This is a genomic window from Pseudomonas sp. KH_040, from assembly GCF_057839305.1.
Genome location: NZ_CM174487.1, coordinates 4,412,950 through 4,528,292, shown reverse-complemented (window position 1 = coordinate 4,528,292; position 115,343 = coordinate 4,412,950). Strand labels below are relative to the sequence as shown.

89 protein-coding genes and 6 pseudogenes (1 of these 95 running past the window's edge) are annotated in these 115,343 nt (G+C 60.2%); 49 read left to right on the top strand and 46 right to left on the bottom strand.

The window, feature by feature from the left end; genetic code table 11:
* The 4 genes and pseudogenes from AC3IUF_RS20105 to AC3IUF_RS20090 form a co-directional block, all read left to right on the top strand.
* Positions 1-644, top strand: a pseudogene (locus tag AC3IUF_RS20105) (methyl-accepting chemotaxis protein) (its annotated part extends 631 nt beyond the left edge of the window); the annotation flags it as partial.
* The gene (locus tag AC3IUF_RS20100) at positions 630-1,502 is read left to right on the top strand and encodes a methyl-accepting chemotaxis protein (protein ID WP_489281682.1); all 873 of its coding nucleotides are present in this window, start codon (positions 630-632) and stop codon (positions 1,500-1,502) included. The pseudogene AC3IUF_RS20105 and the gene AC3IUF_RS20100, both read left to right, overlap by 15 nt.
* Positions 1,503-1,646: 144 nt before the next feature.
* On the top strand, positions 1,647-2,426 hold the full coding sequence (rimA, locus tag AC3IUF_RS20095; RefSeq protein ID WP_007915534.1) for a S6 modification regulatory phosphodiesterase RimA: 780 nt from the start codon (positions 1,647-1,649) through the stop codon (positions 2,424-2,426).
* Positions 2,427-2,600: 174 nt separating this feature from the next.
* The gene (locus tag AC3IUF_RS20090; RefSeq protein WP_489279109.1) at positions 2,601-2,813 is read left to right on the top strand and encodes a hypothetical protein; all 213 of its coding nucleotides are present in this window, start codon (positions 2,601-2,603) and stop codon (positions 2,811-2,813) included.
* Positions 2,814-2,816: 3 nt separating this feature from the next.
* Here AC3IUF_RS20090 and AC3IUF_RS20085 read toward each other — a convergent pair whose 3' ends face one another.
* From AC3IUF_RS20085 to AC3IUF_RS20060, 6 genes are read right to left on the bottom strand one after another with little or no spacing between them, the layout of a single operon-like run.
* Entirely contained in the window at positions 2,817-3,608 is a 792-nt protein-coding gene (locus AC3IUF_RS20085) for a transporter substrate-binding domain-containing protein (protein ID WP_489279107.1), read from the bottom strand.
* Between the two features lie 59 nt (positions 3,609-3,667).
* Complete coding sequence (gene copD / locus AC3IUF_RS20080; protein WP_489279105.1) at positions 3,668-4,537, bottom strand: copper homeostasis membrane protein CopD; 870 nt, start codon at positions 4,535-4,537, stop codon at positions 3,668-3,670.
* A 3-nt stretch (positions 4,538-4,540) separates the two neighbouring features.
* Entirely contained in the window at positions 4,541-4,915 is a 375-nt protein-coding gene (copC, locus tag AC3IUF_RS20075) for a copper homeostasis periplasmic binding protein CopC (RefSeq protein WP_007915538.1), read from the bottom strand.
* A 31-nt stretch (positions 4,916-4,946) separates the two neighbouring features.
* Positions 4,947-5,816, bottom strand: coding sequence for a copper resistance protein B (locus AC3IUF_RS20070; RefSeq protein WP_489279103.1), 870 nt, complete (start codon positions 5,814-5,816; stop codon positions 4,947-4,949).
* Positions 5,817-5,827: 11 nt separating this feature from the next.
* The gene (locus AC3IUF_RS20065) at positions 5,828-7,525 is read right to left on the bottom strand and encodes a copper resistance system multicopper oxidase (protein ID WP_489279101.1); all 1,698 of its coding nucleotides are present in this window, start codon (positions 7,523-7,525) and stop codon (positions 5,828-5,830) included.
* A 53-nt stretch (positions 7,526-7,578) separates the two neighbouring features.
* Positions 7,579-8,259, bottom strand: coding sequence for an FMN-dependent NADH-azoreductase (locus AC3IUF_RS20060; protein ID WP_007915550.1), 681 nt, complete (start codon positions 8,257-8,259; stop codon positions 7,579-7,581).
* 102 nt (positions 8,260-8,361) lie between these two features.
* Here AC3IUF_RS20060 and AC3IUF_RS20055 point away from each other — a divergent pair, with 102 nt between their 5' ends.
* Positions 8,362-9,216, top strand: coding sequence for a LysR family transcriptional regulator (locus AC3IUF_RS20055; RefSeq protein WP_489279099.1), 855 nt, complete (start codon positions 8,362-8,364; stop codon positions 9,214-9,216).
* Positions 9,217-9,222: 6 nt separating this feature from the next.
* On the opposite strand, the gene AC3IUF_RS20050 is transcribed toward AC3IUF_RS20055, so the two are convergent.
* The gene (locus AC3IUF_RS20050; protein WP_007915553.1) at positions 9,223-9,693 is read right to left on the bottom strand and encodes a hypothetical protein; all 471 of its coding nucleotides are present in this window, start codon (positions 9,691-9,693) and stop codon (positions 9,223-9,225) included.
* Between the two features lie 165 nt (positions 9,694-9,858).
* On the opposite strand from AC3IUF_RS20050, the gene AC3IUF_RS20045 reads away from it, so the two are divergent.
* From AC3IUF_RS20045 to AC3IUF_RS20030, 4 genes and pseudogenes are all read left to right on the top strand, one after another.
* Positions 9,859-10,524: a ribonuclease T2 gene (locus AC3IUF_RS20045; protein ID WP_489279098.1), complete on the top strand. Its 666-nt coding sequence runs from the start codon at positions 9,859-9,861 to the stop codon at positions 10,522-10,524.
* 135 nt (positions 10,525-10,659) lie between these two features.
* Positions 10,660-10,833 (top strand): annotated as a pseudogene (locus AC3IUF_RS20040) (PAAR domain-containing protein); the annotation flags it as partial.
* 80 nt (positions 10,834-10,913) lie between these two features.
* The gene (locus AC3IUF_RS20035; RefSeq protein ID WP_489279096.1) at positions 10,914-11,219 is read left to right on the top strand and encodes a hypothetical protein; all 306 of its coding nucleotides are present in this window, start codon (positions 10,914-10,916) and stop codon (positions 11,217-11,219) included.
* Complete coding sequence (locus tag AC3IUF_RS20030) at positions 11,219-11,740, top strand: hypothetical protein (protein WP_007915560.1); 522 nt, start codon at positions 11,219-11,221, stop codon at positions 11,738-11,740. Before AC3IUF_RS20035 ends, AC3IUF_RS20030 begins: the two co-directional genes overlap by 1 nt.
* Positions 11,741-11,757: 17 nt before the next feature.
* Here the strand turns inward: AC3IUF_RS20030 and AC3IUF_RS20025 are convergent, their stop codons facing one another.
* Positions 11,758-12,615: a LysR substrate-binding domain-containing protein gene (locus AC3IUF_RS20025; protein ID WP_489279094.1), complete on the bottom strand. Its 858-nt coding sequence runs from the start codon at positions 12,613-12,615 to the stop codon at positions 11,758-11,760.
* Positions 12,616-12,724: 109 nt separating this feature from the next.
* Between AC3IUF_RS20025 and AC3IUF_RS20020 the strand changes: the two genes are divergently transcribed.
* From AC3IUF_RS20020 to AC3IUF_RS20010, 3 genes and pseudogenes are all read left to right on the top strand, one after another.
* Positions 12,725-13,429: a haloacid dehalogenase type II gene (locus AC3IUF_RS20020; protein ID WP_007915562.1), complete on the top strand. Its 705-nt coding sequence runs from the start codon at positions 12,725-12,727 to the stop codon at positions 13,427-13,429.
* A 12-nt stretch (positions 13,430-13,441) separates the two neighbouring features.
* Positions 13,442-14,215 carry an aldolase gene (locus tag AC3IUF_RS20015; protein ID WP_489279093.1) on the top strand — a complete coding sequence of 258 codons (774 nt, stop codon included), beginning with the start codon at positions 13,442-13,444 and terminating at the stop codon, positions 14,213-14,215.
* A gap of 177 nt (positions 14,216-14,392) precedes the next feature.
* Positions 14,393-15,964: pseudogene (locus AC3IUF_RS20010) on the top strand (sensor domain-containing diguanylate cyclase).
* Positions 15,965-16,188: 224 nt separating this feature from the next.
* Here AC3IUF_RS20010 and AC3IUF_RS20005 read toward each other — a convergent pair.
* A complete protein-coding gene (locus AC3IUF_RS20005) occupies positions 16,189-16,488 on the bottom strand; it encodes a hypothetical protein (RefSeq protein WP_007915566.1) in 300 nt (99 codons plus the stop codon).
* 185 nt (positions 16,489-16,673) lie between these two features.
* Between AC3IUF_RS20005 and AC3IUF_RS20000 the strand changes: the two genes are divergently transcribed.
* On the top strand, positions 16,674-17,114 hold the full coding sequence (locus AC3IUF_RS20000) for a carboxymuconolactone decarboxylase family protein (protein WP_489279091.1): 441 nt from the start codon (positions 16,674-16,676) through the stop codon (positions 17,112-17,114).
* Positions 17,115-17,161: 47 nt separating this feature from the next.
* On the opposite strand, the gene AC3IUF_RS19995 is transcribed toward AC3IUF_RS20000, so the two are convergent.
* From AC3IUF_RS19995 to AC3IUF_RS19985, 3 genes are all read right to left on the bottom strand, one after another.
* Positions 17,162-18,754 (bottom strand): DHA2 family efflux MFS transporter permease subunit, encoded by a 1,593-nt coding sequence (locus AC3IUF_RS19995; RefSeq protein WP_489279090.1) that lies wholly within the window; start codon positions 18,752-18,754, stop codon positions 17,162-17,164.
* Positions 18,751-19,860 carry an HlyD family secretion protein gene (locus tag AC3IUF_RS19990; RefSeq protein ID WP_414893301.1) on the bottom strand — a complete coding sequence of 370 codons (1,110 nt, stop codon included), beginning with the start codon at positions 19,858-19,860 and terminating at the stop codon, positions 18,751-18,753. The genes AC3IUF_RS19995 and AC3IUF_RS19990 overlap by 4 nt, the downstream gene beginning before the upstream one ends.
* Before the next feature lie 96 nt (positions 19,861-19,956).
* A complete protein-coding gene (locus AC3IUF_RS19985) occupies positions 19,957-20,721 on the bottom strand; it encodes an AraC family transcriptional regulator (protein WP_095114251.1) in 765 nt (254 codons plus the stop codon).
* A gap of 98 nt (positions 20,722-20,819) precedes the next feature.
* On the opposite strand from AC3IUF_RS19985, the gene AC3IUF_RS19980 reads away from it, so the two are divergent.
* The 7 genes from AC3IUF_RS19980 to AC3IUF_RS19950 all read left to right on the top strand — a co-directional run bounded on the left by AC3IUF_RS19980 (position 20,820) and on the right by AC3IUF_RS19950 (position 33,087).
* The gene (locus AC3IUF_RS19980; protein ID WP_489279088.1) at positions 20,820-21,953 is read left to right on the top strand and encodes an MFS transporter; all 1,134 of its coding nucleotides are present in this window, start codon (positions 20,820-20,822) and stop codon (positions 21,951-21,953) included.
* A 108-nt stretch (positions 21,954-22,061) separates the two neighbouring features.
* Positions 22,062-23,789 (top strand): ShlB/FhaC/HecB family hemolysin secretion/activation protein, encoded by a 1,728-nt coding sequence (locus AC3IUF_RS19975; RefSeq protein ID WP_489279087.1) that lies wholly within the window; start codon positions 22,062-22,064, stop codon positions 23,787-23,789.
* Between the two features lie 97 nt (positions 23,790-23,886).
* On the top strand, positions 23,887-28,356 hold the full coding sequence (locus tag AC3IUF_RS19970) for a hemagglutinin repeat-containing protein (RefSeq protein WP_489279085.1): 4,470 nt from the start codon (positions 23,887-23,889) through the stop codon (positions 28,354-28,356).
* 208 nt (positions 28,357-28,564) lie between these two features.
* Complete coding sequence (locus AC3IUF_RS19965) at positions 28,565-28,942, top strand: c-type cytochrome (RefSeq protein ID WP_489279084.1); 378 nt, start codon at positions 28,565-28,567, stop codon at positions 28,940-28,942.
* 104 nt (positions 28,943-29,046) lie between these two features.
* Positions 29,047-29,538: a sigma-70 family RNA polymerase sigma factor gene (locus tag AC3IUF_RS19960; RefSeq protein ID WP_007915577.1), complete on the top strand. Its 492-nt coding sequence runs from the start codon at positions 29,047-29,049 to the stop codon at positions 29,536-29,538.
* Between the two features lie 40 nt (positions 29,539-29,578).
* On the top strand, positions 29,579-30,562 hold the full coding sequence (locus AC3IUF_RS19955; protein WP_489279082.1) for a FecR family protein: 984 nt from the start codon (positions 29,579-29,581) through the stop codon (positions 30,560-30,562).
* A 98-nt stretch (positions 30,563-30,660) separates the two neighbouring features.
* Complete coding sequence (locus tag AC3IUF_RS19950) at positions 30,661-33,087, top strand: TonB-dependent siderophore receptor (RefSeq protein ID WP_489279081.1); 2,427 nt, start codon at positions 30,661-30,663, stop codon at positions 33,085-33,087.
* A 55-nt stretch (positions 33,088-33,142) separates the two neighbouring features.
* Here AC3IUF_RS19950 and AC3IUF_RS19945 read toward each other — a convergent pair whose 3' ends face one another.
* Together AC3IUF_RS19945 and AC3IUF_RS19940 are read right to left on the bottom strand one after the other, a co-directional pair.
* Entirely contained in the window at positions 33,143-34,651 is a 1,509-nt protein-coding gene (locus AC3IUF_RS19945; RefSeq protein WP_489279079.1) for a trypsin-like serine peptidase, read from the bottom strand.
* A gap of 93 nt (positions 34,652-34,744) precedes the next feature.
* Entirely contained in the window at positions 34,745-35,896 is a 1,152-nt protein-coding gene (locus tag AC3IUF_RS19940; protein WP_489279077.1) for an MFS transporter, read from the bottom strand.
* A 236-nt stretch (positions 35,897-36,132) separates the two neighbouring features.
* Between AC3IUF_RS19940 and AC3IUF_RS19935 the strand changes: the two genes are divergently transcribed.
* Positions 36,133-37,113, top strand: a complete 981-nt coding sequence (locus AC3IUF_RS19935; RefSeq protein WP_414915730.1) for a diaminopimelate epimerase — start codon at positions 36,133-36,135, stop codon at positions 37,111-37,113.
* Between the two features lie 252 nt (positions 37,114-37,365).
* Here the strand turns inward: AC3IUF_RS19935 and codA are convergent, their stop codons facing one another.
* The 5 genes from codA to AC3IUF_RS19910 form a co-directional block, all read right to left on the bottom strand.
* Positions 37,366-38,613: a cytosine deaminase gene (gene codA, locus AC3IUF_RS19930; protein ID WP_095114259.1), complete on the bottom strand. Its 1,248-nt coding sequence runs from the start codon at positions 38,611-38,613 to the stop codon at positions 37,366-37,368.
* Between the two features lie 14 nt (positions 38,614-38,627).
* The gene (gene codB, locus AC3IUF_RS19925; protein WP_489279076.1) at positions 38,628-39,899 is read right to left on the bottom strand and encodes a cytosine permease; all 1,272 of its coding nucleotides are present in this window, start codon (positions 39,897-39,899) and stop codon (positions 38,628-38,630) included.
* Positions 39,900-40,116: 217 nt separating this feature from the next.
* Entirely contained in the window at positions 40,117-40,929 is an 813-nt protein-coding gene (locus tag AC3IUF_RS19920; protein ID WP_489279074.1) for an alpha/beta fold hydrolase, read from the bottom strand.
* 142 nt (positions 40,930-41,071) lie between these two features.
* Positions 41,072-41,428, bottom strand: coding sequence for a 6-carboxytetrahydropterin synthase QueD (queD, locus tag AC3IUF_RS19915; protein ID WP_007915588.1), 357 nt, complete (start codon positions 41,426-41,428; stop codon positions 41,072-41,074).
* 85 nt (positions 41,429-41,513) lie between these two features.
* A complete protein-coding gene (locus AC3IUF_RS19910) occupies positions 41,514-42,593 on the bottom strand; it encodes a patatin-like phospholipase family protein (RefSeq protein ID WP_007915589.1) in 1,080 nt (359 codons plus the stop codon).
* Between the two features lie 192 nt (positions 42,594-42,785).
* Here AC3IUF_RS19910 and AC3IUF_RS19905 point away from each other — a divergent pair, with 192 nt between their 5' ends.
* From AC3IUF_RS19905 to AC3IUF_RS19890, 4 genes are read left to right on the top strand one after another with little or no spacing between them, the layout of a single operon-like run.
* A complete protein-coding gene (locus AC3IUF_RS19905) occupies positions 42,786-43,094 on the top strand; it encodes a PepSY domain-containing protein (RefSeq protein WP_007915590.1) in 309 nt (102 codons plus the stop codon).
* Entirely contained in the window at positions 43,094-43,405 is a 312-nt protein-coding gene (locus AC3IUF_RS19900) for a PepSY domain-containing protein (RefSeq protein ID WP_007915591.1), read from the top strand. Before AC3IUF_RS19905 ends, AC3IUF_RS19900 begins: the two co-directional genes overlap by 1 nt.
* Before the next feature lie 3 nt (positions 43,406-43,408).
* Positions 43,409-44,077, top strand: a complete 669-nt coding sequence (locus AC3IUF_RS19895; protein ID WP_007915592.1) for a response regulator transcription factor — start codon at positions 43,409-43,411, stop codon at positions 44,075-44,077.
* Positions 44,074-45,387: a sensor histidine kinase gene (locus AC3IUF_RS19890; RefSeq protein ID WP_123376975.1), complete on the top strand. Its 1,314-nt coding sequence runs from the start codon at positions 44,074-44,076 to the stop codon at positions 45,385-45,387. The genes AC3IUF_RS19895 and AC3IUF_RS19890 overlap by 4 nt, the downstream gene beginning before the upstream one ends.
* A gap of 293 nt (positions 45,388-45,680) precedes the next feature.
* On the opposite strand, the gene AC3IUF_RS19885 is transcribed toward AC3IUF_RS19890, so the two are convergent.
* Together AC3IUF_RS19885 and AC3IUF_RS19880 are read right to left on the bottom strand one after the other, a co-directional pair.
* Complete coding sequence (locus AC3IUF_RS19885; RefSeq protein WP_371857720.1) at positions 45,681-46,436, bottom strand: methyl-accepting chemotaxis protein; 756 nt, start codon at positions 46,434-46,436, stop codon at positions 45,681-45,683.
* A 102-nt stretch (positions 46,437-46,538) separates the two neighbouring features.
* A pseudogene (locus tag AC3IUF_RS19880) lies at positions 46,539-46,685 on the bottom strand (HAMP domain-containing protein); the annotation flags it as partial.
* A 1,394-nt stretch (positions 46,686-48,079) separates the two neighbouring features.
* Here AC3IUF_RS19880 and AC3IUF_RS19875 point away from each other — a divergent pair.
* The 3 genes and pseudogenes from AC3IUF_RS19875 (at position 48,080) to AC3IUF_RS19865 (ending at position 51,273) form a co-directional block, all read left to right on the top strand.
* Positions 48,080-49,396 (top strand): Na+/H+ antiporter family protein, encoded by a 1,317-nt coding sequence (locus tag AC3IUF_RS19875; protein ID WP_007920443.1) that lies wholly within the window; start codon positions 48,080-48,082, stop codon positions 49,394-49,396.
* Between the two features lie 194 nt (positions 49,397-49,590).
* Positions 49,591-50,367 (top strand): annotated as a pseudogene (locus tag AC3IUF_RS19870) (cache domain-containing protein); the annotation flags it as partial.
* A gap of 84 nt (positions 50,368-50,451) precedes the next feature.
* Positions 50,452-51,273: a methyl-accepting chemotaxis protein gene (locus AC3IUF_RS19865; RefSeq protein WP_409077500.1), complete on the top strand. Its 822-nt coding sequence runs from the start codon at positions 50,452-50,454 to the stop codon at positions 51,271-51,273.
* A 208-nt stretch (positions 51,274-51,481) separates the two neighbouring features.
* Here the strand turns inward: AC3IUF_RS19865 and AC3IUF_RS19860 are convergent, their stop codons facing one another.
* The gene (locus AC3IUF_RS19860; RefSeq protein WP_123376974.1) at positions 51,482-52,417 is read right to left on the bottom strand and encodes a LysR family transcriptional regulator; all 936 of its coding nucleotides are present in this window, start codon (positions 52,415-52,417) and stop codon (positions 51,482-51,484) included.
* A gap of 113 nt (positions 52,418-52,530) precedes the next feature.
* Here AC3IUF_RS19860 and AC3IUF_RS19855 point away from each other — a divergent pair, with 113 nt between their 5' ends.
* The gene (locus tag AC3IUF_RS19855) at positions 52,531-53,016 is read left to right on the top strand and encodes a DMT family transporter (protein WP_016987941.1); all 486 of its coding nucleotides are present in this window, start codon (positions 52,531-52,533) and stop codon (positions 53,014-53,016) included.
* Between the two features lie 3 nt (positions 53,017-53,019).
* On the top strand, positions 53,020-53,472 hold the full coding sequence (locus AC3IUF_RS19850; protein WP_007920427.1) for a DMT family transporter: 453 nt from the start codon (positions 53,020-53,022) through the stop codon (positions 53,470-53,472).
* A gap of 415 nt (positions 53,473-53,887) precedes the next feature.
* On the opposite strand, the gene AC3IUF_RS19845 is transcribed toward AC3IUF_RS19850, so the two are convergent.
* A protein-coding gene (locus AC3IUF_RS19845; protein ID WP_489278830.1) for an IS3 family transposase occupies positions 53,888-55,050 on the bottom strand; the annotation gives its coding sequence in 2 pieces (ribosomal slippage) (positions 53,888-54,795 and positions 54,795-55,050; 1,164 coding nt in all).
* A 592-nt stretch (positions 55,051-55,642) separates the two neighbouring features.
* On the opposite strand from AC3IUF_RS19845, the gene AC3IUF_RS19840 reads away from it, so the two are divergent.
* A complete protein-coding gene (locus AC3IUF_RS19840) occupies positions 55,643-55,807 on the top strand; it encodes a metallothionein (protein WP_007919030.1) in 165 nt (54 codons plus the stop codon).
* Positions 55,808-55,833: 26 nt separating this feature from the next.
* Here the strand turns inward: AC3IUF_RS19840 and AC3IUF_RS19835 are convergent, their stop codons facing one another.
* On the bottom strand, positions 55,834-56,106 hold the full coding sequence (locus AC3IUF_RS19835; RefSeq protein WP_007919028.1) for a hypothetical protein: 273 nt from the start codon (positions 56,104-56,106) through the stop codon (positions 55,834-55,836).
* 40 nt (positions 56,107-56,146) lie between these two features.
* Positions 56,147-56,374 carry a DUF6555 family protein gene (locus tag AC3IUF_RS19830; protein ID WP_007919026.1) on the bottom strand — a complete coding sequence of 76 codons (228 nt, stop codon included), beginning with the start codon at positions 56,372-56,374 and terminating at the stop codon, positions 56,147-56,149.
* A 136-nt stretch (positions 56,375-56,510) separates the two neighbouring features.
* Between AC3IUF_RS19830 and AC3IUF_RS19825 the strand changes: the two genes are divergently transcribed.
* The 3 genes from AC3IUF_RS19825 to AC3IUF_RS19815 all read left to right on the top strand — a co-directional run bounded on the left by AC3IUF_RS19825 (position 56,511) and on the right by AC3IUF_RS19815 (position 58,681).
* On the top strand, positions 56,511-57,284 hold the full coding sequence (locus AC3IUF_RS19825) for an AraC family transcriptional regulator (protein WP_447786295.1): 774 nt from the start codon (positions 56,511-56,513) through the stop codon (positions 57,282-57,284).
* 236 nt (positions 57,285-57,520) lie between these two features.
* Positions 57,521-57,694, top strand: coding sequence for a DUF1427 family protein (locus AC3IUF_RS19820; RefSeq protein ID WP_007969534.1), 174 nt, complete (start codon positions 57,521-57,523; stop codon positions 57,692-57,694).
* A gap of 30 nt (positions 57,695-57,724) precedes the next feature.
* Positions 57,725-58,681, top strand: a complete 957-nt coding sequence (locus tag AC3IUF_RS19815; protein ID WP_447786293.1) for a quinone oxidoreductase family protein — start codon at positions 57,725-57,727, stop codon at positions 58,679-58,681.
* Positions 58,682-58,819: 138 nt separating this feature from the next.
* Here the strand turns inward: AC3IUF_RS19815 and AC3IUF_RS19810 are convergent, their stop codons facing one another.
* Positions 58,820-59,842 carry a purine-nucleoside phosphorylase gene (locus AC3IUF_RS19810; RefSeq protein WP_123376972.1) on the bottom strand — a complete coding sequence of 341 codons (1,023 nt, stop codon included), beginning with the start codon at positions 59,840-59,842 and terminating at the stop codon, positions 58,820-58,822.
* A 15-nt stretch (positions 59,843-59,857) separates the two neighbouring features.
* The gene (locus AC3IUF_RS19805) at positions 59,858-60,817 is read right to left on the bottom strand and encodes a nucleoside-specific channel-forming protein Tsx (protein WP_489279070.1); all 960 of its coding nucleotides are present in this window, start codon (positions 60,815-60,817) and stop codon (positions 59,858-59,860) included.
* Between the two features lie 498 nt (positions 60,818-61,315).
* Between AC3IUF_RS19805 and AC3IUF_RS19800 the strand changes: the two genes are divergently transcribed.
* The 3 genes from AC3IUF_RS19800 to mnmH all read left to right on the top strand — a co-directional run bounded on the left by AC3IUF_RS19800 (position 61,316) and on the right by mnmH (position 74,210).
* Positions 61,316-71,839 (top strand): autotransporter-associated beta strand repeat-containing protein, encoded by a 10,524-nt coding sequence (locus AC3IUF_RS19800; RefSeq protein WP_489279068.1) that lies wholly within the window; start codon positions 61,316-61,318, stop codon positions 71,837-71,839.
* A gap of 233 nt (positions 71,840-72,072) precedes the next feature.
* The gene (gene selD / locus AC3IUF_RS19795; RefSeq protein ID WP_489279067.1) at positions 72,073-73,107 is read left to right on the top strand and encodes a selenide, water dikinase SelD; all 1,035 of its coding nucleotides are present in this window, start codon (positions 72,073-72,075) and stop codon (positions 73,105-73,107) included.
* Entirely contained in the window at positions 73,107-74,210 is a 1,104-nt protein-coding gene (gene mnmH / locus AC3IUF_RS19790) for a tRNA 2-selenouridine(34) synthase MnmH (RefSeq protein WP_489279065.1), read from the top strand. The genes selD and mnmH overlap by 1 nt, the downstream gene beginning before the upstream one ends.
* Positions 74,211-74,345: 135 nt before the next feature.
* On the opposite strand, the gene AC3IUF_RS19785 is transcribed toward mnmH, so the two are convergent.
* Positions 74,346-75,020, bottom strand: coding sequence for a hypothetical protein (locus AC3IUF_RS19785; protein ID WP_007918234.1), 675 nt, complete (start codon positions 75,018-75,020; stop codon positions 74,346-74,348).
* Between the two features lie 342 nt (positions 75,021-75,362).
* On the opposite strand from AC3IUF_RS19785, the gene AC3IUF_RS19780 reads away from it, so the two are divergent.
* Both AC3IUF_RS19780 and hemB read left to right on the top strand, forming a co-directional pair.
* Positions 75,363-76,061 carry a glutathione binding-like protein gene (locus AC3IUF_RS19780; protein ID WP_095114269.1) on the top strand — a complete coding sequence of 233 codons (699 nt, stop codon included), beginning with the start codon at positions 75,363-75,365 and terminating at the stop codon, positions 76,059-76,061.
* A gap of 193 nt (positions 76,062-76,254) precedes the next feature.
* Positions 76,255-77,229 carry a porphobilinogen synthase gene (hemB, locus tag AC3IUF_RS19775; RefSeq protein ID WP_077573606.1) on the top strand — a complete coding sequence of 325 codons (975 nt, stop codon included), beginning with the start codon at positions 76,255-76,257 and terminating at the stop codon, positions 77,227-77,229.
* A 128-nt stretch (positions 77,230-77,357) separates the two neighbouring features.
* On the opposite strand, the gene AC3IUF_RS19770 is transcribed toward hemB, so the two are convergent.
* Positions 77,358-78,893: an FAD-dependent oxidoreductase gene (locus tag AC3IUF_RS19770; protein WP_489279064.1), complete on the bottom strand. Its 1,536-nt coding sequence runs from the start codon at positions 78,891-78,893 to the stop codon at positions 77,358-77,360.
* A 659-nt stretch (positions 78,894-79,552) separates the two neighbouring features.
* Complete coding sequence (locus AC3IUF_RS19765) at positions 79,553-81,757, bottom strand: TonB-dependent receptor (protein ID WP_489279063.1); 2,205 nt, start codon at positions 81,755-81,757, stop codon at positions 79,553-79,555.
* Positions 81,758-82,024: 267 nt separating this feature from the next.
* Here AC3IUF_RS19765 and AC3IUF_RS19760 point away from each other — a divergent pair, with 267 nt between their 5' ends.
* Complete coding sequence (locus AC3IUF_RS19760) at positions 82,025-83,116, top strand: DUF1615 domain-containing protein (protein ID WP_489279061.1); 1,092 nt, start codon at positions 82,025-82,027, stop codon at positions 83,114-83,116.
* Positions 83,117-83,187: 71 nt separating this feature from the next.
* Here the strand turns inward: AC3IUF_RS19760 and AC3IUF_RS19755 are convergent, their stop codons facing one another.
* The 12 genes from AC3IUF_RS19755 to AC3IUF_RS19700 all read right to left on the bottom strand — a co-directional run bounded on the left by AC3IUF_RS19755 (position 83,188) and on the right by AC3IUF_RS19700 (position 96,470).
* Entirely contained in the window at positions 83,188-83,628 is a 441-nt protein-coding gene (locus AC3IUF_RS19755) for a phage infection protein (RefSeq protein ID WP_489279060.1), read from the bottom strand.
* 132 nt (positions 83,629-83,760) lie between these two features.
* The gene (locus AC3IUF_RS19750) at positions 83,761-84,453 is read right to left on the bottom strand and encodes an anti-sigma factor (RefSeq protein WP_489279058.1); all 693 of its coding nucleotides are present in this window, start codon (positions 84,451-84,453) and stop codon (positions 83,761-83,763) included.
* Positions 84,450-84,983 carry a sigma-70 family RNA polymerase sigma factor gene (locus AC3IUF_RS19745; RefSeq protein ID WP_007918254.1) on the bottom strand — a complete coding sequence of 178 codons (534 nt, stop codon included), beginning with the start codon at positions 84,981-84,983 and terminating at the stop codon, positions 84,450-84,452. The genes AC3IUF_RS19750 and AC3IUF_RS19745 overlap by 4 nt, the downstream gene beginning before the upstream one ends.
* 163 nt (positions 84,984-85,146) lie before the next feature.
* Positions 85,147-85,668 carry a DUF3455 domain-containing protein gene (locus tag AC3IUF_RS19740; RefSeq protein ID WP_007918256.1) on the bottom strand — a complete coding sequence of 174 codons (522 nt, stop codon included), beginning with the start codon at positions 85,666-85,668 and terminating at the stop codon, positions 85,147-85,149.
* 114 nt (positions 85,669-85,782) lie between these two features.
* A complete protein-coding gene (locus tag AC3IUF_RS19735; protein WP_489279055.1) occupies positions 85,783-87,468 on the bottom strand; it encodes an ABC transporter ATP-binding protein in 1,686 nt (561 codons plus the stop codon).
* 1 nt (position 87,469) lies between these two features.
* Complete coding sequence (locus AC3IUF_RS19730) at positions 87,470-88,492, bottom strand: ABC transporter permease (RefSeq protein WP_095114278.1); 1,023 nt, start codon at positions 88,490-88,492, stop codon at positions 87,470-87,472.
* Positions 88,492-89,556 carry a microcin C ABC transporter permease YejB gene (locus AC3IUF_RS19725; RefSeq protein WP_127929047.1) on the bottom strand — a complete coding sequence of 355 codons (1,065 nt, stop codon included), beginning with the start codon at positions 89,554-89,556 and terminating at the stop codon, positions 88,492-88,494. The genes AC3IUF_RS19730 and AC3IUF_RS19725 overlap by 1 nt, the downstream gene beginning before the upstream one ends.
* Position 89,557: 1 nt before the next feature.
* Entirely contained in the window at positions 89,558-91,423 is a 1,866-nt protein-coding gene (locus AC3IUF_RS19720; RefSeq protein ID WP_489279053.1) for an extracellular solute-binding protein, read from the bottom strand.
* Positions 91,424-91,572: 149 nt separating this feature from the next.
* Positions 91,573-94,284 carry a TonB-dependent receptor gene (locus tag AC3IUF_RS19715; protein ID WP_007918271.1) on the bottom strand — a complete coding sequence of 904 codons (2,712 nt, stop codon included), beginning with the start codon at positions 94,282-94,284 and terminating at the stop codon, positions 91,573-91,575.
* A 206-nt stretch (positions 94,285-94,490) separates the two neighbouring features.
* Positions 94,491-94,892 carry an ExbD/TolR family protein gene (locus AC3IUF_RS19710; protein ID WP_007918272.1) on the bottom strand — a complete coding sequence of 134 codons (402 nt, stop codon included), beginning with the start codon at positions 94,890-94,892 and terminating at the stop codon, positions 94,491-94,493.
* A complete protein-coding gene (locus tag AC3IUF_RS19705; protein WP_371857975.1) occupies positions 94,892-95,578 on the bottom strand; it encodes a MotA/TolQ/ExbB proton channel family protein in 687 nt (228 codons plus the stop codon). The genes AC3IUF_RS19710 and AC3IUF_RS19705 overlap by 1 nt, the downstream gene beginning before the upstream one ends.
* A 67-nt stretch (positions 95,579-95,645) precedes the next feature.
* Positions 95,646-96,470 (bottom strand): energy transducer TonB, encoded by an 825-nt coding sequence (locus tag AC3IUF_RS19700; RefSeq protein WP_489279050.1) that lies wholly within the window; start codon positions 96,468-96,470, stop codon positions 95,646-95,648.
* Positions 96,471-97,583: 1,113 nt separating this feature from the next.
* On the opposite strand from AC3IUF_RS19700, the gene AC3IUF_RS19695 reads away from it, so the two are divergent.
* The gene (locus AC3IUF_RS19695; RefSeq protein WP_007949951.1) at positions 97,584-98,207 is read left to right on the top strand and encodes a glutathione S-transferase; all 624 of its coding nucleotides are present in this window, start codon (positions 97,584-97,586) and stop codon (positions 98,205-98,207) included.
* 130 nt (positions 98,208-98,337) lie between these two features.
* Here the strand turns inward: AC3IUF_RS19695 and AC3IUF_RS19690 are convergent, their stop codons facing one another.
* Complete coding sequence (locus AC3IUF_RS19690) at positions 98,338-98,778, bottom strand: CBS domain-containing protein (protein ID WP_007918278.1); 441 nt, start codon at positions 98,776-98,778, stop codon at positions 98,338-98,340.
* A gap of 198 nt (positions 98,779-98,976) precedes the next feature.
* Between AC3IUF_RS19690 and AC3IUF_RS19685 the strand changes: the two genes are divergently transcribed.
* The gene (locus AC3IUF_RS19685) at positions 98,977-101,337 is read left to right on the top strand and encodes a DNA polymerase II (protein ID WP_489279048.1); all 2,361 of its coding nucleotides are present in this window, start codon (positions 98,977-98,979) and stop codon (positions 101,335-101,337) included.
* Here the strand turns inward: AC3IUF_RS19685 and AC3IUF_RS19680 are convergent.
* Positions 101,302-101,772, bottom strand: coding sequence for a DUF1810 domain-containing protein (locus AC3IUF_RS19680; protein WP_007918280.1), 471 nt, complete (start codon positions 101,770-101,772; stop codon positions 101,302-101,304). The two genes, AC3IUF_RS19685 and AC3IUF_RS19680, sit on opposite strands and share 36 nt — an antisense overlap.
* Before the next feature lie 25 nt (positions 101,773-101,797).
* Entirely contained in the window at positions 101,798-102,619 is an 822-nt protein-coding gene (locus AC3IUF_RS19675) for an aldo/keto reductase (protein ID WP_489279046.1), read from the bottom strand.
* A gap of 477 nt (positions 102,620-103,096) precedes the next feature.
* Between AC3IUF_RS19675 and AC3IUF_RS19670 the strand changes: the two genes are divergently transcribed.
* The 6 genes and pseudogenes from AC3IUF_RS19670 (at position 103,097) to AC3IUF_RS19645 (ending at position 112,721) form a co-directional block, all read left to right on the top strand.
* The gene (locus tag AC3IUF_RS19670; protein ID WP_007949952.1) at positions 103,097-103,612 is read left to right on the top strand and encodes an Hcp family type VI secretion system effector; all 516 of its coding nucleotides are present in this window, start codon (positions 103,097-103,099) and stop codon (positions 103,610-103,612) included.
* A 127-nt stretch (positions 103,613-103,739) separates the two neighbouring features.
* Positions 103,740-106,647 (top strand): annotated as a pseudogene (locus AC3IUF_RS19665) (type VI secretion system Vgr family protein).
* A 34-nt stretch (positions 106,648-106,681) separates the two neighbouring features.
* The gene (locus AC3IUF_RS19660) at positions 106,682-106,816 is read left to right on the top strand and encodes a hypothetical protein (RefSeq protein WP_489279045.1); all 135 of its coding nucleotides are present in this window, start codon (positions 106,682-106,684) and stop codon (positions 106,814-106,816) included.
* 119 nt (positions 106,817-106,935) lie between these two features.
* Positions 106,936-111,630 (top strand): RHS repeat-associated core domain-containing protein, encoded by a 4,695-nt coding sequence (locus AC3IUF_RS19655; RefSeq protein ID WP_489279044.1) that lies wholly within the window; start codon positions 106,936-106,938, stop codon positions 111,628-111,630.
* Positions 111,630-112,091, top strand: a complete 462-nt coding sequence (locus tag AC3IUF_RS19650) for a hypothetical protein (RefSeq protein ID WP_489279043.1) — start codon at positions 111,630-111,632, stop codon at positions 112,089-112,091. Before AC3IUF_RS19655 ends, AC3IUF_RS19650 begins: the two co-directional genes overlap by 1 nt.
* Positions 112,092-112,274: 183 nt before the next feature.
* Entirely contained in the window at positions 112,275-112,721 is a 447-nt protein-coding gene (locus AC3IUF_RS19645) for a hypothetical protein (protein WP_489279042.1), read from the top strand.
* Positions 112,722-112,938: 217 nt separating this feature from the next.
* Here AC3IUF_RS19645 and AC3IUF_RS19640 read toward each other — a convergent pair whose 3' ends face one another.
* On the bottom strand, positions 112,939-114,087 hold the full coding sequence (locus AC3IUF_RS19640; protein ID WP_007918676.1) for an aldose epimerase family protein: 1,149 nt from the start codon (positions 114,085-114,087) through the stop codon (positions 112,939-112,941).
* 344 nt (positions 114,088-114,431) lie between these two features.
* On the opposite strand from AC3IUF_RS19640, the gene AC3IUF_RS19635 reads away from it, so the two are divergent.
* A complete protein-coding gene (locus AC3IUF_RS19635; RefSeq protein ID WP_463543406.1) occupies positions 114,432-115,181 on the top strand; it encodes a hypothetical protein in 750 nt (249 codons plus the stop codon).
* Positions 115,182-115,343 lie beyond the last annotated feature (162 nt).

Here is a 115,343-nt window from a genome sequence, read left to right as displayed (position 1 = left end):
AGTACGCGCAAACTTTTGCCGGCATGCTTGAGGCCAGCACGACGAGTGCGCTGGCGTCTGCCGATGGCGAACGCATTCGGGATCTGCGCACGGTGGCCGACTTGCGCAATGGCATGACCACGTTTCGCCTGATGCTGCGTCGTTACATTGCGGTGCCCAACGACGCGAACAAAAACCTGCTGATGGAAACCATCGATACCTTTTTGAGTGATATCACCAAGGCGCGTAGCAACTTGCCGGCGGCCCTGTCGAGCCAACTGGAAGAAGCGCACGCCGGGATGCGTCGTTATCGCGAAGTATTGGTGGAAGTGGCCGGGCTGTTTGAGCAGAAGCAGAACATGCGCGAGCAGGTCGACCAGGAAAGCAAGGCGATGGACAAGATCATGAATGGCCTGATGGACACCCAGCAGCGCCTGGCGCGTGAAGATCAGCACTCAGCCTTTATTCAGATCGCCGTGTTGACCATGTTGGCGCTGGTGATCGGGCTGATTGCTTCGGTGGTCATCGCGCGCCAGATCACTGCGCCGCTGGCGCTGACGGTTGAACTGGCTCGACGGATCGCCAAGGGCGACCTCACGGTACAGGCCAAATCAAACCGCAAAGACGAGTTGGGCGATCTGCAAAATGCAATGCAGGACATGGCGCAGAACCTGAACACGCTGGTGCAAGGTATCGGCAATGGCGTCACGCAGATTTCCACTTCTGCGGAAAAACTCTCGGCCATGAGCGAGCAGACCAGCGCGGGCGTGCGTCAGCAAAAAAGCGAAGTGGATCAAGTCGCCACGGCGATGCACGAAATGGCTTCGACGGTGCAGGAAGTTGCGCGTAACACGACCGATGCGTCCGCCGCCGCGACCTTGGCCGATCAACAGGCTCGCCACGGCAGTACAGTGGTGAAGCAGGCGACTTTGCAGATCAGTGAACTCGCTGCGGCCATTGAAGCGTTGGGCGGCGCGATGAACGTGCTGTCCCAGGACAGTGAGCAGATCGGCAAAGTGATCGATGTCATCAAAGCCGTCGCCGAGCAGACCAATTTGCTCGCATTGAACGCCGCTATCGAAGCCGCGCGAGCGGGAGAGCAGGGGCGTGGGTTCGCCGTGGTCGCAGACGAAGTGCGCTCGCTGGCGCAGCGGACGCAGGACTCGACCAAGGAAATCGAAGCGCTGATCATCACCCTGCAACAAGGCGCGCAAGCGGCGTCGACACTGATGGCCTCCAGCCGCGAGCGCACCCTCGATACGGTGGTGTTGGCGCAGAAGGCCGAGCTGGCCATTACCGAGATCAATCAGTCCATCGGTACGATCCAGGAGATGAGCCTGCAGATCTCGGCCGCTGCCGAGCAGCAAAGTGCCGTGGCCGACGAAATCAATCGCAGCATCGTCAGCGTACGGGATGTGGCTGACCAGTCGGCGGTTGCCAGTGAAGAGAGTGCGGCTGCGACGATTGAGTTGGCGTCACTGGGGCAGGACTTGCAGCGAATGACTGCGCATTTCCGCACTTGATTTTTGGAACGATGAACCTGCGGCGATTTCGAATATTCAAGCGTCGCAGGGCTACCGATGGGGCGTGGTGAGCAGGTGACTCGGTTCAACAGCAGTTTTTTACCTATAGCCAAGCAAGGTTATAACCCGATATCAGGGGGTGTCATGACCGACTTTCCAGAATCATTCGCGTCTCGCGGAGGCTGCCAGGGCTGTCAGGACAAAGGCGTGCCGGACATGGATTTCGCCTTCGCTTTTCAGCCCATTGTGGATGTGCGTGATCAAACGATTTTTGCCCATGAGGCCTTGGTTCGCGGCGTGAAGGGTGAGGGCGCCTTGTCAGTTCTGGAGCAGGTGGACGATCAAAACCGTTATCGATTTGATCAACTGTGTCGAGTGCGGGCGATTTCCACGGCGGCTGAGTTAGGGATGACGCAGTACTTGTCGATCAACTTTTTGCCGAATGCCGTTTACCGCCCGCAAATGTGCATTCGCAGCACGCTGGAATCGGCGCGTGCTCACGGCTTCCCACTGGAGCGCCTGATCTTCGAGGCGGTGGAGGGCGAGCACGTTGAAAGCAATAAGCACTTGATGAATATCTTGCGTGAGTATCGTGAGTTTGGGTTCAAGACGGCGATCGACGACTTTGGCGCAGGCTATTCCGGCCTTAACTTGTTGGCGGATTTTCAGCCGGATTTGATCAAGCTGGATATGGCCCTGATCCGCGATATTCACCGTGACCGGGTTCGCCAGACCATCGTGCGTAATGTGGTGAACATGTGCAGAGAGTTGGACGTGGAGGTGATCGCCGAGGGCATAGAAGTTGCCGATGAAAGAGACTTTCTCGCCGATTGCGGCATTTACCTGATGCAGGGGTACTGGTTCGCCAGGCCTGCCTTCAAATCATTGGCGCAGATCCCGACGAGTGCATGGCTGAAGCGATGATCGCTTTCAGCTCGCGCTGATCCGCTCGATAACCTGGCTCAGCGCCGGACGTTTGTTGTGCCTTTGGCGTTGGTAATCCCCTGTCGATGAGCAAAGTTTCATCTTGCCGGGTTCGGCGCAGGCCTAGGATGTTGGCACAAGATCGTCGCTATTCATCCCGAGGGGAATCGTGCCATGCGCCTTAATGTCGTCAAAGTGCTGTTGATTACTGCAGCGGTATCGGTGTTGAGTGCCTGTTCCGGCGCGGGTGGCCTGACCACCACCAGTTGTTTCTCCAGCGACTGTCAGTCGCCGGAGGGGCGCAACGCCAATACGTTGAAGTTTGGCGGCAACAGTATTGGCAGCAGTCTCAATCAGTACAGCTCCGGCATCTTGCATGACGATTAAGGATTACTGCGCGGCAGGTACGGCAATCCACTCGCTAAGGGTGTGCTGATACTTGCCGGTGACTTTGCTCAAGTGCAGCCACTGATCGACATACAGTTTCCAGCTGATGTCATCGCGCGGCAGCAGATAAGCCTTCTCGCCATATTGCATGTACTGATGCGGATTCACCGCGCACAAGCCCGGTTTGAGTTTCTGCTGATACAGCGCTTCCGAGGCGTCGGTGATCATCACGTCGGCCTTGTTGTCGAGCAGTTGCTGGAAGATCGTCACGTTGTCGTGCAGGGCCAGTTGCGCCTTGGGCAGGAAGGCGTGAACGAAGGCTTCGTTGGTGCCGCCGGCGGGTTCGACCAGTCTTACGTCGGGCTGGTTGATCTGCTCGACCGTCTGGTACTTGCTGACATCAGCGCAGCGCACCAGCGGGATCTTGCCGTCGGTGTCGAGGGTATTGCTGAAGTAGGCTTTTTTCTGCCGTTCGAGCGTCACCGAGATGCCGCCCATGGCGATGTCGCACTTGCCGGCCTGCATGTCCGGCATCAGGGTTTTCCAGGTGGTTTGCACCCATTGCACTTTGACCCCGAGGCTGTCGGCCAGCGAACGGGCCATGGCGATGTCGATGCCTTCGAAATCGCCGTCGGGGCGTTTGAAGGTGTAGGGCTTGTAGTCGCCGGTGGTGCACACGCGCAACTGGCCCTGTTGCTGGATGCTGTCGAGGTGCGAAAGGGTTTGCTCGGCATGGGCGCCGGCGGCCAGGGTCAGCAGGCCGCAGAGGATCATCGTGCTTTTTAGTGTTGTCATTGCGATCGGGGCTTCTGATAAGGACGGTGGCCCAGTGTAGTGAAAGGCTTTCCCGGGTGTCATCCTGCTTCCGGGCTTAACGTGCCGAGCCACGCCACCAGTGCCACGATCAACAATGCGATTGCCAGTTCAACTACCACGCTGCGCCTTAGCGCATTGGCCGCGATGGCATGCTGCCCATCGCGCAACGATTGTTGCAGTGACGGGCCAAGGTGAAAGCGATTCAGCGCCGCCAACACCAGCATCCCGGCAAACAGCAGAACTTTGATCGCCAACAGCATCCCGTACGTGCCGAGCAACACGTCCTCCAGCTTCGGGCCGACGATAAACAGGTAATTCACCACACCAGTGATCGACAGCGTCAGCACGATCACCGCACCGATCCACTCAAAGCGCCGAACCGCAAACGCCAGCGAACGAATGCGAGCTTCATCGAGCGGCCCCCGCGCCATCAACACTAGCGCCAGCATCGCACCCAGCCACGCACCCGCTGCGAGCAGGTGCAGAATGTCGCTGAGAAAATGCCAGAACCGCAGTGCTCCGTCGTCCATCGCCCCGTGTCCGCTCCAGGCCAAAGAGGCGAGGGCGACAGCGCCGGCAATCGATGCGAGCCATAAACCCGGTCTGATCAACAGCACAATCAGGGCAATCATCCGCACTGCCCACGCCAGCCCGACGTCGGTTTCCAGCAGCATCATTTGCAGATGCGGCCACAGCGCCGCGAGCGCCGTTTCGCCGCTCATGGCGCGGGTCATCAGCACCAGTCCCGCCATCGACAACAGCGCCCCGATCAACGCCATCCCGCGCAGCATCGGCCGCAACCGCAGCAGCGCATCAGTGCTGTACAGCGCAAACAACGCCAGCCCGAACACCAGCAGTAAATCCACATACAACGCAAACCGCAGGACGATGTTGATCAGCTCAGCCATCGCTTACTTCACTTTGAACGTGACGTTGCCGGTGATCGGGTGCGTGTCGGAAGACACCGCGCGCCATTGGACTTGGTAGGTGCCGGCGGGCAGCGGCGCGAGCGGGGTGATCAGCATGCTTTTCGGGTCGCTGCCGGCGCTGACTTTGGCTTTCATCGGCATTGGTGAGTGGGCCATGCCGGGCATCTCGGTCATGACCAGTTTGGCGCCGGAGAATTGGGTCAGCAGGTTCTCGGAAAAGTGCAGTTCGATCTTGCCGGGCGCGGCGCCGTCGGCACCTTCGGCGGGCGTCGACGAGAGCAGTTTCGGGTGGGCTTGAGCGAGGCTGCTGAGGAGCAAGCCGCTGGCGAGTACAAGGGTGATTTTCAAGGTGCGCATGCAAGACCTCTGGGTTGTTTTCTATTGGAATTCAGAACCACATCCGCACGCCAAGCACGAGCCGCGCTTCGCTGCGATCCTCGCCTTCGTCGCGGGCGTAATCGGCGCTGTTGCCGTAGGTGCGGTTCCACGTCACGCCGATGTAAGGCGCAAATTCGCGGCGGATTTCATAGCGCAAACGCAGGCCGGCTTCAGTGTTGGCAAGGCCGGAACCGATACCGCGTTGCGCATCGTTTTTGCCGTAGACGTTGAGTTCGGCGGTGGGCTGCAGGATCAGGCGGTTGGTCAGCAGGATGTCGTAGTCACCCTCGAACCGTAGCGCGCTCTGGCCGCCTTCGCCGATGAACGCAGTGGCCTCGGCTTCGAAGTTGTAGAGCGCCATGCCCTGAACACCGAACGCGGCCCAAGTCTGCGGCGCGCCGGGTTTGAAGTCCTGACGCACGCCGCTGACCACATCCCACCACGGCGAAATCGCGTGGCCCCAGAGCGCCTGAATCTCAGCGTTTTCGGTCTTGCCGTTGCTGCGTTCACCTTCGGAGCGCAGCCATAGGCGATCGATGTCGCCGCCGATCCAGCCGGACAGATCCCAGGCCAACGCGCTGCCGTCATCGGCGTCCTGCCATTCGAGTTTGTCGGCGAGGAAGTACGTGTTGATCGCGCTGTCGTGGACTTGATGGCCGCCGGGGCTGGTGAACACGGCGGCGCGGTCGGCGTCGGTCAGTGGCGGTATCGGCGTGCGACTTTCGGTCGGGGCGGCGGGCTGCATCATGCCGTCGTCCATACTCTGCATCCCGGCATGATCCAAGCCGGACATCTGGCTGTGGTCCATGCCCGGCATGTCGTTGGCGGCTATCGCCGAGCTGCCGATCAGCAATAAAGAAAACGCTGTGAATCGAGTCATCATCGGCCCCTTCATTCTTCTACCCGCACTTCGCGGAACATGCCCGTTTCCATGTGGTACAGCAGGTGGCAGTGATAGGCCCAGCGACCGAGTGCGTCGGCGGTCACGCGGTAGGAGCGGCGGGTGCCGGGCGGCATGTCGATGGTGTGTTTGCGCACTTGGAAGTCGCCGTTTTCGTCTTCTAGATCACTCCACATGCCATGCAGGTGAATCGGGTGGGTCATCATCGTGTCGTTGACCAGCACCAGACGGATGCGCTCACCGTACTTCAGCCGCAAGGGTTCGGCGTCGGAGAATTTGATGCCGTTGAACGACCAGGCGAATTTCTCCATATGGCCGGTCAGGTGCAACTCGACCGTGCGGCTCGGATCGCGGCCATCCGGGTCTGCGAAGGTGCTGCGCAGGTCGGCGTAGGTGAGCACGCGACGGCCGTTGTTGCGCAGGCCGAGGCCGGGGTCGTTGAGTTTGGGGGCGGTGCTCATGGCTTGCATGTCGACCAGCGGGTTGTCTGTTTCGCTGTCGGGATGGGATTGCATCGGACCCATCGCCGAGTGATCCATGGCGCTCATGTCCATCGAGCCGTGATCCATGCCACCCATACCCATGTCGTCCATGGTCACCAGCGGGCGCGGATCCAGAACTGGTACGGGCGCGGATAGCCCGGCGCGAGTGGCGAGGGTGCCACGGGCAAAACCGGTTCGGTCCATGGCCTGAGCAAACAGGGTGTACGCCTCGGCGTCCGGCTCAACGATGACGTCGTAAGTCTCGGCCACGGCGATGCGCAATTCATCGACGCTGACCGGTTTGACGTGCAGGCCGTCCGCCGCGACCACGGTCATTTTCAGCCCGGGAATACGTATGTCGAAGTAGGTCATCGCCGAGCCGTTGATCAGGCGCAGGCGCAGCTTTTCGCCGGGGCGGAACAACCCGGTCCAGTTGTTATCCGGCGCGTGGCCATTCATCAGGAAGGTGTAGGTGGCGCCACTGACGTCGGCAATGTCAGTGGGGTTCATCTTCATCTGCGCCCACATCTTGCGATCGGCAACGGTGGCGCCCCAGCCTTTTTCGCTGACGTCATCGATGAAATCGCCGACGGTGCGTTTGTGCAAGTTGTAGTAGTCGGACTGTTTTTTCAGGGTCTTCATCAGGCTGGCCGGGTCTTCGTCGCTCCAGTCACTGAGCATCACCACAAACTCGCGGTCGTAGTGGAATGGCTCAGGGTCTTTGGCGTCGATCACCAGCGGGCCGTAGACGCCGGCCTGTTCCTGTAGCCCGGAATGACTGTGATACCAGTAGGTGCCGTTCTGCCGCACCTTGAATTGATAGACGTACACGCCACCCGGTTCGATGCCGTGAAAACTCAGGCCCGGTACGCCGTCCATGTTCGCCGGCAGCAGAATGCCGTGCCAGTGAATCGAGGTGCTGGCGCTGAGCCGGTTGCGCACCCGCAGCGTCACCGTGTCACCCTCGCGCCAACGCAGCAGGGGGCCGGGCAAGCTGCCGTTGATGGTCATCGCCGTGCGTGGGTTGCCGGTGAAGTTGACCGGGGTTTCGCCGATGAACAGCTCGAAGTCGCTGCCGCTCAGTTCATCCAATTGACCGGGCGCATTCAGCGCCCAGACCGGCGTGCGCCACAGGCCGAGGCCACCGAGGAGGCTGCCGGCGGCGAGGCCTTTGACGAAGGTGCGTCGTGATGGGTTGGAAGGCATGCGCTGGAAATCCCCGTGTGACTCATGACGAGGAGGCTAACCAGTGCCGGCTTTCAGTTGGCTGAGGCGGGGATTACAGATTTGTCAGCTTCAGTTTCAGCGAGATGATCGGCCAGATCCCGCGCCTGTTGTGACGCCGCGAGCCGCGACTCACGATCAATGTCTTCGCCGAGAATGGTCTTCTCGACGCGCAACTCATGCACATCGCTGATGCCGATAAAGTCGAGCCATGCCGCGACGTAGGGTTTCTGAAAGTCGAAGCGTTCGGCGGGTGTGGCCGACTGCGCCGAGAAATCCATCCCGCACGCATAGGCGCCCACGGCGATTTTGTTTTTCAGCAGACCTTGCAGGCCATGCTGCGGATCGAAGCTGAAGAGGATGTCTTTCTGCGACACCAGGTCGATGAAGTGCTTGAGTTTGTAGGGAATGCTGAAATTCCACAGCGGTACTGACAGCACAATCAGGTCGGCACGATGCAGGTGCGCGGCGAGGTGCTTGAGTTCGTCCCACGCCGATTGCTGGGCGGGTGTCAGCGGCGTACCGCTGAGGCCGGCGTACTTGGCGTTCATCGCGTCCTCGCCGAACTCCGGCAGCGGCGTGCCCCATAGATCAAGGGTTTCGACGAGGGTCTGTGGATGATGTTGCCGATAGCGATCGATAAAACTGCGCGCCACTTGCAGTGACGCGGAGCGTGTTTTGCGCGGTGAACATTCGATGTGCAGAAGGGTGGTCACGTGAAGCCTCGGCAGTCGGGGGAGAGAGTGCGAGGCATTGCAACATAGCGCGCTTCAAACTATAAATCGTTAATAAATCGACCATTGATCACGTATCTCACTATGTTTGACGCCTTGCTGCTCAAGACCTTTGTCACCGTTGTCGATGAGGACGGCTTCAGTCGTGCTGCTGAAAAACTGCATCTGACGCAGTCGGCGGTCAGCGGTCATCTGCGCCGACTCGAAGAGCAAGTCGGCAAACCGCTGCTCAAGCGCACTACCCGTTCTCAGCAACTCACCGCCGACGGCGAGCGTTTGATCGCCTATGCGCGGACGATTCTGGCGCTGAACCGCGATGCCTGGGCGCAGCTCACGCGCACGCCGTTTCAGGGGCGGGTGCGGATTGGCGTGTCCGAGGATTTTGTCGAGGCGCGGTTGTTGCGCGCGTTGCAGGATTGCGCGGCGCAGCATCCGGGTATGCAGATCGATGTGCAGGTGAACATTCCGGGAACGTTGCTGGGCCAGATGCAGCGGGGCGATCTGGAGATGGTCATCGGTTCGCTCTGTGAAACCGGCGCGTCGGGGCGTTTACTCTGGCAGGAACCGCTGGTGTGGGCGTGGGCCACCCAGCCTGTCACACACTTACCGGCGCCTTTGCCGCTGGCGCTGTTTCCCGAGCCTTGTCCCTATCGCGAGGCGGCGCTGACGCGGTTGGCTCAGGCGGGCATTTCCCAGCGCACCGCGATGCTGTGTTCGAGCACCGCCGGGTTGCGCGCGGCGGCGCTGTCCGGATTTGCCGTGGCGCCGATGCCGGCGAGTCAGGTGGGGCAGGGGTTGACCGCGCTGGGCGCGGAACAGGGCTTGCCGGATTTGCCGGATGCGCAGTTCCGCTTGTTTGTCGCGCCTCACGCTGATCCGCAGATGATCGATGCGGTGACGCAGGTGATCGTCGAATTTTGCTCCGCGCGGCGGCAGTGACGCGGTTTACAGGCCGAGACCTTCCTGCACCGCCAGCAACAGATTGTTTTCGGTCAGAGCGATGGCATCCAGCTGCTGGCCTGTTTCAATCGACTGCATCCACCAATGGCTTTCACCGTGCTCATCCACGGTACGTAGCAGATAAGTGTCTGTGGCTGACGGGTTGATCTGCACTCGCCCGGCGCCATCCTCGGTAAACCGCGCAATGGGATCGAATGTCAGGGTTTGATGATTGGCTTCGATCACCAGTTGGTCGATGGCGTAATCGTGGGATTCACCATCGGGTGACGTTTCGCAAACGTGGGTCGGATTGCGCCGAATCTTCAACCCGACCTCGGTGACCGGTTGCAGCCACGCCTCAATGCGGTGGTACAAGTCATACACCTGCGCCGGCCAGCAATCGATCTCCAGCGCGGCATCAGCATGAGTGTGCCGGGTTTGCTTGAGTTTGGCGGCGAGTTCGTCTGCTTTACTCATTTCGGATCCCTTGGTTTGATGTCTGCCTGTTAATCGTAGACCTTTCAACGGCGTACGACGTTGCCTTGCGTCATGCGCCTGCAACACAAGCGTGTCGAAATCAGCGCTGGCCAAGTCTGGTCAGGATCGAAAACCACGGACGCAGGCGTCCCAAGGAGCGGGTAGATGAAAAAGCTGTTTACAATTTTGGCAGTGATTGCGCTGACGGCCGGTAGCATCGGGTTGAGTTCGGCGCGGCAATCGCAGTCGAGCAAGGCGCAGGCGGAATCGGTGGCTGGGGTGTTCGATTACTACCTGCTGGCGTTGTCCTGGTCGCCGACCTTTTGTCTGACCCACAAAGATGACTCGCAGTGCACGGGCAAGGGCTACGGCTTTGTGTTGCACGGCTTGTGGCCACAATACGCCAAGGGTGGCTGGCCGGAATCCTGCCCGCCGCTGACCACGCTGAACGCGGCGCAAACCAGCCAGGGCCTGACGCTGTTCCCGACCAAAAAACTGCTCGACCACGAATGGTCCAAACACGGCACCTGCAGCGGCCTCGGCGCGATGGGCTATCTGGACGAAGCGGACAAAGCCGTGGCAGCGGTGAAAATCCCCGATGAGCTGCAACCGTTCAGCTCCTCGTATTACTTCGAGGCGCAGGAAATTGCCGACCTGTTCCGCAAGGCCAACCCGGGGATTCCAGCGGATGGCATCGCCGTCATTTGCAGCGGCCCGGAACTGTCGGAAGTACGCGTGTGCATGAGCAAAGATCTGCAGTTCGGCGCGTGTGGCAAGGGCGTGAAAACCCAGTGCCGCGCGGGGGATATTCGGGTGCCGCCGTCGCGCTAACCTGAGCGGTTTCCACGTATCAAAAAGGCGCCCGATCGGGCGCCTTTTTTGGTCTGGAGGTTTGAAGTACCCGGCGAACTCCCGCATGCTTGCACCCCCGAAAGGATGACCACGTTACATTGCAAGGAGCTGTTCATGAGCGGAAAACCCGCCGCCCGCGTCACCGATCCAACCGCCGGTCCATTGCCGGGACATGGCACCAATCCCATAGCCAGTGGCTCCCCGAATGTGAATTTCGACGGCTTGGCGGCTGCGCGAATGACTGACAAATCCGCCTGCGGCAGCCCGATTACCGGTGCTGTCCCGTCTATATCGTCGGCCATAGCCTCGGCGGCTGGAATGGTGCGCACCTGTCCAAAATAATGTCGGATTGGGGTTACAAGGTTCAGATGCTGATCACTCTGGATCCTGTGGGTGAAGGGGCTTTGGTGTGGCTGGGCTCAGACATTTATCGCGAACGTCCCGCGCCAGTTTCGGTTGATTGGATCAATATCAAGGCAACACCTTCCAAGAGAGAACCATCAGACGGGGTCGCGGACTTCGGGGAAAAATGGATTATCTCCTGCGGACCGTCAATTAACGTAAATGTCGACACGAATCACGCTAACGCACTGGGATTGCTAAACGCCCCAATCGCTGATGGTAAATCTGCAAGTGACTTGCTGTTTGATTCAATCATGAAGGAGTTTTCGTGATGTACAGGTTTTTCCTTTGTGTGGTTCTGGCTGTCTGTTCGGGATGTGCAAAGGACCATTTACAGCCTCCGGCAAATTTAAGTTATGTGTCCGTAGATAGGTCGAGTTCCCTTTTATATGTCATCAAATATCAATCCGATGTGGATGTTTTGAACCTGTTTGGCCGAGGCGAAAGGCAAGGGATGGCTTCGGGGACATTGAGGTGCGCGTTAGCGGATGACCACGATTTTTCTGTTGGTAAAGCTATTCAGTTTTCTGCGGTGGGGCTGGTAGATTCTGATATACGCGAAAACGGCAACTCCAAATTCTCCTTTTCGACCAGTACATTCATCACTGAAACATCCAGCGACCGAAGTACGGAGAGAGATCTGTCAGCGGCAGAACTGAACCAACTCCTCGCCAACAAACAACAAATCCCCTGCAAAGTCGTCGTCACCGCCTACGGCTACAAACCCTACTACTCAAACACCATGAACATTCCCGTCGCGGACCTGCTGCGGGAAATCAACAAACCCCAATGATAAAAACGGGGGGGGGGTCAGGCGAATCCCCCCGCATCCACCCCCAACTCCCCACGCAAAAACTCCACCAAACCACGTTGCAACCCGGTCAAAACCCCATCACGACTGACCAACGCCAATTCCGTCGGCGCCAGTTCCGGCAAATCCGTACACACCTGATGCTCAGGCAACACCGCCGACACTGGCAGCACCGACACCCCCAACCCCGAGGCCACTGCCGCTTGAATCCCGGTCAGGCTGTGACTGCCGAACGCGACACGCCAGGGGCGCTGGGCAACATCGAGCAAACGAATGGCGCGCTGCCGATACAGGCAGCCTTGCGGAAACAACGCCAACGGCAACACGCCAGTGGACGAGTCAAATTCCGCACCTTTGACCCACACCAGCCGCTCGGGCCAGGTCGCCCACGCCGGGCCGCTGTCGGGTTCGCGTTTGATCAGGGCGATGTCGATGTCGCCGGCATCCAGACGCTGGCGCAGATCGAGGCTCATGCCGCTGAGGGTTTCCAGCCGCGCTTGCGGATGGCTGCGGGTGAAGCCGGCGAGAATCAGCGCCATGCGCCGCGCGTCGAAGTCTTCCGGCATGCCGATCCGCAGGATTTCCAGATCGAGGTCGCTGGCCAATGCTTCGGTGGCTTCAGCGGACAGCGCCAGTAATCGGCGCGCGTAGTGGATCAGTAATTCGCCGTGTTCGGTGACGGCGACATTCAGCCCGGTACGGTCGCGCAGCAACAGGGCGTGGCCGACCAGCTCTTCGAGTTTGCGCACCTGCTGGCTGACTGTCGACTGAGTGCGGTGCACGCGCTCGGCGGCGCGGGTGAAGCTGCCTTCGTCAACCACGCAGACAAAGGTTTTCAGCAATTCCAGGTCCAGCATGGCGGCGCTCTCGATAGTGGATTTTCAACTGACGATTGGCTATTTATTTAATTTCACACTATCACCGGGCGCTCATAAGCTGAAGTCCTCACCACGGAGGATTCGACCAATGACACTCATCCATACCCCGCGCCCGCAATGGCTGACCTTCGATTGCTACGGCACTTTGATCCAATGGGACGAAGGCCTCAAAGCTGTGGTCGGCGAAATTCTCAGCGAGAAGGGCGAACATCAGGTCGACGCCGGGCACCTGATCGAAGTTTATGATCGCCATGAACATCGACTCGAACAAACCCCGCCGCACCGATCGTTCCGCGAACTCAGCACCCTCGGCCTGCAATTGGCCCTGGAAGAATTGGGGCTGCCCAGCCTGCCTGAAGACAGCCAGCGTCTGGCCGCCGCCATCCCGAAAATGCCGCCGTTTGCCGAGGTGATCGAAACCCTTGCGCAACTCAAGGCGATGGGCTTCAAACTGTGCATCGTCTCCAACACCGACGACGACATCATTGCCGGTAACGTCGCGCAGCTCGGCGGCCACATCGACCGGGTGATCACTGCGCAACAGGCTGGCGCCTACAAGCCGGCGCCGCGCCTGTTCGACTACGCTCATGAGCAGTTGGGCGTCAGCCGCGCAGAGGTGGTGCACATCTGCGCCAGCCCGATGCTCGACCATACGGCCGCGCGGGACATGGGCTTTCGCTGTGTATGGATCGATCGTGGCACTGGTCGCCAGATGCTGGCGGACTATCGCCCCGACGCGATCCTCAACCGCCTCGATCAAGTGTTGCCGCTGTTCAAATCCCTCGGTTGGTAACGGAGAATCGTCATGGCTCACACCCTGACTGCCAGTGCGCGGGCCGCACGCCCGACAGCGCTGAACCTCGACACAGAAGCCATCATCACCGCGCGCACTGAGCTGGCGGCGTGCTTTCAACTGGCCGCGTTGCATGGCCTGGAGGAGGGCATCTGCAATCACTTTTCGGTGATGGTGCCGGGGCACGACGATCTGTTTCTGGTCAACCCCTACGGCTATGCGTTTGCCGAAGTGACCGCGCAGAATCTGCTGGTCTGCGACTTCGACGGCAATGTGGTTGAAGGCGAAGGCTTGCCGGAAGCCACGGCGTTTTACATTCATGCGCGTCTGCACAAGCAACTGCCGCGAGTGAAAGTCGCCTTTCACACCCACATGCCTCACGCCACGGCGTTGTGCCTGCTACAAGGGCCGCCACTGTTATGGCTGGGGCAGACCGCGCTGAAGTTCTACGGGCGCATGGCGGTCGACGAGGACTACAACGGCCTGGCGCTGGACGCGTCCGAAGGCGACCGTATCGCCGGGGTCATGGGCGACGCCGACATTCTGTTCCTGAAAAATCACGGCGTGATCGTTGCCGCGCCGACCATCGCCGAAGCCTGGGACGACCTCTATTACCTGGAACGCGCCGCCCAGGTGCAACTGCTGGCGATGGCCACGCAACGGGAACTGAAGCCTGTGCCCCACGCCATTGCGCAACGGGCCTATGAGCAAATGCGCGAGGGCGATCCGCAAAGCGCGCGGACCCACCTGCACAGTGCGATGCGGCGCCTGGCCCTTCACAACTGACTAACCCTAAAGGAGCGATCGAAAATAAATCGGCGAACAGCGATCATCCAAACTCGTTGTGCGCCGATATACCTGAGCGGGACCGGGGCGTTTGCCCCGTAGATTCCGGTGGGCTACGCTCACAAACATAAGGGTTTTGCCGCTGGCGCCCTTGTCGTACCTGCCCAGGACTTGCTTTTGCCTATCCCTATTCACGATCCGCATCAGGCCCCCGGAGGCACCCTTAAACGCCTGCCGCTGCGCAAAGCGGCGGTGCTGTTTATCGTTGCGGTGGGGTTGTGCCTGTCCGGTTTGCTGTACCTGCAACTGGAGCAGTCGCGTCGTCAGGATCTGGCCGTGGCGAAAATGGCCTCGAGCAACCTGACCCGGGCGATGGCGCAGCAGGCCGAAGACACATTCCTGGCCGCCGATCTGGTGATGACCAGCCTGGTCGACTGGATTTAGGATGACGGTTACGGCGCGGCGCAAAGACCGCGCCTGCAGAAAACCTTCGCCCGGCGCGTGCAGCAACTCGATCAGCTGCACGGCATTTTTCTCTTCGACACGCAGGGCCAGTGGGTGATTACTTCATTCGCTGATCTGCCCCGTGGCAATGGCGTGGCCGATCGCGAGTACTTCAAGTTCCACCAGCAGAACGCCTCGACGCTGGCGCACATCGGCCCGGCGATTCGCAGCCGTGAGAACGGCGAGTGGATCATCCCGATTTCCAAACGCGTCGATGATCACGCGGGCAATTTTCAGGGGGTGTTGCTGGCCGGAATCAAGATGTCGTATTTCGACCGCTTTTTCGAAAGCTTCAGCCTCGATGATCAAGGCATCATGTTTCTCGGCTTGAGTGACGGCACCTTGCTCGCCCGTCGGCCGTTCGATGAAAACCTGATCGGCACGTCGCTGGCGCAAGGGCGGATTTATCGCACGTTGCTGCCCGAAGCGGCGGCCGGCACGGCGATGATCAACTCGGTGGTCGATGGCGTGGTGCGTTTGTACGGTTATCGACGCTTGTCGGCGTATCCGCTGGTGGTGTCGGCGGCGACCTCGCGCGACACGATTCTCGAGGGTTGGTACGCACGCGCCTTCCAGTCGAGTGTGATCGTCGCCTTGGTGATTCTTGGCGTCGGCCTGTTTGGCTGGGTGTTCATTCATCAGGTGCGCGATGGTGAACGGATCGAAAAGAACCTGCGCAAGGCCCAGCGTACGCTGGAGCAGATCGCCACTCACGACAGCCTGACCGGGTTGGCCAATCGACGTTTGTTCGAGCGTTCGCTGGAAATCGAATTTGCCCGTGGCGCGCGGCAGGTCAGCCCGGTCAGTCTGATCATGCTCGATATCGATTTCTTCAAGCGCTATAACGACGCCTATGGTCATGTCGCCGGGGATCATTGTCTGACTCAGGTCGCCCAAGTGCTGCAGACGTGCTGCCAACGCAAGTCGGATCTGGCGGTACGCTACGGTGGTGAAGAGTTTGCGGTGTTGTTGCCGGACACTGACATCAACGGCGCGCTGGCGATTGCCGGGCAGATCCGGCGCAGCGTGATCGACAAACACATCATCCACAGCGGCTCGCCAACCGGGTATTTGACGGTGAGTCTGGGCTGTTATTCGTTTATCCCGAGCGGCAATGACAGCCTGGAAGTGTTTATCCAGCGTGCCGATGCGGCGTTGTATCAGGCGAAAAATGCCGGGCGCAATCGTGCGGCGGTGTTGTCACTGGACAGCGGCCTGGCCGAATTGATGCGCTCCGATCGCTAACCCAGAGCCTGGCACAAACCCTATGGGTGAGAGGGGATTGTGTGATTGTCGCAGGAACTTGTGGGAGCTGGCTTGCCAGCGATAACGGTCGGTCAGTCAAGGAAGATGTTGACTGTGCTGACGCTATCGCTGGCAAGCCAGCTCCCACAGTGATTTTCATCAAGCCAAGGTTATGTGAATACCCATACAACCGAGGGTTTTCACCACGGGTGGCTCTTGTTCGTTCAGCCGCCAGTGCCACCGCCCGCACCGCCAGTGCCGCCGCCGGCCGATCCGGTACCGCCGCCAGCCCCGGAACCCGAACCACTGGCCCCGCCATTGGTGCCAGTCCCGGAACCCATACCCGAAGAGCCGCTGCCACCGGAAGGCGCGCCCGGCGTGTTGTCTGGCGGCGTAGTTGTGCTGGTCGGGCCGCCGGACTTGGTGCCGGTGGCGTCAGCGCCGTCGTTGGCGGCGAAGCTGGCGGCCGAGGCGCTGGCGAGCAACCCGGCGAGCAATAACGAAGTGAGTTTGCGCGTGATCATGATCCGTCTCCAAAATGGCATGTACCTGATATTGGTCTGACGCGCAGAACCCTTGGTGCCGAATGGCTGACGAGCGGTCAGCGGGAAAACCGAGTGGCCTCCTGATCTTCTGGAATATTGGCTATTTGTCGAACCGGGTGTGAGGGCTAACGTAGCCACACATTCACTTGCTACCCGGAGCTACCATGCAACCTCGTACCGATTTCTACACCGCCTCCCCAGACGCCTTGAAAGCGATGATGGCTCTGGAAACTGCCGTGTCCAAACTGCCGCTGGAAAAGACCCTGATCGAATTGGTCAAGTTGCGCGCCTCGCAAATCAACGGCTGCGCATTCTGCATCGACATGCACACCACCGATGCGATCAAGGGTGGCGAAACCCCGCGCCGCTTGTTCGCGGTGACGGCATGGCGTGAAGCGCCGTTTTTCAGCGACCGCGAACGCGCCGCGCTGTTGTGGACTGAATCGCTGACCCAACTGAGCCTGACCCACGCCCCGGACGAAGATTACGAGGTGGTTGCGGCGCAGTTCACACCGAAAGAAATGGTCGACCTGAGCGTGGCGATCAACACCATCAACAGCTGGAATCGTCTGGCCGTAGGCTTCCGCACAATCCCACAGGCTTAAGCTGCCCACAATCCCTACACGGGCCGGGGAAACTTCAGAAAACTGGATCAATGCCCATCCGCACTCGGCGCCGCCGGTGGTTGCACCTTGCGCATCAAGGGCACCATCGCGGTGGCGATGACGAAGCACACGCCGATCATCAAAAAGGTGTCGCCGTAGGTTTGCGTCTGCGCCTCGCGGTAGGTCAGCAGCCACAACTGGCGCAGGCTGGCGGTGACACCGACGTCGCCGCTCTGGCCCAGATTCGCCAGGTTGCCGCCGACCTGCGACAGCCATTGATTCATCGCTTCATTGCTGCTGTTCAGATGCTCGGCCAATCGCGTGAAGTGCAGGTTGGTGCGGTCATTGATAATGGTCGCGCACGCTGCAATACCAATCGCACCACCCAGATTGCGCATCAGGTTGAACAACCCTGACGCATGCTTCAAACGTGCGGGCGCCAACCCGCCCAAGGTCAACGTCACCGCTGGCGGCACGGCCAGTTGCTGGGCAATCCCGCGTAACGCTTGCGGCAACATCAACTCGCCGGCGCCCCAGTCGTGGGTGATCGGGCTGAACTCCCACATCGATATCGCGAACAGACCCAGACCGATCATCATGATCCAGCGCAGATCGACGCGATTGGCCAGAAAGGCATACAGCGGAATCGCCATGATCTGGAACACGCCGGTGGAGAAAACCGCCAGACCAATGTCCAGCGCGCTGTAGCCGCGCACCCGGCCGAGGAACAGCGGCGTCAGGTAGATCGTCGCGAACAGGCCGATGCCGGTGACAAACGAAAAGAAGCAGCCGAGGGCGAAATTGCGATCCTTCAAGGCGCGCAGATCGACGATCGGATTGGCCACGTGCAAGGTGCGGCCAATGAAGGCCAACCCGGCGAGGCCACTGATCCACGCGGTGGTCAGAATGGTCTGATCGCTGAACCAGTTCCAGCGTGGGCCTTCTTCGAGGGTGTATTCCAGGCAGCCGAGAAACAGCGCGAGAAACACCATGCTCAGATAGTCCGCACCTTTGAGCAAGGACAGTTCCGGCTGGTCGATTTTCACCAGCATCGGCACCGCCACAGCGACGAAAATCCCCGGCACCAGGTTGATGTAGAACAACCAGTGCCACGAGGAAATATCAGTGATCCAGCCACCGATCACCGGCCCCAATGTCGGCGCCAGTGACGCGACCGCACCGATGGTCGCGGCGGCAATCACCCGTTGTTTGCCGGTGAAGAAAAAGAACGCGGTGGTGAACACCAGCGGGATCATCGAGCCGCCGAGAAAACCTTGCAGCGCCCGAAAGGCAATCATGCTCTGGATGTTCCAGGCCACGCCGCAGAGCAGGCTGGCGAGGGTGAAACCGACCGCCGACGCGCAGAACAACCAGCGCGTGGAGAACACTCGCGACAGCCAGCCGGACAGCGGAATCACGATGATTTCGGCGATCAGGTAACTGGTCTGCACCCACGCGGTTTCATCGGTGCCGGCGGACAGTCCGCCGCCGATATCGCGCAGTGACGCCGAGACAATCTGGATATCCAGCAGCGCGATGAACATGCCAATGCACATGGTCGCGAAGGCGAACACTTTGGTGGCGGTCGCCATGTCCGCTGCGTTGAATGGCTGTGCAGGAGCGGCGAGGGCGGTGCTCATGGCGCGACGGCCACGGCGCTGGTTTCCGGTTGTGCGCGGGTGTCGACTTCCGCCGTCACCGACAAGCCCGGACGCAAGTGACCGAGCACGCCGTCAGCGGGATCAAGGAGGATGCGCACCGGTACGCGCTGGACGATTTTGGTGAAGTTGCCGGTGGCGTTTTCCGGTGGCAGCACACTGAATTGCGAACCTGTGGCGGGGGCGAGGCTGTCGAGGCGGCCGTGGAATTCCTGTCCGGAAAGGACGTCGGCGCGGATGCTCACGCGTTGCCCGGGTTTCATCCGCGCCAATTGGTCTTCCTTGAAATTGGCATCGACCCAAAGGCCGCTGGCCGGCACCACCGACAACTGTTGCGAGCCGGCCTGAGCATAGGCGCCAACCCGGGCGCGGCGATTGCCGATCACGCCATCGACCGGCGCGCGCAGTTCGGTGTAGCCGAGGTTGAGTTGCGCCAGATCGCGTTCGGCGCGGGCTTGCTGAAGGGCGGCGCGGGCCTGTTGTTTCTGGGTGTCGATCACCGCCAGTTGGCGTTGCGCGGCCAGCAGTTCGGCCTGTGCACGGGCGCTCAGGGCTTGTGCGGTTTTGAAGGTAGCGTCGGCGCGTTGTGCGCTTTCTACGGACACGGCGTTGCTGGTCACCAGGCGTTTGTAGCGTGCGTTGTCGTCCCGCGAACGCGCGGTTTCTGCGCCGGCGGCGTCGATGCCGGCGCGGGCCTGGCCGATCACCGCTTGTTGCAGTTGTTCGGTGGCGTCGAGGTTGGCCAGCAGCGCTTCTTCGGCGGCGACGGCGCCTTCGGCCTTGGCCAGATTGGCGCGATAGTCGCGGGCGTCGAGGCGGATCAACACATCGCCGGCCTTGACGTGCTGGTTGTCGCTGACCAGCACTTCGTCGATGTAACCGGCGACTTTCGGCCCGATCACCGTGACATCGCCACCAATATAGGCATCGTCGGTTTCTTCGAGAAAACGCCCGGCGCCCCACCAGTGCACGGCGTACAGACCGGCAAAGATCAATGCGAGCAATCCTGCGCCGGGAAGCAGCAGGCGTTTAAGCAGGGGCGGCCTGGTCTTTACCACAACAGGTTCGAGGGTGGGCATGCTGGTCATGGCGGGATACCTGCGCAAACGGATCGTTATTACGTCCGTAATATGACGCAGGTAATATTTAGTCGCAAATTATTTCTGCTGCCAATCGTCAGTTGCTCACTTGAGCCAGTGGCCCGGCGTGCTGCCGGTCATGGCTTTGAAGAAGGCGATGAAGGCGCTGTCGCTGGCAAAACCCGATTCGAACGCGCAGTAACTCAGGCTGCGCCCGGTGGCGAGCAACTCCATCGCGCGCATCAAGCGCCACTGCTGGCGCCATTGCTGATAACTCATGCCGGTTTCGCGCTGGAAGATTCGCCCGATGGTGCGACTGCTGGCGCCGATCTGCTGTTCCAGCACTTGCAGCTCCGGAGGCAGACGTTCGGGCGTTTGCAGCAGCGGCGCGAGGCGTTTGTCTTGAGGTAACGGCAACAACATCGGTTGCTGCGCCGCTTCAGCGATTTCGCTCAGGCACAGACCGAGCAAGTGGGCGAATTTTCCTAGCTGCCAATCGGTGGCGAAATCGGCCAGCGCCATGGGCTCCAGCACCGCACGCAGCAAAGGGCTGACTTCAATCACGCAGACCTGCTGCGGCAGTGCAGCGCACAGTTCGGGGATCAAGTAGATGGAGCGGTAATCGACACTTCGCTGCATCACCGCCCGATGGCTGACACCCGGCGGAATCCACGCCGCCCGCGACGGCGGCAACAGGCACAGTTGCTGCGCCAGAGTAATCCGCGTGCAGCCTTGTCGCGTGTACAGCAGTTGCCCGCGTTGATGACGGTGCAGGCCGGAGTCGTGGTCGCCCAAGGTCGAGGCGATACCAATCACCGGCGCCTGAAAGCGATCTGCGTCGAATGTTGCGTGGGCATCGAGCCAGGCCATGGGTTGTCCGATTTCAGCGATAAGTTGGCAGGATTTGGATAATACGCCAGTGGCCGGTTCTTAAACTCCTCGGCGGTTCAAGTGAGGAGTGATGAAGGATGAACAACAGATATTTCTTGTGGCTGGCAATTGCGCTGCTGATGTTTCCGCAGATCGCGCAAACCCTGTACAGCCCGGCGCTCGGCGATATCGGGCGTGCGTTTAACGTTGGCCCGCAAGCCGCCGCGCAGACCTTGTCGGTGTATTTCCTCGCGTTTGCCGTCGGGGTGGTCGTGTGGGGGCGTTTGTGTGATCGCATCGGTCGACGCCCGGCGATGCTCGCGGGCCTGGCGATCTACGCCGCTGCCACACTTTTCGGTCTGCGGGTCAGCAGTTTCAACGGCTTGTTACTGGCGCAGATGTTGGCGGCTTTCGGTGCTGCGGTGGGCTCGGTGGTCACGCAAACCGTGTTGCGCGACCGCTTCAAAGGCGCCGAACTGGCGCAGGTGTTTTCCCTGGTAGGCATCGCGCTGGCGGCCAGTCCGGCGATTGGCCTGTTCAGCGGCGCCAGCCTGGTTGAGGCCTTCGGTTATCGCGGTGTCCTCACTGCATTGCTGTTGCTGGCAACGCTGTTGTGGCTATGGAGTTGGTACATCCTGGCGGAAACCCGGCCAGCGCCCTGCAGCCATGTCGGTCTGTTCGAAACCCTTGGGCGCATGCTGCGAGACTGGGGGATCTGGCGCTCGGCGCTGTGGATTGCATCGTTCAACGTGGCGCTGTTCAGCTATTACAGCCTCGCACCGTTCATGTTTCAGCGGCTGGATGTGGACGCCAGCGGGTTCGGCTACAGCGGCGTGATCCTCGCGCTGGGCTCAGGTTTTGGAGCATGGTTCAACCGGCGTTTATTGACGGCCGGGTTCAAGGCATTGCAGTTGATTCGCCTCGCGGCTGGCATCGCCTTGCTCGGTGGCGTGGGCGTGTGGTCGCTGCAAGGCAGTGTCGCGTTCGTGCTGCCGATGCTGCTGGTGGTGTTGGCGTTTGGCCTGGCAATCCCGAACATTCTCGGTTCGGCCCTGGCCAATTACGCGGATCGATTAGGCACCGCCGGGGCGTTGTTGGGTTTGATGTATTACCTGCTGATCGGCGCGGGACTGATGCTCGCCGGCTGGTTTCAAGCCCTCGGGGAAACCCTGATAGCGTGCAGTGCCGTGGCCTTGCTGCTGACAATAAAGCCAGGCAAAGCAATTGTTTAAGAAATGTAAGCGCTGTAGGAAGCGTCTTGCATTTGTGTAGGAGGGCTCCGACTATCACGATCATTGATGACATGGCATTACGCCATTTGATGATCGCAAGGATGTTGCGTGCCGTTTCCGTTTCGCGCTGTTTTTCGCCGTCGTTCCCCGCTTTGCCCGCTGTTGTCGGCCTTTGTGTTGAGTGTGTGTGCCTCCTCGATTGAAGCCGCCGAACCTGTCGCGCCGGGCCAGGAAGTGCTGCGCCAGCAACAACAGCAACAGCGCGATCTGCAACAACTGCAACTTGAGCAAAGAAAGCGGCAGTTGGAGCGCGGCGCGTTCGGTCCGGCGCCGGTCACCCCGGCCATTCCGCCAACCGTCACCGCCGATGAACGTTGCTGGCCATTGAGCGGTGCGCGCATCGGCGGCGTCACGTTGATCGACAGTGCCAAACTCAACGCGCGGATCAAACCGCTGCTGGCGCCGTGCATGGGCGTCGGCCAGATCAATCATCTGTTGGCGACCATCACCGCGAGCTACGTCGACAAGGGCTACATCGCCAGCCGTCCGTATCTGCTCAGCGCACCGGCAGCGGGGCAGTCACTGGATATCCGCGTTGACGAAGGCTACATCGAGTCCATCGAACTGGCCGATCAGAGTCTGCCGGTGTCCCTCGGCGGCGCGTTTCCGGGGATGCTCGGCGAGCCGCTGAACCTGCGCGATCTGGAGCAGGGCCTTGATCAACTGAATCGCCTGCGCTCGATCGATCTCACCGCCGATATCGCTCCCGGCAGCCAGCCCGGTGCCTCGCGGATCATCCTGCGTTCTCGCACCTCCGCGCATTCGCGCTGGGCCTTGAACGCGGGCATCGACAACCTCGGCAGCGCCAGCACCGGACGTGATCGCGACACCGTCAGCCTCAGTCTCGACAGCCCGTTGCAACTCAACGACTTGTTGAGCCTCAGCGCCAGCGACACCCTCAATCAGGGCGATCGCTACAGCCGCAACGCCAGCCTGTATTACGCAATTCCCTACGGTTACTGGACCTACAGCGTGTTCGCCAGCCATGCCGAATATCGCGCGCCATTCAAACTGCCAAGCGTGACCTTTCACAACACCGGCATCACCGACCAAGTCAGCCTGCGCGCCGACCGTGTGCTGTGGCGCGACCAGAGCCGTCAGCTCAGTGCCAACCTGCAACTGGCGCACAAGGATGTCGACAGCTACCTGCAAGACGTTCGCCTCGGTATTCAAAGCCCGACGCTGACGGTGGCTGAGGCTGGCCTCAATCTGTTCTGGCTCGACCGCGCGGTGTGGAACCTCGACGTCAATTACGCTCAGGGCCTGCGCTGGTTTGGCGCCGACGACGACTCGCAGCAGCAGATCAACAACCTGCCCAAGGCGCAGTTCCGCAAGTACCGCGCCGGCCTCAGTCAGTGGCGCAATGGTCAGCTTGGCGCGCAGGCCTGGCAGTGGCAGAGCCAGCTCAACGTGCAATACAGCCCGGACCCGTTGCCAGCGATCGAACAATTGCTCGGCACCGATGATTCGGCGGTGCGCGGCTATCGGGTCAGCAGTGCCTCCGGCGCCAGCGGCGCGATCTGGCGCAACACCTTGCGCTTGCCGCTGCGCAGTCAATGGCCGGTGCAGATTACCCCGCGGGTGGGCCTCGACCACGGCTGGATCAAGGCTGATCACGGTGCTCAGGGTCAGCGCCTGAGTGGTGCCAGTGTCGGCCTGAATCTGGGCTGGAAGAATCTGCAAGTGGACGTCGATTACCAGCGCGCCCTCAACACCCCGAATGGTCTGCAGCACGAGCCTGAAACCTGGCTGATGCGCGTGGGCCTGCAAATCTGAGCAACGCAGTGAACAAACAGCCGTCGGATCTGAGCGCGTCAGCCACGGCCAAGACTAAACGCGCAACGTGATGCCGTACTCACATGGAGACGTTTTTATGCCAGCACACACCTTTGCATTTCATCTTTCGCCGCGGGGCAAATTGCGCTGGGCGATTGCCAGCCTGTTCTTCGCCGTGCACCTGCCGAGCGCGCTCGCCGGCGGCGTCGTGGTCGCACCGGGACCCGGCGGCACCGCGCAATTGCAGACCCAGGGCGGTGTGCCCATCGTCAACATCGTCGCGCCCAACGGTTCGGGCCTGTCGCACAACCAGTTCCTCGATTACAACGTCGACCGTCAGGGGCTGGTACTGAACAACGCCTTGCAGGCCGGGCAATCGCAACTGGCCGGGCAACTGGCGGCCAACCCGCAACTGCAAGGCCAGGCGGCGAGCGTGATTCTCAACGAAGTGATCAGCCGCAATCCGTCCGCCATCAACGGCGCGCAGGAAATCTTCGGTCGGCCTGCCGATTACGTGTTGGCCAACCCCAACGGCATCTCGGTCAATGGCGGCAGCTTCATCAACACGCCGAACGCCAATCTGGTGGTCGGTCGTCCGGAATTGAATGACGGCAAACTGCAAAGTCTGAATACCCGCGACGCCAGTGGTCAGTTGCAGATTCACAGCGGTGGACTACGCAACGGCGAGGGCTCGATCAACCTGATCGCGCCACGTATCGACAGCCAGGGCGCGATCACTGCGCGCGACCAGTTGAACCTTACGGTCGGGCGCAATCAGGTTGATTACGCCAGCGGCCAGGTGAAAACCGTCGACCCTGCCGGCAACACCGGCGATCAACGCATCGACGCCAGTCTGTTCGGCGCCATGCAGGCCGGGCGCATCAATATTGTCAGCACCGCCGAAGGTGCCGGCGTGCGGGTGGGCGCGGTGCAAGTGGCCGGGCGTGATGGCGTGCAGATTCGCTCGGCCGGTGACCTCAGTGTCAGCGGTGAAGCCGTGGCCAACAGCCTCGACGTGACCCGCGCCGGTCTCCGCAGTAGTCAGGGCGATGTGGCTTTGCACAGCGGCAAGGATCTGACGTTGGCGGCTACCGATGTCAGCGCTCGCGACGTCACGCTCGACGCCAAACGCAACCTGACCCTGTCAACGGTCGAAAGCCGCAAGCTTCAGGAAAAGCGCGAAAACTGGAACAACAGCACCATCGGCATCACCTGGGAAACCTACGACCGCACCCAGACCGACAGTGAATCGCGCCAGCACGGCAGCCAGATTATCGCTAGCCGCGACGCCAAGTTGTCGTCCGGTAAAGATACCGAGCTGAAAGCCGCCAAGGTCGAAGCGGCGAAGACTCTCGATGTGCAAAGCGGCGGCGACTTGCGCCTGACCGCCGGCACTGAAAGCCACACGCAGACCGATCAAGGTAATCACCGCAAACACCTGTGGAAAGCCGACTGGAACAGCAGCAGCGAGGAGCAGCGCAGCGTCACCAGCCAACTGAAGGCCGGCAACATTGCTCTGCAAACCGCCGCGTTGTTGCGCTCCGAAGGCGCCGAGTTAAACAGCTCCGGCGACGTGCAACTGGCCGGCAAACAGGTGGAAATCACCACGGCCACTCTTACCAATCGCAGCAGCGACAACCGTTACTCCGGTGACCTGGTCGGCGGTGGTTTCTTCGGCAAGACCGGCGATGCCGACAAGGGCAAGACCCAGCATCAGGGCAGCAAGATCAACGCCAGCGGCAAACTGATCGTCAAGGCTGACGACGTGCGCATCAGCGGCAGCCAAGTGCGAGGCGGCACCGACGCCAGCGTGATCAGCGACAAGGGTTCGCTGGTGATCGATGGCGTGCAGGACACCTCGCACAGCAATAACCACGACAAGGACAGCAAGTTCTTCGGCATCAGCAAGGACGAGTCGCGGCAGAACAGCAAAGACAGCAGCACCGTGCGCAGCGAACTGGTGTCCGACAGCAACCTCAAGCTCAAGAGCGCCAAGGATATCGAAGTGGCGGGCTCGACGGTCAAGGCTGGCGGTGCGCTGACAGCCGACGCGGCAGGCGACGTCAATGTGCATTCGGCGCAGAACACTCACGACAGTACTGACACCACGCATACCCGTGGCTTCGATGCGTACGCCAAAGAGCAAACGCCGGAACAATACCGCGCCGGAATTCACTACGAAGACAAACAGCAAACCGTCACTAGCAACGACGTCACTCAACAAGGCTCCAGCCTCAGCGGCGGCAGTGTGCAGGTGAAGGCGGGCGGTGACGTCACGCTCAAAGGCGCGGAGGTGAAATCCACCGTTGGCGACACCACGGTGAGCGGCCAAAACGTGTCGTTGCTGGCCGCAGCCGACAGTCACAAAACCACCACCGACACCTCCAGCACCGGCGGCGGTTTCTACTACACCGGCGGCCTCGACCGTGCCGGCAGTGGCGTCGATTTCGCCCACAGCACGGCGCAGGATTCGACCAGTAAAACCACCGCGCAAACCAGTAGCGTACAGAGCAGCGGCAGCCTGACGATCAATGCCGACAAACTCGCCACTGAAGGTGCGCAACTCAAGGCTAGCGACGGTCTGAACGTCGCCGCGAACGAGATCGACAACCGTGCGGCCAGCAACACTGACAGCAGCACGCATAGCGAGAGCAACTGGTCGGCGGACATCGGCGCCAACGTCGAGTACAAAGACATCGCCCGGCCGATCGCTGGCGCAGTCAAAGACGTGCTCGGCGGCAAGGTGCCGGACAAGGACGCTCTGGCCAATCTCGGTCAGCCGAATGTCGGTATCGACGTTGCGGTCGGTCATGGCAGCACCAGCAAAACCGAGCAAAACAACAACGCCGTGGTCAGCCGTTTTGACGGCGGCACTGTCGATGTGAAAACCACCGGCATGCTGCGCGACCAAGGCACGCAATACCACGCCAGCGCCGGCCAAGTGAACATCAGCGCTGACCAACTGCTTGCCGATGCCGCCAGCAATACGCACAACAGCAGCGCCAACGCGGTGGATGCCAAGGTCGATGTGCGCGTCTACACCAAGACCGGTGAAGACGTGAACGTCGCCGGCAGCGGCGCGGGTGGCAGCAGTGCGTCGAGCAAGGACAACTCCAGCGCCGTGGTCGGCGGTTACGCCGGTAGCCAGGGTGTGAACATCAAGGTCGGCGGCGATGCGCAGTTCGAAGGCAGTCGTTTCGACGGCGGGCAGGGCGGTGTGAGCATCAAGACGGGCGGTGATCTGGCGCTGAATCAGGCCAATGACCGGCAGACCAGCAATGACAGCAGCCTGCGCGGCAATGGCTCGCTGACGGTCGGCACCTTGCCCGGCACCGATGGCACCAACGTTGATCTCGGCGCCGGTTTCCAGCTTGATCACAGCGGCAAGCAAAGCACTGACACTCAGGCCCATGTGGCGAGCATCACCGGCAACGGTCCGGTGCAACTCAGCAGCGGCGGCGATCAAGTCCAGCAAGGCACGAAAATCGACAGCGCTGGCGCCATCGATCTGCACGCTGATGGCAAGCTCGATCTGCAAGCCGCAACCGACACTCACACCGCGATCGGCAGCAACCTCGGCGGCGGCTTGAAGGGTGGCGGCAGCAAAACCAGCAGCGAGAAGAGCCGCGATCAGGGCGGCAATCTGAGTGGCAACTTCAATATCGGTCGGGTCAACGAGGATTCGAAAACCCTTACCGCTGGCCAACTCAACAGCCAGAGCGGCATCGCGTTGAGCGGTGATTCGATTCATCTGCAAGGCACGCAAGTCAGCGCACCGAACGTCAGCATCGACGCGCAAAAGGGTGGTTACGTGCAGGAGTCGGCGCAGTCCACCGACCACCGCAATAACTGGAATGTCGCGCTGAATGCCGGTGGCAACCTGAGCAGCAAAACCCCGACCGCCGCTGATGAGAAGGCCAGCAGCGACCACGGCTTCAACGCCGGGGCCAAAGTCGCTGTGGATTACTTGCAGGGCAGCACCCAGCAGAACAGCCAGATCAAGGCTGACAGCGTGGTGTTGAACAGCGCTGGTGATGCACAGCTGGCGGGTGCGCGGATCGACGCTAAAGATGTCAGCGGCAAGGTCGCGGGTGATCTGACCGTCGAAAGCCGTCAGGACGCGAGCAACCACGCCAAGGTCGATGTTGATCTGGGCCTGACTGCGAAGAAAAACCCACCGAGTGACAAAGAGAAGCTCGCCGGCACCGACTACAAACCGACACTGAAAGCGCAGGGTGAGTACGCGCACAAGGACAGCGTTGCGCAGGCGTCCGCGATCAGTGCCAGCCAAGGCGTGAACCTCGCAGTCGGCGGCGCGACACAGCTGACCGGCGCGCGGATTTCGGCGACGCAAGGAAAGGTCGATCTCGGTGGTTCGAAGGTCAGCAGCACTGATCTGAGTAACCGTGACTACGGCGTGAAAGCGGGCCTTGATCTGCCGCATAAAGCCGAGGAAAACGCACCGAAGGTTTCCCTGGAAAACGGCACCCTGAAAGTCGGCCCGGTCACCCTGAGCGGGCATCTCGACACCCAGACCCTGCAAGCCGGGATCGACGAGAAAGGCTGATCCAACGGCCAGTGGTGGATGCACTTGACCCCGCATCCACCACCCAACCCTGTGGGAGCGAGCCTGCTCGCGAAAGCGTCCTGTCAGTCAATGCAACCAGTGACTGATGTACCGCATTCGCGAGCAGGCTCGCTCCCACATTGTTTTGCGCCAGGCGTTAAATCTCGCGCATCATGCGCGACCTTAAAAAACGCCAGGGAGGCAAACAATGAAAACAGCATTCGTCGCTGTACTCGGGGCTTTGTTGATCGCCCAACCATCCGTGTCCTTCGCGGATAACAGCAACGGCAAAAACCTCTATTCGCAGCGCTGCGCTGTGTGCCACGGCGCCGATATAAAAGGCAGCGGACCGCTGGCGCATAAAAGCAATCCGCCTACACCTGACCTGACAACGTCCGCGTTCAAAAAACGCCTGAATGAATATCCGGGGGTGATTGTGTCGTCGATCATCCTTCGCCCGAACGGCAACCTGATTCCAAAAACGCTGCAGGAAAACGGGGTAAAAATACCGCCGCATGCCTGGAGCGTTAAGGATCTGCGTGACTTGCATGACTACATGAGTGGGGTGATTTCGATAAAACGCTGAGCTCGCGAGGCGACCCGGACGGTCGGATCGAGGAATCCATTGCTTCGCCTTAATAGGAAGCATTACTATTCACGCCCCTTTCCTCAGCACGCCGCCAAACCCCCATGCGTCCCCGCAGACCCGGCTTTTTCGAGCATTACGAAGAGTTGATCGGCACCTGGACTCGCCGCCTGCGCAATCGCGCGCAGGCCGAGGATCTGGCGCACGACACCTTTGTGCGGGTGCTTGAGTCCGATTCGGCGGCGGTGCAGCAACCGCGAGCGTATTTGCACCAGACCGCGCGCAATATCGCGGTCGACGGTTATCGGCGTGAGGATCGGCGCGGCGCCATGGAGTCCCAGGCCATCGATCACAGTGAGTCGTCATCCGGCGACCCGGAGCATTACATGCATGCGATCCAGTTGGCTGACTCCATCGAACGGGCGCTCGCTGAATTGCCGGTCAATTGCCGCAAGATCTTCGTCTGGCAGAAGATCGAAGGCCTGACCCAGGCGGAAATCGCCGAACGCCTGGGCCTGTCCAAGAACATGGTCGAAAAGTATATGATCCGCACCTTGCGGCATCTGCGTGATCGCCTCGACGGGTTGCAGTCATGAACCGCCGCAGCTTTTCATCCCCAGCCCAACAGGACATTCCATGATGGATACGCGTGATTGCGCGTGCGGGCAAACAACGGTGCGCGATGACGCGGCTCGCTGGTTTGTGCGTTTGCAGGAGCCGGCCGTCAGTGCCGACGAGCAGCAGCGCTTCGATGCCTGGCTGAATCAACATCCGCAGCACCGTGACGAATTCCAATTGCTCCAGGGCTTGTGGTCGGCGGCGGATTTGCTCCCGGCGCCACGCCTCAAAGCCCTTGTTGAAACGCCGCCCACTCGCCGCGAGCGCCGTCCGATGCTGCGTTATGCCGTGGCCGCGAGTGTGCTGGCGGTGGCGCTCGGCCTGGGTTTGTTCAGTGGTTTGAATCATCCCGGCGGCTACAGCGCCGAATTCGCCACGGCGCTGGGTGAGCGCAAACACGTGGCGCTGCCGGACGGTTCGGTGATCGATCTGAACAGCCGCAGCCGCTTGCAAGTGCACTATGAAAAGGATCGTCGACTGATCGAGTTGAGCGAAGGCGAAGCGCTGTTCAGCGTCGCGCACGATACCTCGCGACCGTTCGTGGTCGAGACCGGAAATGGCAAGGTCACGGTCACCGGCACGCGTTTCGATGTGCGCCGCGATGTCGCACAAACCCGCGTAGCGGTGGAGCAGGGCACGGTGAAAGTGCAGGGGCGCGATGCAGCGGATGATCACTTCATCAGCCTGACCGCAGGCCTCGGCACTTATGTCGATACGCAAGGCAAAGTCGCCGCCGCCTATGCAGTCAACCCGGCGGAGCTGACAGCGTGGCGCAGCGGCAAACTGGTGTTCAACAACGCCAGCCTCAGTGAGGTCGCGGCCGAAGTCTCGCGTTACCGTGAGCAGCCGCTGACCGTGGCCAATCCGGCCGTGGCCAGTCTGCGCCTGACCAGCGTGTTCAAATCGGACAACACCGACGCTTTGCTCAAAGCCTTGCCGAGCATCCTGCCGGTGGCCGTTCGCACCCTTGCGGATGGCAGTCAGGAAATAATCGCAAAATAAAATTCAGGTTTTTTTCGAGTTCATCGTCTTCCTGTTCAACTGCAACTGGTTTGCATTAACAGCCGCACACTCTTGCGATCCACAGGACTACGTACGACGTGAAAAACACCACTGCCAACAACAAAAAATCCCCTTGGCTGCCGCTGGCCCTAGCGCTGGCGGTCAACGCTGCAATGCCGCTGGCGTTTGCCGGTGAAGCGATTCATATCCGCGCGCAGCCATTGGGTCAGGCCCTCAGCGAACTGGGCCAGCAGACATCGCTGCAAGTGTTTTTCAGCCCGGACCTGGTCGCCGGCAAACAGGCGCCGGCAGTCGACGGTGATATCTCGCCGGAGCAGGCGTTGCGCCAATTGCTGCAGGGCAGCGGTCTGGATTATCAGATCAACGAAGGTTCGGTAACGCTGTCGCCGGCCGCGAGTTCCGCCGCCAGCAACGGCCCGTTGGAACTGGGCGTGACCGACATCAAGGTGGTTGGTGACTGGCTCGGTGATGCCAACGCCGCCGTGGTGCAGAACCATCCCGGCGCGCGCACGGTGATCCGCCGCGAAGCCATGGTCGAGCAGGGCGCGATGAACGTCAGCGACGTGCTCAAGCGTGTCCCGGGCGTGCAGGTGCAGGATTCCAACGGCACCGGCGGCAGCGATATTTCCCTCAACGTCGGCGTGCGCGGTCTGACCTCGCGTCTGTCGCCGCGCTCCACCGTGTTGATCGACGGCGTACCGGCGGCATTCGCCCCGTACGGTCAACCGCAACTGTCGATGGCGCCGATTTCCTCGGGCAACCTCGATAGCATCGACGTGGTGCGTGGCGCCGGTTCGGTGCGTTATGGGCCGCAGAACGTCGGCGGGGTGATCAACTTCGTCACCCGCGCGATCCCGGAAAAAGCCACCGGTGAAATCGGCACCACCCTGGAAACCACTCAGTACGGTGGCTGGAAACACATCGATACGGCGTTCCTCGGTGGCACTGCCGACAACGGCATGGGCGTGGCGTTGCTGTATTCCGGCGTCAACGGTAACGGTTATCGCGAGCGCAACAACGGCAACGACATCGACGACGTGCTGCTCAAGACCCATTGGGCGCCCACCGATCAGGACGATTTCAGCCTCAACTTCCACTACTACGACGCCACGGCCGACATGCCCGGTGGTCTGACGCAAAAGCAGTACGACGCCAAACCGTACGACTCGGTGCGTGACTACGACCAATTCACCGGTCGGCGCAAAGACGTGTCGTTCAAATGGATCCGTCAGATCGACGAACGCACCCAGGCGGAAATCCTCACTTATTACACCGACAGTTTCCGTGGCAGCACCATCGCCGCGCGCGACCAGAAAACCCTCAGCTCCTATCCGCGCTCGTATTACACGCTGGGCATCGAGCCACGGGTCTCGCGGGTTTTCGATGTCGGCCAGACCACGCAAGAAGTCAGCGTCGGTTACCGCTACCTGAAAGAGGCGATGCACGAATCGTCGAGCCGAGTGGCGCTGGTCAATAATCAGCCGGTGCTCACGCCGACGTCTGATGGTCATGTTTTCCAGGATCGTACCGGCGGCACCGAAGCCAACTCGGTCTACCTCGACAACAAAATCGATGTCGGCAACTGGACCATCACTCCGGGCATCCGCTTCGAACACATCAGCACTGACTGGCATGACCGCGCGGTGCTCGACACGGCCGGCAAACCGGTGCAGGCAAAAAACCGCAGCATCGAGAGCAACGAGCCGCTGCCGGCGCTGAGCGTGATGTATCACCTGTCGGACGCGTGGAAACTGTTCGCCAACTACGAAACCTCGTTCGGCAGCCTGCAGTATTTCCAGCTCGGTCAGGGCGGCTCGGGTGATCAGACCGCCAATGGCCTGGAGCCGGAAAAGGCCAAGACCTACGAGATCGGCACGCGCTACAACGATGATGTGTGGGGCGGTGAGGTAACGCTGTTCTACATCGACTTCGATGACGAGCTGCAATACATCAGCAACGATGTCGGCTGGACGAATCTCGGCGCGACCAAGCACCAAGGCATCGAAGCGTCGGTGCACTACGACATGGCGGCACTGGATCCGCGTCTCGATGGCTTGACCGCCAACGCCGGTTTCACTTACACCCGCGCCACGTATGAAGGCGAGATTCCGGGTTTCAAGGGCCGTGATCTGCCGTTCTATTCGCGTCAGGTGGCGACCGTCGGTTTGCGTTACGACATCAACCGCTGGACCTACAACCTCGACGGTTTCGCCCAGTCGAAACAGCGCTCGCCGGGCACCGGGGTTAACGCTGATGGCAGCTTCAACGGCAACTACATCACTGACGGCACCGCAGACGGGCAGTACGGCGACATTCCGGGTTACGTGACCTGGAACGTGCGTGGGGGTTATGACTTCGGGCCGCAGGTGTCGAACCTGAAGCTGGGCGCCGGGGTGAAGAACGTCTTCGACAAGCAGTACTTCACCCGCTCCAGCGACAACAACTCGGGGATGTATGTCGGCGCGCCGCGTACGTTCTTTGTGCAGGCCAGCGTCGGTTTCTAAGACTCAAGCCATTGCTGAACCGGTTTCCTCTGGTTCAGCAATAAACGCTCTCAGGCTATTCAGGTATCAGAAAGTTGAGAACGGGTCCGGGATTCCCCGCCAGGTCTGCGCCTTTGAGGCAGACGTTCTGCCGGCCATTGGCAACGGAAACATGGAACACGCCCGTGGAGGGCGATACGCGCTGGAATCCCAGCCCGTCATTGCAGTTGATGCTCCCGGGCTGCCCGGACTTGTATTGAAATTGAAAGGGATCCAGATCCGGTGAGACCGGAAAAACCCTGACATCGTAGTCATCGTCACCCACCCATTCGATTTTATAGGCCGGCGCCAACGGCGCTGGTGCTTCCAGCAACCACCGCCAATAGATGCTGGGGGTTTTTCCATCCGATTGTTTTGGCACGTCCGTAGGCCGCTGTTGGCCAATCAGGCAGAGAAAATATAGCCCCGCACCTTCTTTGAGTTCATGGCTCAACTGATTCTCGGAACCAGGGCGAGCGGTTTGTACCTGGCTATACCCAGCAAGCGACTGGCATTCGTCCAGCGTGCGCGTATAGCGATAGCGGTAGTAGGGAGCGCTCAATGCGAAGGTTTGCAGCCAATGCCATGGCACGACTTGTCCGTGCTCGTCACGCTCGACTTTGATGTAATCGCTGTTTTGCGATGATGTCGGAAAAGACCATGCCGCTCCCAGCGGGCAGTCACCCGGACGCGGGTCGAAACGCCCCTTGGTGAAGCAAGCATCCAGGCCTTCGGCTGTGGAGGCGTAGTTGGTGTCAGTTCGCTTGTTGACCTGCCCGGCAACGACTTCACAGGGGGCGCCCTTGTCACATCGATTACGCTCACTTCCGCGCGTGGTAGTGCCCAACACAGCCACGACTTCATTGGTATAACGCGCAAGCAACGGTGAGCCGGATAATCCACTGACAACATCGAGGCAACGGTTGCTCGATTGTCCTACCCATCGCCACGGGCCTTCGATGACCGCTGCCGAATGTTCCTGTTTGCATGCCATTCGCTGAATGAAGCCGTTCACGGGCGCGCCGGTGATCAAAATGTTTTCTTCGGGGGGCAAGGGGGCATGCGCCAGTTTCAGAGGCTCGATACCGTCGCTGATCAACTGTTCCAGAGGCTGTTCAAGTTCAACGATGGAGATGTCTTGGCCACGCAGCGTGCTCCAGCCAATCCGGCTTACCGCATAGGAGCGACTGTGCGGTTGCGTGTCGAAAAAATAATTGAACGTAACCCGACCCTTTGCAGGCTGATTGACGATGACCTCGTTATTGCCTATCTCCGGATGTGTGCAGTGTCCGGAGGTCAGTACATAAGCCGGATTCGACACAGTACCGGGTTCTCGTGTGTCAATGAGTGTACCGGAGCAGGTCATGCCGCCTTCAACTTCGACACGGCCAATGGCTTGCCAATGCGCATAACGTCCGTTGGCATTGGCCAGCCGCTCAGCGGGAGCAAAGTTGGCTCCGCCTTCGCCCCAGTCGTATCGATTGACGGAGGCGCATCCCTGGAGAAGAGCGATAAGTGCAACAGCCGATCCAATTCGAATATTCATGACAGATTTCCATTTCCGCGTGGCTGGAAATCACCATGATTCAAAGGGTCAAGGCCTGTCTACTGTCAAACCTGACAGGTGTCGCGCCAATCTTCATACTTTCAATGTCTTACCGCCGATGGCCACCGCGACCAACAATACCGCCATCAAGCCAAAGGCAAAGCTCAAGCTACTGGCATGGGCGACAAAACCGATTACCGCCGGCCCGGCCAGAATCCCTGCATAGCCCAAAGTGGTAATCGCCGGCACCGCGATGCTTTCCGGCATCACCGTTTGCTTGCCCACCGCCGTGTACAGCACTGGCACGATGTTCGAACAGCCGGCACCGACCAGCGCATAACCCACCAGTGCCGCTTGCCAGTTCGGCGCAAATGTCGCCAGAAACAGGCCAGCCGCAGCCAACAGACCGCCAAACAGAATGATCCGCGTGGCACCGACAATCCGCACAATGCGGTCACCCAGCAAACGTCCGGCGGTCATGGTCAATGCAAACGCCGCATAACCCAACCCCGCGTACGCCGTGTCGATCCCGCGTTCCTGCGCCAGAAACACCGCACTCCAGTCCAGCGCCGCGCCTTCAGTCAGGAACACGATGAAGCACATCCCGCCAATAAACAGCACGATGCCGTGAGGGATGGCGAATGCCGGTCCGGAGCTTTCACTGCCGTAAGGCAACATGTGCGGCACGCATTTGAACAATGCCGCGATCAGCACCACGACCACCACCAACATGGCTGCGAGAGGCGTCAAGCCGAGGCCGAGCAGGGCGCTGACACCCGCCGCGCCGACAATCCCGCCGAGACTGAACAAGCCGTGAAAACCCGACATCATGTTCTTGCCGCTGGCGCGTTCGACGATCACCGCTTGCAGGTTCACCGTCGAATCCACCGTACCGAGGCCGGCGCCGAACATGAACAGGGTAGCGATCAGCGCCGGTATCGACGACACCGTCGCCAGTAACGGCAGCGCCGCGCAGATCAGCAGCGTGCCGCCGGTGGCCACCCGCCGACAGCCAAAGCGTGTGGCCAGAATCCCCGCCAGCGGCATCGCCAGAATCGAACCGACGCCGAGGCACAACAGCAATAACCCCAACGTGCCTTCATCCAGTCCGGCACGGGCCTTGGCGTACGGCACCAACGGCGCCCACGCGGCGATACCGAGTCCGGCGATGAAAAAGGCGATGCGCGTGGACATCTGTTGCAGGCGTCCGGGGACGAAGGTGTCTTGGGGGTTGAGGCTGGTCATATCGATCCTTGGCAAAAAACATCGCGTCCCCGAAGGACAGTGATTCAGCGACGAGGTTCGATCGCCGATGCTCGGGGACGTGCAGACGACATCCTACCCTGTGGGAGCGAGCCTGCTCGCGATAGCGGCTTGTCAGTCAATATTTTTTTGCCTGATACACCGCTATCGCGAGCAGGCTCACTCCTACAGGGGATTCGGTTTACAGTGGGATTCTTCGGTAGCAGGGACTAAGGTTGATGACGCAATTCTACGATGCACGGGGCAATATCTATGGGGTGATTGCGCCGCAGGCATTGCGCGACGCGGGCATTGTTTTGCCCGTCAGCGCCACTGAATGCGCCTCTGCGCGTCACTCTTGGAGCGCAGCGGCAATCAAACTCTGCTGCGACTGGCCCGAAGACCAACGCCCGGCAAACAGCAAGTCCCACCGCAGTGACGGCCTGCTGATCGGCCCGTTCCAGACGTCGCCGCCATTCGACGTGCTGATCGTCAACACCGACGGCACGCTCGCCGAGCGCAGTGGCAATGGCCTGACGATTTTCTCGCAGGCGCTGACCGAGCAAGGCTTGATGCCAGAGGAGGGTGCTTTGTTGCGCGTGCATCACGACAAGGGTTACGCCGTGGAGACCTCGGCGAAACCGGCTGAAGTCGAAGGTGTTAAAGGCTTCTGGCTCGATCTCGGCCAACCGCGATTTGGACCGGATGCGGTCGGTGCGCAGACTGTTCAAGGCATTGAGTTCAATGCTCGGGACGTGAGCCACGTTCAGCCCTTGGCACAACTTGATTCCGACTGGGCGCATAGCCAATTCGTGCGCATTGGCAATCCGCATTGCGTAACGCTGCTCCGCGATGTATCTACTTTGCCGAGCAACGAGCAAATGCGTGAATCACCCCTGAACGAAGGCCTGACCGAAATCGCCTACGCCATGCCCACCGGTGCCGGAGATCCATGCCCGGCAGGTGTCAATCTGCAATGGGCGGTGCTGGAATCACCACAGAAAATCCTCGCGCGAGTATTTGAACGCGGCGAAGGGCCGACGGCGTCCTCCGGCACCAGTGCCAGTGCCGTGGCATCGGCGGCTTGGCGGGTGGGTTGGGTCGAGGCGGGAGAAGTGCAGGTGGTCATGCCCGGCGGCACGGCGCCGATTTTGCTCGAAGAAGCAGAGGGTGAATTGCGGCGGGTCAGGTTGTTTGGTACGGCGCGGTTGATGGGCTGAATTCAAAGACCCTATCGCTGGCAAGCCAGGCTCCCACAGGGTTTTGTGGTGAACACCTCATTTGTGTACGCCACTGAACCCTTGTAGGAGTGAGCCTGCTCGCGATAGCGGTAGATCAGACAACATCTTTATTGAATGCCAGTGCGCTATCGCGTGCTGGCTCACTCCTACATTGGATCTGCGGTGCGCCACAGATCCTTGTGGGAGCTGGCTTGCCAGCGATGGGCCATCAGCCCCGCCGCAGATCTCAGCTCAGCTCAGTTCACCACTGAACTCCACCACCGGCATCTGCCGCTTCATCAACACCTTGCCGCCGCGAATCGAGTACAACGGCAAGCCCTGACTGCGGATCACCTCGTAATCACTGTCTGCCGAGAGAATCAGCAGATTCGCCGGACGCCCCTGTTCCAGGCCATAACGCTCACCCAGGTGCATGGCTTTGGCGCTGTTATCCGTGACCAGGTCCAGCGCACTTTGCAGGTTGCGGTAACCGAGCATGTGGCAGATGTGCAGCCCGGCCTCAAGCACGCGCAGGATGTTGCCGTTGCCCAGCGGATACCACGGGTCGACGATGGAATCCTGGCCGAAACAGACGTTCATGCCGGCTTCGAGCAATTCATTCACACGGGTCACGCCCCGGCGTTTCGGGAAGTTGTCGAAACGCCCTTGCAGGTGAATGCTCTCGGTGGGGCAGGAGACAAAACTGATTCCGGAATGGCCGAGCAGACGGAACAGTTTGGCGCAATAAGCGTTGTCGTAAGAACCCATCGCCGTGGTGTGGCTGGCGGTGACGAGGGCGCCCATGTCGCGGCTGCGTGCTTCTTCGGCGAGGACTTCAAGAAAGCGTGAATGCGGGTCGTCGGTTTCGTCGCAATGCACGTCGACCAGGCAACCGGTGCGCTCGGCCAGGTCCATCAGGAACTTCACCGAACTCACACCTTGATCGCGGGTGTACTCGAAATGCGGAATGCCGCCAACCACGTCCGCGCCCATGCGAATCGACTCTTCCATCAACTCGCGACCGTTGCGGAACGACTCGATGCCTTCCTGCGGAAAGGCGACGATTTGCAGATCGATGAGGTGGCGGCTTTCCTCGCGCACTTCGAGCATGGCTTTGAGCGCGGTAAGTTGCGGGTCGGTGACGTCGACGTGGGTGCGCACGTGCTGGATACCGTGCGCGGCCAGGGCTTGAATGGTTTTCTTGGCGCGGGTCTTGGTGTCTTCTTCGGTGATGGTGACCTTGCGCTCGCCCCAGCACTCGATGCCTTCGAACAATGTGCCGCTCATGTTCCAGCGTGGCTCGCCAGCGGTCAGCGTGGCGTCGAGGTGAATGTGCGGTTCGACGAAGGGCGGCACCACCAGATTGCCGCCGGCGTCGAGGTCATCCGGGCCGAGAGTGGGCGCTTCGGTCTGCCGGGCGATGCTGCGGATCAGGCCGTCTTCGAGGTGTAATTCGTGCAAACCTTCCTGGTTGCGCAAACGGGCGTTGATGATGTGCATCAGGCGAATCCTTTTTATAGGTCTTGTAGTGGCGCGCTCGCGCTGCGAGCGCCGAGCACGCCGGTGACGATGACATACGTTAGCGCGGCAGCGGCGATCCCTACCAGTGGCGCGACCCAAGGCGAGCTGAACGCGGCGACAGTGCCGACCGCATAGGCCCCGAGGCCCGGCCAGTTGAACGCCGGCAACCGTGCGTCGGCCAGACGCGGATAGTGCCCGCGCCAACGGAAGAAAAAGTCCGCCATGATCACCCCGCCAATCGGTGGAATCACCGTGCCGAGCAGAATCAGATACGGCACCAGCATGTCGTACATGCCCAGCAGCGCGAGGAGGGTGCCAATCACTGCGCCGGCGAGGGTCACGGTTTTGCGCCGGCCGGTGCGCAGCAGGTTGCAACCGGCGACGGCGAAGTTGTAGATGGTGTTGTCCTGGGTGCTCCAGATGTTCAGCAACAGCATGGCCATCGCCGCCATGGCGAAACCTTGCAACAGCAGCACTTCAACCACGTCGGGTTGTTGGTAAACGATGGCGCCGTAAGCGCCGATCAATACCATCAGGCCGTTGCCGATGAAGAAACCGATCAGGCTGGCCAGCACCGCCACCCGGGCCGAACGCGAGAAGCGTGTCCAGTTGGTCGCCTGCGTTGCGCCGCTGACGAAGGTGCCGAATACCAGCGTAATGGCCGTTGACCAGTCCAGCGAACCCGTCGGTACGACGCTGAGCAAACCTTCGAACCCGCCGACTTTCACCGTCGCCACCCACATCGACAGCATCAGCAGCAACATCATTGCCGGCACCGCGATGTACGAGAGAATCTCCAGTCCGCGATAACCGACGTAGGCTGTGGCGCAGAACAGCAGACCGAACAGCACCATCAGGCCGAGTACCGTACTTTCGTCGAGATTGAAATATTTACCGATCACGACGGCAGCCGTCGCCGTGCCCCAGGCGTACCAGCCGATCTGGGTGAAACCGAGGATCAGGTCGCTGAGCTTGCTGCCAACTTCGCCGAAGCAGAAACGGCCCATCAACACCGAATTGAGGCCGCTCTTGAAAGCGATGTAACCCAGGCCTGCCGCGTACAAACCCAGCAGCAGATTGCCGACGATGATCACCGCCATCATCTCGCCGAAACTGAACGCCACGCCGAGCTTGCCGCCGGCAAACATGGTTGCGGTGAAAAACGTGAAGCCCAGTAACACCATCGCCGTGGAGGCCAGGCCTTTGCGCGCATGCATGGGGACTTCGCTGAGGGGGTAATCGTTGCCGGGATCGTTCTGCGTCATGGGGCGGTCCTTGCTGGAATAGAGGAGACGCGGGGGAGGGTTGCAGTGGTCGTGCCAAATGCCGGATGGCGCGGGTTATGTATAGACGAGTCGCGTCGGCAAGCGCGAAAACAGTGCACCTGAATACACCGGAGCCCCAATGTAGGAGCTGCCGAAGGCTGCGATCTTTTGATCTTGTTTTTGATCGTTCCCACGCAGAGCGTGGGAACGATCAAGGTCAGAGGAAGCGCAGCAGGGCGGCGACGATGGCTTCGGGGGCGTCTTCCTGGACGAGGTGGCCGGCGTTGGCAATCGGGTGGAATTGTGATCCCGGGATCATTTGATGTAACGCTCGGCCACGCTCGATGGGGATCCACCGGTCCTCTTCGCCCCAGAGAATCTGCACCGGACAGCGGATCGTCGGGTACAGGCTTTCTGCTTCACGGGTATAGCGCTCGTCCATCTGCGCAATCTGCCGATAGAACGCCGCTTGCCCGGGATCGCCGAGCCACGGCTGCACGTAGGGTGCGAGTTCGTCGTCGGGGATATCGCGGTGAATCGCCCCGCGAATATAGGTAGGCACGACCGCGCGCTGGATGTAGTCGGGCAGGCCGCTGAACGCCGCTTCATGCTGACGCACATGCTGCACGAATGGCGAACCCCACGGCGTCAGCGCCACCGGATCGATCAGCGTCAGGCTGCGGTAATCCTTGCCGTTGAGCAGGTGTGCACGCAGTACGGTGGCGCCGCCAAAATCGTGAGCGACGACATCGGGGTGTTGAATATTCCAGTGATCGAGCAACTGCGCCAACAGTTGGTTTTGCACGCCGAGAGAGACATCGGCGTCAGGTTGCTCGGAGCGCCCGTAGCCCAGCAGGTCGAAGTAATGCACGCGATGCGTGGCGAAAAAGTGCGGCGCGATCCGGTGCCACACGTATGACGAAAACGGCGTGCCATGCACGAACACCAGCGGCGGGCCGTCGCCGCGTATGGCGTAATGAACGGGATGCCCGTTGAAGTCAAAGACCTGATCCAGCAGCCAGTCTGTCATGGGCCTGTCCTCTTGGCGGGTGGGAGCCAAAAAGCATAGGCGTAAAAAAACAGCCTCGCGGGCTGTTCTCTATTTCCCAGACAAAACACCAATCCCCCTGTAGGAGCCTTCGGCAGCTCCTACGAGGGAGATCTACTTCAGGTTATTCACCGCGATAGATACAACCGCTGGTGCACGTCTCGTGAATACGGATCGCGCTCAGTTCCGGCAACAACGGCTTCATTTCATTCCAGATGAATTTGGCCAGCACTTCGCTGGTCGGGTTTTCCAGACCGGGAATGTCGTTCAGGTAGTTGTGATCGAGACGCTCGTACAGCGGCTTGAAGATCGCTTTGATTTCAGAGAAATCGCGGATCCAGCCGGTGTGCGGATCGAGGTCGCCGCTGAGGTGAAGCGCCACTTTGAACGAGTGACCGTGCAGACGCCCGCACTTGTGGCCGTCCGGGACGTGCGGCAGGCGGTGGGCGGATTCGAAAGTAAACTCTTTGAAGATTTCCACGGTATTTTCGGCTCTGTTCAGATGGCGTTCGCCGCAGCGATTCGGGCAGGCGGCGAGTTTACCAGCTTGTCTTTGGCCGTGCTGACTAAAGGGTCAGCAAGCGCTCGGCGAGGCGACCATTGGCAGTCAGTTCAAGGAACTCATCGCCGAGGCGACGGCTCTCGTCCATCGCTGCGTGCCAGTATTTCTGCCGGCTCGGCGCATCGCCCATGAAGCGTTTGAAATCATTACGATCGGGGAGTTTGCCGTAGGGCAGGCGCGCCAGATATTCCTTCGAAGGCGCGAGCAGCAGCACGTCCTGCAAGCGCTCCACCGAGGCCTTGCGCCACGGCAGGGTCTTGTCGAACCAGCCGGGAATCACCCGATCAGTGAAGTGCGGATAAAGCACGATGCCGTCGCCGCTGTAGGGCAGGTCAAGGTGATAGTCGAGCAGGCCGCCGTCGCGGAACGTCCCGGCACCGGCGCCCGGCAGGTCGCGTACGCCTTCCATGACCATCGGGATCGATCCCGACGCCAACAAGGCCTGACGCAGATTGCCGGCATTCAGGGCGACAAAGCGCGACGGGAAATCGTTCAGCGCATTGACCGGCGGGGCGAGGCGTGGGTCGTGGATGATCAGTCGTTCGAAGTGCCGCGACAGCCGCGCGCGACCGCGCAGGTTGTCGGCAATCACCGAGCCCAGTGCCAGACCCAGTCGGCCGCGATGGTCATCGGCCAGACGCCCCTGACTTTTCACCACCATGATGTTCAGCCGGTAATGCGCGTTGTCGAGGATGCTCGCGTCGCGACCGTCGAGCAGGTCGTTGAGCATGCGCTGCGAACTCTGGCTGATCTCGGCCATGGTCACGCCTTTGTTGAAATTCTGCTCGGCGTACAGATGACCGAGGCGGCGAATGCCTTCGGCGGCGTCCGGCAGGCAGGCGCTGGCGAAGCGCCAGGAACCGACCGAGGCGCCGATCAGCGAACGCTCACGCGGTGCACTCGGCAGCCATTCACCGAACAATGCCAGATCCAGCCCCTGAATCCCCAACGCCTTCGGTCCACCGGCCGCGCCGGGCAGGGTGCCGACGTCGGCGGCGTTCAGGCCTTGGGCACGAATGCGCGCCATGGCACGTGGGCCGGCCTTGAGGGTGAGGGCGGGGAATTTGATGTGGATGGCGGTCATACCGGTCTCGATCGTTAGCAAGCGAACAATTATAAGCACATGTTACAAAATCCTGTAGGAGCTGCCGCAGCCTGCGGCAGCTCCTACACGGGGGCATGTGTTGAGCTGGGGCAATGATGGCAATTCAGTTTCAGTTAAGTTCATCTCGCTAAGGTGCCCACCGTAAGCAACACATAAAAATACGGAGACCCCATGAAAACCCTGACTGCCCTGTCCATTGCCGCGATCATCGGCTTCACCGCCAACCTCGCCCACGCCCGCGATCTCGGCCCCGACGAAGCCCTGCGTCTGCGCGACGCTGGTACTATCGTCTCCTTCGAGAAGCTCAACGCCACGGCGCTGGAAAAACACCCGGGTTCGACGATCACCGATACCGAGCTGGAAGAGCAGTACGGCAAGTACATCTACCAGATCGAAATGCGTGATCCGCAGGGGCTGGAGTGGGATCTGGAATTAGACGCGGTGACTGGGCAGGTTCTCAAGGATCATCAGGATACGTAATGAAGGTTAATGTTCGCGCCACCCGCCGTACGGCGTTGGCGCTGGTGATGTGTTGCTCGACGGCCATGGCCCGCGACCTCGGTCCGGACGAGGCGCTTGATCTGCGCAAGCAGGGCGTGATCCTGCCGCTGGAGCAAGTGCTGCAGCAGGCGATGGATCGTTATCCCGGCGCAAAACTGCTGGAAGTCGAGCTGGAAGAAAAACACGACGTCTACATTTATGAAGTCGAGTTGCTGACCGTCGAAGGTGTCGCCCGTGAGCTGCACTTGAAGGCCGATACCGGCGAACTGGTGAAAGACAAGGAAGATTGATCGATGCGTTTGCTATTGGTGGAAGACCACGTACCGCTGGCCGACGAATTGCTCGCCGGCCTGCAACGCCAGGGCTATGCAGTCGATTGGCTGGCGGACGGCCGCGATGCGCTGTATCAGGGCAGCAGCGAACCCTATGACCTGATCATTCTCGACCTCGGCCTGCCGGGTGTACCGGGGCTTGAAGTGCTGGCGCAGTGGCGCGCCGGCGGCCTGGCGATTCCAGTGCTGATCCTCACGGCGCGCGATTCCTGGGCCGAGCGCATCGAAGGCCTGAAGGCCGGCGCTGACGATTACCTGACCAAACCGTTCCACCCCGAAGAGTTGCAGTTGCGCATTCAATCGCTGCTGCGTCGCTCCAAAGGCCAGGCCAATCAACCCACATTGCAGGCGGCCGGTCTGCATCTGGACGAAGGTCGCCAATGCGTGGTGCGCGACGGCGCCGACATTCAATTGACCGCCGCCGAATTCCGCCTGCTGCGCTATTTCATGCTGCACCCGGAGCAGATCCTCTCCAAAAGCCACCTCGCCGAACACCTCTACGACGGTGAAACCGAGCGCGATTCCAACGTCCTCGAAGTGCACGTCAATCACCTGCGGCGCAAGCTCGGCAAAAGTGTGATCGAAACCCGTCGAGGTCAGGGTTACCTGTTCGGCGGGCAAGCTTCGTGAGGTCGATCCAACGCCGCTTGAGCCTGGGTTTGATCAGCGTGATGGTGGTCGTCGGTGTGGTGGTGGCGCAAACCAGTCTGTGGTTGTTCGAAGTGGGTTTGCAGCGCTATCTCGAAGCCGGTCTGCGCAACGACAGCGAAAGTCTGCTGGTGGCATTGGTGCGCGGGCCGCAAGGCCTGCAACTGGATGAGCGGCATTTGTCGCCAGCTTATCAGCGGCCGTTTTCCGGGCACTATTTCCGCATTGATTTTGCCGACAGCCATTGGCGTTCGCGTTCGTTGTGGGATCAGGATCTGCCACTGCTCGACCATCCCGGGCTGCACAGCAATCTGCAACTGGGGCCGGACGGTCAGCAATTGCTGGTGCTGCGTTCGGACTATCGGCGTCTCGGCCAATCGATTTCGATCAGCGTCGCCCAGGATTACACGCCGGTGCGCGAGAGCTTTCAGCGCATGCGCCAGATCGGCCTGGGCCTGGGTCTGGCGGCATTGCTGTTGATTCTGCTGCTGCAACGGCTGACCGTGCGTCGCGCCTTGAAACCACTGGAAAAGGCCCGCGAGCAGATTGCGCAATTGCAGCAGGGCCAGCGTTCACAACTCGATGAACAGGTGCCGGTGGAACTGGAACCGCTGGTGGCGCAGATCAACCATCTGTTGGCACACACCGAAGACAGCCTCAAGCGCTCGCGCAATGCCTTGGGCAATCTCGGTCACGCCTTGAAAACGCCGTTGGCGGTGCTGTTGAGTCTGGCGTCCAGCGAAAAACTCGATGCGCATCCCGAGTTGCGCAAGGTCCTCAAGGAACAACTGGAGCAGGTGCAGCAACGGCTTAATCGCGAGTTGAACCGTGCGCGGCTGTCCGGTGATGCGTTGCCAGGTGCGCTGTTTGATTGCGATGCGGAACTGCCGGGATTGCTGGCGACCCTGAACATGATTCACGGCGAGCATCTGGCCTTGAGTTATGTCGCGCCGGCGGGATTGCAACTGCCGTGGGATCGTGAGGATTTGCTGGAACTGCTCGGCAACTTGCTGGACAACGCCTGCAAATGGGCGGATGCCGAAGTGCGCCTGAGCGTGATCGAGCGTACGGACGGCTTTGCCCTGAGCGTGGAGGATGACGGTCCGGGGATTCCCGAAGAACAGCGCGCCGAGGTGTTCAGTCGGGGCACGCGGCTGGATGAGCAGACCCACGGGCATGGCCTGGGGCTGGGGATTGTCCGCGATATTGTCGAGACCTGGGGTGGTTTGCTGGTGTTGGGCGAGAGTGAATGGGGCGGGCTGAAGGTGGTGATCGAGTTGCCTCGGCGGTGAGCCTTTAGAAGCCCCTCACCCTAACCCTCTCCCGGAGGGAGAGGGGACTGACCGAGGTGTTTGTTCGAGGTACGCCGACGTGAGATACCGAGTCGAAGTCGGGTTTTGAAAGCCTCTGGTGACATGGATACCGAGTCGAACTCGGGTTTTGAAAGCTTCCCCATGACCTGAAATGCCGAGTCGAACTCAGGTTTTGAATGACATGGAGATCGGCTCCCTTTCCCCCTCGCCCCCCTTGGGGGGAGAGGGCTGGGGTGAGGGGGGAATCTCACTGACACCCCACAACCTGCGAATCAAACCCGAAACTGATCCATTAAACTCTGCTGCTGATTCGCCAGACTATTGAGCGACTGACTCACCCGCGCCGACTCATTCGCCTGCCCGGACAACGACTCGGTCACATCGCGAATCGTCGCCACGTTGTTATTGATCTCCTCGGCCACCGCGCTCTGCTCTTCCGCCGCGCTGGCAATCTGCAGGTTCATGTCGCTGATCACCGTGACCGCATCGCCGATCTGGCGCAGCGCCGTCACAGCCTGGCCAACCTGCTCGACACTGCCCTGAGCCTGACGATGGCTGTTGCCCATCGAACCAACCACATCTTGCGTACCGGTTTGCAGTTGCTCGATGACCTGACGGGTCTCTTCCACCGACTCTTGTGTGCGGCGGGCGAGGTTGCGGACTTCGTCGGCGACCACGGCAAAACCGCGTCCGGCCTCACCGGCGCGCGCCGCTTCGATCGCGGCATTAAGCGCGAGCAAGTTAGTCTGCTCGGCAATCGCACGAATGGTTTCCAGCACCGCGCCGATCTTCTCGCTGTTGGCGGCCAGGCCTTCGACTTGCACCATGGCTGCGCTCATGTCGGCGGCGAGGGTGTCGATGCTCGCGGTGGTGCGGTCGATCACGGTCAGGCCCTGACGGGTCGCGCGATCAGCATCCTTGGCGGCTTCGGCAGCCTGCGCGGCGCTGCGGGCGACGTCTTGCGCGGTGGCGCTCATTTCGTGGGAGGCAGTGGCAACCTGATCGACCTGGCGGTATTGCTGCTCCATGCCGGCGCTGGTTTGCGTGGCGATGGCCGAAGACTGGTCGGCGGTGTTGCGCGCGTCCTGCACCGAGCGTTTCACCTCGGCAATGATCGGCTGCAACTTGTCGAGGAACTTGTTGAACCAACCGGCCAGTTGCCCGAGTTCGTCCTTTTTGTCATAGGCCAGACGGCGGGTCAGATCGCCTTCGCCGCTGGCGATGTCTTCAAGCATGTGCGCCACGCCGAGGATCGGCTTGGTCACGCTGCGCGCCATCAGCCACACCAGCAGCAAGCCGATCAACGCGGCCAGCACGCCGAGGCTCAATTCGATCAGCGTGCCGGAGTTGTTGCTCGCGTCCAGTTGTTGCTTGAGCGCTTCGGCGCGGCTGACCAGGACTTTCTCTGGCACATCCAGCAGCACGCCCCACGACGGACCCCCGGGAATCGGTTGAAATGGCGACAGCACTTTCAACTGGCCGTTGCTGTGCAGGCTGCTGACGCTTGTGCTGGAGGCGAGCTTGCTGAGCAACTCGGCGCCGCTGGTTTTATCCACCGCATCCAGACGCTGGCTGAGTTTGCCGGCATCCGGGCTGTAACCGGCGAGCAGGCCGGCGGGGCTGATGATGCTCACGGCGGTCTGGCCGTCATAGAGCTTTTTGCTCGCGCCCTGGCTGATCGCTTGCAGGCTGTTGAGGTTGATGTCGACCGACAGCGAAGCAATCACTTTGCCGTTGACCATCAGCGGGAAGACGATGCTGGTCATCAGCACGTTTTGCCCGTCGATCACATAGAAGTACGGTTCGATCACACACGGCTTGAGCGTGGCGCGCGGGCAGGTGAACCAGGCGTTGGCCGCTTGACCGCTGGGACCGGTGCTGGTGTCGGCCATGTCGCTTTCCGGCAGGGCCATCGAGGTGACTTTACCCGGGATCGGTTGCGACCAGTACAGAGCGAAACGGCCCTTGTCGTTGCTGCCCAGTTCAGCTTGGCCGGCGAACAGTTCGTCTTTGCCGTCCAGTGCGTTGGCTTCGAACACCAGCGACAGACCGAGCAGGTCCGGGTTGGCTTGCAGCGCCGATTTGACCTGACGGGTCATGTCTTCACGCAGATCGAAAGCATCGAGGAAGCGCTTCTCGGCCTGTTCGCGCAGGAACAGCACCTGCCGCGAGAAACCGTGGCCGTACTGATAGGCGTCCATGAATTGCTGGCGAATGCCGGCAGCCTGCACTTCACCTTGCGACTCGATGCGCGCTTGCGCCGACTCGGTGAGCATCTCCATGCTCGAAGCTTTCACCAGTTCAGAACTGTGCTCCATGCGATACAGCGAAAGACCCACCAACAGGGTCACGATACCGGCCAGGCAGAGGCCGGCGAGCAGGGTGATTTTCCATTGGATGGAAAGTTGTCTGAGCGACATGGAGACGTCCTTATTCGATAAATATCTGAGACTTTGCACTGTAACGGCCGCGTTTCGGCTTTCTTTATCCTTGAAACACAATATGGCGGATTGACGCACCCGGGAGCGCTCGCTTTGACACCGCCGCCACTCTGCGGCACAGTGCGCGCCCTTCTAATAAGACCCTCTTTGCAAATCCGCCGATCAAGCTTTGGCGGACTCATCCTGTCTGGCGGTGTGTTTTCCACCGCAGTGTTTTTTGAGGTAGTGAAATGAATGCAGTCATAGCGGCAGTCGGCGTCATGCTGATTCTCAGCCTGTCCCGCGTGCACGTGGTGATCGCCCTGATCGTCGGCGCACTGGTCGGCGGCCTGACCGGTGGTCTGGGCATCGACGCCACGCTCAAGGCGTTCAACAGCGGCCTGGGCGGCGGCGCGACCGTGGCGTTGTCCTACGCCTTGCTTGGTGCTTTCGCCGTGGCGATTGCCAAGTCCGGCCTGGCTCATGCGCTGGCTGACAAAGCGCTGGCGATGGTCGATCGTCAGCACGCGACCGGCGGTGGCAGCGTCAAATGGCTGCTGATCGGCCTGTTGTGGGTGGTGGCGATTGCCTCGCAGAACATTCTGCCGATCCACATTGCGTTCATTCCGCTACTGGTGCCGCCACTTCTCTATGTACTGACCAAGCTGCAACTCGATCGCCGGCTGATCGCGTGCGTCATGACCTTCGGTCTGATCACGCCGTACATGTTCCTGCCGGTGGGCTTCGGCAACATCTTCCTCAATGAAATCCTGCTGGCCAACGTTGCCCGTAGCGGTGTTGATATCAGCGGCATCAATGTCACCCACGCCATGGGCATTCCGGCGCTGGGCATGGTCTTCGGCCTGGCGATGGCGTTCATCACTTATCGCAAGCGGCGCGTATACGACCTGGCGAAGATTGAGCAGGTCGAGCAAGTGGCGGTGCAGTACAACCCGCTGAGCCTGATGATTGCCGGTGTGGCGATTGCTGCTGCGTTCATCGTGCAACTGCTGCTGGACTCGATGATTATCGGGGCGCTGGTCGGTTTCCTGATCTTCTCGGTGTCGGGCATTGTGAAATGGCGCGAGACCGATGACCTCTTCACCGAGGGCATGAAGATGATGGCGATGATCGGCTTCATCATGATCGCCGCCTCCGGGTTTGCCGAGGTGATGAAGGCCACTGGCGAAGTGCAGACGCTGGTTGAATCCTCGGCATCGTGGATCAATCACAGCAAGGGCATCGGCGCGTTGTTGATGCTGCTGGTCGGGTTGCTGGTGACCATGGGCATCGGTTCGTCGTTTTCCACGGTGCCTATTCTGGCGGCGATTTTCGTGCCGCTGTGCGTGCAACTGGGCTTCAGCCCGATCGCTATCGTGTGCATCGTCGGTACCGCTGGTGCTTTGGGCGACGCCGGCTCGCCGGCCTCGGACTCGACGCTGGGCCCGACCTCCGGTCTGAACATCGACGGCCAGCATCACCATATCTGGGACACCGTGGTGCCGACGTTCCTGCACTACAACCTGCCGCTGCTGGCGTTCGGCTGGGTGGCCGCGATGGTTCTCTGAACCCCTGAAACCTGTGGGAGCTGGCTTGCCAGCGATGGCGTCGGCACATTCAATATTTATGTGTCAGACACACCGCCATCGCGGGCAAGCCCGCTCCCACAGGTAGATGCAATGTCTGCAGACTCAACTTTTGTGATGGCGTGCCGTTAAAGCCTTTAACCACGCCAATAAAACCAAAAGAGTGAGCTCCCACAATGCGCCTGAGCCTCAAGGCTAAAGTCCTGTCCCTCGCCGTTCTCCCGGTGTTGCTCTTTGCCCTGGTCATCAGCCTGACCACGCTGTTCATCCTCCAGGAACAGGCGCACAAAGAGGTCGAACAGACCCGCGAACGCCTGCTCGGCGATGCCAAAGCCACCCTGCAAAGTTACGTCGCCGTGGCCATGACCACGATCAAGCCGCTGTACGACGCGGCCGCGCCGGGTGATAACGAGGCACGCGCCCAGGCGATCAAACTGCTCTCCGGCATTCGCTACGGCAAGGACGGCTACTTCTTCGGCTACGACTCCGAGACCGTGCGCCTGTTCAAGGCCAACGACCCCGAAGGCGTGGGCAAAAGCTTTAAAGACAACCGCGACCCGAACGGCGTTTACGTCAACCTTGGCTTGGTGAAAGTGGCGAAGGACGGTACGCACTATCTGCAATACAGCTCGCCGTTGCCGGGTAATGCCAAGGTGTTGGTACCGAAACTCGGTTACACCGAATACCTGGCCAAGTGGGACATGGCGGTCGGTACCTCGGTCAACCTCGACGGCATCGAAGCGCAAGTCGCACAGGTCGAAGCGCAAGTGCAGGAGCGTATGCAAGGCGTGGTGCTGAGCATCGTCGGCGTGGCGGTGGTGGTGCTGCTGGTGATCGCGGCGGCGGGGATGTTGCTGGCCAATACCATTTTGCGTCCGTTGACCCTGATGAAAGCCAACCTCGATGACATTGCAGCGGGCGAGGGCGATCTGACCCGTCGCCTGAACATCACCAGCCAGGATGAACTCGGCGAACTGGCCGGCTCGTTCAACCGCTTCGTCGACAAGATCCATGGTCTGGTGCGGCAGATCACCGAGATGACCACGCAACTGACCGGGCTGGTGACGCAAGTGTCCGATCAGGCCCAGCGTTCGGATCAGGCGATGGAGCGTCAGCGGCACGAAACCGATCAGGTCGCCACGGCGATCAATGAAATGTCCGCCGCCGCGCAGGAAGTAGCGAAGAGCGCGCAGAACGCTGCCGTCGCCGCCCAGCAGACCGACGAAGAAGGCCAGAGCGCCAAGCGTGTGGTGGCCGGCAGCATCAAGCAGATTCATGCGCTGGTCGATGACATTCGCAGCAGCGGTGTGTCGCTCGACAGCCTGCAGCAGGACGTGACCTCGATTGTTGGCGTGCTCGGGGTGATCCGCTCGATTGCCGAGCAGACCAACCTGCTGGCACTGAACGCCGCGATTGAAGCGGCGCGCGCCGGTGAGGCCGGACGCGGGTTTGCCGTGGTGGCGGATGAGGTGCGGGCGTTGGCCAGTCGCACGCAGATCAGCACCCAGGAAATTCAGGGCATGATCGACCGCTTGCAGGCGGGTACGCAGTCGGCGGTTGAGGCGATGCGTCGCTCCAGCGAGGCGGGTGATGGTACTTCGCAACAGGCCAATCAGGCTGGGGCTTCGCTGGATGCGATGGCCGAGCTGATCGCGACGATCAACTCGATGAACGCGCAGATTGCCAGTGCGGCGGAAGAGCAGACGGCGGTGGCCGAAGAGATCAACCGCAGCGTGCATCAGATTGCGGTGGCGGTGGACAGCGTGGCCGATGAAACGCAGTTGGGTGCACAGACGTCGCGCAGTCTGGCGGAGCTGGGGCAGCGCCTTGGCAAACTCGTGGGTCAGTTCCGGATCTGACAGCTTGAAAAGCCCCTCACCCTAGCCCTCTCCCGGAGGGAGAGGGGACTGACCGAAGTGTCTTGCGTCATACATCGACCTGAAAGATTCAGTCGATTATGGATTCGGTAAAGCTGTTTCAGGTCGGCGTAGTTCCACAGCATCCCCCAATCAGTCCCCTCTCCCTCCGGGAGAGGGCTAGGGTGAGGGGCTTTTGATCTTCAAAGACTCAAGGTCTATCCCAGTAGGGCACTTCGCCAAAGCATTCGACGAAGAAATCAATCACCGTCCGCACCTTCACCGACAACCGCCGGCTCCCCGGCCACAACACCGCAATCTGCTGCGGCTCCAGGCTGTTCGACACCTGATATTCCCCCAGCACCGGCACCAGCGTGCCATCGCGCACGGCTTCGCCAATCAGCCAAGACGGAAACATCACCAGCCCCAAACCCTGTTCAGCGGCTTGGGTGAGGGTGTCGGCGTGGTTGCCGGTGATCGGGCCTTTCACCGAATACGGCGTCCAGTCCTCGCCGTCGCGGCGGAAAAACCAGCGCTGCTGGCCGGTCGCGCCTTTGTAGGCGAGGCATTGGTGTTGCGCCAGATCTTCGGGTTTTTGCGGCGTACCGTGACGCTTGAGATACGCCGGGCTGGCCGCGACCTGAAAGCGATGCGGCGCCAGAATCCGTGCCTGCATGCTCGAGTCGTGCAACGGGCCGATGCGGAACAGCAGGTCGGCGCCTTCCTGCAATGGATCGACGTAGTGGTCGGTCTGCTGGATATCCAGTTGCAGCTTCGGATAGCGCGCGCACAACTGGCCCAGCCACGGCGTCAGATGCCGCTGGCCGAACACCACTGGCGCGTTGATGCGCACCAGCCCGGTGGGCTCGCTTTGCTGTTCCTGCAAGGCCTGTTCGGCTTCTTCCAGTTGCACCAGCACCAGCCGCGCGTGATGACCGAGCATGCGCCCGGCTTCGGTCGGCGTGACGGCGCGGGTGTGGCGGTAGAGCAATTGCTGGTTCAGCGCCTGCTCCATCAATTGAATTTGCCGGGAGATTGAAGAGGGCGCCACGCCTTCGCGGCGGGCGACTTCGGAAAAACTGCCGTGATCGAGAACGGCCACAAACAGCCTGAGTGCCTTGAATCCGAGTTCGTTGAGCCCGTGCATGGATGATCCTGTTGTGCGTATTGCGCAAAAGTGTTGTCCGGATGCTCCCATTTATCGCACAGCTGCGCCAGCCGATAATCCGCGCCATCGTTTACTTGAGTGGAAGGTTGTTTATGCAGACGTTGGATGAGGTGAGCGTTAGCGCGCCGGCGACGAAGTCGGGGTTGCGCTTGTTGTTGCTGCCGCTGGTGATTCTCGCGGGCATGGGCTTGTCGGTGGAGGCGGGGTTGCTCGGGCCGTTGGGCGTGCAGGTCGGGCATCTGTGGGCGACCTTGAGCATCTTTGGTGTGGGCTCGGCGATTCTGTTTTTGCTGTTGTTGTTCGCTGGCCCGCAAAAAGGCCCGGCACTGACCGATCTGCCGCGCTGGCAGTTGATTGGCGGGTTTCTGGGGCCGATGTATGTGGTGGTGCTGACCCTGGCGACGCCGCATATCGGCATTGCGATGACCATGATTGCGATTCTGTCCGGGCAGGTTGGCAAGAGTGTGTTGATTGACCATTTCGGTTGGTTCGGCGCGACGCGCAAGAAGGTCAATGCCGAGCGGTGGCTGGCGTTGGGTTTGATTGTGGTGGCTTTGGTTTTGATTGCGCGGGGGTGAGTGATGAGTCTGGTTATTTTGTTGGCGGTGGTGGTGTTGGCCGGTGCGGTGTTGAGTGTGCAGGCGGCGATCAATGGGCGTCTGGGCGAGAGCGTCGGGGTGTTGCGCAGTAGTTTGCTGACGTTTGTTGTGGGTGCGGTGTCGACCGGGTTGTTGATTTTGTTTTTTGAGCCGGCCCATGCGGTGAGTCTTTTCGATGTGCCGAAGTGGCAGTTGACCGGGGCGCTGTTTGGCGTGGTGTACATGATGGTGATGGTCGGGGCGGTGCCGGTGGTGGGGACGGCTGTGGCGACGGTGGCGGTGATTGTCGGGCAGTTGGGGATGGGGATGTTGATTGATAATTTTGGCTGGTTGGGGAATCCGGCGATTGAGCTGTCTGGTTCGCGGATTTTGGCGATGGTGTGTTTGGGGGTGGCTTTGGTGTTTATGTATAGGAGTTCGCGTCAGGCTGGGTGAGTTGGGTTTAGTTGAGTACATATCCGTTGCTGCGGTCACGGCGGCTTAGGGTTCCGCCCTTACGGCGGGTCACTTTTGACAAACGCCTCAAAAGTAACCAAAAACGCTTGCTCCTGCGTACGGCCCGCTCGCTAGGGCTCGGGGTTCCTTCGCTGCGGGATCGATCCGGGCGCAGCGCCTACGGTTTGCTTCGCTGCACCTCCTCTCGCTGTGTTTGGCTGCGCCAAACGGTCGCTGCGCTCCCACGCCCGGATCAATCCCTCCACTCAGCCTTCCGACGTCGCCCGTGGATCAAGATCAAAAGCAGGCGAGCTGACACTCGGCCTATTGAGTGGTGAGGAGCGGGTGTTCGGCTTTGGTTCGGTGTTGGATTCGCCCCTCACCCCAGCCCTCTCCCGAGGGAGAGGTGTAGTGGTCAACTAATCCCGGACACGACGTTAAGTTTTTTCTCGGCCTGAGCTGGGGCCAGTCCGTTGTTGAATTGGTGCGGTCTAATCCAGTTGTACCGATGCATCAGGTAATGACTGATGTCGCGGTGCGCTTCTTGAGCTGTCATGTAGCCCACGGTCGGTATCCATTCAGTTTTCAGGCTGCGAAACACACGCTCCATCGGCGCGTTATCCCAACAGTTTCCACGACGGCTCATGCTTTGGCGCATGCGGTAACGCCAAAGCCGTTGGCGAAACTGGCGACTGCCATATTGCGAGCCCTGATCCGAGTGAAACAAAAGCCCTTGAGGCTTGCCACGCTGCTCGTAAGCCATGTCCAACGCCTTGATGACCAGATCCGCATCCGGCTTGTTCGACAGCGCCCAGCCCACCACTCGGCGCGCGTAAAGATCCATAACCACAGCTAGGTAATGCCATTTCCCTTGAGCCCAGATGTAGGTGATGTCGCCACACCAAACCTGATTCGGCGCCGGCACATCAAACTCTCGATTCAATATGTTCGGAATGTCGGGCCGCTCAACCGTCGCTTGTTTGTAGGCATGTGATCCAGGTTGTTTACTGACCAACTCCAGTTCCCGCATCAGGCCTCGCACCTTGAACCGCCCAATTTGCTCGCCGTCTTCCTGCATCATCGACACGATGCTGCGGCTACCGGCGGCGCTTCGACTTTGCGTAAACAGTTCGTTAACCCGGCTGCGCAACCGAAGCCGCTCAACGTCTGGAGTTCGGCGCCTGAGACGGTGGGCGTAGTAACACGAACGAGTGACATCAAAGACTGCGCAAAGCCAATCAACCGGCTCTTGGGGGCTCAGTTGATCAATCAGCGCGTGCGCTCGTGCTCTTCCGACATCAAGAGCGCGGTAGCCTTTTTTAAAATGGATTTCTCCCGCTCAAGTCGAGCGATTCGAGCTTCCAATTCCTGGATTTTCTGTTGCTCTGGCGTCAGCGCTTTACTCTGCGGAGTAACGCCAGTGCGCTCCTGCTGAAGCTGATTAACCCAGCGGCGCAACGCGGACTCAACCACACCAAGCGAGCGGCTGGCTTCGATATGGCTATAGCCTTGATCGAGCACGAGGCCTGCGGCCTCGCGTTTGAATTCAGCGGAAAAAGAACGACGTTGTTTGGTCATCAGACACCTCTATCTGGCGAGCATTCTCGCCTAAATGGGTGTCCGGTTTCATTAGACCACTACAAGGGAGCCGATTTTTGGGCTTTTCAAAGCCTGAGTTCAACGCGGAATCGCACGTCGGCGTATCTCTTCCAGTCCACGCCGTCAGTCCCCTCTCCCTCCGGGAGAGGGCTAGGGTGAGGGGCTCTTGATCTGGCTCTTGATCTTGCTTCGGCTTTTGATCTTTTGCCCCATCGGCAGGCCGAGCGGAGGTGTTCATCCGGGGTTAGGCGCGCAGCGCCGTGCGGCGTAGCCGCATACATCGAAAGGAGATGCAGCGAAGCAAACCGTAGGCGATGCCCCCGGATGGACACCGTAGCGAGGGAACACTGAGCCTAAGCGAAGTGCCGTACGCCAGGGGCAAAGCCTTTTGCTTACTTTTCGGCGTCTGGAAAAGTGAGTCGCTGTAAGAGCGAAACCGCCAGCGGCAGCACCCGCAGCAACGGATATGCCCCCAAATCCCCCACCCCCCCAAATCTCCGGCAGCTTCTACACTGGTTATCACGGCTTGCCCTTCAAGCCCCAGACAACCCCCACCCAAGGAGTCTGTCCCATGCCCGATAGAAAATGCGATTGTCCCAACTGCAAGTGCACCATCAAGGAAGGCGAGCATGCCTACGCAGTTCACGGCAAACACTATTGCTGCGAGGCCTGCGCTCACCACCACAAGAGTGGCGAAGAATGTTCAACCAAGGGCTGTAAATGCGCCCACGGATGACGAACGACGCATAAAAAAAGTGGAGCCTAATCAGGCTCCACTTCCAGTTTCATACTTTCATCATCCAGCCGCTCTGTATGCCTCACTGTGCCTTGCAGCCGTCGCCCTTCAACCCTGACCACGATGGTTTTCGCCTGGTCCAGATCTTCAGGCAGCGGCGCCGGCACTCGCAAGGCAAAGCGAAACGGATCACCTTCGACCGCCTCCAGCCCAACGCGACAGTCCACGCTTTTGGTGATCCGCCCAAACAGCGTATCGAGGCCGTAGTCCAGGTGCGCCGGGCTGATGATGTTGCTCATGGTGCATTCCCCCCGAATGATGCCGATCGATGCGCAGAGCTTAGCTGGTCGGTCGCCACACAACGTTTTCCACGCCGAATTTTTCCGCCATCGGTTTGCTGGTCTTCTGCACTTTTTCACGGCCAAAGCGCGGGATGCGACCAACGCCTGCGTCGCAGCTCGCCCAGTGCCACGCCTCGGTGTTGTCCATTTTGTCCGAGCGGATAATGAACGACTTGGGCGTGCCGTGAAGGGTGTATTCGATGACATAGAGTTTTGCGTTGTTCATAAAGCCCGTATTCCTCCCTGTGGTAATAGAGGGATCGCGGCGCTGCGGGAAAATTCACTCGGATTGTCCGACGGTATCTATCGTTGGCGACGCCGTGGCGCACTGGTTACCATGGGTTTTTCGCCAACCCCAATGAATGCTCGCCATGGCCCTTGCCGCACCCCCAGATCTGAGCGATACCGATGTGCCCGTGCAACGTGTGGCGCGGACGTATCCGCGCGGCTTGTTTATCGAGCCGCATGAGCATGTCTGGGGACAGTTGCTGTATGCGATGAGCGGGGTGATGTGGGTCGAGACGCCGCACGAAGCGCTGGTGGTGCCGCCGCAGCGGGCGGTGTGGTTGCCGCCGGGCGTGCCGCACGGGATTCGCGTGGTGTCGGATTTGCAGATGCGCAATATCTACCTGCGCCCGGCGCTGGCGGCGACGCTGGACACGACGGTGCAGGTGATCGAGGTCGGTGGGTTGCTGCGCGAGTTGATTGTCGGGCTGGTGGAGCAGGGTGACAGTGGTGAACCAGCCTACTACGAGGCGCTGGTCGGGCTGGCCTTGCTGGAGCTGAAACGCGCAAGGCGCTCGCAATTGAAGATCCCGATGCCGGATGACTCCGACCGGCGCTTGATGAATCTGTGTCAGGCAGTGATGGCGGCGCCGTCGCTGGAGATTCCTTTCGAACAGCATGCGGAAAATGCCGGAGCCAGCGTGCGCACCCTGGCGCGGTTGTTCAAGGACAGCCTCGGCATGGGCTTCGCCGAGTGGCGGCGGCAGGTACAACTGGCGACGGCGGTGGCGGCGTTGATTCAGGGCGTGGCGGTGAGTGTGATTGCCCGGGAGCTCGGCTATTCACCCAGTAGCTTCAGCGACATGTTTCGTCGCGAACTGGGCGTCGCCCCTTCGCAATTCACTCTGTAACGACGCTATATCCTGAACCTACACAGAACCTTGTGGGAGCTGGCTTGCCAGCGATAGCGGTGTGTCAGCCGATGAGGATGTCGGATGTACAGGCCTCATCGCTGGCAAGCCAGCTCCCACCGGGTTTTGTGGTGACTGTGGTTGGTTTGTCCGAAATTCAGAAGTCCTTGGCCGATGCCAACCTCGCCGACTCCCTAAACTTTGCCCATTCCTTTCCACGGGCGGAGTTCCTCCCCATGAATTACCTGATTTCGCTGGCCATCGGTCTGGGCGTCGGTCTGTTGTACGGCGCGCTGGATTTCCGTTCTCCGGCGCCACCGGCTATCGCGCTGGTCGGTTTACTCGGCATGTTGGCAGGTGAGCAGCTGTGGCCGATGGGCCGGCAACTGGTCGCGGGCTGGCTGTCCTGAAATCCCTCTTTTCCTTCGGTGGATGTCCCCATGAAAGCACTGCAATTCGATAAAACCGGCGACCTGTCTTCCCTGCGTTACGTCGAGGTGCCGACTCCGGTACCCGGCGCTGACGAAGTGCTGGTGCAGATCAAGGCTGCTGGCCTCAACCCCAGCGATGTGAAAAACGTCCTCGGCCGCTTCCCCTACACCACGCTGCCGCGAATTCCCGGTCGCGATTTCGCCGGTGTCGTCGTCGAAGGCCCGCAGGCTTTGATCGGTCAGGAAGTCTGGGGCACCGGCCGTGAGCTGGGCTTTTTCGCCGACGGCACGCACGCGCAATTCGTCAAACTGCCGGCCAATGGCATAGCGCAAAAACCGTCACACCTGAGTTTCACCCAGGCCGCCAGCCTCGGCGTGCCGTACACCACAGCGTGGGATGCGCTGGAACGCAGTCTTGTGACGGCCGAAACGCGTTTGCTGGTGATCGGCGGCGGAGCGGTGGCGACCGCTGCTTTGGCGCTGGCGAAGGTGCGTGGCGCGCAGTTGCTGGCGGCGGCGCGGCGCCCGGAGCAGGTGGCGGAACTGCAAGCGCAGGGTTATCAGACGATTCAACTGGATAAACCCGAAGACCTCGGTGCGCAGGTCAACGCGGTGTATCGCGGTGGTGCCGATGTGATCTTTGACACCACCGGTTTCTGGCTGCCGGCGTCGGTGGCGGCATTGGCCACTTTCGGACGGATCGCGATCATCGCCGCGCCGGTGGACGGGCATGTGCAACTGCCGGCGCTGGCCTTGTATCGCAAGGGCGGGTCGGTGGTCGGAATCAATTCGCTGTTGTATGGCGTTGAAGCCTGCGCGGCGATGCTCGAGCAGTTCGGGCGGTTCTTCGATGAAGGGTTGTTGCCGTTGCCGCAAGGGTTGGTCGAGGCGCCGTTGGCCGAAGGCCTGTTGCGCTACGCCGACGTCAATCAGGGCAGCGGCGACAAGGTCATCCTTATCCCCTGACACACCTTAGATCTCCTTGACACCTGGCAAACTGTGGGAGCTGGCTTGCCAGCGATAGCGTCAGTTCAGGCAACTTCTTCTTTGCCTGTTCCGCCGCCATCGCTGGCAAGCCAGCTCCCACAGGGATTTTCGGTGTTCTTAAGAGGCGGGGACGCCGTTTTCCCACGCCGACCAGTTTTTCAGTATGTCCTGCACCAGCGGATTCCCCGCGCGATAGAGGTTTTCCAGCGCCGGCACGAAGCCGCCCTGATCGGCGTATTTGAGCAGGTTATCCACTTCACTGCCGCCCGGCTCCGGGCGGTCAAAGTCGGAGCCTGCACGCACCACGGCGAGGCGTTGGACATCGACCAGACCTTCACGACCGGCACGCAGCAAGGCCTCATAGGTCGAGTTGTCTTCCTGCTGCGTCGTGCAGTATTCGCCCTTGTTGTCGGTGAGCAACTTGGTCCAGACCTCGGCCCGCTCGCTCAGGCGCGTTCCGGAAAACCAGGTGTTGCCGGCCAGTGTGTCGCAGCGCGTCACCACCGGCGGCTGATTGGCCGGGGCCGACGGATATTTCAGACGCCACGCGGCGGACTCTTTGCTTTCGCTCAGCTCGACCTTGTGGCTCAGGGCGAAGGCCTTGGCCTGCAGCTTCGGGTTGAGTTCAAAAACTTCGGTCTTGTAATCCAGCGGCGGTTTTTCGTTCGGCCCTTTGGTGTTGATGCCCAGATAGCCGGTCGGCCAGGTCGACGGCGCATCACGCGAATCGATCTCCCATTGCGTGCCGAATTCCACCAGGTAGTGTGCCCATGCAGCGGTGCCGATGGTTCCGTGTTTCGGGCTGATGCCGGCAATGCCGGCGATCAGGAAGTAGCTTTTGCGCAGGTCGAATTTCGGCGACAGCGCCAACGCCAATGTCGAGGCGGCCGCATTGGTCTGGCCCATGCCGGTGGTCAACAGGCACACCTGCTGCGTGTTGCAGCGAATGCTCGGGTACTCGGCGGACAGGCCTGGCACGCGGATTTCCTGCTTCAACGCCAGACGATCAATCCAGTGCTGCGCCTCAGGGGCGAACATGGTGATCAACACGACTTTCGGTTGCATCGGGGCCTCGGCCGCCCACGCGGTGGAGGAGAGCAGGGCCGCACCGGCCAGGGTCAAACGCATCATTGCTTGCATGGAAAACTCCTTGATTCAGAACTGATAACCGACGCCGGCGTAGTAACCCCAGCCGTTGGAACGCGCGCGGAAATTGCCATCGCCAAAATTCAGCTCGCTGCCGTCTTCCCAGTTGCCGCCGTTGTGGAAATAACGGCCGACCAGGGTGAAGCGCAAGTGCGTGAACGAGTAGAGCAGGACGTTGGTCGCCACCGTCGCATTGGCGGTGCGCGCCGGGTTGTCCTTGTGGATGTCCGAGCCGAAATCGAAGTTGGTGAAGCCGATGTAGGTCAATGAGGCGCCGTTGCTGAATTTATCGATCGGCACGATGTACTTGAGCTGTGCGCGGTAGCCGTCCCAGGAATATTCGTTGCTGGCACCGTAATTTTCCCACTGATAGCGACCGTACAGATTGGCCGACAGGTTGACCCGCGAGTGCGTATCGATGTCGGTGCCGAAACCGCTGTACAGCGTGTTGGCGCGGTTCTCTTTGCGGCTGCCGTGGTCGTAGATCCAGTCGAACGCCACATACCATTCCTTGAACGGACCGATGGCCAGGCTGCGGCCAGCGAGGTAGTCGATGGAGATGCGCGGTTCGTGCTCCATGAACACCGGCGAGCCGTGATCCCACACGCCTTTGTCGTGGCTGTTGCCGATGTTGAAGATCTTCGGAATGTCGACATAGCCGTACAGTTCGAACGGACCTTTGCGGCCGAAGTACTCGTATTCCAGATAGATATCGTCGGCCGGTTGCGGGCCGAAGCTGATGTCCTTGCTGCCGATCAGCATCAGGTCCTGGTTGTACCAGTCCGAGAGGTAGGCGCCTTTTTTCGGCGGGCTGGCTTCGGGGCTGAGGGCTTCGCCCTGGGCGGATTCTTCTTTGGCTGCCGGTTGCGCCAGAGCGCTGTGGCTGAGAACTCCGGTAACGCCGGTCAGTAGCAAGGAAACAGCAAGCGTGCACGAGAAAGGTGCGCGAAAAGGGCATGCAATGGCCATTCAAAGTCCTTTTTTGCGGATCGAGGCCCGTGTTCCGTGGGCTTGTACGGTTTTGTTACGAAAACGTTGGGATTGACGTTACGCAAACGTTTGCACAAGGCGTACCAGTTTTCTCAATGCCATGAAATATCGAAGAATTCGCAAATTTAACTGACGGACTGATCAGGTATGACTGATCACCGTAAACCCCTGTAGGCCTTCGCCTGCTCGCGATGGCGGTGTGTCAGAAAAGTATCCGTAAACTGACACACCGCCATCGCGAGCAGGCGAAGGCCTGACAGGTTGAAGGCCCACGAATACGGGCTGAAACGCTTATTCCAGACCCCTCTAGTATTAAAGTATTAACACCATTTAATCCGTGCCCCATTGCCGGGCGTCTACTAGCTTTGTCCCCAATCAACGGTTTTGTGATGACCGTCGCAGTCTTGATTCGCGTGTGGAATAAGCACGGCTCTTCGCGCGCTCAAGGAAGAATTTGGCCACGACAAGGAGTAGCCCGTGGAAGCAAGGTTTGGTGTCGCCCTCGTTTCGCGCTTTTCCCCTCTTTCCCTTGCTGTGCATCTGAGTGTCGCCGGGCTGTTGTTCGGCGGCGTCAGCGCTCCTGCGTTGGCCACGTGCTCCACGGCGGGTTCAACGGTGACCTGCACCGGCGTGCCGAGCCTGCCGCTGTTTCTCAACAACTTCTCCAGCGCCACCAGTGGTTTGACGGTCAACGTCAACAGCGGGGCGCAGATGAACGCGACCCTCGGCGGCCATGTGATGGACCTGACCGGGGTGAACATTTCCCTGAACAACTCCGGCACGCTCGACCCGGCACTGCTCGGCCTGGTCTCGGTGCTGAGCGGCGGCGCGTTCATCGGCACTGGCGCTACGAGTACGGTCAGCGTGCTCAACAACGCCAGCGGGATCATTCGCGGCACGGGCATGTTGCTCGGGCTCAACCTGACCAGCATCGACGGCCTCGGCATTGCGGTGAACAACGCTGCTGCCGGCACCACCAGCATCACCAACAACGGCACCATCACCTCGACCGGTTTGTCGATCGGCGGCATCACCCTCGCCGACACCCCGGTGGTCGGCGTCTACGGCGGCTCGCAGGTCAACATGACCAACAGCAGCACCGGTGTGATCAACGGCCGGATCGCGTTCGAAACATCGGCGGCAGGCAATACCTTCACCAACGCCGGTGCGATTACCGGCGGCGTGTCGATGGGCGCGGCCAGCACCAACACCTTCACCGCGGTGACCGGTTCCAGCGTCAACGTCGGTGACGGTGTACAGATCAGCGTCGGCCTCGGCGGTTTGATCGGCATCAATCTGACCTTCGCTCCGACCGGCACGGTCGATGGTGGCGCGGGCGGCACCAACAGCCTGATCCTGCAAAACCCGATCGGCGTCGGCGGCGGCACCACGGGTGTCGGCACCGCATCGAGCGCGACCTACGTCAACTTCAACAACCTGACCCTCAACAGCGGCACCTGGACCTTGCAGGGGCCATTGGTCAGCGGCGCGACCACGCTTAACGGTGGTGTCGCCCAGTTCAACAACAACGCCACGTTCGGCAGCGGCGTGATCACCTCCAACGGCGGGATACTCCAGGCCAGCAATGCCGGGTTGAACGTCAGTAACCTGATTTCCCTCGGCGCGGGCGGCGTGACAGTGCAAGGTACCAACGCCACCACCCTGAGCGGCGTCATTTCCGGCAGCGGCGGCCTGACCAAAGTCGGTTCCGGGCAACTGAGCCTCAGCGCCGCCAACACCTACCTGGGCAACACCACGCTCAACGGCGGCACCGTGCAGTTGGGCAACAACCTGGCGCTGAGCACCGGCACCCTCAACGTCACTGGCGCGACAACGTTGAGCGCCCCGGGCACGATCAGCCTGAACAACGCCATCAGCCTCGGCGGCACCTTGACCGCCGGCGGCACTGGCGCGCTGACCCTCGGCGGTTTGATCAGCGGCAGCAGCGGCCTGACCAAAACCGGCAGCGGCAGCCTGACTGTCAGTGGCGCCAACAGCGGGTTCACCGGCACCACCACCCTGAGCGCCGGCACCCTGCTGGTGACCAACAACAACTCGCTGGGTAGTGGCGCGCTGAATACCGCCGCCGGCACCAGTCTGGACAGCACCACCAACGTCACCCTGGCCAACAACATCGGCATGACCGGTGCGCTCAACGTGCTCGGCAGCAATGCCCTGACACTCGGCGGCGTGTTGTCCGGCACTGGTGGGATTACCAAATCCGGCAGCGCCAGCCTGACCTTGAGCGGCAACAACACCAACAGCGGCAACACGCTGCTCAATGCCGGCAGCCTGTTCGTTGGCAGCAACACCGCGCTGGGTACGGGCGCGTTGAACGCGGCGGCCGGTACCACACTGGATGCGACCACGGCGGTGACTCTCGCCAACGCCGTCGCGCTGGCGGCCGATCTGACCATCGGCGGCACGCAGGCGCTGGGTTTGAGCGGCGTCATCAGCGGTGCCGGTAATCTGATCAAGAACGGCACCGCCAACCTCAGCCTCAGCGGCAACAACACCTTTTCCGGCGGTACCGCGCTGAATGCCGGCACGCTGATTGTCGGCTCCAACACCGCGCTGGGCACGGGAGCCTTGACCACGGCGGCGGGCACCACCCTCGATGCCAGCACTGCCGTTGCGCTAACCAACGCAGTCTCACTCGGCGGCAACCTGACTGTCGGCGGCAGTGCCAACCTGACCCTGGGCGGGATTGTCAGCGGCAGCGGCGGGCTGACCAAAAACGGCGCGGCCAACCTGATTCTCAACGGCGCCAACACCTTCCTCGGTGCCGTCGCGTTGAACGCGGGTACGATCACGGCGGGCGCCAACGCGGCGCTGGGCAGTGGCAACATCACCGTCGGCGGCGTGGCCGCCCTCGACAGCAATGCGACGGTGACCCTGAACAATGCCATCATTCTCAACAACAGCCTGGGCATTGGCGGCAGCAACGCGCTGACCCTCGGCGGCGTGATCAGCGGCACCAGCCAGCTGGTGAAAAACGGCGCCGCCAATCTCACGCTCAATGGCACCAATACCTACAGCGGCGGCACCACGCTGAATGCCGGCAGCTTGACGGTCGGCAACGGCGCGGCACTGGGCACTGGCGCCTTGTCGGTGGAAGGCGCGGGCACCCTCAACAGCAGTTCGGCCGTGACCCTCAACAACAACGTCATTCTCAACGCCAACCTCACCGCCGGCGGCGCCAATGCGCTGACCCTTGGCGGGGTGATCAGTGGCGGTAACGGTCTGATCAAAACCGGCGCTTCGAGTCTGACCCTCAACGGCAACAACACCTACACGGGCACCACGGCGCTGAACGCCGGTTCACTGATTGTCGGTTCCAGCACCGCCCTGGGCACCGGCACACTCAACGCCTCGAACGGCACCACCCTCGATACCAGTACCGCCGCGACCTTGGCCAACAACGTCAACCTCGCCGGCACTCTGACCCTGGGTGGCTCCAATGCGCTGACCCTCGGCGGCGTGGTCGCCGGTATCGGTGGACTGACCAAGAACGGTGCTGCCGACCTGACCCTCAACGGCGCCAACACTTATTTTGGCAACACCCTGTTGAACACCGGCAAACTGACCGTCGGCAGCAACACCGCGCTGGGTTCCGGCACGTTGAACGCGGCGGCCAACACCACGCTGGATGCCAACACCGCCGTCAGCCTGAACAATGCCGTGGCACTCGCCGGTGCCTTGAACATCGGCGGCACAGCGGATATGACCCTGACCGGTCTGGTCAGCGGGGCTGGCAGTCTGGTGAAAGACGGCGCGGCCAATCTGATTCTCAATGCCGCCAACAACTACCTCGGCGGCACCACGCTGAACGCCGGCACTCTGACCGTCGGCAACAGTTCGGCGCTCGGTTCCGGTGCATTGACCGTCGCTGGCGCCGCGACACTGGACAGCAACTCGCCGCTGGTCAGCCTCAACAACAATGTCGCCCTGAATGCGGCGCTGACCGTGGGCGGTACGCAGAACCTGACCCTCGGCGGCGTGACCAGTGGCACCGGCCAGTTGATCAAGGACGGCGCAGCCAACCTGACCGTCAATGGCAACAACACCTTCAGCGGCGGCACCACACTCAACGCCGGCACGTTGACCCTTGGCAATGCCAACGGTCTGGGCAGTGGCGCATTGGTCGTCGGTGGCGCGGCAACGCTGGATAACAGCGCATCGTTCGGCATCGGCAACGCCATTACCCTGAATGCCGGACTGACCGTCGCCGGCAACAACGATTTGAGCTTGAACGGCATCATTGACGGCGCCGGCAGCCTGACCAAAAACGGCCTTTCAGACCTGACCCTGGCCGGCAATAACACCTTCACTGGCGCGCTGAACATCATTTCGGGCAGCGTCACCACGCTCAATACCAACGCATTGGGCAACACCTCCGGCGTCAACATCAGCGCCGGCGCCGGCCTGAATCTGGGCAGTGACGCCAGCCTCGGCGCGCTGAGCGGCAGCGGCAGTGTGCAACTCACCGGCAGCAACACCCTGACGGTCGGCACCGGCAACGTCACCAGCATCTTTGATGGCGATCTCAGCGGCAGCGGCGGCCTGGTCAAAGTCGGTACCGGCACCTTGAACCTCACTGGCATCAACGGCATTACCGGCAATACCGCGATCGATGGCGGTATCGTGAACCTGAGCGGTTCGCTGGGCAGTGCTCAACTCAACGTCAATACCGGCGGCACCCTGACCGGTACCGGCTCGGCGCTCGGCGCGGTCAACATCAACAACGGTGGGCATCTGGCGTTGGCGTCGGGCAACACCTTGTCGGCGAGTGCTCTGACTCTCGGCGCCGGCAGCAACGTTGATGTAGCACTGGGCACACCGTCGACCGCGTCGCTGATGAACGTCGGCGGCAACCTCACGCTTGATGGCAATCTCAACGTCAGCGATGCCGGCGGTTTCGGCGTTGGTGTGTATCGCCTGTTCAACTACACCGGTGCCCTGACTAATCTCGGTCTGGACGTTGCCAGCGTGCCGGTCGGCTACGGCCTCGGCGACCTGGTGGTGCAGACTGGCGTGGCCAATCAGATCAACATTCAAGTGTCGGCGCCGAACGTCAACATTCGTTACTGGGACGGCAGCCAGACCATCGCCAACGGCGTGGTCGATGGCGGCAGCGGCACGTGGAACGCGGTCGGCACCAACTGGACCGACGCCAACGGTTTGGTCAACCAACCGTGGGCCGGCGACTTCGCGGTGTTCCAGGGCACTGCCGGCACGGTGACGGTGAACGGCACGCAAGCGTTTACCGGCATGCAATTCCTCACCGATGGCTACAACGTGGTCAACGGTGCGGCGGGGCAACTCACGGCGGTCAACGGCACCGGCGGCACCACTTCGTTGCGCGTCGATCCGGGCGTCACGGTGACCATCAATGCCAATATCGATGGCAGCGGCATCCTTAATAAACTTGACGCCGGCACCCTGGTGCTCGGCGGTGCCAACACTTATACCGGCGGCACACAACTGGACGGTGGCAAGATTATCGTCGGCAGCAATACGGCGCTCGGTACCGGTACGCTGACGGCGAATGCCGGTACGCAGCTGGACAGCAACGCGGCGGTGACACTGGCCAACGCGGCGACGCTGAACGGCAACCTGACCATCGTCGGCAGCAATGCCCTGACCCTCAACGGCGTGATTGGCGGCACCGGTGGCCTGATCAAAACCGGCGCGGCCAACCTGACCCTCGGCGGCAACAATGCCTTCCTCGGGCCGGTCGCGCTGAATGCCGGCGGACTGGTTCTGGCGTCGAACTCGGCGCTCGGCTCGGGCACGCTGAATGCAGCGGGCGGCACCACGCTGGATGCCAGCACCGGGGTTTCGCTGAACAACGCGGTCAACCTCGCGGGCAACCTCGGCATTGGCGGCACGGCGGATCTGACCTTGGCCGGCACGGTCAACGGCGCCGGCAGCCTGAGCAAAAACGGCGCGGCCAACCTGAGCTTGAGTGGCAACAATAATTTTCTTGGTGGCGTGACCCTCAACGCGGGCACCCTGACCGCCGGCAGCAACTCGGCGCTGGGTCTGGGCAATCTCACCGTAGCCGGCGCCTCCGCGCTGGACAGCAACAGTGCGCTGAGCCTGGGCAACAACGTCGTCCTCAACGCCAATCTGAGCAACACCGGCAGCAACAACCTGACCCTCGCGGGCGTCGTCAGCGGCGCGGGTGGCTTGATCAAGGACGGCGCGTCGAACCTGACACTCAACGGCGTCAACACTTACACCGGCGGCACCACGTTGAACGCCGGTACGCTGACCCTCGGCACCGGTTCGGCATTGGGCAGCGGCGCACTGACCGTGGCCGGCGCGTCGAGCCTCGACACCAGTGCGCCGCTGGTGCTGGCGAACAACGTCAACGTCAATGCCAACCTGAGTCTGGCCGGCAACAACAACCTGACCCTCGGCGGCGTGATTGCCGGTGCGGGCACTCTGACCAAGAACGGTCTGGCCGACGTGACACTGTCCGGCAACAACACCTTCAGCGGCACTTTCGATGTACTGTCCGGCAGCCTGACCACCCTGAACGGCACGGCATTGGGCAATAACGCCACGGTCAATCTCGCGGGCGGCGCGGCGCTCAATCTTGGTGCTTCGGGCAGCCTTGCCAGCCTCACCGGCAGCGGTACTGCGCTGGTCGGTACGGGCAACACGCTGAGCCTCGGTGGCAACAACGTCAGCAGCACCTTCGCCGGCATCCTCAGCGGTGACGGCAGCCTGAGCAAACTTGGCACGGGCACCCTGACCCTCAGCGGCATCAGCGACCTGACCGGCGACACCAACGTCAACGCCGGTACCTTGCAGGTCAACGGTTCGCTGGCCAGCGGCAATGTGCTGGTCAACAACGGCGGCACCCTCGGCGGCAGCGGCACCCTGACCGGTGCCGTGACCGTGGCCGATGGCGGTCATCTGGCTGGCGTCACCGGCAGTACGCTGAGCGTGAGTTCGCTGCTGTTCAACGGCAATTCAAACTTCGACGTCGGCCTCGGCACACCGGTGTCCGGTGGCGGCAATGCGCTGGTCAATGTCGGCGGCAACCTGACCCTCGACGGCACCCTGAACGTCAGCGACATCGGTGGTTTTGGCAGCGGTGTCTATCGCCTGATCGACTACACCGGCGGCCTGACCGACAACGGCATGCTCTTCGGCACACTGCCGGGCAGCGTCAGCCCTGGCGATTTGACCCTGCAAACCGCGCTGGCCAATCAGATCAACCTGCTGGTCACCGCACCGGGCGTCACCGTGCAGTTCTGGGACGGCAATCAACTGGTGGCCAACGGTTCGGTGGAGGGGGGCAGCGGCGCCTGGGGCACCGGCACCACCAACTGGACCGACGTCAACGGCACCACCAACCAGGCCTGGACCAACAGCTTCGCGGTGTTCCAGGGCGCGGCCGGCACAGTGACCGTCAACGGCGCGCAAACCATCACCGGCCTGCAGTTCGTCACCGACGGCTACAGCCTAGTGAACGGCGCGGCGGGCTCGTTGAATCTGGTCAACGGTTCGCTGGGCAATGCCACGGTGCGTGTTGATCCCAATGCCACTGCGACCATTGGTGTTGCGCTCAACGGCAGCGGCACATTGGGCAAATACGACACGGGTACGCTGGTGCTCAACGCGGCCAACGGCTACACCGGCGGCACCGCGCTCAACGGCGGCAAGATCGTGGTGGGCAACAACGCGGCGCTCGGCAGCGGTGTGTTGACCGCCGCCGATGGCACGGCGCTGGACAGCAATGCGGCCGTCAGCCTCGGTAACGACGTGGTCGTCAACGGTGGTTTGACCGTTGCCGGTTCCAACGCCCTGACCCTCGACGGCGTGGTCAGTGGCAGCGGCAGCATCATCAAGGCCGGCGCTTCGAGCCTGACCCTCAACGGCAACAACACTTACAGCGGTGGCACTCAACTCGCCGGCGGTACGCTGATCCTCGGCAACAACAGTGCAATCAGCAGCGGTGCACTCAACGTGACCGGCACCGGCAGCCTCGACAGCACCTCGGCATTGCAACTGGCCAACACCGTCAACCTTGGCGCGCAACTGATCCTCGCCGGCAACCAGAACACCACGTTGATCGGTGCTGTGACTGGCACCGGCAGTCTGGTGAAAAACGGTAGCGGTGATCTCGTCCTCAGTGGCGCCAACACCTACAGCGGCGGCACCACCCTGAACGGCGGCACGACGCGCGGCGATACCAGCAGCCTGCAAGGTGCAATCGTCAACAACGCGACGCTGACCTTCGAGCAAAACGCCGACGGCAGCTACACCGGCAACCTCACCGGCGCCGGCACGCTGAACAAAACCGGCACTGGTGAACTTCTGCTGGCCGGCAACAACACCTTCACCGGCAACACCTCGGTGCAGGCCGGCAACCTGATCGTCAATGGTGTGCTCAACAGTGCCAACGTCAACGTTGCCAGCGGCGCGAGCATCGGCGGTGGCGGCCAACTCGGCGGCGCCGTGCAACTGGCCAGCGGTGCGACGCTGGCCGGTGGCGGTACAGCAACGCCTTTGTCAGTCGGTTCGCTGGCACTGTCGTCGGGAACCAATCTGGACTTCAGCCTCGGCTCGGCGGCCAGTTCGACCACCGTGGTCAACGTCGCCGGCAACCTGACCCTCGACGGTACGCTGAACATCAGCAATGCCGGCGGTTTCGGCACCGGCGTTTATCAACTGTTCAGCTACGGCGGCAGCCTGACCGACAACGGTCTGGTGTATGGCAGCCTGCCGGTGTCGGCGGCCAATCTGACCCTGCAAACGGCTATCGCCAATCAGATCAATCTGCTGGTGCAAGGCACCCCGGGTGAGGTGCAGTTCTGGAACGGTGGCACTACCAATCCGGACGGCAGCATCGGTGGCGGCAGCGGTGTATGGGGTCCAGGCACCAACTGGACCGATCCGAGCGGTACTCAGGCCCTGGCTTCAAATGGTCAGTTCGCCGTGTTCGGCGGCCAGGCGGGTACGGTTACCGTGCAGGGCAATCAGAACTTCACCGGTCTGCAATTCCTCTCCGGCGGCTACAGCCTGGTTCCGGGGGCTGGCGGGACGTTGACGCCGGTCAATGGCGCGGACGGCAGCCTTGCACCGGTGCGGGTCAATGCCGGCGCGAGTGCAGAAATTTCCACGCCACTGGTGGGCACGGGTGGTATCGAAAAGCTTGATTCCGGCACGTTGGTATTGAGCGGTGCCAACACCTACAGCGGTGGCACCACCGTCAGCGGCGGTACGCTGGTCGGTAACACCACCAGTCTGCAAGGCAATATCCTCGACAACGCCACGCTGGTGTTCCAGCAGAATGCCAATGGTCAGTTCAACGGGGTCCTCAGCGGTCTCGGGGCGATGGCCAAACGCGGCACCGGCACCTTGCTGTTGAGCGGAGATAATCCGTTCAGCGGTACCGTCGCGGTTGATCAAGGCGTGCTGCAAGTCGGCAGCCGTTCGGCGCGGGCTTCGTTGGGCGGGCAAGTGACCGTGGCCAACGGTGCAGGGCTGAGCGGTAACGGCAGTGTCGGTTCGGTGATCAACCATGGTGTGGTGGCTTCCGGCGCTGAGGCCGGAACCCTGAGCGTGGCCGGTAACCTGACCAACGCCTCGGATGGCGTGCTGGCGCTGACCGTCAGTTCGCCAACCGCGACGCCGCTGGCCGTCGGTGGTACTGCAAACCTGGGCGGCGCTTTGCAAGTCAACTCGCTGGCGCCGTTCACCGGCAACACCACGTATTCGCTGATTACGGCGGGCGGTGGCGTAAACGGCACCTTCAGCGCTGCGGACCTGCCGCAATATGCGTTCCTCAACAGCGCACTCGTGTATGACGCTAATGCGGTGAACCTGGTGGTCAGCCGCAACGGCAATTCCTTCGCCGATGTCGCCGCCACTGGCAACCAGTTCAGAACCGCCACCGCGCTGTCGAACAACGGCCCGGCCGGTGCGGCGTTGCAGAACGAGATCGTCAACCTCAGTGTCGCCGGTGCGCGTAATGCCTTCGACAGTCTGTCCGGTGAGATCCACGCCAGCACCGCCAGCGCCATCCTCGAGGATTCGCGCTACGTGCGTGACGCGGTCAACGATCGCATGCGCCAACCGTCATGCAGCGCGGCGGATGATCCACGCCGTGCCCTGGCGCCAAGTGACAACCAATTGAGCAGCAACGGTTGCCACGGCGAAATGGTTGGCTGGGCGCGGGCACTCGGCGCCTGGGGCGAGTCGGATGGCGACAGCAACGCGGCGAAACTCGACCGTAACCTCAGCGGCTTCATGCTCGGCACCGACAAGCAACTCGATGACCAATGGCGCGTGGGCATGGCCGCCGGTTACACCCGCAGCGACCTCGATGCGCATGATCGTCGCTCGGATGCCACCGTCGAAAGCTACCACCTGGCGGCGTATCTCAATTCGCAGTTTGACGCCTTGGCGGTGCGCCTCGGCGCGGCTTACAGCTGGCACGACATCGAGACCAAACGCAACGTCAGCGTCGGCAGCTACAACGATCGCCTGAAGGCCAATTACGATGCGCGCAGTGCGCAGGTATTCGGTGAAGTCGGCTACGCCATCGACGCTGGCGGCATTGCCCTCGAACCGTTTGCCGGTCTGGCCTATGTCAACTACGACACTGACAAAGCCAAGGAGAAGGGTGGAGTAGGGCGCCTGGAGGCCGATGCCGATCAGGACATCACCTTCTCGACCCTCGGCGTGCGCGCCGGCAAAGTCATCACCCTGGCCAACGGCGGGCAATTCACCCCGCGCGCGGCCATCGGCTGGCGCCATGCCTTTGGTGATACCAAGCCTGACGCCGACCTGACCTTCATCGACGGCGGCGCCTCGTTCAGCACCCAAGGCGTGCCGATTGCCAAGGACAGCGCCATCGTTGAAGCCGGTGTCGACTTCCAGATCAGCCCGACCGGCAAACTCGGCGTCGGCTACTCGGGGCAACTGTCGAACGACAGCAACGACCATGCAATGACCATCAGCTTCAGCCTGGGCTTCTGATTTAGGGTCGAAGCACTTTTAGCCGCCCGTAAGGGCGGTTTTTTTTGCCTTGCCTCAAGCTGCTCGTTCCCACGCTCTGCGTGGGAATGCCTCTAGGGACGCTCCGCGTTCCGGCTCCGGAAGGGACGCGGAGCGTCCCGGTCTGCATTCCCACGCGGAGCGTGGGAACGATCAAAAAACTGCTGCGTCGCGCTCTGCTAGAATCGCCTCCATCAACAGCCTGAGACTCCCCCATGAGCGAGCCGATTCGTCTGACCCAATACAGCCACGGCGCCGGCTGCGGCTGCAAGATTTCCCCGCAGGTGCTGGAAGTGATTCTGGCCGGCAGCGGTGCGCAGAACCTCGACCCGAAACTGTGGGTCGGCAACGCCTCGCGTGATGACGCGGCGGTGTACGAGATCGATGCCGAGCGCGGTGTGGTCTCGACCACGGATTTTTTCATGCCGATCGTCGATGACCCGTTCGACTTCGGCCGCATTGCCGCGACCAATGCGATCAGTGACATCTATGCGATGGGCGGCGATCCGTTGATGGCCATCGCCATTCTCGGCTGGCCGGTCAATGTGCTGGCGCCGGAAGTGGCGCGTGAAGTGATTCGCGGCGGCCGCGCGGTGTGCGACGCGGCGGGCATTCCACTGGCGGGCGGGCATTCGATTGATGCGCCGGAACCGATCTTCGGTCTCGCCGTCACCGGTCTGGTGGAAAAGCGTCACATGAAGCGCAACGACACCGCCACCGCCGGCTGCCTGCTGTACCTGACCAAACCGCTGGGCATCGGCATCCTCACCACCGCCGAGAAAAAAGGCAAATTGCGCGCCGCCGACGTTGGCGTGGCCCGCGACTGGATGTGCACCCTGAACAAACCCGGCAGCCGTTTCGGCAAACTCGCCGGCGTTACCGCCATGACCGATGTCACCGGTTTTGGTCTGCTCGGGCATCTGGTGGAAATGGCCGATGGCAGCCAGCTCACCGCGCGCATCGCTTATGACCGTGTGCCGCGTCTGGACAGCGTCGAGTACTACCTCGATCAGGGCTGCGTTCCCGGCGGTACGCTGCGCAACTTCGACAGCTACGCGAGCAAGGTTGGCCGCGTGCAGGAACTGCACAAACGCGTGCTCTGCGACCCGCAAACCAGCGGTGGTCTGTTGATCGCGGTGACGCCTGAAGGCAATCAAGAGTTTCTCGCCGTAGCCGCCGGACTGGGCCTGAACCTGGCGCCAATCGGCGAACTGGTTGAGCGACAGACGAACGCAGTCGAGGTGATTTGATGCTCCGCGACTGCACTGATTACCGTGATATTTTCCTCAATGACCGGCCAATGATGGACGCCCGTGCGCCGGTCGAATTCTCCCACGGTGCTTTTCCCGGGGTGGTCAACCTGCCGCTGATGAACGATCGTGAGCGCGAACAGGTGGGCACCTGTTACAAACAACACGGACAGCAAGCCGCGATTGCCTTGGGCGAGCGGCTGGTGTCCGCCGAGGTCAGAGAGCGGCGCATTCAAGGCTGGGTCGAGTTTGCCCGTAACCACCCCGATGGCTATCTGTATTGTTTCCGCGGCGGCCTGCGTTCACAGATCGTCCAGCAATGGATCAAGGACGAGGGCGGCATCGATTACCCGCGTGTCGGCGGCGGCTACAAGGCCATGCGCACATTCCTCCTGGAGACAGTCGATCAGGCTGTGACCGAATGCGATCTGGTCCTGCTCGGCGGCATGACCGGTACAGGCAAGACTGAAGTGCTGGTGCAGTTGAGCAATGGTCTGGATCTGGAAGGTCACGCCAATCATCGCGGCTCGAGTTTTGGCAAGCGTGCCACCGGGCAGCCGACCAATATCGATTTCGAAAACCGCCTGGCTGTCGATGTGCTGAAAAAACGCGCAGGCGGGATCAACCAGTTTGTTCTGGAAGACGAGAGTCGGGTGGTCGGCAGCTGTGCCTTGCCATTACCGCTCTACCGGGGCATGCAGGCGGCACCACTGGTCTGGCTGGAAGATAGCCTCGAGAGTCGGGTCGAGCGAATTCTGCAGGATTATGTCATCGACCTGTACGCCGAGTTCGTCGCGGTTCACGGCGAGCAGGGTTTTGCTTTGTATGCCGAGCGATTGATTTCCAGCCTGAACAATATTCAACGTCGGTTGGGTGGCGAGCGCTATCAACGCATGTATTTGCAGATGGAAGCGGCGCTGTCCGAACAGGCGCGCAGCGGGTCGGTCGAGCTGTTCCGTGAGTGGATCGGCGTTCTGCTACGCGATTATTACGACCCGATGTATGTGTTTCAGCGCGAGAAGAAGGGCGGGCGGATCGAGTTTGCCGGGGAGCGTGGAGCGGTGCTTGAGTATCTGCGTGAGCGGGGGAATCAGAAGGTTTGATAGTGCTTTTGCTGGCCTCATCGCTGGCAAGCCAGCTCCCACAGGTATTGCGGATGTATATGGAATTTGTGTACACCCTGGAACCCTGTGGGAGCTGGCTTGCCAGCGATGGGGCCGGTTCAGACAGAAGATGACTCAGGTCGGACACGTTTCCTTGCCATGATCCAGCCCCTGCTTGTAGCTGTGGCTTTGCAAACTGGCCTTGCCGTTGTGCCAGGTCAGCGTCAGTACATACAGCGAGTCAAAGTCGTTGCCCGCCCAGTCCTCGGTGATGTTCTGTTTCTCGCCGACCGCTTTGCCCGCCACCTTGTTGATCAGCTCCGGCAGATAGCCGTGGGACCAGGCGGTGTAGATCGTCGAGTTGTGATACTTGTCTTCCAGCAGTTCGCGGGCCAGATCGCTGGTGTCGTTGGCCGAGAACTCGATGTTCACCGGCAGGCCGAGCTTGATCGCGGCGGGGCTGATGGTCATCAATGGACGGATGTAGCTGTAGGAGTTGTCCAGCTCACCTTCCTCGACATTGCGCGTCGGGTTGGCGGCGAACACGTAATCGGCCTTGCCGAATTTTTCCGGCAGCAGCGTCGACAGGTCGATGGCGCGGTTCAGGCCCTGACAGTTGAGCTGGCCGAGCCCGCCCTCGGGTTTTTCTGCGTGGCGCAGGAACACCAGTGTCTGGGTGCCGTCCACCGGTTGCGCGCGGCTTTCGCTGGACTCAAGCGACAGGAACAGTGCACTGACGGCCAGCAGGGAAGGCAGGGCCACATACGCGCGGTGTTTGAAACGTTTGGCGAATCGCATAAGGATCGTCATGAAATAAAGGGTTCTTCAGCAAATTCGGTTAAGGCTGACAAACCTTTACACCGCGGGCTCCCAGCACCGGGTGTTTTCCCTGTCGTGAACGGCTTCCTCTGCAACAAACGCATAGCTCAGAGTCCCCTGAGGGCCGTTTGGTTCGATCGTCAGAGTGCGCAGCACTCTAACGGCAACCTTCAACGGTCTGGCCGCAGGTTAGCGACAGGATGTTACGGGTTCATGTAGGCGCTCCGAAGGCTGCGATCGTTTTGCAGACTGCAAAGCCTCAAGATCAAAAGATCGCAGCCTGCGCAGCGCCTACATTATGATCAGGCTTTAATTTGTGACTGGATGCTTCCCATGACCGATCTGTCCGCGTTCCCGATCACCCAGAAATGGCCGGCGCAGTACCCTGACTGGATTCAGCTCTATTCCTTGCCGACGCCCAACGGCGTCAAAGTCTCGATCATGCTTGAGGAAATCGGCCTGCCGTACGAACCGCACAAGGTCGCTTTCGACAGCAATGATCAACTGTCCGCCGAGTTCCTGTCGCTGAATCCGAACAACAAGATTCCGGCGATCCTCGATCCGCACGGCCCTGATGATCAGCCGCTGCCGCTGTTCGAATCCGGTGCGATCCTGATTTATCTGGCCGACAAAAGCGGTCAGTTGCTGGCGCAGGAAGGCGCGCTGCGTTACGAGACCATCCAGTGGTTGATGTTCCAGATGGGTGGTATCGGTCCGATGTTCGGCCAGTTGGGTTTCTTCAACAAATTCGCCGGCAAGGATTACGAAGACAAGCGTCCGCGTGATCGTTATGTCGACGAAAGCAAACGCCTGCTCAAGGTGCTCGACGGCCGGCTCGAGGGCCGTGACTGGATCATGGGCGAGCGCTATACCATTGCCGATATCGCCACATTTCCGTGGGTGCGTAATTTGATCGGATTTTATGAGGCCGGTGATCTGGTTGGCATCAGCAATTTCCCGAATGTCACCCGTGTGCTTGAGCGTTTCCTCGCGCGTCCGGCAGTCATTCGCGGCCTGACCATTCCCTCGTAATTTTCGGACTACACACATAACCCTGTGGGAGCTGGCAAGCCAGCTCCCACAGGGAGTTACAGTGTTCTGAAAGATTGTTACACCCCCAGTAATGCACTCTTGATTGATCCAGGTTTGTACCCCAACCCCCGCAAGGCATAAGCTTCGCCCCCTACGACTTTCGTCTCATCTGCCGTTTTCAGGAAAGGCCCTCATGTCCAGTCAGTTCCCCGAAGCACGTCCCCGCCGTCTGCGCCGCAATGCGAGCCTGCGCAGCCTGTTCCAGGAAACCGAATTCAGCCTGAACGATCTGGTCCTGCCGATTTTCGTTGAAGAAGAAATCGACGACTTCGTGCCGATCAACAGCATGCCCGGGGTGATGCGCATTCCCGAGCGCAAACTGGCCAGCGAAATCGAGCGCTATGCCCGTGCCGGCGTCAAGTCGGTGATGACCTTCGGCGTGTCCCACCATCTGGACAGCAACGGCAGCGACACCTGGCGCGAAGACGGTCTGGTCTCGCGCATGTCGCGCATTGCCAAAGATGCCGTGCCGGAAATGATCGTGATGTCCGACACCTGCTTCTGCGAATACACCGATCACGGCCACTGCGGCGTGATGCACAACCATGAAGTCGACAACGACCAGACCCTGATCAACCTCGGCAAACAAGCCGTGGCGGCGGCCCGCGCCGGTGCGGACGTGATCGCGCCGTCGGCAGCGATGGATGGTCAGGTGCGGGCGATTCGCCAGGCCCTGGATGCGGCCGGATTTACTCAAATTCCGATCATGGCCTATTCGACCAAATTTGCCTCGGCGCTTTACGGTCCGTTCCGCGAGGCCGGCGGCAGTGCGCTGAAGGGCGACCGCAAAAGCTACCAGATGAACCCGATGAACCGCCGCGAAGCCCTGCGCGAATCGCTGCTCGACGAGCAGGAAGGCGCCGATGCGCTGATGGTCAAACCGGCCGGCGCTTACCTCGACATCATCCGCGACATTCGTGAGGCCTCGAACCTGCCGCTGGCGGCGTATCAGGTCAGTGGCGAATACGCGATGATCAAGTTCGGCGCGCAGGCCGGGGCGATCGATGAGGATCGTGTGGTGCGCGAAAGCCTGGGCGCGATCAAGCGTGCAGGCGCTGATTTGATCTTCACTTACTTTGCGATGGATCTGGCACTGGCCGGGATCTAAAGACCAACGCACAACCCTGTGGGAGCTGGCTTGCCAGCGATAGCGGCGCATCAGTCAACATTGATTTTGACTGTGCTGACGCCATCGCTGGCAAGCCAGCTCCCACAGGTTCTTGTGGTTTCCTTGGGTCAGAGGCAGGCAAAGAACGGCCGGATGCCGTGATCGCGGAAGTAGCGTTCAATCACCTTCGGATCCGCGCTGTTTTCGGCAATCGCCACATAGGTATCCGGGCGTAGCAGATAAAAACCGTTACGCCCCAACCCCGCCGTTTCAAACGCCGGGCGCCAGTCGAACACATGCAGCGGCAAATGATGTTCGTGGCACCAGGAGATCATTTCGTCGCTGGTGTCGCCGTACACATGCACCTGCCAGCACGGCTGTCTCAGCGGTTCGTAATTATCTCCCTCACCATCATGCGCCCACGGCAAGCGGTCGCCGCCGTGCACATGGCCGGCCGCGCCCTGACTCAGAGGCATGCCGCGATAGTTGAGGGTGACCTGCGAAACGGTGCGAAAAAGGAACTCGCGACTGGCCTCGAACGAGGCCATTTTCGGGATCAGAAACGGTGCCACACGCATGCGCAGCAGATCGGCCATGCGCCCCTCGGCGGTGACGAAACTGAAGACTTTGTCGGTGGTCGACACCAGTCGACGGGCGAAGGCCTTGCGTTCGGTTTCGTAGCTGTCGAGCAGGCTCGGTTCAGCGGCGCCGCTGAGCACTGCGGCAAGTTTCCACGCCAGATTGATCGCGTCGCCGATGCCGGTGTTCATGCCCTGACCGCCCGCCGGGCTGTGCACATGCGCGGCATCGCCGAGCAGAAACGCGCGGCCACTGCGAAAGTGCTCAGCCACGCGGTGATGCACGCGGTAGGTCGAGAACCAATGGACATCTTCGATATGCACTTTCAGGTGTTCGATGGCACGGCTGCTGACATCAGAAAATTCCAGGGTTTCGGCGCGATCCGCACGTTCGTCACGCACGGTGCCGATCAGCCTTGCGCGGCCTTCGCCGGCGAGAGGAAACACGGCGAGAAAGTCCGCTTCATCCAGATCCAGATGCAACTCGCCGTTCATCGCCGGGCCGCTGGCCTTGACATCTGCCACGTAGAAAATCTGCTGATAGGTGCCGCCGGGGAAACCAGTGTCGAGGGTTTTGCGCACGACTGAGCGGGCGCCGTCACAGCCGGCCAGATAACAGGCCTGGCAGATTTCCTGTTCGCCATCGGGCAGGCGCAGATGCGCGGTGAGGCCATCGCCGGTTTCCTCGAAACTGTCCAGCGTGGTGTTGCGTTCGACCGTGACGCCGTAGTCTTCGAGACGCTCGATCAGCAGCCGTTCATGTTCATCCTGCGGGAAGATTTCGACGAAGGCGTAGGGCGTCAGGCCTTCGCCGATACGGTTCAGCGGCAGTTGCGCGACCGGTTTGCCGTTGACCCAGAAATTCGCCGCCGCCACCCGATGGCCGTTGCGCACAATAGTGTCGGCGAGGTCCAGTTGCCGGTACAACTCAAGGGTGCGCGCCTGCACCGCCAACGCTCGCGAAGTGGTGCCGGGCGCGGAGGTTTTATCGATGATGCGCACGCGTACGCCGAGTTTGCTCAGCCACAGGGCCAGCACCAGCCCGGTCGGGCCGGCGCCGATGATCAGGACGTCGCTGCGGTTCATGGGCCTGTCCTCCGTTTGCTGTGCAGCAAGTATGGATCAGCAGGAGCGGGTGGCCAGTTGATCGGCCAGACGGAGAAAGGCCCCGCAGCGGTGGGGCTGTGGGGCCTTTTTTCGGGTGTTCGGCAGGAGATTTTGGTGACAGTGAAATTTACCCCCTCACCCCAGCCCTCTCCCCCAAAGGGGGCGAGGGGGAAAGGGAGCCGATTGGGGGCTTTTCAGAACCTGAGTTCGACTTGGTGGCACACGTCGGCGTAACTCGAAAGAACACCTCGGTCAGTCCCCTCTCCTCTAAAAGGCGAGGGGAAAGGGAGCCGATTTGGGTGCCTTTCAAAACCTGAGTTCGACTTGGTGGCACACGTCGGCGTAACTCGAAAGAACACCCCGGTCAGTCCCCTCTCCTCTAAAAGGCGAGGGGAAAGGGAGCCGATTTGGGTGCCTTTCAAAACCTGAGTTCGACTCGGTGGCACACGTCGGCGTAACTCGAAAGAACACCTCGGTCAGTCCCCTCTCCTCTAAAAGGCGAGGGGAAAGGGAGCCGATTTGGGTGCCTTTCAAAACCTGAGTTCGACTTGGTGGCACACGTCGGCGTAACTCGAAAGAACACCTCGGTCAGTCCCCTCTCCCTCCGGGAGAGGGCTAGGGTGAGGGGCTTTTCAAGCTTAGAAATCAATGGTGCCGGACAGCTTCGCCACCCGCGGCTCACCCTGAGTCAGATACCCACCCTGAGCCGATTCCCAGTACTTCTTGTTCGCCAGGTTCTCCACACCCAGACGCACGGTCACGTCTTTCTCCGACACCTTGAACGCATAACGCGCACCCGCATCGAAACGGTTCCAGGTCGGCAGGCTCAGATTGTTCGCCGCATCGGCGTACTGGCCGCCAGTACGCAGCATCCGCGCATTCAGCGCTACGCCCTGCAGACCGGGTACATCCCAGTCAGCGCCGGCGTTGAACTGGAAGGTCGGCACGCCGATCGCACGGTTGCCGTCGTTGGCACCGTTGAGGGTGTTCTTCAGCTCTGTGTCCATCAGGGTCAGGCCGCTGATCAGGCGCAGGCCCTGGATCGGCTCGCCGAACACGTTCATTTCCACACCTTTGTTGATCTGCTCGCCTTCACGCACGTAGGTGCAGGTAGTGGCGCTGTCGATTTCGCAGTAACCATCGCTCGGCTGTTCGATGCGATAAACACCCAGGCTGGCGCCGTAAGTGCCCATGTCGACTTTCACCCCGACTTCGGTCTGCTTGGAGCGTGCCGGTGCATAGACTTCGTTGCCGTTGGTCACACGGAATCCGCCAGAACTGGTCGGCGAGGTCGGGCCCTGGGCCAAGCCTTCGATGTGGTTGGCGTAGAACGACACGTGTTCCCACGGTTTGAACACCACGCCGTACACCGGCGTGGTGATCGATTCGTCGTAGCTCGACTTGCGATCGCCGCTGCCCCAACTGGCATAGTTGTAACCTTGCACCACCAGTTGTTGGCGACGCAGGCCGGCGGTGACCAGCAGGCGATCGTCGAAGAAACCGAGGGTGTCGGAAATCGCAATGCTGCGGTTGAAGGTCTTGCCGACGATGCCCGGATCATTCAAGTCGCCGCCGGCAAAATTGCCCACTGGCGACGGGGTTTGCACCGGGTGATAGATATTGTTGGCGTACTGGGTCAGGTCGAAGTCATAGGCGCTGCGCTGTTCGGCCCAGATGCCGGTCAGGCCGAAATTGAGTTTGTGGCTGACCGGGCCGGTGTTGAGTTTACCGTTGAGGCCAGCCATCACACTGGTGTTGTCTTCGTCATGGGGAATGAACGAGCCGGTGGTGAACGAAGCGCCGCTGTTGCCGACCAGCGTGGTCGAGTTGTAGCGCCCGACTTCGCGGGTGTGCTTGGCGCCGCCGGCCGCGTAGGCGGTCCAGTTGTCGTTCAGGTCGTACTCGGCGCGGAGCATGCCGAAGGTGTCTTCGATGTCGGTGTAGCCCCACTTCGGCGCATAGTTGGTATCGGCCGACGGCGCGTCCGGAATGTGTGTGGCGGTGCCGAGGTTGACCGAGTTGCGGCCACCGTTGACGCGTTCTTTCTGGTAGGCGAAGTCGCCGGAAATGCGCAGGGCATCGCCGCGATAGTCGAGGCCGATGGCGAACAGTTTCGAGCGCTGGTTCTCGTGATCGATACCGGTGTCGCCTTCGCGCTGGGACAGGTTGATCCGGGCGCCGAAGCGGTTGTCTTCACCGAAACGCTGGCCGATGTCGAAGTGATGACCGATACGGCCTTCGCTGTTGATGTCGGTGGTGTAGCGACGCAACGGCACGTCGCCGGCGCGCTTCGGTTGCAGGTTGACGCCACCGCCAATGCCGGAGCCGGTCGGGGTCACGCCGTTGATAAAGGCGTTCGGGCCTTTGAACACTTCCACGCGCTCAAGGGCGTCGGTGGAAATGATCTGCCGTGGCAACACGCCGTACAGGCCGTTATAGGAAATGTCGTCGCCGTTCAGCGGCAGGCCGCGAATCATGAAGACCTGCGCCTGGTTGGAGAAACCCGAGGCCTGACGTACCGACGAATCGTTGAGCAGCACGTCGGCGACGTTTTCGGCCTGCTGATCCTGAATCAATTGTTCGGTGTAGGACGCGGCGCTGAACGGCACGTCCATCATGTCCTGATTGCCCAGCACGCCGAGCTGCCCACCGCGGGCAACTTGTCCGCCGGAGTAGACCGGAGGCAGGGCACCGGGTGTCGGGGCCTGGGCATTGACGTTGACGTCGTCCAGCACCAGCGCTTTGGTATCGCCTTCGGCGGCGTAAGCGGTGACAGTCAGGGAGCACAGCAGGGCGAGAAGCGTCGGGCGAAACGGGACGGCGAGTCGAGCTGAAGCGGGCATGTAGATACCTGGAGGCGCACGGCCGGTGAGAAAAATAAGGGCGGCGCGGGAACTCCTTGCGCAAATGCGACTCCAGGTGCAAATGATAGATTTTCTCAGTAACGTTTTGCAATCAGTTTGTCATCAGCCGTTGGAAGCTCTATTTCGGGGCACTTGGCGGCGCAGGGAAATGAACATCAAGGGAACAGGGCCAGATCAGCGCAGTCCTAGCCTGCGCCAACCATTGAACGTATGGTGAACCCGGCACAACGGACTGGATGAAGTTACATGCACAACTTCCGATTACCGATCACGCTCGCCGCACTGCTGGTGCTCGCCGGTTGCGCGGGGCAGCGCAGCCAGGAGCCGGTGCCGCGTGCGCCTGCCGAAGTGAAGGCCGAGATTGTGCGGCTGATGCCGGCCAAGACGGCCGATCGGCAAGGCTGGGCCACCGATATCTACGCCGCATTTGCCGCGCAAAACATCAGCCCGACCACGCAGAATCTGTGTTCGGTACTGGCCGTCGCCGAGCAGGAATCCACCTTCCAGGCCGACCCTACTGTGCCGGGCCTGGGCAAAATCGCCCGCGACGAAATCGATCGCCGCGCCGCCAAAGTGCATATTCCCAGCCTGTTGGTCAGCGGCGCTCTGCAAGTGCGTTCAACCAACGGCAAGACCTACAGCGAACGCCTGAATGCGGCACGCAGTGAGAAAGAACTCAGTGGCATTTTCGACGACTTCATCGGTCGGGTGCCGATGGGCCGCACGCTGTTCGGCGGCTTCAACCCGGTGCACACCGGCGGGCCGATGCAGGTCAGCATCGAATTTGCCGAGCAACACGCCAAGGATTATCCGTACCCGGTGGACGGCACGATCCGCCGTGAAGTGTTCAGCCGCCGTGGTGGCATGTATTTCGGTATCGCGCATTTGCTCGGTTATCCGGTGAGTTATCGCGAGCCGCTGTATCGGTTTGCCGACTTCAACGCCGGTTGGTACGCCAGTCGCAATGCTGCGTTTCAGAATGCGGTCAGTCGCGCCTCGGGCATTCCACTGGCGCTGGATGGCGACCTGATCCGCTACGACTCGATCATGCCCGGCGGCACGGAACTGGCGGTACGCACTCTCGGCAAGTCGCTGGGCATGCGCAACCCGACCATTCGCGATCAACTGGAGAAGGGCAAAACCCTGGAATTCGAAGAGACCAAACTCTATCAGCGGGTGTTCGAACTGGCGGAGCAAGCGGAGGGGAAAAAGCTGCCGCGTGCGGTGTTACCGGGGATCGTGCTGCAGAGTCCGAAGATCACCCGCAAGCTCACGACGGCCTGGTTCGCCAAACGCGTGGATGAGCGCTACAAGCGCTGCATGGCCAAGGCCGGCTAAAACACACAGACATAAAAAACCCGGCCAAGGGAGCCGGGTTTCTCTGGGTTGTTGCGTTTGCAGCCATGCATTCAGGCAACGCGGCGTTCGAGCAGACGATCCGAACCACCTTCGGCGACGCGGCGTTCGAGCAGACGATCCGAGCCACCTTCGGCGACGCGGCGTTCCAGCAGACGATCCGAACCACCTTCGGCGACGCGGCGTTCCAGCAGACGATCAGCGCCACCTTCGGCAACGCGACGTTCCAGCAGACGATCCGAGCCACCTTCAGCAACGCGGCGTTCCAGCAGACGATCCGAACCACCTTCAGCAACGCGGCGTTCGAGCAGACGATCAGAACCACCTTCAGCAACGCGACGTTCAATCAGACGATCCGAACCACCTTCAGCCAAACGGCTTTCGATCAGTTTGTCCGAGCCGCCTTCGGCGATCATGGTGTGGGCCGGGGTGGCGGCGAAAGCGTTGATAGCGAAGATCGAGAAAGCGATGCCGAGAAGGGTTTGGCGTTTCATGATGGTGTGCTCCGGGGTGTTGTTGGTTGGTATGGAGCCGATGTTACGCCGGAGATTTTTTATGAGAACTTCATTGCCGTGATGGTGAACATCGATGTCGATGATGGTCGCCAGAAGCCGCAGATCAGAGCCTTACAGCACCTTCACCGCACGCCCGATCGCCTGAATCGGCCCGGTCGGTTTGCCGATCGGCGAGCCATTGGCACCCTCAAGTGTCAGCTCGAACAACTGATTGGGTTGCAGCGGCGGCAACTTGTCCAGCGGCACCGACAAGGCCTGCCCGGGTTTGACCAGTCCCAGCGAAACCGGCCCTTGCCAGCCGTCAGCCTTGGTCCAGAATTCCAGGGCCTTGTCCGCCGGCACCTCAACCACGCCGAGCGGAATCAGCTGAATCTCATGCGAATTGCTCGCCTGGATCACCCAGCCCGGGGCCTTGTCCTGCGGCGCGACCAGCACCACCAGAAAGCTTGGTTTCGGCGTGGTCTGGGTCAACAGGATCGAACCCAAAATCAACGTGGCGGCCAATCCGATAGCACTCAACCCGCGCCAGAGTGGCAGCAGGTTCCACCATGAAGTCGACGGCGCTTTTGCCGTGAGTCGGTCGAGGCTGCGTTCGATGCGCGGCCACAACAACGCAGACGGTTGCTGCGAGGGGGCAAGATCAGTCAACTCCAGCAGGCGCCGCTCCCAGGCATCCACCGCTGCACGCAATTCGGGTTCGTTGGGCAAGCGTCGTTGCACCTCGATCCGCTGTTCAAAAGAAAGCGTGCCGAGCACATATTCGCCGGCCAGTTCATCGCGGTCTTGCGCTGATTCGCTGGTCATCCCATGCACTCCCGCAAGGCGTTGAGGCTGCGTTTGATCCACGCTTTGACCGTGCCCAGCGGCGTGTCGAGGCGCGCGGCAATTTGCGCGTGGCTGTAGCCGTCGACATAGGCATGCAGGATGCAGTGGCGGCGTTGCGGCTCCAGTTGCTCAAGGCAACGGTGGATACGCGCCGAATGAACTTGGGCGTCGAAGCCGTCATCGTCTGCAGCCACTTCGTGGGCTTCGTCGAATGGTGTTTCCCGGCCCTGATCGCGTAGCAGATTCAGCGCCAGATGCCGCGTCACCGTGAACATCCAGCCCCGCGCCGAACCGCGTGCCGGGTCAAACCCCGCCGCGCCGTTCCAGATCTTGATGAACGCCTCATGAACGATGTCCTCCGCCAGCGCCGTATCGCGCACCAGACGCTTGGCCACACCGAGCAGACGCGGGCCTTCCTGCACATACAAATCGCGCAGGGCCGCACGCTCGCCACGGGCACAGGCAGCGAGGCGGGCTTCGTAATCGAACGCGGATTCGGCTAAAGGCATGTCGTGCAATCTAGCTCACATTCCGCAAACATCCAGAACACATGATTCCCCTTGTAGGCCTTCGCCTGCTCGCGATAGCGGTGTGTCAGTGATGCAAATGTTGGCTGACACTCCGCTATCGCGAGCAGGCCCACTCCTACAGGGGGGGCGGTAAATCCGGGAATCAGTTCGCCGCCCAGAAAATGTAATCGGCCTGATACTTCACCACTTCCTGCTTGCCCTTGTTCGCCGCCGTGCATTCACTGCCCGGCGCTACGCCGCCCTTGAGTGCGACGCGCTGGATGTAACTCACGCCGCTCATCGCGCCTTTGCCTTCGGCCGGATTGGCCTTGACCAGTTGATAGGGCAGGTTGCCCGGGCTGGACGGCGCCACGGCCAATTGCGTGCCGGTGACTTTCGAACCGTCCTTGGCCTGCCAGGTAGCCGGCGGGCCAAAGTAGGTGCCGACCTGCTTGCCGCTGCGATCATTGAGCACCGCTTTCGGGCCGACGAAGGTCCACTCGGTCTGCCCGGGCGCATTGGCTTTGTCCCGGCATTCGTAGGTGATCTCACCGACGCCGGTGGTTTCCATCGCGATCTTGTGGCCGTCCGGGACTTTGATCGCGTCGGGATAGCTGCTTTGGGCGAAGGTCGTCGAGGACAGGGCGAGCAAACCGGTGAGGCCAATCAGCTGGGTGATGTTCATCAGTGTTATCTCCGAAAAGGGTAAACCGCTGACAGCCGAAGAGGGCTGTTACAAGGACTACCCGTGGCGGAGGTGTTTGGATGCAGTGCCTGAAAAATATTTTTTGGACCACTTCTATACCTGTGGGAGCTGGCTTGCCAGCGATAGCGGTGGGTCAGCGAAGGGGATGTCGACTGACCCGGCGCCATCGCTGGCAAGCCAGCTCCCACAGGGTTTTGTGTCGGGCTTCAGGCCGGAGGCGTTCAAGAGCTCTTGGGTGTAGGGGTGTTTGGGCGCGGCGAAAATCTCGCGCGACGAACCCTGCTCAACCACCTTGCCATCCTTGATCACCATCAAGTCATGCGCCAACGCATGCACCACCGCCAGGTCATGGCTGATAAACAAATAGGTCAGCCCATGCCTGATCTGCAATTGCCGCAACAACTCCACCACCTGTTTCTGCACCGTACGATCCAGCGCCGATGTCGGCTCATCGAGCAGAATCAGCGCCGGTTCCAGCACCAGCGCCCGGGCGATGGAGATTCGCTGGCGCTGGCCGCCGGAAAACTCGTGGGGATAACGATGGCGGCTCTGCGGGTCGAGGCCGACTTCCTCCAGCACCCGAATCACCGCCGCCTCACGCTCGGCCTCGGTGCCGATGCCGTGAGTCAGCAAGCCTTCGGCAATAATCTGCTGCACTGACATCCGTGGGCTGAGGCTGCCGAACGGGTCCTGGAACACCACTTGAATCTGCCGCCGCAACGGCCGCATCAAACGTTGATTGAGCAAGCTCAGTTGCTTGTTACCAAAACGGATATTGCCCTCGGACTCGACCAACCGCAGGATCGCCTGACCCAGCGTCGATTTACCCGAACCTGACTCACCGACAATCCCCAAAGTCTTGCCCCGTTGCAGGGTGAAACTCACGCCGTCCACCGCTTTGATGTAATCCTGCTGGCGGCTGAACAACGCCTTGGGCAACGGAAACCACACCTTCAAATCATCAACTTCGAGCAGGTTGTGATCATACTCACTCGGCACCGGCCCACCGCTCGGCTCAGCCTCGATCAACAAGCGGCTGTAAGGATGCTGCGGCGCGCGAAACAACGCTTCGCAATCCGCCTGCTCGACGATTTCACCATGGCGCATCACGCACACCCGTTGCGCGATGCGCCGCACTAGATTGAGGTCATGGCTGATCAGCAACAGCGACATGCCGAGGCGTTGCTGCAACTCGATCAACAACTCAAGAATCTTCTGCTGTACCGTCACGTCGAGCGCCGTGGTCGGCTCATCGGCGATCAACAGCTCCGGCTCATTGGCCAGCGCCATGGCGATCATCACCCGTTGCCGCTGACCACCGGAGAGTTGATGTGGATAGGCTTTCAAGCGCTGCAACGGCTGGCGAATGCCGACCAGTTCCAGCAGCTCCAGAGTCCGTTCGCGGGCAGCGCGGCCCTTGAGGCCTTTGTGAATCTCCAGTACTTCGCTGACTTGCTTTTCCACCGTGTGCAACGGGTTCAGCGAGGTCATCGGCTCCTGAAAAATCATCGCAATGCGGTTGCCGCGCAAACCGCGCATCTGCTGCTCGCTGGCGTGCAGTAAATCCACGCCGTTGTAGCGGATCGCGCCGCTGCTGCTGACGTTCTTGGCCGGCAATAAACGCAGAATCGAATGCGCCGTCACCGACTTGCCCGAGCCGGATTCACCGACCAGTGCCAGACATTCGCCACGGCGAATATCCAGGTTCAAACCGTGCACCACTTCTTGCCCGGCGAAGGCCACGCGCAGATCGCGGATCTCGATCAAATTGTCGTTCATCTCAGCTCCGGGGATCGAATGCATCACGGCAAGCCTCACCAATAAAAACCAACAAGGACAGAATCAGTGCCAAGGCAAAAAACGCCGTCAGCCCTAGCCACGGCGCTTGCAGGTTGCGCTTGGCCTGACCGATCAATTCGCCCAGCGACGCGGTGCCAGCCGGCATGCCGAAGCCAAGAAAATCCAGCGCAGTCAGCGTTGCAATCGCACCAGTCAGAATGAATGGCAGATAGGTGAGGGTGGAGGTCATCGCGTTGGGCAGAATATGCCGGCACATCAGTTCGTTGTCGGTCAGACCCAGCGCTCGCGCGGCTTTGACGTATTCCAGATTGCGCCCACGGAGGAACTCGGCGCGCACCACATCGACCAGCGCCAGCCAGGAAAACAGCGCCATGATCCCCAGCAACCACCAGAAACTCGGCGAGACAAACCCGGACAAAATAATCAGCAGGTACAGCACCGGCAGCCCCGACCAGATCTCCAGCACCCGTTGCCCGAGCAAGTCGACCCAGCCGCCGTAATAACCCTGCAATGCCCCGGCAACGATGCCGATAAACGCACTGATGCCGGTAAGGATCAGCGCAAACAGAATCGAAATCCGCGTGCCGAAAATCACCCGCGCCAATACATCGCGCGCCTGATCATCGGTGCCCAGCCAATTGCTTGCTGACGGTGGACTCGGCGCTGGTTCGCTGAGATCGTAATTGACCGTGTCGTAACTGAACGGGATCGGCGGAAACAACATCCAGCCGCCCTGATCCTCGATCAGTTTGTGTACGTAACTGCTGGCGTAGTCCGGTTGAAACGGCAACTCGCCGCCGAAATCGGTTTCCAGATAATCGCTGAGGATCGGAAAGTAGAAAGCGTCGTGATAACGAATCACCAGCGGCTTGTCGTTGGCGATCAACTCGCCGCCCAGGCAGATCAGGCACAGTCCGATAAACAGCCACAGCGACCAGCGTCCGCGCCGGTTGGCCTTGAACTGCGCAACACGACGCTGGCCGAGAGGAGAAAGTGTGAACATCAGGCAGTCCTCGCCGAGAAGTCGATGCGCGGGTCGAGCAGGGTGTAGCAGAGATCGCCGATCAGCTTGATCAACAGGCCGAACAGGGTGAACAGGAACAGCGCACCGAACACCACCGGGTAATCCCGCGACACCGCCGCCTCATAGCTCATGCGCCCGAGGCCATCGAGGTTGAAGATGGTTTCGATCAGCAGGGAGCCGGCGAAAAACACCTCGATCAGTGCTGACGGCACACCGGCCACCACCAACAGCATGGCGTTGCGAAACACATGGCCGTAGAGCACGCGCCTCTCGGTCAAACCCTTGGCCCGCGCGGTGATCACGTACTGGCGGCTGATCTCGTTGAGGAAGCTGTTTTTGGTCAGGATCGTCAATGTCGCAAAGCCGCCGATCACCAACGCCGTCACCGGCAGCACCAAGTGCCAGAGGTAGTCGCCGACCTTGCCCAACGTGCTGAGGCTGTCGAAGTTATCCGAGACCAGCCCCTGCACCGGAAACCAGTTGACGTAGCTGCCGCCGGCGAACACCACGATCAACAGAATCGCAAAGAGGAACGCCGGCATCGCATAGCCGATGATGATCGCCGTGCTGCTCCAGACATCGAAGGCGCTGCCGTTCCTGATCGCTTTTCGAATGCCCAGCGGGATCGAAATCAGGTAAGTGATCAACGTCGCCCACAAGCCCAGCGACAGCGATACCGGCAACTTCTGCACGATCAGATCGGTGACCTTGGCGCCGCGAAAGAAACTGCTGCCCAGATCCAGCTGCGCGTAGTTTTTCAGCATCAGCCACAGGCGTTCGTGCATGGGTTTGTCGAAGCCGTAATGGTGTTTGATTTCTTCGATCAGCGCCGGGTCGAGGCCACGGCTGCTGCGGCCTGCACCGCCAACCGCCGCAACCTCGCCACCACCGCCCATGCTGTGCCCGCCGAAGCCCTGCAAGCGGGCGATGGCTTGCTCCACCGGCCCACCTGGCGCGGCCTGCACAATCAGAAAATTCACCACCAGAATGCACAGCAATGTGGGGATGATCAGCAGCAAACGTCGACTCAGATAACGCAGCATGTCACTGGCCCCCCGCAAGCTGAGTGTGCATCTGTTGCGTGGTCAGCGCCTTGGCCGACACCTCCCACCAGGTGTTGAGGCCTTCGTCGTACGCCGGTTGCACGGGCGGCATGCCGAAGCGGTTCTGATACACCGTCGGCGTGCCTTTGGAGTAGTAGTTGGGAATCATGTAGTAACCCCATTGCAGCACCCGGTCGAGGGCGCGGGCGTAATGCACCATGGCTTCGCGGGTGTTGGCCTGGACCAGCCCGTCGATCAGTTGATCGACCGCCGGATTGGCCAGCACCATCGAGTTGGAACTGCCAACTTGCGTGGCGCTTTGCGAGGCGTACAGGCTATAAAGCTCACGGCCGGGAGAGACGATCGGATCGCCGCTGCGCGGGAAAGCGACGACGATCATGTCGTAGTCGCGGGCGTTGAGGCGGTTGACGTATTGCGCCGAATCGATCCGCCGCAGATTGAGGGTGATGCCGATCTGCGCGAGGGTGCGTTTGAACGGCAAGAGCATGCGATCGAAGCCGCCCTGACCGTCGAGGAAAGTGAACTCCAGCGGCTCACCCGCAGCGTTGACCAGGCGATTGTGTTGCGGCGTCCAGCCAGCCTCGGCGAGCAGCTTCAGCGCCTGCAGTTGTTTGTCGCGGATGTAGCCGCTGCCATCGGTTTTCGGTGCCTCATACACGGTCGTGAAAACTTCGTCGGGAATCTGTCCGCGCAGTGGTTCGAGGATCTTCAGTTCCTCGGCATCAGGTAGCGCGGTGGCGGCCATTTCACTCTTCGGCCAGAAGCTGTTCTGGCGCACGTAGAAGCCGCGCATCATCTGCTTGTTGGTCCACTCGAAATCCCACAGCAGGCTGATCGCCTGACGCACGCGGCGATCCTTGAAGAATGGGTTCTGCAGGTTGAACACGAAGCCCTGAGCGGCGGTGGGTTTCTCGGGGGCGAGAATCGACTGTTGCAAGCGACCGTCACGCAGTGCCGGGCTGTCGTAGCCGACCACGTAACCGGACGAGGAGAACTCGCGGTTGTAGTCGAACGCGCCGGCCTGCAACAGTTGCCGGGCGACGTCGGTGTCGCCGTAGAAATTCACCGTGAGCGTGTCGAAGTTGTACATGCCGCGACTGACCGGCAAGTCCTTGCCCCACCAGTCCGGATCGCGTTGGAAGCTGATGCTGCGCCCGGCGTCGACCTTGCTGACCCGGTACGGGCCGCTGCCCAGCGGTGGCTCGAAGCCGCCGCCATTGGCGAAGTCGCGGGTTTTCCACCAGTGCTCGGGGACCACGCGCATCGTCGCCAAGTCCAGTGCGAGGGTGCGGTTGAGATTGTTCTTGAAGGTGAAGCGCACCTGCCGTGGGCCTTCGATCAGCACGTCCTGCACGTCGGCGTATTGCTGCCGATAACTCAGACTGCCCTTGGTCATCAGCAGGTTGAAGGTGTAGCGCACGTCTTCGGCAGTGATCGGCGTACCGTCGGCGAAACGTGCTTTTGGATTGAGGGTGAAACGCACCCACAAACCTTCGGGATCGCGCTCGATCTGCTGCGCGACCAATGCGTAAACGGTGTAGGGCTCGTCTAGCGAGCGAAACGTCAATGGCGAGTACACCCAGTCGTTGACCTGCACCACGGAAATGCCCTGATCGGCATACGGGCTGATGTAGTTGTACTGGCCGATCTCCATCGACGCGCGACTGAGCGAACCGCCCTTGGGCGCGTTGGGATCGACGAAATCAAAGTGCTGGAAGTTCGCCGGATACTTCGGCGCCTCGCCGTACACCGTCAGCGCATAACTGCCAGCGGCCAGCGCCGAGGTGCCGGTGCACAGCAGCGCACTGCCCAAAAGCAGGCCCGCCATGTTGCGCAAAAAACTCATGCAATCACTCCTGAAAATCCCTGAAGAAACCCGGTCCCCATGTGGGAGTTGGCTTGCCAGCGATAGCGATAGTCAGTGAAGTAAATGTCGACTGATACGACGCCATCGCTGGCAAGCCAGCTCCCACAGGGTTTTGCGGTGCTCGTTCTTTAGAAGTGGTACGTCATGCGCGCAAACAAGGTGCGGCCCAGCGGATCGGTGTAGCGCGGGTCATAGCCGCTCTGGAAGTTGTAAGCCTGGTTGGAGAACGGCGGGTTGCGGTCGAACACGTTCTTCATTCCGGCATCGACATCCAGCACCTTGTTGAAGGTGTAGCCGGCCGACAGGTCCCACACCGAATACGACGCCACGCGCGCGTGGGTGTCGCGGTCGTAGTCGTTGTAACCCGTGGTGAAGCGGTTGGTCAGTGCTGCGCGCGCCGCGCCGAAGGTCCAGCTACCGGTGAGGTTGTGTTTCCAGCGCGCGATCACGCCGTCACCCTGGAAGTCGCCGACCTTGTCGGTGAACGGGCCTTTGATGGTGCTCTGGAAGTCGTACTCGTCTACGTAAGTGCCTTGCAGGCCCAGACCGAACTGACCGTATGGCGTGTTCGGGAAGCGGTAGTCCAGCGAGACGTCGACACCGTTGGTTTCGACGATGCCGAGGTTGGCGTTGCCGGTAACGATGTAATTGAGCGTGCCGTCGGCGTTGCGCACGAAGCGATCCGGGTAGGAACCGGCCTGATCAAACACGGTGGATTCCGGGAACGGCTGGATCTGGTTGGAAATGTGAATCCACCAGAAATCCAGACCTACCGAGAGGTTGTTGATCGGCTGATAGACGAAGCCGAGGGTCACGTTACGTGCCTTCTCCGGGGCCAGATCTTCGTTGCCGCCAATCTGGTTGAGGAACTGCTGACCGCAATCGCGGCCGCCGTTGCCGCCCGGTTGCACCACGCCGCCGGTACACAGCACCGGGTCGTTGTAGTAGCCCTGGGTGAAGGTGATGCTGCGCGGCGAATACAGCTCGTACAGCGACGGCGCACGGAAACCTTCGCTATAGGCGCCACGCACCACCAGCTCTTTCAACGGCTGATAACGGAACGAGTATTTCGGGTTGGTGGTGCTGCCGAAGTCGCTGTATTTGTCGTGACGCACGGCGGCGGACAGTTCGAGGCTGTCGAGCACCGGCACGTTGATTTCCGCGTAGGCGGCTTTGACGCTGCGGTCGCCTTCGACGCTGCCGGCCGGGTCGATACCGAGGCTCTGAATGTCGCCGGCGAACGACTCGAAGTCCTGATGGAATTTCTCCTTGCGGTACTCGCCGCCCAGCGCCAGACCGGACGGGCCGGCGCCGAACCAGTCGCCGATTTCACGACTGATACGACCATCGAAACCGGCTACACGGCCCACAGCAGTGGAATAGGCGCCGTGGTACGCCGCATCGTCGATGTACTGCTGACCGGCAGCGGATTGCGGGCCGAACGGGTTGAGCAGACCGCTGGCCAGACCATTGATCATCGCCTGATCGCTGACAAAACCGCTGGTGACGCTGGAGACGATTTTGTTCTGGTTGTACGAGGCGCCGACGTTGTAATCCCAGCCGGCGACCAGACCATCGAAACTGAGCAGGAAGCGCTGGCTGGTGTTCTGGTCTTTCGATTCCCGCGGGCCGGCAGCGGTTTCACGCCAGTTGACGTCCACCGGTTGGGTCGGGTCGAGGGCGAAATCGGTTGGCGCCGGGGTGATGCCGTTGCCTGGATAGTAGGGCGACGAAGAATCGAGGCTCAGGCCGGTCAGTGGCGCAGGGCCGATCGCCGTGGCGTTGTTGTTGCGCGACCAGAAGTATTCGAGATTGACGTTGTGATCGTCGCCGAGCTTGCCGGTGGTCTTGCCGAAGAACGAGGTTTTTTCGGTCTGCGGCACCAGATCGATGTATTCGCGGGTGCTGAAGCGGCACAAGCCGTCGCGGGCGATCAGGTTGGGGCCGTTGCAATTGCTGTTGGCCAACGGGTTGGTGGCGTTGCCGTTCTGGCTGTAGTTACCGGGAAATGCGGTGCCGGAAGTCTGATCGAGACCGCGACCGGGGGCATAGTCAGTGGCAAAAGAGCGATCGTTGGCGTCGAGGTTCTGCTGCTTGTTGTAGTTGAACACGCCGAGGACGTTGAAGCGGTCCTCTTCCAGGTCGCCGTAGCCCCAACTGGCGCTCATGTCTTTGGTTTGGCCGCCGCCGCTGTGGGTCGGGGTTTCGCCGCCGAGGGTCAACTGGCCGTCGGTCAGGGATTTCTTGGTGATGAAGTTGATCACACCGCCGATGGCGTCAGTGCCGTACAGCGCCGACGCGCCGTCACGCAACACTTCCACGCGTTCGATGGCGGCAAACGGGATCATGTTCAGATCCACCGCGCCGCCGGCCGAGTTGGTTCCCGACAAGGCGTTGTTGGCCAAGCGTCGACCGTTGAGCAGCACCAGCGTCTTGTTCGCGCCGATGCCGCGCATGTCGGCGAACGAGGCGCCGCCAGTGGCTGCGCCGACTGAGCCTGCGCTGTTGTTGATCGACTGGCTGCCGGTGATGCGCTGCACCAGTTCGGCGGTGGTGGTCACGCCCTGTTTGCGCAGTTCATCGGCCTTGAGAATGGTGATCGGCACCGCCGTTTCCGCATCGACCCGGCGAATCGCCGAGCCCGTCACTTCGACCCGTTGCAGTTGCGTGGTCGGCGCAACCACCGCCGCAGCTGCCGGGACGGCAGCGTTGTCGTCCTCGGCCGCTTGCACAGTCCCAGCGCCCATCCCCATGGCCACCAGATACAACGGAACAAAACGGTGGCGAGAAATCGTTGCCACCAAGGGTTTGAGCGTGAAGCGTGGAGTGTTCATCAGCATGGTTATTTCCGACTTTTTAGACGTTATCGAATTGGCCTTGTGAGCCCCTCATTGCTCCGCTATCGGTGATACCGCGTGCGGAAAACCACTTTCTTCAAGCAAGCCGATCCCCTCCGAAGACGCGTGGCGTTTTTCGGTCGGCTGATTGCGACAGGATTCAGCGGGCGGTGGCGGGCGCGTCTCTCAAGACCCGGCCGCCACCGCACTCAGTGGGTGGTCATCACCGAAATCTTGGTGATGCCCGAACGTTCGATCGACGCCATGGCTTTGGCGACCTGGCCGTAATTGACGGCGGAATCGGCCTGCAACTGCACGCGTACTTCGGCGTCCTTGGCCTTGACCTCCTTGAGGCTGGCTTCCAGCGATTCCGGGGCCAACTCGGTTTTCGCCAGATAGAACTTGCCGTCCTGATCGACGCTGACCACCACCGGGTCTTTCTTTTCGGCGGGGGCGACGGCGTCGGTTTTCGGCAGATTCACTTTGATCGCGTTGGTCATCAGCGGCGCGGTGACGATGAACACCACCAGCAGCACCAGCATCACGTCGACCAACGGCGTGACGTTCATTTCGCTGAGTACTTCATCGCTGTCTTGAGTGGAGAACGACATCAGCTGGCCTCCCGCACGGCGGCTGTGGTTTTACTGGCGATGGCCTGACGGCTGATGGAAAACGCACTGCGCGAGGCGAGGGCGTCGAAGTCGTGGGCGAAGTCATCCATGTCTGCCGAAGCCAGTTTCAAGCGGCGCAGGAAGAAGTTGTAAATCAGCACCGCCGGCACCGCGACGGCGATACCCACGCCGGTGGCGATCAGCGCGTGACCGATCGGCCCAGCCACCGCTTCAAGGCTGGCCGAGCCGGTTTCGCCGATACTTTTCAGCGCTTCCATGATTCCCCACACGGTGCCGAACAGGCCAATGAACGGCGCGGTGCTGCCGATACTGGCGAGGATCGCCTGGCCGTTTTCCAGCGAGCGGCGTTCCTTCTGGATCTGCTGGCGCAGGTTGCGTTCCAGGCGATCCGAGCGGTTGATGGTGTGTGCCAGTTGTTGCGTGGTGCGCGGCGAGTCTTCCACCAGCAGCGCTTCGAAACCGCTGCTGGCAATGCGCGCCAGCGAGCCCGGATACTGGCTGGCGTGTTCGGCGGCAGTGAGCAGATCCGGCGCGCCCCAGAAGGCTTTGGTGAACTGTTTGTTCTGCGCTTTCTGCCGCAGGTACTGCGCCGACTTGACCAGCAGGATCGCCCAGCTGACCACGGAAAACAGCACCAGACCCCAGAGCACGCCGGGGACAATCATCGAAGACAAATCGTTCATGGTGATACCTCGCTTGCGTTATTCGGTTGTGCGTTGATTGAGCGTTCGGTTATTGCGGCAATTTGAAATCGATGGTCTGGGTGGCGAAGCCGTCGATCGGCGTGTCACCGCGTTTGGCCGGAATAAATTTCCAGTTCTTCACGGCGGCAACAGCCGCGTCATCCAGTTGCGGTTTGCCGCTGGATTTGGTCACCGTCACCGAGCCGGCGCGACCATTGGCCAGCACCTGAATGCGCAGCACCACGCTGCCTTCCCAGTTGCGCCGCAGCGCCAGCGACGGGTATTCCGGCGGCGGGTTGCCGAGGCTGGCGAGACCGGAAATCGCTGCCGATTCCTTGACCGGACCCGGCGCGGCGGCAGGGGCCGGCGGTGCGCTCGGGGTGGCCGGGGCAGCGGGTGCAGCCGGTTGTGCCGGGGCCGGTGGAGCTTTCGGCGGCTCGACCTTTTTCACCGGTTTCGGCTTCTCGACCGGTTTTGGTTTTTCGATCGGCTTGGGCTTCTCCACCGGTTTCGGCGGTGGCTTGACCGCGTCCTCGTCTTCCACCGGTTGTTCAGGTTCCGGCGGTGGTGGAGGAGGCGGCGGTGGCGGCGGTTCCGGAGTGGGCGGTGCCGGTGGCGTCGGGCTGGTCAGCTCGACGGTCATTTCCGGAATCTGCGGCGGCGTTGGCAATGGCTGTGTTTTCGATTGCTGGAGAAACCACCAGGCGCAGCCATGTATCAGCGCTGACACAGCGACCAGCAACACCATCTGCTGTTTATTCAGACCACCGGGTTGCGAGGTATTGGCTTTAAACGCCGGCCTGCCCGGTGGCGGCGGAATTGGCGCTTCCCGCAACGGCCCCGGCAGGGTTCTGTGCTTTACCGCATCGTTCATTAAAGCTCCCTCGGGTTGATGAAGGGCAATAAGGTGCCGTCCGAACATCCAGGGGATATTCGAGTGGGTGGGTGTAACTTTCTTCAAGGTGTGCAGAAGCCGATAGTTGAACTATCCGGTTAACAAGGCTTGTGCAAACTTACTGGCTTGGCGTCATCGACTTCGAGTGTTCATTAGCCATTCCCTGGTTGTTCTTCTATTACGTGAGCGCACTGTCGGTGTCTCATGCTTGTTACACATAGCAACCGCTGTGCCACATGTTGCTGAAATGTAGAGTGCGTATTTCATGAGTGTTACCCATGTCGCATTTATATAAGTTTTACCCTTGTCGTGGTTTTTCCATGGCGCGCAGATTGCCGTTACTCCGGTTGAGGGAGCTTTTTCACAGGCGAGTCAGGCTGTGCGCCATATCACGCGGGTTGGCGGGATAGAGCGGCTGCGTGGCTTGCGGCCAGGGCACTTGCTGGTGCGCGGCGGACTGAATTGGTGCGGGTCAATGTTTTAGCGGTTCACGGGGCATGTTCCTTGTTGTTGTTTAGATAGAATCACTGTTTTAAGTATTGAGTAGTTCAAACCCGTGGAGCAGTTTTGGTGCGCTTGCAATGGTGCTGAAAGTTATTGTTCGACAATCCTGCTGTCATTCAATACACACTGCGTTTGTGCAATAACTGCTCGAGTGTTATTTAAAAAATAAATAGCACGCTGCCGTCGGCCAATAACTCATTGCCGAACGCAGTGCGCTGTCGAGGTGTCAGGTAATAAAGTAAGTGAGAAGGCAGCCGGGACTGTTCGGATGAACTCGGCGGCGAACGGATAAATGCAAAGAGGCTGTGATGCGGCAGAGCGTTTGAAGATTCACGCGGTGAACTCCTTGTTGCCAGCTCGGATACGCGAACTTTTGGTTCGGTATCGCACCTTACAAGAACGCGGATAGCGTTCGATGATTGCTCTTGGTGCGGGATGGGCACCGCCAGCGCTGTTTTGCGAGGTTTGAATTCGCAAGTCGCGAGTGCATGGGAAAACCGTGCCAAAACCGATACACAGGCAGATTTTTTCTACACCCACGCTACAGCCATCTACCCTGTGGCAATGGTCTTTTCGGGGGGATTGGATATGTACCAGCTCTATGGGCACAGAAATTCAGGCGCAGCCGCCATCGAAGCGGCGCTGGAGCTGTGCCAGATCGCTTACCGTTTCATTGATATCGAAGCCAGCACCGAAGCCGCCGAGGCGTTGGCTCAGCTCAATCCACTCAAGCAGATACCGACCTTGCAGCTGCCCGACGGCAGCGCTCTCACCGAGAGTGCGGCGATCCTGATTCATCTGGGCCTGACGTTTCCCAAGTCCGGCCTGCTGCCAGCCAAGGCGGATGATCGCGATCAGGCCATTCGCGGTCTGGTCTACATCGTCAGCAATTGCTACGCAGCGATCGGCGTCATCGATTATCCGGAGCGCTGGCTGCTGATGCCCGACGAAGCCTCGCGGCAGAATCTGGTGGCTGGCGCGCGTGAGCGTTTGCACTGGAGTTGGGAGGTATTTGCCGACCAGTTTTCTGCCGAGCTGTATCTGGATGACGAAACCCCGGGGGCGCTGGATGTGCTGGCGGCGGTGGTGACGCGCTGGGCGGGCAGCCGCGAGCATTTGCGCCAGACGCGGCCGGGGTTTTATGCGTGGTTGCAGCGAATTGACCGGCATCCGGTGCTGGCACCGGTGTTTGCCCGGCATTGGCCGTCCTGACCACACCGCAGATTCAAATGTAGGAGTGAGCCTGCTCGCGATAGCGGTCTGTCACCTACAAATAAGGTGGCAGACAGAACGCTATCGCGAGCAGGCTCACTCCTACAGGGGGCGGTGGTGTCTTCGGGATTTATTCCCCGCGAATGTACTGCTCCAACTGCTTGATCAACTCCGCCTGTTCGGCAATCGCTTCCTTGACCAGGTCACCGATCGACAGCAGGCCGATCAACTTGCCGTTCTCTACCACCGGCAAGTGGCGCAGGCGTTTGTCCGACATGATGCCCAGGCAAGTGTCGACGGTTTGGTGGGTGTCGACGGTGATCACGTTCGCCACCATGATGTCGCGCACCGGCGTGCCCACGGATGAGCGGCCATGCAGTACCAGTTTGCGCGCGTAGTCGCGTTCGCTGATGATGCCGACCACTTTTTCGTCTTCGACCACCAGCAAGGCGCCGACGTTTTTCTCGGCCATCTTCATCAGCGCTTCGAGCACCATGTGATCAGGTTTGATCTGGTGCACTTCCTGATTTTTCTGATCTTTGAGCTTGAGCAGTTGGGCGACGGTCTTCATGGCGGTTACTCAGGTGTTGTCGTTGTTATCCAAGCATCGTAGACGCAAGCGCGCAGGGCAAGGTGGCAAAGCGGCAGATAACACGCAAAAAACGTCATTTACCGGGTTTTTCCGTGGCTGATGGCGATTTATCGCCAGGGTCATCCCAGGCAATGCCGCGTAGAATGCCCCTCTGTTTCAATTCCTGAGGTTGCAGTGGTGGATTTACCGCAGGGCTTCGTCCTGACCCGGCATTGGCGCGATACAGCGGCCGGCACCGAAGTCGAGTTCTGGCTGGCGACTGACGCCGGGCCGCGCCGTGTGCGCCTGCCGCATCAGCCGTCGGTGGCCTTTGTTCCTGCCGAGCAGCGCGAGGCTGCCGAACGTCTGCTGCACGACGAAAAGAACGTCGAACTGCGCCCGCTGGCCCTGCAGGATTTCGAACATCGCCCGGTGCTCGGTCTGTATTGTCAGCAACACGGCCAGTTGATGCGCCTGGAAACCGCGCTCAACCGCAACGGGGTCGACGTCTACGAAGCCGACGTGCGCCCGCCGGAGCGCTATCTGATGGAGCGCTTCATCACCGCACCGGTGCGGTTCAGCGGCACGCCCGATGCCGACGGCTTATTGCTCAACGCCCAGCTCAAACCTGACCCCGATTACCGACCGAAGCTGCGCCTTGTCTCGCTCGACATCGAAACCACCGAAACCGGCGAGTTGTATTCGATTGCCCTCGAAGGGTGCGGCGAACGTCAGGTGTACATGCTCGGTGCGCCGAACGGCGACGCCAGCATCGTCGACTTTGATCTTGAATACTGCGACTCGCGCACGGTCATTCTGAAGAAACTCAACGACTGGTTCGCCCGTCACGACCCCGACGCGATCATCGGCTGGAACGTCGTGCAGTTCGATCTGCGCATCCTTCACGAACACGCTAGGCGACTCGGCGTGCCGCTGAAGATCGGTCGTGGCGGCGAAGAGATGCAATGGCGCGAACACGGCAGCCGCAATCACTACTTCGCCTCAGCAGCGGGGCGGCTGATTATCGACGGTATCGAGTCCCTGCGTTCAGCGACCTGGAGCTTCCCGTCGTTCAGTCTGGAAAACGTTGCCCAGACTCTGCTCGGCGAAGGCAAGTCGATCGACAACCCGTACCAGCGCATGGACGAAATCAACCGCATGTTCGCCGAGGACAAACCGGCGCTGGCCAAGTACAACCTCAAGGACTGCGAACTGGTCACGCGGATCTTCGCCAAGACCGAGTTGCTGACCTTTCTGCTCGAGCGCGCCAGTGTCACCGGACTGCCGGCGGACAGAAGCGGCGGCTCGGTAGCAGCGTTCACGCATTTGTATATGCCGTTGATGCACCGACAGGGTTTTGTCGCGCCGAATCTCGGCACCAATCCGCCGCAGGCCAGCCCCGGCGGGTTTGTCATGGACTCGCAACCGGGCCTGTATGAGTCGGTGCTGGTGCTCGATTACAAGAGCCTTTATCCATCGATCATTCGCACCTTTCTGATCGACCCGGTCGGCCTGATCGAAGGCTTGCAACACCCGGACGATAGCGACTCCGTGCCGGGCTTCCGAGGTGCGCGGTTCTCGCGTACCCGGCATTGTCTGCCGTCGATCGTTTCGCGGGTGGCCGAAGGTCGTGAGACCGCCAAGCGCGAGCACAACGCACCGTTGTCGCAAGCGCTGAAAATCATCATGAACGCATTCTACGGCGTGCTCGGCTCCAGCGGCTGCCGCTTCTTCGATACGCGGCTGGCCTCATCGATCACCCTGCGCGGTCACGAGATCATGCTGCGCACGCGCAAGCTGATCGAAGAGCAGGGCCACGCGGTGATCTATGGCGACACCGACTCGACCTTCGTCTGGCTGCGTCGTCCGCATGGGCAGGAGGAGGCGGCGAACATCGGTCATGCGCTGGTCAAACACGTCAACGACTGGTGGCGCGCGCATGTGCGTGATGAATATGGCCTGGAAAGCGCGCTCGAACTGCAATTCGAAATTCACTACAAACGCTTTCTGATGCCGACCATTCGCGGCGCGGAGGAGGGCAGCAAAAAACGTTATGCCGGCCTCGTCACCCGCGCTGATGGCAGCGATGAAATGGTTTACAAAGGCCTGGAAACCGTGCGCACCGACTGGTCGCTGCTGGCCCGGCAATTCCAGCAGGAACTCTACGAGCGGATCTTCCAGCGCAAGCCCTATCAGGATTACGTGCGCGACTACGTGCGCAAAACCCTCGCCGGTGAATTCGATGATCGCCTGGTCTACCGCAAGCGCCTGCGCCGCACTCTCGACGATTACGAGCGCAACGTGCCGCCCCACGTGCGTGCGGCGCGGCTGGCCGACGACTACAACGCCCAGCACGGGCGCCCGCGGCAGTACCAGAACGGCGGCTGGATCAGCTACGTCATCACCCTGGCAGGTCCCGAGCCGCTGGAAGTGCGCCGCGCCGCTATCGACTACGACCACTACATCACCCGGCAGCTGCAACCGGTGGCGGATGCGATTCTGCCGTTTGTCGACGACGATTTCTCAACCCTGATCGGGGGGCAACTGGGCCTGTTTTGAGTCGAGCAACTGCAGCGTCCATTCATCGAGAATGCCGTGGAAGTAGCGTTCCAGCGCCTGATTGAACACGCTGTCTTCAGCGCAAAACTGCGCGAACAGCGTCATCGAAGAATGAAATTTCAGGTCATCGGGATGGCCGAAAATCTCCGCGATCGAGCGCTGTTGCACTTTTAGCACTAGCTGCGTGCAAGTACGCAGGCGTGCGCCGAGCAGTTCGTGAGCCAGATAAGCCCGGGCTTCCTCGGCCGAACCGATGGCGTAGCGCCGGGACATTTCACTGCCGCCCAGGCCGGCGAACTGCGGAAAGACAAACCACATCCAGTGGCTGCGTTTGCGGCCCTCATCGAGTTCGCGTTGCACGCGCTCGAACACCGGGTCCTGGGCCTGGACAAAGCGTTGCAGGTTGAACGGGTCGTACTGATCAGTGCTTCTCATCGCGAAGCCCTCGCCAGCCGCTGGCTCAGACCATGGCCAGCCGCTGCTTGCGTTGTGGCGCTTGAAACACCTGGTCCAGCGCCGCCAGATCCCCGGCCTCCAGTTGCAGTTGCGCGGCGTGTGCATTGAGTTGCACGTGTTCCGGTCGCACAGCCTTGGGAATCGCAATCACACCATCCTGACGCAGAATCCACGCCAGCGAAACCTGTGCGGGGGTTACGCCGTGACGAGCGGCAATGTCTTTCAACACCGGCTCGGCGAGCAGGGCACCGCCCTGGCCAATCGGACAGTAAGCCATCAGCGGCATGCGTTGATGTTGGCACCACGGCAGCAAATCGAATTCGATGCCGCGCTCTTCGAGGTTGTAGAGCACCTGATTGGTCGCGCAGACGGAACTGGAGAGTTCTTCGAGATCATCGACATCGAAATTCGACACGCCCCAACGGCCGATCTTGCCGTCTTCGCGCAGGCGTTCGAAGGCTTCGACGGTTTCCTCCAGCGGATACTGGCCGCGCCAGTGCAACAGATAGAGGTCGATGTAGTCGGTGTCGAGCCGGCGCAAACTGCGCTCGCAAGCTTGCGGGATGCCCTTGCGGCTGGCGTTGTGCGGGTAGACCTTGCTCACCAGAAACACCTGATCGCGCAGGCCGGCAATGGCCTCGCCAACCAAGCTTTCGGCACCGCCCTCGGCGTACATTTCCGCCGTGTCGATCAGGGTCATGCCCAGCTCGATCCCCGTGCGCAGCGCCGCCACTTCACGCTTGTGCGCCGAGCGATCTTCACCCATGCGCCAGGTGCCTTGGCCAATCACCGGAACCTGGACGCCGGCCAATTCGAGGGTACGCATGCAAACCTCCTTGCTGAATGTGTCGATACCTTTTAGTGGGCAGCAGGATAGCTCAGGGGTTCAATAAGCAAAGAGATCGCGGCCTTCGGCAGCGCTTTCCTTATGGGTAGCGGTTTCCCATGTAGGAGCTGCCGAAGGCTGCGATCTTTTGATCTGGCGCTCTTCTTTATCCATCCACGTACAAGTGCGCAAGAAGTTGCGCAGTGCCTCGCCTGTTTTGACCCGGATAAGTCTCTACAGGCCGCGTAGCTCGTGGCCTCCAGCTAAGTGCGCAACTTCTTGCACACCACTGCGCAAAAAGTTGCGCACTTTCCCTTGTTTTTCATTGGCTTAATCACAGGAAAAGATCAGTCGATGAGCTCAAGGCATTGATCCGTATGGGCTGCATAAAAGCTGGCACGAAGTTTGATGGCGCATGGCCATCCTTTCAGGCAATGGTGCCTGAGAGGTATGTCTTTCAAGCAAGGAGAGCATCCCATGGCAACACCAGCGTACATGTCGGTTACCGGCGAAAAACAAGGCCTGATCACTGCCGGCGCATTCACCGCTGACTCCGTTGGCAACACCTACCAGGAAGGCCACGAAGACCAGGTTATGGTGCAGGCTTTCACCCACGACGTGATCATCCCGCGTGACCCGCAATCCGGTCAGCCAACCGGTCAGCGCGTGCACAAGCCAGTGGTCATCACCAAGGTCTACGACAAGGCTTCGCCTCTGCTGCAAGCGGCGCTGACCTCCGGCGAGCGCATGAGCGAAATCGTTATCCAGTGGTACCGTACTTCGGCGCAAGGCACCCAAGAGCACTACTACACCACCAAACTGGAAGACGCGATCATCGTCGCCATCAACAACAAAATGCACAACTGCCAGGACCCAGGCAACGCGCACTTCACCCACCTGGAAGAAGTGCAGTTCACCTACCGCAAAATCACCTGGACCCACGAAGTCTCCGGTACTTCGGGTTCCGATGACTGGCGTGCTCCAGTCGTTTAATTACGGCTGATGGTTGTACCGCCCCGATCGGCATGACTGGTCGGGGCGGATTCACTTCTAAAGAATTTTTTTGCCAATAGCCCCTTGAGGGCTGTTGCGCGTCGCAGCACTGCGCGAGGAACAAGGGATGTTCTCACCGGCCAACCAGCCTCATTTCAATCTGACCGTCGATGGCATCGACAGCGACTTTCAAGTGCTGTCGTTCACCGGTCGCGAGGCCCTTAACACGCCATTCGAATTCGAGCTGGAACTGGTCAGCGAAAAGGCCTCGATCAACCTCGAAAGCGTGCTGCACAAACTGGCGTTTCTTCAGCTGTCGCCAACCGGCACGGGGATCCACGGGCTGGTCTACAGCATTGCCCAGGGCGAGGCGGGCAAGCGCCTGACTCGTTACAAGATCTCCCTGCGCCCGCAACTGGCGTACCTCGCGCACCGGGTCAATCAGCGCATTTTCCAGCAGATGACCGTGCAGCAGATCATCAGCCAGGTCCTGGAAGAACACGGCATCCTCGCCAGCGATTACCACTTCCAGCTCAGCGCGATTTATCCCGAGCGCATTTACTGCGTGCAGTACGACGAATCGGACCTGGATTTCGTCCAGCGCCTGTGCGAAGAGGAGGGGATTCACTACCACTTCCAGCACACGTCGAGCGGGCACAAACTGACCTTCGGCGATGACCAGACGGTGTTCCCGAAACTGGCGCCAGTGGCCTATCAGCAGGACTCCGGACTGGTCGCCGACAAACCGGTGGTCAAGCGTTTCGGCCTGCGTCTGGCCACCCGCACCAGCCGCACCACGCGTCGCGATTACGACTTCGTCAAACCGAAGATCGAACTGGAAAGCGATGCCAAAAGCAGCGCGCAACCGGACCTCGAAGACTACGATTACCCGGGCCGTTTCGTCGATCGCGAGCGTGGCAAGCATCTGGCCAATCGCGCCTTGGAACGGCATCGCAGCGACTATCGTCTGGCCGAAGGCAAGAGCGATCAGCCGATCCTGGTCAGCGGGCATTTCCTCGCCCTGACCGACCACGCCAACCCGACGTGGAATGACCTCTGGCTGCTCACTGAAATCTTCCACGAAGGCAAACAGCCGCAGGTACTGGAAGAGTCGGTGACCAGCGACACCACCGACCTTAAGGACGATTTCCACCAGGGCTATCGCAATCGCTTCAGCGCGATCCCGTGGGACGTGCCTTACCGCCCGCCACTCGATCACCCGAAACCAAAAGTCCTCGGCACACAAAGCGCGGTGGTTTGCGGTCCCGAGGGTGAAGAGATCTACTGCGACCAATACGGCCGGGTGAAAGTGCAGTTCTTCTGGGATCGCGAAGGCAAGCACGACGACATGACCAGTTGCTGGATGCGCGTCGCGTCGAGCTGGGCAGCCGAGACTTTTGGTTCGATCAACATTCCACGGGTCGGCATGGAGGTGTTGATCACCTTCCTCGAAGGTGATCCCGATCAGCCGCTGATCACCGGTTGCCTGTACCACGGCGCCAATCTGCCGCCGTACAAGCTGCCGGACTTCAAGACCCTGGCCACGGTCAAGAGCAAGGAATACAAGGGCAGCCGCGCCAATGAACTGCGCATCGACGACACCACCAGCGAGATCAGCATTGCGCTGCGCAGCGACCACGGCGCGAGTGCGATCAATCTCGGTTACCTGACCCATCCGCGCCCGAGCGGTGGCCAGCCACGCGGCGAAGGGTTTGAGTTAAGAACCGATCGCCACGGTGCGGTACGTGCGGGTGCCGGTCTGCTGATCACTACCGAGCCACGGCCGAACGAATCGAAACACCACAAGGACCTGCCGGAAACCGCCGAGCGTCTCGCCACGGCCAGCGATCAGCAGGATGGCTTCGCTGTTCAAGCCAAAGAGTTGCAAGCCCAGGAGGCGGGCGACCAGGACGACGTGGCCAAGGCCTTGCACGCCCAGCATCAAGGCGTGCTCGGCAGCGGTCCAGCCAACCTCACCGCCAACGAATTCCCCGAATTCACCGAACCGCATCTGGTTCTCGCCAGCCCGGCCGGCATCGCCCTGACAACGCCGCGCTCCAGCCACATCGCCACTGGCGAACATTTGGCATTGAGCAGCACCGGCCACACCAGCCTATCGATCGGCAAACGCCTGCTGGCCAGCGCCAGTCGCGGCATGCGCCTGTTCGTGCAGAGCATGGGCTGGCGGCTGGTCGCGGCGTCCGGCGACATCGACGTGCGTGCGCTCAAGGACAGCATCAACCTGCTGGCCAAACTCAACATCACCGCCAATGCCGACCGCATCACCATCACCGCGAAAACCGAACTGGTGATCCAGGGCGGCGGCAGCGCCACCACCTACAACGCCGGCGGCATCACCCACGCCACCAGCGGCCCGTACACCGCGCACGCGGCGAACTTCGCCTACACCGGCGCGAAATCTTTGGCCGGGGTATTCCCGGAACCACCGAAACCGGGCAAGGGCAACCTCGAACTGTTCAACCAATACGCCGGTCGTCAGGGCATCAAGGACGGCGATTATGAAGTCATCGATGCCCTGGGCAAAAGCATCAAAGGCAAGCTCGACGGCAAGGGGTTCGCCAGCGTCGCCGGCGCTGCCCCGGGGCCGGCACGTGTGCTGTTCGGCAAGGATCCGGCGGACACCTGGAGCGACGGCAGCTACATCGGCAAACCGGAGTGGCCGTTGAATCCGCCGGGGGCTGAAGACGTGCCGAGTCAGGTGCAAGCCATGGTCGCGCAGGTCTTGCCGAGCAAGAGTTGGGAGATGTTGGAGAAGGGTAAGGACATGGCGCAAACAGGGATGAACGCAATGCAGACCGCGCAAGGTGCGATGCAAACAGCGCAGCAAGTGAAGGGTGTGGTGCAGGGCGGTGTGGCCGGATTGCCGAAATTGGCGAGTGCGGCGTTGCCGAGTGCTTCGGGGGCTTCTTGGAGCGGCGAGCAAGGCGGGCAACTTGCCGAGCCTGCCTGCACCGAGTCTGCCAAAACCGTCCTTGAAAACCCCGGGCCTGTTGGCGGGTGAGATGCTGTCATGATAACGGAAACGATTTCAGTCAAAGGAGTGACGCAATGAAAGACGCTATTCGTTTGGGGGACTCCACCACCCACACAGTCGATGGCACGCCAATCGCCCGGAATGGCATGAAGACCGCCTGCGGGGTCGCGCTGATTGCAAGTGGTCCCAAAGGGGTTGTGATCAGCTGAACCACTTCATTCGTTTTGGCTTCGTGGCTCCAGGACCCGACTTCGAGTTGCTCCTGTGGAGACATATGCCTTCAGAACATCTTCTAACTCCAAAGCCTGTTGGCTGGTAAGACGCTTTCATGACAACCGAAACCACTATTGCTAACAAACGCGAAACCCAAGTGGCTATTGTTCCCCTGAACTTGATTATGGTTGAGGACGTGGGACGCGGTGCTGCGCAATTCGACGCATGGTTGCGAGAACTCAGCGGTGATCTGGTCACGCTGGAGCGGATCAAAAGCGTTGCAGGCGCGCTGCCGGTTGTAGGCAATATCATGGCGTTGGTCGATGCATTGAATGATATCGCTACACTTTCGAAGAGCCCCAATCAGGATCCGCTTAGCTGGGTCAGTCTTGGCATCAATTTAATTGGTGTGTTGCCGCTACCACCAAATATGGCAGCGGCGCGAATGAGTCTGCGCCCGATGTTGTTTCTGGTCCGTCAGGAGACTGCGAAAGCCGGCAAGATGGTGCTGGGAGATGCGCTGATCAATGTGGTAGTAGGTCATCTGAATGCTGATATCGCCGGCACCATTGATGACTTCGTGACGCAGGCTCAGGCCAAGCTCAAGGAGATTCTCAATGATGCCGGTGAGTATGGGGAGAAGATGCTCGATGAGATCGCGAACGGCTTAGAAAAAGTCGTTAACGGTAAACTCGATGCAAAAGGGAGTTTGAAGGACGCTCATCAGATGATAAGCGCGGCAGGCGATCAGTTAACTCATGATCCGCTAAAGTCCTGGGACAACTTTTTAGATGCTACTGCGAACGTTTATAAGGCTGTCGGTAAGGGAATTGCCAACGGTGCAGCTGAATACCTACTGCCAGATGAAGCAAAGGAGCAAGTTCTCCGCCATACCAAGTCATTGCGGGCAATGGGGCCAGAACTCAAGACTCAATTGAACAAACTTGGTGATCCGGGTGTTCAGAGTTCAATTGGCGCATTATTAGTGGTGCTCGCCGGCGCAGTTGCAGCGTGGCGAAAACGTAATGCGCATGGTCAGAGCGCTAACGTCAAACCTGCAGTTACCAGCAAGGCCAAACATACGGCTGCAGATGGAAAAACTGAGGTCAGCAGGACTGAAGAGAAAGCCAGTCAGCGTCCCAATGACGATAAGAATGAGGTCTGCCCAGCGACTGGCAAACGTATCAGCTTTGCGTTGGGAACCGAGACGTTCGATCACATGGATTTCGGCTTGCCGGGCCCGTTCCCCATCCAGTGGATGCGTACCTATTGCTCTGATCTGAGCGCCTATGACAAGGGCATCCTGGGAGCCCGTTGGATCACCCCATTTAGCACTCGGATAGATTTGGTAGATGATGGGTTGTTGTTCCACGACGCCGACGGACGTAGTCACGCATACCCGGTGCCAAAGGTCGGCCAGTTCCATTATGACGCAATAGAGAACCTCACTTTGCTGCTCGTCAGCGAGGGCCACCTGCTGCTGTGCCGTGGGGTTGAGCGCAAGGAAGTCTATCATCTCCGTGGCAAGCAATATGTGCTGGTAAATGTGGAGTTGCGCAATGGTGCCGGCATCATGCTGCATCACGAACATCGCCATGGAGAGATGCCGGTATTATCGGATTTGATTACATATATCGAGGGTGACGTCACCAAGGTTCATCGGCATCTAGGGACAATGATTGATGAGCAGGGTCGACTGAAGGGGGTGTGGGAAATTAGTGATGGCGAGCCACTTCGCCAGCTTTGCGCTTATACCTATGACGGTCACGGAGACCTGGTTCAAGCACAGGATGAGAATGGCGGCGCGTGGTCCTATCAGTACCAATATCACCTGATCACTCGTTACACCGATCGAACAGGGCGCGGCATGAACCTGCAATGGCAGGGCACGGGAGCTGATGCCAAAGCCGTGCGTGAATGGGCAGATGATGGCAGCTTCGACACCCGCCTGGAGTGGGACGAAAACATTCGTTTGACCTATGTCACCGATGCTCACGGCAACGAGACATGGCACTACTACGACAGCCTCGGCTACACCTACCGCATACGCCACCCGGATGGACTGTCGGAATGGCTATTTCGCGATGAAGCCAAGAACGTAATAAGACATGTACATCCTGACGGCGCCACAGATCGTTACAGCTACGACGAGCGTGGCAATCGCCTTGAGCATATTCGCGCTGACAACACGGTGGTGCATTTTGCCTATGATGACCAGGATCAGTTGATCAAGATCCTGGATGCAGAGGGTGGTCTGTGGTTGCGCGCTTATGACGACGCCGGCAACCTGGTGGAGATGGTCGATCCGCTAGGCAACAAGACGGAGTACAGCTACGACAAGGTTGGGCTGCCCATTGCCATCAAAGATGCCAATGGCAATGAGAAGACGCTCGAGTACAACGATGCGGGTCAGTTGGTTAAATACGCAGACTGTTCCGGTAAAACCACCGAGTGGGAGTACAACGATCGCGGCTTGATGATTTGTGCGACTGATGCCGCCGGGCAGAGTACCGAATACGAGTATAAAGTCGGGCAGTTGGTACTGATCAAACATCCTGACAAAACTGAAGAGCGCTTCGACCGAGATGCAGAAGGGCGACTGTTGGCGCACGTTGATGCCTTGGATAACTGCACAACTTGGAGTTACACCGCTGCCGGACTTATCCATGAACGAGTAGATGCTGCCGAGCAAACACTGCGCTATCGCTGGGACAGACTTGGTCGTTTGCAAGCGCTGGAAAATCAGAATGAGCGTTGGGCGCAATTCAACTATGACCCGATGGGACGGATGCTGACGCAGACAGGTTTTGACGGTCGATTGACGAGTTTTCTGTATGAGCAGGCTTCTGGTCAATTGGCGAGCGTCGTGACGGGAGATCGAGTCGTACACGTTAGCTATGATGCTATGGGGCGTTTGACTGAGCGTCGTGCCGTACTCGGTGAACAATCACAGTCGGAAACCTACGCGTATGACGGTCGGGGGAATCTCATCCTTGCCAGCAACACCGATAGCAAGATTCAGTGGTTTTACGATGCGGCTGGTAATCAGTTGCGTGAACACCAGCACTATCTCAGTCTTGAAGATCCACTCGTTGCGATTTGGCAGCATGAATACGACGTTTTAAACCAACGGGTTGCTACAACGCGTCCGGATGGTCATCGAGTAAGCTGGTTGACCTACGGAAGCGGTCATCTGCTGGCATTGCGCTTGAATGAGCATGAGCTCGTCGGCTTTGAACGTGACGACTTGCATAGGGAAGTGGCTCGCCACCAAGGTAACCGCTTGGTTCAGACTCAAAAGTGGGATCCGGCGGGCCGATTGCAGGAACAGTTGTTAGGGCGAAGTGATGACAAGTCCACTGTGCTCAAACGCGAGTACACCTACGATGCGATAGGCCAGCTCACTGAGCTGAATGATACGCGCCGTGGCCCTCTCTCATATAGATATGATCCGCTCAGCAGGCTTCTGAAGGCCGTCAGTCGTATAGGCGTAGAGACCTTCGATTTCGACCCGGCAGGTAACCTTTTGAACGAGAAGGCGACTGAAGTGCGTCGCCCGCTGGAGTTGACTCCTGCGCGCAGCAAGCTCGTTGATAACCTGCTGCGTGAATATGCTGGCACCCATTACGAATACGACGAACGCGGCAACCAGGTCAAACGCTGGAACAACGGCACGTTTAGCCAAATGCGATGGGACCTCTTTGACAGGCTGGTGCATTTCGATGATGCCAGACTCTCGGTGGCGTACGCCTACGACGCACTCGGGCGGCGCCTGTTCAAGAACTCAATGGCGCACTATAAGCAACGTCCTACGGCTGGTTCACTGTGGAACCGAAGTGAGCACGCCCGTATTCAGCAAGAGCACGGATGTGGCTTCACGTTGTATGGCTGGGATGGCGATAATCTGGCTTGGGAGAGCCGTACTGCCCAGCAGGATGGGAGACCTGGCCGAACAGTTCATTACATCTTTGAACCCGGTACTTTCGTTCCCGTCGCTCAGGCCCTGACACATAGCTCAATCAAGTTGACGGGCGTGCCGAGCTATGAGGAAGGCTACAGTCTGGATGAAGATCCGTTGTGGAACCACTTGCCTTTATCACCGCCGATTGACGTATTGTCGTGGTACCAATGCGACCATCTGGGTACACCACAAGAACTGACCGATGTGAATGGCGGCATTCTATGGAGTGCGCATTACAAGGCTTGGGGAGAGATTCGGGAGCAGCGTGCTAATTTTGCAATTCAGCACGCTCTTAAGAACCCGATTCGATTCCAAGGACAATATCATGACCATGAGACGGGTCTGTATTACAACAGGCATCGGTATTATGACCCAAGCGTCGGTCGGTTTATAAGTAAAGACCCTGTCCGCTGGGCAGGAGGGCTGAATTTCTATGCCTACGCGCCAAATCCCATCCAATGGGTCGATCCACTCGGCTTGGCTCGTGTCAAGGGGGTAACCCCGAATAACAAGGGAACCCGCACCTCCATTGAGAGTGCCAACCTCCCACAGACGGAGATAGGTTTCAGCAAGCGCGCTCTAGGAAATGGTATCGATCATCCAGTAGTGGCTGAACTTTATGAGGATGTTCCTATTGATGATCGCTCTGTCTTCCATGGTGATTGCGGTGAGGCGGATGCCCTCAGCAATATTGCAAAAAAACATAACGTTCAGACAGTCGATGAGTTGAAAGCTTTAACCGAAGGTGGTAAATCAACGACTCACAGGAACGATAATGTGTTGAAGCCATTCTGTGATTCGTGTAAGCGAGTCATGGGAAGGCTAGGAGTGGAAGATGGAGCTATATAATGATTGATAGTATAGAAGTAAAAGAATTTGATGATCTGGAAGAACGGTTGCTTGAAGCGGATGTTTCTTATGGGGAAATGACGCGTGAATACGCTCGTTATCTATTGGGTCTTATTCAAAAAGATGAACTGAGATCTATTGATGCCGGCAAGTTGGAAATGCTGGTGCCGTTCCTGGAAGAAGCTATGCGGCGGGATCGTATCGAAAGTGATGAGGGTCTGAGAAAGAAACTCACTGTTGATCTCTGGAAGATAGAACAGCAGAATCGTAAGGTTGATGAGGATTTTGCAAATTTTATCCGTGGTGTACTTTATTGCTATGGGACTGAGGAAGTTTGGGAGGAGGAGGGTGATGGTCCAACACCTATCTATCTTTATTTTCTTATTCTGAAAAAAATACTTCCTGGGCTAAGGAAGGATTTTATTAACAGTTTTAACAGGTTTATTGAACGGCGCAGCTGATATGCTCTCTGTTTGTTAGCAGGGAGCGGCAGTTAGTGACGATGGCTAGGTAGAGGGTTTTGATTTCATTTGTGGCTAATCCTCAGATGGATGTCGTGCCTAGTCAGTTAGCCTTGCATTCGCGTATTAGATGCCTGCTCCGAGTGTAAAACAATTCTGCTGAATAGGGCGATTGAATACATCATGATTAGCCATGAACAAATTGTTGATTTTTCAAATCGTCTAGCCAACGGCAAGGATGAAGCTCAAACAGCTCGGGACGTAATGAAGTTTATGTGCGCGGGTATCGGTATGGTTCTTCAAGACGAACAAGTGTCCACTATTGTCAGAGACGCGTTTGCAGTAGCGCACAGGTACTGGTTTGAGGGTGCAGAGAACGAGCATGAATTGAATGCTGCCAGAATTAAATGTTGGGATTTTCTGGAAGCGAAAGGGCGTGATGTAGAGATTGAAGACAATGAAGACGCTGCAGTCAGAGCCTTATTTTGCGTGATGTATCCCGACAGAGTTTCTGATGAGGATTTCGTGCAGGAGTCTTTTGATTGGTTTTTCGAAATGATCAATAGGATTGGCGATTTCGGGCATGCATTTGAGCAGGCGGCCACAAGAGTAACCCGCACCGCAGAGTAGCGATCAAGAGGAGGCCAATCTGCCGCCGAGTCTGACGCTGAAGCAGTGGTGCGAGCAGGCGGATCAAGGCATGCGTCAGGGATTGGAGCGTGTGGGTCTTTAATCCCTTGATGGTTGATCGTTCCCTCGCGCAGCAAAGGAATGCCTCAAGGGACGCGGAGCATCCCGGGCTGCATGCCTTTGCTGCGCGTGGGAACGGTCAGGTGCAACGGGCAGGTTATTTTGCGGAGAACTTCAGCACCACGCTGTGGCTGTAAGTCTGCCCCGGATCAAGCCGAGTGCTCGGGAAGTCCGGCTGATTCGGTGAATCCGGATAATGCTGAGTCTCCAGGGTAAACGCGCCCCAGTGCGGATACACCTTGCCACCCTTGCCCTTGACCGTACCGTCGAGGAAGTTGCTGGTATAGAACTGCACACCCGGTTCCGTGGTGAACAACTGCAGCACGCGACCGGACTGCGGGTCACTCACCTCAGTCGCAACTTTGCCGATATCGCCCTTGGTATCCAGCGCCCAGTTGAAATCAAACCCACCTTGTTTCGGTTCGGCAAATTTCAACTGCGGATGATCAGCCTTGATGTGCGTGCCGATTGCGGTCGGCTTGCTGAAGTCCATCGGCGTGCCGGCCACGGGTGCCAGTTCGCCAGTCGGGATCAGTTTGGCGGTGACCGGCGTGTAATGGCTGGCGTGAAGGGTGGCGACCTGTTTGAGGATGTCGCCATTGCCGGCGCCGGCGAGGTTGAAGTAGCTGTGGTTGGTCAGGTTGAGCACCGTCGGTTTGTCGGTGCTGGCCTTGTAGTCGATGCGCAGTTCGTTGTTGTCGGTGAGGCGATAGGTCACTTCGGTGGTGAGGTTGCCGGGGAAGCCCATTTCACCGTCGGCCGAGAGATAGGTCAGGGTCACGCCGACCGAATCCTTGTCCTTAGTTTCCTGGGCCTTCCAGACTTTCTTGTCGAAGCCCGATGTGCCGCCGTGCAGCGCGTTGGTCTTGTCGTTCTGCGGCACTTGATAGCGCTTGCCGTCGAGTTCGAACGCGCCTTCGGCGAGGCGATTGCCGAAGCGGCCGATGGTCGCGCCGAAATAGGCGGTGCCTTTCTGATAGCCCTGCACATCGTCGAAGCCGAGTACGACGTCGTCGAACTTGCCGTGCTTGTCGGCGACTTTCAGCGATTGCAGGGTCGCGCCGTAGGTGATGACGGTGGCTTGCATGCCGTGGCTGTTGCGCAGGATGTATTGCTCGACGGGCGTGCCGTCATTGGTTTTGCCGAAGGCTTTGTGTTCGGCGCTGAGGCCGGCCGCGTTGGCGGAGAGGGTGGCGATCATCAGGGACAGTCCGAGGCCGGAGAGCAGGTGACGGGATTGAAGCATGGTTGACCTTCCTTTTTGTTGTTGTTTTCAAAATGGCGCCGATGCCGTGTAGGAGCTGCCGCAGGCTGCGATCTTTTGATTTTGGTTTTCAAAGGCAAGGTCAAAAGATCGCAGCCTGCGGCAGCTCCTACAGCGTAACTAGTCATGCTATTTGTATTTGCAATCAAGATTTATAGCTGATTAATCGTTTATTTCAACAATAAAGACAGACTAATTGGTTAGGCAGGCATTGCCGAAGGTCGGCTGGTCGTGCGCACCACTGCACTTTTTCGCAATCGGCGGCTCTATCCATGGCCAGGATGCGGTGACTCCCGCCGCACAGGAATGTGCCTGTTCGAGATTTCATGCCGAGAGTTTTTGCCCTGATCGCTGCTTTTTTCCGCCGCCCGAGCCTGTTGCTGGCGTGTTTGTCGTCGCTGCTGTTCAGCGGTTGCAGTCATCAGGACGGCAACGGCTTCTTCAATCAGATGCGTGAAGGGAAGCCGCAGGAGTTCCTGCAGACCAGCGTCGACCGCATGGCCACGCTGGCGATGCGCGACAACCTCAGCAGTCTTTACCGCTTGCAAGCCAAGCTGTACCTGCGCAACCCGGACGAGCTGCGCAAGTCAGGCTTTCTCAACATCCATGCCGCTGTGAAGCAGGTGCGGATGGCCGTAGAGCAGCAACAGCCGCTGCCGGTGTTGGGTGGTCGAAAGGATCTGGCGGCGCTGAGCTATGCGATGAGCCCGGAGTTTCTCGGTGACCGCGTCGGCGCGTTCATCTATGCCATCGGCAGCATGCTGGTCACCGCCCATGGCAATCGCACCGAGTTCTATATGACGGACGCGATCAACCCGACGTTCGTTCACAACGCCGCACGCAATATCGAAAAAGCCACGTGGATCTTGTCCCAGCGACAGAACAAGGAAGGTCAGCCGCTGCTGTTTTCCAATGAGATCTCGGAGGAGGGCAGCAACCTGAGCTTCGCCACCGAGTTCGGCAAAATCGTTGCGCGGCTGGACCTGATCACGCAGATGCTTGATGAGCGTTACCGGCGGATCGGCCTTAACTACGCGCAGAGTTTGCTGTTCCTGAATTTCTTGCCGGTGCAGTGAGTTCTGTTTGGGCGGTGATGATCAATTCACCACAAAACCCTGTGGGAGCTGGCTTGCCAGCGATAGCGGTGGGTCAAGCAAAGCAGTGTTGCCTGACCTGGCCTCATCGCTGGCAAGCCAGCTCCCACAAGTTTTTGTGGTGTGCAGAGATCCAATGTAGGA

Bases quoted from the DNA above. Each gene is read 5' to 3' on its own strand.
- AC3IUF_RS20100 (WP_489281682.1), top strand. From the start codon at position 630: ATGCAGGACATGGCGCAGAACCTGAACACGCTGGTGCAAGGTATCGGC.
- rimA (WP_007915534.1), top strand. From the start codon at position 1,647: ATGACCGACTTTCCAGAATCATTCGCGTCTCGCGGAGGCTGCCAGGGC.
- AC3IUF_RS20090 (WP_489279109.1), top strand. From the start codon at position 2,601: ATGCGCCTTAATGTCGTCAAAGTGCTGTTGATTACTGCAGCGGTATCG.
- AC3IUF_RS20085 (WP_489279107.1), bottom strand. From the start codon at position 3,608: ATGACAACACTAAAAAGCACGATGATCCTCTGCGGCCTGCTGACCCTG.
- copD (WP_489279105.1), bottom strand. From the start codon at position 4,537: ATGGCTGAGCTGATCAACATCGTCCTGCGGTTTGCGTTGTATGTGGAT.
- copC (WP_007915538.1), bottom strand. From the start codon at position 4,915: ATGCGCACCTTGAAAATCACCCTTGTACTCGCCAGCGGCTTGCTCCTC.
- AC3IUF_RS20070 (WP_489279103.1), bottom strand. From the start codon at position 5,816: ATGACTCGATTCACAGCGTTTTCTTTATTGCTGATCGGCAGCTCGGCG.
- AC3IUF_RS20065 (WP_489279101.1), bottom strand. From the start codon at position 7,525: ATGCCTTCCAACCCATCACGACGCACCTTCGTCAAAGGCCTCGCCGCC.
- AC3IUF_RS20055 (WP_489279099.1), top strand. From the start codon at position 8,362: ATGTTTGACGCCTTGCTGCTCAAGACCTTTGTCACCGTTGTCGATGAG.
- AC3IUF_RS20050 (WP_007915553.1), bottom strand. From the start codon at position 9,693: ATGAGTAAAGCAGACGAACTCGCCGCCAAACTCAAGCAAACCCGGCAC.
- AC3IUF_RS20045 (WP_489279098.1), top strand. From the start codon at position 9,859: ATGAAAAAGCTGTTTACAATTTTGGCAGTGATTGCGCTGACGGCCGGT.
- AC3IUF_RS20035 (WP_489279096.1), top strand. From the start codon at position 10,914: ATGCTGATCACTCTGGATCCTGTGGGTGAAGGGGCTTTGGTGTGGCTG.
- AC3IUF_RS20030 (WP_007915560.1), top strand. From the start codon at position 11,219: ATGTACAGGTTTTTCCTTTGTGTGGTTCTGGCTGTCTGTTCGGGATGT.
- AC3IUF_RS20025 (WP_489279094.1), bottom strand. From the start codon at position 12,615: ATGCTGGACCTGGAATTGCTGAAAACCTTTGTCTGCGTGGTTGACGAA.
- AC3IUF_RS20020 (WP_007915562.1), top strand. From the start codon at position 12,725: ATGACACTCATCCATACCCCGCGCCCGCAATGGCTGACCTTCGATTGC.
- AC3IUF_RS20015 (WP_489279093.1), top strand. From the start codon at position 13,442: ATGGCTCACACCCTGACTGCCAGTGCGCGGGCCGCACGCCCGACAGCG.
- AC3IUF_RS20005 (WP_007915566.1), bottom strand. From the start codon at position 16,488: ATGATCACGCGCAAACTCACTTCGTTATTGCTCGCCGGGTTGCTCGCC.
- AC3IUF_RS20000 (WP_489279091.1), top strand. From the start codon at position 16,674: ATGCAACCTCGTACCGATTTCTACACCGCCTCCCCAGACGCCTTGAAA.
- AC3IUF_RS19995 (WP_489279090.1), bottom strand. From the start codon at position 18,754: ATGAGCACCGCCCTCGCCGCTCCTGCACAGCCATTCAACGCAGCGGAC.
- AC3IUF_RS19990 (WP_414893301.1), bottom strand. From the start codon at position 19,860: ATGACCAGCATGCCCACCCTCGAACCTGTTGTGGTAAAGACCAGGCCG.
- AC3IUF_RS19985 (WP_095114251.1), bottom strand. From the start codon at position 20,721: ATGGCCTGGCTCGATGCCCACGCAACATTCGACGCAGATCGCTTTCAG.
- AC3IUF_RS19980 (WP_489279088.1), top strand. From the start codon at position 20,820: ATGAACAACAGATATTTCTTGTGGCTGGCAATTGCGCTGCTGATGTTT.
- AC3IUF_RS19970 (WP_489279085.1), top strand. From the start codon at position 23,887: ATGCCAGCACACACCTTTGCATTTCATCTTTCGCCGCGGGGCAAATTG.
- AC3IUF_RS19965 (WP_489279084.1), top strand. From the start codon at position 28,565: ATGAAAACAGCATTCGTCGCTGTACTCGGGGCTTTGTTGATCGCCCAA.
- AC3IUF_RS19960 (WP_007915577.1), top strand. From the start codon at position 29,047: ATGCGTCCCCGCAGACCCGGCTTTTTCGAGCATTACGAAGAGTTGATC.
- AC3IUF_RS19955 (WP_489279082.1), top strand. From the start codon at position 29,579: ATGATGGATACGCGTGATTGCGCGTGCGGGCAAACAACGGTGCGCGAT.
- AC3IUF_RS19945 (WP_489279079.1), bottom strand. From the start codon at position 34,651: ATGAATATTCGAATTGGATCGGCTGTTGCACTTATCGCTCTTCTCCAG.
- AC3IUF_RS19940 (WP_489279077.1), bottom strand. From the start codon at position 35,896: ATGACCAGCCTCAACCCCCAAGACACCTTCGTCCCCGGACGCCTGCAA.
- AC3IUF_RS19935 (WP_414915730.1), top strand. From the start codon at position 36,133: ATGACGCAATTCTACGATGCACGGGGCAATATCTATGGGGTGATTGCG.
- codA (WP_095114259.1), bottom strand. From the start codon at position 38,613: ATGCACATCATCAACGCCCGTTTGCGCAACCAGGAAGGTTTGCACGAA.
- codB (WP_489279076.1), bottom strand. From the start codon at position 39,899: ATGACGCAGAACGATCCCGGCAACGATTACCCCCTCAGCGAAGTCCCC.
- AC3IUF_RS19920 (WP_489279074.1), bottom strand. From the start codon at position 40,929: ATGACAGACTGGCTGCTGGATCAGGTCTTTGACTTCAACGGGCATCCC.
- AC3IUF_RS19910 (WP_007915589.1), bottom strand. From the start codon at position 42,593: ATGACCGCCATCCACATCAAATTCCCCGCCCTCACCCTCAAGGCCGGC.
- AC3IUF_RS19905 (WP_007915590.1), top strand. From the start codon at position 42,786: ATGAAAACCCTGACTGCCCTGTCCATTGCCGCGATCATCGGCTTCACC.
- AC3IUF_RS19900 (WP_007915591.1), top strand. From the start codon at position 43,094: ATGAAGGTTAATGTTCGCGCCACCCGCCGTACGGCGTTGGCGCTGGTG.
- AC3IUF_RS19895 (WP_007915592.1), top strand. From the start codon at position 43,409: ATGCGTTTGCTATTGGTGGAAGACCACGTACCGCTGGCCGACGAATTG.
- AC3IUF_RS19885 (WP_371857720.1), bottom strand. From the start codon at position 46,436: ATGGAGCAGCAATACCGCCAGGTCGATCAGGTTGCCACTGCCTCCCAC.
- AC3IUF_RS19875 (WP_007920443.1), top strand. From the start codon at position 48,080: ATGAATGCAGTCATAGCGGCAGTCGGCGTCATGCTGATTCTCAGCCTG.
- AC3IUF_RS19865 (WP_409077500.1), top strand. From the start codon at position 50,452: ATGACCACGCAACTGACCGGGCTGGTGACGCAAGTGTCCGATCAGGCC.
- AC3IUF_RS19860 (WP_123376974.1), bottom strand. From the start codon at position 52,417: ATGCACGGGCTCAACGAACTCGGATTCAAGGCACTCAGGCTGTTTGTG.
- AC3IUF_RS19855 (WP_016987941.1), top strand. From the start codon at position 52,531: ATGCAGACGTTGGATGAGGTGAGCGTTAGCGCGCCGGCGACGAAGTCG.
- AC3IUF_RS19850 (WP_007920427.1), top strand. From the start codon at position 53,020: ATGAGTCTGGTTATTTTGTTGGCGGTGGTGGTGTTGGCCGGTGCGGTG.
- AC3IUF_RS19840 (WP_007919030.1), top strand. From the start codon at position 55,643: ATGCCCGATAGAAAATGCGATTGTCCCAACTGCAAGTGCACCATCAAG.
- AC3IUF_RS19835 (WP_007919028.1), bottom strand. From the start codon at position 56,106: ATGAGCAACATCATCAGCCCGGCGCACCTGGACTACGGCCTCGATACG.
- AC3IUF_RS19830 (WP_007919026.1), bottom strand. From the start codon at position 56,374: ATGAACAACGCAAAACTCTATGTCATCGAATACACCCTTCACGGCACG.
- AC3IUF_RS19825 (WP_447786295.1), top strand. From the start codon at position 56,511: ATGCTCGCCATGGCCCTTGCCGCACCCCCAGATCTGAGCGATACCGAT.
- AC3IUF_RS19820 (WP_007969534.1), top strand. From the start codon at position 57,521: ATGAATTACCTGATTTCGCTGGCCATCGGTCTGGGCGTCGGTCTGTTG.
- AC3IUF_RS19815 (WP_447786293.1), top strand. From the start codon at position 57,725: ATGAAAGCACTGCAATTCGATAAAACCGGCGACCTGTCTTCCCTGCGT.
- AC3IUF_RS19810 (WP_123376972.1), bottom strand. From the start codon at position 59,842: ATGCAAGCAATGATGCGTTTGACCCTGGCCGGTGCGGCCCTGCTCTCC.
- AC3IUF_RS19805 (WP_489279070.1), bottom strand. From the start codon at position 60,817: ATGGCCATTGCATGCCCTTTTCGCGCACCTTTCTCGTGCACGCTTGCT.
- selD (WP_489279067.1), top strand. From the start codon at position 72,073: ATGAGCGAGCCGATTCGTCTGACCCAATACAGCCACGGCGCCGGCTGC.
- mnmH (WP_489279065.1), top strand. From the start codon at position 73,107: ATGCTCCGCGACTGCACTGATTACCGTGATATTTTCCTCAATGACCGG.
- AC3IUF_RS19785 (WP_007918234.1), bottom strand. From the start codon at position 75,020: ATGACGATCCTTATGCGATTCGCCAAACGTTTCAAACACCGCGCGTAT.
- AC3IUF_RS19780 (WP_095114269.1), top strand. From the start codon at position 75,363: ATGACCGATCTGTCCGCGTTCCCGATCACCCAGAAATGGCCGGCGCAG.
- hemB (WP_077573606.1), top strand. From the start codon at position 76,255: ATGTCCAGTCAGTTCCCCGAAGCACGTCCCCGCCGTCTGCGCCGCAAT.
- AC3IUF_RS19770 (WP_489279064.1), bottom strand. From the start codon at position 78,893: ATGAACCGCAGCGACGTCCTGATCATCGGCGCCGGCCCGACCGGGCTG.
- AC3IUF_RS19765 (WP_489279063.1), bottom strand. From the start codon at position 81,757: ATGCCCGCTTCAGCTCGACTCGCCGTCCCGTTTCGCCCGACGCTTCTC.
- AC3IUF_RS19760 (WP_489279061.1), top strand. From the start codon at position 82,025: ATGCACAACTTCCGATTACCGATCACGCTCGCCGCACTGCTGGTGCTC.
- AC3IUF_RS19755 (WP_489279060.1), bottom strand. From the start codon at position 83,628: ATGAAACGCCAAACCCTTCTCGGCATCGCTTTCTCGATCTTCGCTATC.
- AC3IUF_RS19750 (WP_489279058.1), bottom strand. From the start codon at position 84,453: ATGACCAGCGAATCAGCGCAAGACCGCGATGAACTGGCCGGCGAATAT.
- AC3IUF_RS19745 (WP_007918254.1), bottom strand. From the start codon at position 84,983: ATGCCTTTAGCCGAATCCGCGTTCGATTACGAAGCCCGCCTCGCTGCC.
- AC3IUF_RS19740 (WP_007918256.1), bottom strand. From the start codon at position 85,668: ATGAACATCACCCAGCTGATTGGCCTCACCGGTTTGCTCGCCCTGTCC.
- AC3IUF_RS19735 (WP_489279055.1), bottom strand. From the start codon at position 87,468: ATGAACGACAATTTGATCGAGATCCGCGATCTGCGCGTGGCCTTCGCC.
- AC3IUF_RS19730 (WP_095114278.1), bottom strand. From the start codon at position 88,492: ATGTTCACACTTTCTCCTCTCGGCCAGCGTCGTGTTGCGCAGTTCAAG.
- AC3IUF_RS19725 (WP_127929047.1), bottom strand. From the start codon at position 89,556: ATGCTGCGTTATCTGAGTCGACGTTTGCTGCTGATCATCCCCACATTG.
- AC3IUF_RS19720 (WP_489279053.1), bottom strand. From the start codon at position 91,423: ATGAGTTTTTTGCGCAACATGGCGGGCCTGCTTTTGGGCAGTGCGCTG.
- AC3IUF_RS19715 (WP_007918271.1), bottom strand. From the start codon at position 94,284: ATGCTGATGAACACTCCACGCTTCACGCTCAAACCCTTGGTGGCAACG.
- AC3IUF_RS19710 (WP_007918272.1), bottom strand. From the start codon at position 94,892: ATGTCGTTCTCCACTCAAGACAGCGATGAAGTACTCAGCGAAATGAAC.
- AC3IUF_RS19705 (WP_371857975.1), bottom strand. From the start codon at position 95,578: ATGATTGTCCCCGGCGTGCTCTGGGGTCTGGTGCTGTTTTCCGTGGTC.
- AC3IUF_RS19700 (WP_489279050.1), bottom strand. From the start codon at position 96,470: ATGAACGATGCGGTAAAGCACAGAACCCTGCCGGGGCCGTTGCGGGAA.
- AC3IUF_RS19695 (WP_007949951.1), top strand. From the start codon at position 97,584: ATGTACCAGCTCTATGGGCACAGAAATTCAGGCGCAGCCGCCATCGAA.
- AC3IUF_RS19690 (WP_007918278.1), bottom strand. From the start codon at position 98,778: ATGAAGACCGTCGCCCAACTGCTCAAGCTCAAAGATCAGAAAAATCAG.
- AC3IUF_RS19680 (WP_007918280.1), bottom strand. From the start codon at position 101,772: ATGAGAAGCACTGATCAGTACGACCCGTTCAACCTGCAACGCTTTGTC.
- AC3IUF_RS19675 (WP_489279046.1), bottom strand. From the start codon at position 102,619: ATGCGTACCCTCGAATTGGCCGGCGTCCAGGTTCCGGTGATTGGCCAA.
- AC3IUF_RS19670 (WP_007949952.1), top strand. From the start codon at position 103,097: ATGGCAACACCAGCGTACATGTCGGTTACCGGCGAAAAACAAGGCCTG.
- AC3IUF_RS19660 (WP_489279045.1), top strand. From the start codon at position 106,682: ATGAAAGACGCTATTCGTTTGGGGGACTCCACCACCCACACAGTCGAT.
- AC3IUF_RS19655 (WP_489279044.1), top strand. From the start codon at position 106,936: ATGACAACCGAAACCACTATTGCTAACAAACGCGAAACCCAAGTGGCT.
- AC3IUF_RS19650 (WP_489279043.1), top strand. From the start codon at position 111,630: ATGATTGATAGTATAGAAGTAAAAGAATTTGATGATCTGGAAGAACGG.
- AC3IUF_RS19645 (WP_489279042.1), top strand. From the start codon at position 112,275: ATGATTAGCCATGAACAAATTGTTGATTTTTCAAATCGTCTAGCCAAC.
- AC3IUF_RS19640 (WP_007918676.1), bottom strand. From the start codon at position 114,087: ATGCTTCAATCCCGTCACCTGCTCTCCGGCCTCGGACTGTCCCTGATG.
- AC3IUF_RS19635 (WP_463543406.1), top strand. From the start codon at position 114,432: ATGCCGAGAGTTTTTGCCCTGATCGCTGCTTTTTTCCGCCGCCCGAGC.